The organism is Pseudomonas sp. PDM01 (assembly GCF_014852325.1).
Lineage (GTDB): Bacteria > Pseudomonadota > Gammaproteobacteria > Pseudomonadales > Pseudomonadaceae > Aquipseudomonas > Aquipseudomonas migulae.
The window spans coordinates 509,473-623,182 of sequence record NZ_JACVBK010000002.1; the positions used below are offsets into that span (position 1 = coordinate 509,473).

At 60.6% G+C, this 113,710-nt stretch carries 107 protein-coding genes and 1 riboswitch (1 of these 108 cut by a window edge); of the genes, 49 read left to right on the top strand and 58 right to left on the bottom strand.

Features of this window, described 5'->3' with window-relative positions; all coding sequences use genetic code 11:
* Positions 1–13: 13 nt before the first annotated feature.
* The 4 genes from IB246_RS06895 (at position 14) to trmB (ending at position 2,266) form a co-directional block, all read left to right on the top strand.
* A complete protein-coding gene (locus tag IB246_RS06895; protein WP_008036704.1) occupies positions 14–385 on the top strand; it encodes a DUF423 domain-containing protein in 372 nt (123 codons plus the stop codon).
* 90 nt (positions 386–475) lie between these two features.
* A complete protein-coding gene (gene thiS, locus IB246_RS06900; RefSeq protein ID WP_008026157.1) occupies positions 476–676 on the top strand; it encodes a sulfur carrier protein ThiS in 201 nt (66 codons plus the stop codon).
* 60 nt (positions 677–736) lie between these two features.
* On the top strand, positions 737–1,531 hold the full coding sequence (locus IB246_RS06905; protein ID WP_008036703.1) for a thiazole synthase: 795 nt from the start codon (positions 737–739) through the stop codon (positions 1,529–1,531).
* Between the two features lie 9 nt (positions 1,532–1,540).
* Positions 1,541–2,266: a tRNA (guanosine(46)-N7)-methyltransferase TrmB gene (gene trmB, locus IB246_RS06910; RefSeq protein WP_008026161.1), complete on the top strand. Its 726-nt coding sequence runs from the start codon at positions 1,541–1,543 to the stop codon at positions 2,264–2,266.
* Positions 2,267–2,395: 129 nt separating this feature from the next.
* On the opposite strand, the gene IB246_RS06915 is transcribed toward trmB, so the two are convergent.
* The 9 genes from IB246_RS06915 to IB246_RS06955 all read right to left on the bottom strand — a co-directional run bounded on the left by IB246_RS06915 (position 2,396) and on the right by IB246_RS06955 (position 9,133).
* Complete coding sequence (locus IB246_RS06915) at positions 2,396–2,719, bottom strand: DUF3392 domain-containing protein (protein WP_008026163.1); 324 nt, start codon at positions 2,717–2,719, stop codon at positions 2,396–2,398.
* A gap of 22 nt (positions 2,720–2,741) precedes the next feature.
* The gene (gene hemW / locus IB246_RS06920; RefSeq protein ID WP_008036696.1) at positions 2,742–3,947 is read right to left on the bottom strand and encodes a radical SAM family heme chaperone HemW; all 1,206 of its coding nucleotides are present in this window, start codon (positions 3,945–3,947) and stop codon (positions 2,742–2,744) included.
* A complete protein-coding gene (rdgB, locus tag IB246_RS06925; protein ID WP_008036695.1) occupies positions 3,944–4,540 on the bottom strand; it encodes an RdgB/HAM1 family non-canonical purine NTP pyrophosphatase in 597 nt (198 codons plus the stop codon). The genes hemW and rdgB overlap by 4 nt, the downstream gene beginning before the upstream one ends.
* Positions 4,537–4,971, bottom strand: coding sequence for a DUF4426 domain-containing protein (locus IB246_RS06930; protein WP_008036694.1), 435 nt, complete (start codon positions 4,969–4,971; stop codon positions 4,537–4,539). Before IB246_RS06930 ends, rdgB begins: the two co-directional genes overlap by 4 nt.
* Before the next feature lie 26 nt (positions 4,972–4,997).
* Complete coding sequence (metW, locus tag IB246_RS06935; RefSeq protein ID WP_008036692.1) at positions 4,998–5,618, bottom strand: methionine biosynthesis protein MetW; 621 nt, start codon at positions 5,616–5,618, stop codon at positions 4,998–5,000.
* Between the two features lie 7 nt (positions 5,619–5,625).
* Positions 5,626–6,765 carry a homoserine O-succinyltransferase MetX gene (gene metX / locus IB246_RS06940; protein WP_008036684.1) on the bottom strand — a complete coding sequence of 380 codons (1,140 nt, stop codon included), beginning with the start codon at positions 6,763–6,765 and terminating at the stop codon, positions 5,626–5,628.
* Between the two features lie 217 nt (positions 6,766–6,982).
* Positions 6,983–7,570, bottom strand: coding sequence for a YggT family protein (locus IB246_RS06945; protein WP_008026173.1), 588 nt, complete (start codon positions 7,568–7,570; stop codon positions 6,983–6,985).
* Between the two features lie 24 nt (positions 7,571–7,594).
* Positions 7,595–8,413: a pyrroline-5-carboxylate reductase gene (proC, locus tag IB246_RS06950; RefSeq protein WP_008036681.1), complete on the bottom strand. Its 819-nt coding sequence runs from the start codon at positions 8,411–8,413 to the stop codon at positions 7,595–7,597.
* Between the two features lie 33 nt (positions 8,414–8,446).
* The gene (locus IB246_RS06955) at positions 8,447–9,133 is read right to left on the bottom strand and encodes a YggS family pyridoxal phosphate-dependent enzyme (protein WP_008036679.1); all 687 of its coding nucleotides are present in this window, start codon (positions 9,131–9,133) and stop codon (positions 8,447–8,449) included.
* Between the two features lie 57 nt (positions 9,134–9,190).
* Here IB246_RS06955 and IB246_RS06960 point away from each other — a divergent pair, with 57 nt between their 5' ends.
* Positions 9,191–10,225 (top strand): type IV pilus twitching motility protein PilT, encoded by a 1,035-nt coding sequence (locus tag IB246_RS06960; RefSeq protein ID WP_008036678.1) that lies wholly within the window; start codon positions 9,191–9,193, stop codon positions 10,223–10,225.
* Positions 10,226–10,355: 130 nt separating this feature from the next.
* Here the strand turns inward: IB246_RS06960 and IB246_RS06965 are convergent, their stop codons facing one another.
* Positions 10,356–10,976 (bottom strand): C40 family peptidase, encoded by a 621-nt coding sequence (locus IB246_RS06965; RefSeq protein WP_008036675.1) that lies wholly within the window; start codon positions 10,974–10,976, stop codon positions 10,356–10,358.
* 250 nt (positions 10,977–11,226) lie between these two features.
* On the opposite strand from IB246_RS06965, the gene IB246_RS06970 reads away from it, so the two are divergent.
* The gene (locus tag IB246_RS06970; RefSeq protein ID WP_008026184.1) at positions 11,227–11,658 is read left to right on the top strand and encodes an NINE protein; all 432 of its coding nucleotides are present in this window, start codon (positions 11,227–11,229) and stop codon (positions 11,656–11,658) included.
* Between the two features lie 94 nt (positions 11,659–11,752).
* Here IB246_RS06970 and IB246_RS06975 read toward each other — a convergent pair whose 3' ends face one another.
* The 8 genes from IB246_RS06975 to IB246_RS07010 form a co-directional block, all read right to left on the bottom strand.
* Complete coding sequence (locus tag IB246_RS06975; protein ID WP_008026186.1) at positions 11,753–13,024, bottom strand: dihydroorotase; 1,272 nt, start codon at positions 13,022–13,024, stop codon at positions 11,753–11,755.
* Positions 13,021–14,025: an aspartate carbamoyltransferase catalytic subunit gene (locus IB246_RS06980; protein ID WP_008026189.1), complete on the bottom strand. Its 1,005-nt coding sequence runs from the start codon at positions 14,023–14,025 to the stop codon at positions 13,021–13,023. The genes IB246_RS06975 and IB246_RS06980 overlap by 4 nt, the downstream gene beginning before the upstream one ends.
* 27 nt (positions 14,026–14,052) lie before the next feature.
* Positions 14,053–14,556 carry a bifunctional pyr operon transcriptional regulator/uracil phosphoribosyltransferase PyrR gene (gene pyrR, locus IB246_RS06985; RefSeq protein WP_008026190.1) on the bottom strand — a complete coding sequence of 168 codons (504 nt, stop codon included), beginning with the start codon at positions 14,554–14,556 and terminating at the stop codon, positions 14,053–14,055.
* Positions 14,557–14,638: 82 nt separating this feature from the next.
* On the bottom strand, positions 14,639–15,076 hold the full coding sequence (gene ruvX / locus IB246_RS06990) for a Holliday junction resolvase RuvX (protein ID WP_007945492.1): 438 nt from the start codon (positions 15,074–15,076) through the stop codon (positions 14,639–14,641).
* Positions 15,076–15,648, bottom strand: a complete 573-nt coding sequence (locus IB246_RS06995; protein WP_032832312.1) for a YqgE/AlgH family protein — start codon at positions 15,646–15,648, stop codon at positions 15,076–15,078. Before IB246_RS06995 ends, ruvX begins: the two co-directional genes overlap by 1 nt.
* Positions 15,649–15,851: 203 nt before the next feature.
* Positions 15,852–16,751 (bottom strand): energy transducer TonB, encoded by a 900-nt coding sequence (locus IB246_RS07000; protein WP_008026197.1) that lies wholly within the window; start codon positions 16,749–16,751, stop codon positions 15,852–15,854.
* Between the two features lie 77 nt (positions 16,752–16,828).
* On the bottom strand, positions 16,829–17,782 hold the full coding sequence (gene gshB / locus IB246_RS07005; protein ID WP_008026199.1) for a glutathione synthase: 954 nt from the start codon (positions 17,780–17,782) through the stop codon (positions 16,829–16,831).
* Between the two features lie 202 nt (positions 17,783–17,984).
* Complete coding sequence (locus IB246_RS07010; protein WP_157214348.1) at positions 17,985–18,155, bottom strand: hypothetical protein; 171 nt, start codon at positions 18,153–18,155, stop codon at positions 17,985–17,987.
* Between IB246_RS07010 and pilG the strand changes: the two genes are divergently transcribed.
* The 15 genes from pilG to madM all read left to right on the top strand — a co-directional run bounded on the left by pilG (position 18,144) and on the right by madM (position 35,695).
* Positions 18,144–18,548, top strand: a complete 405-nt coding sequence (pilG, locus tag IB246_RS07015) for a twitching motility response regulator PilG (protein ID WP_008026200.1) — start codon at positions 18,144–18,146, stop codon at positions 18,546–18,548. The two genes, IB246_RS07010 and pilG, sit on opposite strands and share 12 nt — an antisense overlap.
* Positions 18,549–18,605: 57 nt before the next feature.
* Positions 18,606–18,971, top strand: coding sequence for a twitching motility response regulator PilH (gene pilH / locus IB246_RS07020; protein ID WP_007897961.1), 366 nt, complete (start codon positions 18,606–18,608; stop codon positions 18,969–18,971).
* 10 nt (positions 18,972–18,981) lie between these two features.
* Complete coding sequence (locus tag IB246_RS07025) at positions 18,982–19,515, top strand: chemotaxis protein CheW (RefSeq protein ID WP_008026202.1); 534 nt, start codon at positions 18,982–18,984, stop codon at positions 19,513–19,515.
* Positions 19,516–19,674: 159 nt separating this feature from the next.
* Positions 19,675–21,732, top strand: a complete 2,058-nt coding sequence (locus IB246_RS07030) for a methyl-accepting chemotaxis protein (RefSeq protein WP_008026203.1) — start codon at positions 19,675–19,677, stop codon at positions 21,730–21,732.
* Positions 21,733–21,769: 37 nt separating this feature from the next.
* A complete protein-coding gene (locus tag IB246_RS07035) occupies positions 21,770–27,775 on the top strand; it encodes an Hpt domain-containing protein (protein ID WP_008045058.1) in 6,006 nt (2,001 codons plus the stop codon).
* Positions 27,768–28,223, top strand: coding sequence for a chemotaxis protein CheW (locus IB246_RS07040; protein WP_008045056.1), 456 nt, complete (start codon positions 27,768–27,770; stop codon positions 28,221–28,223). Before IB246_RS07035 ends, IB246_RS07040 begins: the two co-directional genes overlap by 8 nt.
* A 201-nt stretch (positions 28,224–28,424) precedes the next feature.
* Positions 28,425–30,095, top strand: a complete 1,671-nt coding sequence (gene mdcA, locus IB246_RS07045) for a malonate decarboxylase subunit alpha (protein ID WP_008026213.1) — start codon at positions 28,425–28,427, stop codon at positions 30,093–30,095.
* The gene (locus tag IB246_RS07050) at positions 30,095–30,970 is read left to right on the top strand and encodes a triphosphoribosyl-dephospho-CoA synthase (RefSeq protein WP_008045054.1); all 876 of its coding nucleotides are present in this window, start codon (positions 30,095–30,097) and stop codon (positions 30,968–30,970) included. The genes mdcA and IB246_RS07050 overlap by 1 nt, the downstream gene beginning before the upstream one ends.
* Entirely contained in the window at positions 30,970–31,269 is a 300-nt protein-coding gene (locus IB246_RS07055; RefSeq protein WP_008026217.1) for a malonate decarboxylase subunit delta, read from the top strand. Before IB246_RS07050 ends, IB246_RS07055 begins: the two co-directional genes overlap by 1 nt.
* Positions 31,262–32,125 carry a biotin-independent malonate decarboxylase subunit beta gene (locus tag IB246_RS07060; RefSeq protein WP_008045051.1) on the top strand — a complete coding sequence of 288 codons (864 nt, stop codon included), beginning with the start codon at positions 31,262–31,264 and terminating at the stop codon, positions 32,123–32,125. Before IB246_RS07055 ends, IB246_RS07060 begins: the two co-directional genes overlap by 8 nt.
* Positions 32,122–32,925 (top strand): biotin-independent malonate decarboxylase subunit gamma, encoded by an 804-nt coding sequence (gene mdcE / locus IB246_RS07065; protein ID WP_008045049.1) that lies wholly within the window; start codon positions 32,122–32,124, stop codon positions 32,923–32,925. Before IB246_RS07060 ends, mdcE begins: the two co-directional genes overlap by 4 nt.
* The gene (locus IB246_RS07070) at positions 32,919–33,539 is read left to right on the top strand and encodes a malonate decarboxylase holo-ACP synthase (RefSeq protein ID WP_008045048.1); all 621 of its coding nucleotides are present in this window, start codon (positions 32,919–32,921) and stop codon (positions 33,537–33,539) included. The genes mdcE and IB246_RS07070 overlap by 7 nt, the downstream gene beginning before the upstream one ends.
* Positions 33,536–34,447 (top strand): malonate decarboxylase subunit epsilon, encoded by a 912-nt coding sequence (gene mdcH / locus IB246_RS07075; RefSeq protein ID WP_008045047.1) that lies wholly within the window; start codon positions 33,536–33,538, stop codon positions 34,445–34,447. The genes IB246_RS07070 and mdcH overlap by 4 nt, the downstream gene beginning before the upstream one ends.
* A gap of 65 nt (positions 34,448–34,512) precedes the next feature.
* Positions 34,513–34,929 carry a malonate transporter subunit MadL gene (madL, locus tag IB246_RS07080; protein WP_008045046.1) on the top strand — a complete coding sequence of 139 codons (417 nt, stop codon included), beginning with the start codon at positions 34,513–34,515 and terminating at the stop codon, positions 34,927–34,929.
* Position 34,930: 1 nt separating this feature from the next.
* Positions 34,931–35,695, top strand: a complete 765-nt coding sequence (gene madM / locus IB246_RS07085) for a malonate transporter subunit MadM (protein ID WP_008026230.1) — start codon at positions 34,931–34,933, stop codon at positions 35,693–35,695.
* 112 nt (positions 35,696–35,807) lie between these two features.
* On the opposite strand, the gene IB246_RS07090 is transcribed toward madM, so the two are convergent.
* Positions 35,808–36,722, bottom strand: a complete 915-nt coding sequence (locus IB246_RS07090) for a LysR substrate-binding domain-containing protein (RefSeq protein WP_008045045.1) — start codon at positions 36,720–36,722, stop codon at positions 35,808–35,810.
* Between the two features lie 233 nt (positions 36,723–36,955).
* Between IB246_RS07090 and trhA the strand changes: the two genes are divergently transcribed.
* Positions 36,956–37,573 (top strand): PAQR family membrane homeostasis protein TrhA, encoded by a 618-nt coding sequence (gene trhA / locus IB246_RS07095; RefSeq protein ID WP_008033324.1) that lies wholly within the window; start codon positions 36,956–36,958, stop codon positions 37,571–37,573.
* A 97-nt stretch (positions 37,574–37,670) separates the two neighbouring features.
* On the opposite strand, the gene IB246_RS07100 is transcribed toward trhA, so the two are convergent.
* On the bottom strand, positions 37,671–38,390 hold the full coding sequence (locus IB246_RS07100) for a 16S rRNA (uracil(1498)-N(3))-methyltransferase (protein WP_008045041.1): 720 nt from the start codon (positions 38,388–38,390) through the stop codon (positions 37,671–37,673).
* 140 nt (positions 38,391–38,530) lie between these two features.
* Entirely contained in the window at positions 38,531–39,937 is a 1,407-nt protein-coding gene (locus IB246_RS07105) for an adenosylmethionine--8-amino-7-oxononanoate transaminase (protein ID WP_008045039.1), read from the bottom strand.
* Positions 39,938–40,160: 223 nt separating this feature from the next.
* On the opposite strand from IB246_RS07105, the gene IB246_RS07110 reads away from it, so the two are divergent.
* The 3 genes from IB246_RS07110 to IB246_RS07120 all read left to right on the top strand — a co-directional run bounded on the left by IB246_RS07110 (position 40,161) and on the right by IB246_RS07120 (position 43,360).
* Positions 40,161–41,927 carry a flavin monoamine oxidase family protein gene (locus IB246_RS07110; protein ID WP_008045037.1) on the top strand — a complete coding sequence of 589 codons (1,767 nt, stop codon included), beginning with the start codon at positions 40,161–40,163 and terminating at the stop codon, positions 41,925–41,927.
* A 252-nt stretch (positions 41,928–42,179) separates the two neighbouring features.
* Positions 42,180–42,731, top strand: a complete 552-nt coding sequence (locus IB246_RS07115) for a cytochrome b (RefSeq protein ID WP_008033319.1) — start codon at positions 42,180–42,182, stop codon at positions 42,729–42,731.
* A gap of 32 nt (positions 42,732–42,763) precedes the next feature.
* Entirely contained in the window at positions 42,764–43,360 is a 597-nt protein-coding gene (locus tag IB246_RS07120) for a YceI family protein (protein WP_008033318.1), read from the top strand.
* A 238-nt stretch (positions 43,361–43,598) separates the two neighbouring features.
* Here the strand turns inward: IB246_RS07120 and IB246_RS07125 are convergent, their stop codons facing one another.
* The 4 genes from IB246_RS07125 to ahcY all read right to left on the bottom strand — a co-directional run bounded on the left by IB246_RS07125 (position 43,599) and on the right by ahcY (position 49,154).
* Positions 43,599–45,473, bottom strand: a complete 1,875-nt coding sequence (locus IB246_RS07125) for a DEAD/DEAH box helicase (RefSeq protein ID WP_008045030.1) — start codon at positions 45,471–45,473, stop codon at positions 43,599–43,601.
* Between the two features lie 222 nt (positions 45,474–45,695).
* Positions 45,696–46,511, bottom strand: coding sequence for a substrate-binding periplasmic protein (locus tag IB246_RS07130; RefSeq protein WP_008045028.1), 816 nt, complete (start codon positions 46,509–46,511; stop codon positions 45,696–45,698).
* 196 nt (positions 46,512–46,707) lie between these two features.
* Positions 46,708–47,553, bottom strand: coding sequence for a methylenetetrahydrofolate reductase [NAD(P)H] (gene metF, locus IB246_RS07135; protein ID WP_008045026.1), 846 nt, complete (start codon positions 47,551–47,553; stop codon positions 46,708–46,710).
* Between the two features lie 191 nt (positions 47,554–47,744).
* The gene (gene ahcY, locus IB246_RS07140) at positions 47,745–49,154 is read right to left on the bottom strand and encodes an adenosylhomocysteinase (protein ID WP_008045025.1); all 1,410 of its coding nucleotides are present in this window, start codon (positions 49,152–49,154) and stop codon (positions 47,745–47,747) included.
* Positions 49,155–49,177: 23 nt separating this feature from the next.
* A riboswitch (S-adenosyl-L-homocysteine riboswitch) is annotated at positions 49,178–49,276 on the bottom strand.
* Positions 49,277–49,474: 198 nt separating this feature from the next.
* Here ahcY and IB246_RS07145 point away from each other — a divergent pair.
* Positions 49,475–49,867, top strand: coding sequence for an acyl-CoA thioesterase (locus tag IB246_RS07145; RefSeq protein WP_008033312.1), 393 nt, complete (start codon positions 49,475–49,477; stop codon positions 49,865–49,867).
* A 187-nt stretch (positions 49,868–50,054) separates the two neighbouring features.
* A complete protein-coding gene (locus tag IB246_RS07150; RefSeq protein ID WP_008045024.1) occupies positions 50,055–50,936 on the top strand; it encodes a formate/nitrite transporter family protein in 882 nt (293 codons plus the stop codon).
* Here IB246_RS07150 and IB246_RS07155 read toward each other — a convergent pair whose 3' ends face one another.
* The gene (locus IB246_RS07155) at positions 50,937–52,202 is read right to left on the bottom strand and encodes a cation:proton antiporter (RefSeq protein WP_008045015.1); all 1,266 of its coding nucleotides are present in this window, start codon (positions 52,200–52,202) and stop codon (positions 50,937–50,939) included.
* A 133-nt stretch (positions 52,203–52,335) separates the two neighbouring features.
* Positions 52,336–53,505: an MFS transporter gene (locus tag IB246_RS07160; RefSeq protein WP_008045014.1), complete on the bottom strand. Its 1,170-nt coding sequence runs from the start codon at positions 53,503–53,505 to the stop codon at positions 52,336–52,338.
* 285 nt (positions 53,506–53,790) lie between these two features.
* On the opposite strand from IB246_RS07160, the gene IB246_RS07165 reads away from it, so the two are divergent.
* Together IB246_RS07165 and IB246_RS07170 are read left to right on the top strand one after the other, a co-directional pair.
* Positions 53,791–54,624, top strand: a complete 834-nt coding sequence (locus IB246_RS07165; RefSeq protein ID WP_008033307.1) for an EamA family transporter — start codon at positions 53,791–53,793, stop codon at positions 54,622–54,624.
* A 41-nt stretch (positions 54,625–54,665) separates the two neighbouring features.
* Positions 54,666–55,049 carry an MAPEG family protein gene (locus IB246_RS07170; protein ID WP_008045013.1) on the top strand — a complete coding sequence of 128 codons (384 nt, stop codon included), beginning with the start codon at positions 54,666–54,668 and terminating at the stop codon, positions 55,047–55,049.
* A 158-nt stretch (positions 55,050–55,207) separates the two neighbouring features.
* Here the strand turns inward: IB246_RS07170 and IB246_RS07175 are convergent, their stop codons facing one another.
* Positions 55,208–56,392, bottom strand: coding sequence for a murein transglycosylase A (locus tag IB246_RS07175; protein WP_008045012.1), 1,185 nt, complete (start codon positions 56,390–56,392; stop codon positions 55,208–55,210).
* Positions 56,393–56,520: 128 nt separating this feature from the next.
* Here IB246_RS07175 and IB246_RS07180 point away from each other — a divergent pair, with 128 nt between their 5' ends.
* Complete coding sequence (locus IB246_RS07180) at positions 56,521–56,970, top strand: c-type cytochrome (RefSeq protein WP_008033302.1); 450 nt, start codon at positions 56,521–56,523, stop codon at positions 56,968–56,970.
* Positions 56,971–57,098: 128 nt separating this feature from the next.
* Here IB246_RS07180 and IB246_RS07185 read toward each other — a convergent pair whose 3' ends face one another.
* From IB246_RS07185 to IB246_RS07200, 4 genes are all read right to left on the bottom strand, one after another.
* Positions 57,099–57,494 (bottom strand): DUF1090 domain-containing protein, encoded by a 396-nt coding sequence (locus tag IB246_RS07185; RefSeq protein ID WP_008045011.1) that lies wholly within the window; start codon positions 57,492–57,494, stop codon positions 57,099–57,101.
* A 98-nt stretch (positions 57,495–57,592) separates the two neighbouring features.
* A complete protein-coding gene (ligB, locus tag IB246_RS07190) occupies positions 57,593–59,266 on the bottom strand; it encodes an NAD-dependent DNA ligase LigB (RefSeq protein ID WP_008045010.1) in 1,674 nt (557 codons plus the stop codon).
* 257 nt (positions 59,267–59,523) lie between these two features.
* Positions 59,524–60,714: a methionine adenosyltransferase gene (metK, locus tag IB246_RS07195; protein WP_008033298.1), complete on the bottom strand. Its 1,191-nt coding sequence runs from the start codon at positions 60,712–60,714 to the stop codon at positions 59,524–59,526.
* An 18-nt stretch (positions 60,715–60,732) separates the two neighbouring features.
* Positions 60,733–61,728, bottom strand: coding sequence for an ArsR/SmtB family transcription factor (locus IB246_RS07200; RefSeq protein ID WP_008045009.1), 996 nt, complete (start codon positions 61,726–61,728; stop codon positions 60,733–60,735).
* A 260-nt stretch (positions 61,729–61,988) separates the two neighbouring features.
* Between IB246_RS07200 and tkt the strand changes: the two genes are divergently transcribed.
* From tkt to fba, 6 genes are all read left to right on the top strand, one after another.
* Positions 61,989–63,986, top strand: a complete 1,998-nt coding sequence (tkt, locus tag IB246_RS07205; protein ID WP_008033295.1) for a transketolase — start codon at positions 61,989–61,991, stop codon at positions 63,984–63,986.
* Between the two features lie 151 nt (positions 63,987–64,137).
* Positions 64,138–65,190, top strand: coding sequence for an erythrose-4-phosphate dehydrogenase (epd, locus tag IB246_RS07210; RefSeq protein ID WP_008033294.1), 1,053 nt, complete (start codon positions 64,138–64,140; stop codon positions 65,188–65,190).
* A 12-nt stretch (positions 65,191–65,202) separates the two neighbouring features.
* Positions 65,203–66,366 (top strand): phosphoglycerate kinase, encoded by a 1,164-nt coding sequence (locus tag IB246_RS07215; protein ID WP_008033293.1) that lies wholly within the window; start codon positions 65,203–65,205, stop codon positions 66,364–66,366.
* A gap of 34 nt (positions 66,367–66,400) precedes the next feature.
* Positions 66,401–66,622 (top strand): hypothetical protein, encoded by a 222-nt coding sequence (locus IB246_RS07220; protein WP_008033291.1) that lies wholly within the window; start codon positions 66,401–66,403, stop codon positions 66,620–66,622.
* Between the two features lie 56 nt (positions 66,623–66,678).
* Positions 66,679–67,011 (top strand): MliC family protein, encoded by a 333-nt coding sequence (locus IB246_RS07225; protein WP_008045002.1) that lies wholly within the window; start codon positions 66,679–66,681, stop codon positions 67,009–67,011.
* A 235-nt stretch (positions 67,012–67,246) separates the two neighbouring features.
* Positions 67,247–68,311: a class II fructose-bisphosphate aldolase gene (fba, locus tag IB246_RS07230; RefSeq protein WP_007981624.1), complete on the top strand. Its 1,065-nt coding sequence runs from the start codon at positions 67,247–67,249 to the stop codon at positions 68,309–68,311.
* Between the two features lie 193 nt (positions 68,312–68,504).
* Here the strand turns inward: fba and IB246_RS07235 are convergent, their stop codons facing one another.
* A complete protein-coding gene (locus IB246_RS07235) occupies positions 68,505–69,173 on the bottom strand; it encodes a polysaccharide lyase family 7 protein (protein ID WP_008044751.1) in 669 nt (222 codons plus the stop codon).
* Positions 69,174–69,494: 321 nt separating this feature from the next.
* On the opposite strand from IB246_RS07235, the gene IB246_RS07240 reads away from it, so the two are divergent.
* The 3 genes from IB246_RS07240 to IB246_RS07250 are packed head-to-tail and all read left to right on the top strand — an operon-like array spanning position 69,495 to position 72,468.
* A complete protein-coding gene (locus IB246_RS07240) occupies positions 69,495–71,618 on the top strand; it encodes a putative bifunctional diguanylate cyclase/phosphodiesterase (RefSeq protein WP_008044752.1) in 2,124 nt (707 codons plus the stop codon).
* Positions 71,619–71,664: 46 nt separating this feature from the next.
* Positions 71,665–72,156: a YgjP-like metallopeptidase domain-containing protein gene (locus IB246_RS07245; RefSeq protein WP_032832888.1), complete on the top strand. Its 492-nt coding sequence runs from the start codon at positions 71,665–71,667 to the stop codon at positions 72,154–72,156.
* 15 nt (positions 72,157–72,171) lie between these two features.
* Positions 72,172–72,468, top strand: a complete 297-nt coding sequence (locus IB246_RS07250) for a winged helix-turn-helix domain-containing protein (RefSeq protein ID WP_008033286.1) — start codon at positions 72,172–72,174, stop codon at positions 72,466–72,468.
* A 98-nt stretch (positions 72,469–72,566) separates the two neighbouring features.
* Here IB246_RS07250 and IB246_RS07255 read toward each other — a convergent pair whose 3' ends face one another.
* Complete coding sequence (locus tag IB246_RS07255) at positions 72,567–73,019, bottom strand: GNAT family N-acetyltransferase (protein ID WP_008044754.1); 453 nt, start codon at positions 73,017–73,019, stop codon at positions 72,567–72,569.
* Between the two features lie 256 nt (positions 73,020–73,275).
* Here IB246_RS07255 and IB246_RS07260 point away from each other — a divergent pair, with 256 nt between their 5' ends.
* The gene (locus IB246_RS07260) at positions 73,276–74,013 is read left to right on the top strand and encodes a substrate-binding periplasmic protein (RefSeq protein WP_008033284.1); all 738 of its coding nucleotides are present in this window, start codon (positions 73,276–73,278) and stop codon (positions 74,011–74,013) included.
* A 117-nt stretch (positions 74,014–74,130) separates the two neighbouring features.
* Here the strand turns inward: IB246_RS07260 and yccS are convergent, their stop codons facing one another.
* The 12 genes from yccS to betI all read right to left on the bottom strand — a co-directional run bounded on the left by yccS (position 74,131) and on the right by betI (position 90,172).
* Complete coding sequence (gene yccS, locus IB246_RS07265) at positions 74,131–76,314, bottom strand: YccS family putative transporter (protein WP_008033283.1); 2,184 nt, start codon at positions 76,312–76,314, stop codon at positions 74,131–74,133.
* A gap of 226 nt (positions 76,315–76,540) precedes the next feature.
* On the bottom strand, positions 76,541–77,719 hold the full coding sequence (locus tag IB246_RS07270) for an NAD(P)/FAD-dependent oxidoreductase (protein ID WP_008044773.1): 1,179 nt from the start codon (positions 77,717–77,719) through the stop codon (positions 76,541–76,543).
* Positions 77,720–77,864: 145 nt separating this feature from the next.
* On the bottom strand, positions 77,865–79,202 hold the full coding sequence (gene dbpA / locus IB246_RS07275; protein WP_230427581.1) for an ATP-dependent RNA helicase DbpA: 1,338 nt from the start codon (positions 79,200–79,202) through the stop codon (positions 77,865–77,867).
* 105 nt (positions 79,203–79,307) lie between these two features.
* Positions 79,308–80,735 (bottom strand): multidrug transporter subunit MdtD, encoded by a 1,428-nt coding sequence (mdtD, locus tag IB246_RS07280; RefSeq protein ID WP_008033279.1) that lies wholly within the window; start codon positions 80,733–80,735, stop codon positions 79,308–79,310.
* Between the two features lie 167 nt (positions 80,736–80,902).
* The gene (locus tag IB246_RS07285) at positions 80,903–82,240 is read right to left on the bottom strand and encodes a TldD/PmbA family protein (RefSeq protein ID WP_008044776.1); all 1,338 of its coding nucleotides are present in this window, start codon (positions 82,238–82,240) and stop codon (positions 80,903–80,905) included.
* Positions 82,240–83,682, bottom strand: coding sequence for a TldD/PmbA family protein (locus IB246_RS07290; RefSeq protein WP_008033276.1), 1,443 nt, complete (start codon positions 83,680–83,682; stop codon positions 82,240–82,242). Before IB246_RS07290 ends, IB246_RS07285 begins: the two co-directional genes overlap by 1 nt.
* Before the next feature lie 215 nt (positions 83,683–83,897).
* Positions 83,898–84,233 (bottom strand): AzlD domain-containing protein, encoded by a 336-nt coding sequence (locus tag IB246_RS07295; RefSeq protein ID WP_238542532.1) that lies wholly within the window; start codon positions 84,231–84,233, stop codon positions 83,898–83,900.
* A gap of 11 nt (positions 84,234–84,244) precedes the next feature.
* Positions 84,245–84,967 carry an AzlC family ABC transporter permease gene (locus tag IB246_RS07300; protein ID WP_008044782.1) on the bottom strand — a complete coding sequence of 241 codons (723 nt, stop codon included), beginning with the start codon at positions 84,965–84,967 and terminating at the stop codon, positions 84,245–84,247.
* Positions 84,967–85,974 carry a hypothetical protein gene (locus IB246_RS07305; RefSeq protein WP_192229999.1) on the bottom strand — a complete coding sequence of 336 codons (1,008 nt, stop codon included), beginning with the start codon at positions 85,972–85,974 and terminating at the stop codon, positions 84,967–84,969. Before IB246_RS07305 ends, IB246_RS07300 begins: the two co-directional genes overlap by 1 nt.
* Positions 85,975–86,149: 175 nt before the next feature.
* Positions 86,150–87,853, bottom strand: a complete 1,704-nt coding sequence (gene betA, locus IB246_RS07310; protein WP_008044786.1) for a choline dehydrogenase — start codon at positions 87,851–87,853, stop codon at positions 86,150–86,152.
* Between the two features lie 145 nt (positions 87,854–87,998).
* Positions 87,999–89,471, bottom strand: coding sequence for a betaine-aldehyde dehydrogenase (gene betB, locus IB246_RS07315; protein WP_008044788.1), 1,473 nt, complete (start codon positions 89,469–89,471; stop codon positions 87,999–88,001).
* 107 nt (positions 89,472–89,578) lie between these two features.
* Positions 89,579–90,172, bottom strand: coding sequence for a transcriptional regulator BetI (betI, locus tag IB246_RS07320; protein ID WP_008033272.1), 594 nt, complete (start codon positions 90,170–90,172; stop codon positions 89,579–89,581).
* A gap of 379 nt (positions 90,173–90,551) precedes the next feature.
* Here betI and IB246_RS07325 point away from each other — a divergent pair, with 379 nt between their 5' ends.
* Positions 90,552–92,501 (top strand): BCCT family transporter, encoded by a 1,950-nt coding sequence (locus IB246_RS07325; RefSeq protein WP_223413660.1) that lies wholly within the window; start codon positions 90,552–90,554, stop codon positions 92,499–92,501.
* A 199-nt stretch (positions 92,502–92,700) separates the two neighbouring features.
* On the opposite strand, the gene choV is transcribed toward IB246_RS07325, so the two are convergent.
* From choV to IB246_RS07340, 3 genes are all read right to left on the bottom strand, one after another.
* The gene (gene choV, locus IB246_RS07330; RefSeq protein ID WP_008044794.1) at positions 92,701–93,879 is read right to left on the bottom strand and encodes a choline ABC transporter ATP-binding protein; all 1,179 of its coding nucleotides are present in this window, start codon (positions 93,877–93,879) and stop codon (positions 92,701–92,703) included.
* A complete protein-coding gene (gene choW, locus IB246_RS07335) occupies positions 93,876–94,721 on the bottom strand; it encodes a choline ABC transporter permease subunit (protein WP_008033268.1) in 846 nt (281 codons plus the stop codon). Before choW ends, choV begins: the two co-directional genes overlap by 4 nt.
* A 77-nt stretch (positions 94,722–94,798) precedes the next feature.
* On the bottom strand, positions 94,799–95,749 hold the full coding sequence (locus tag IB246_RS07340) for a choline ABC transporter substrate-binding protein (RefSeq protein ID WP_008044795.1): 951 nt from the start codon (positions 95,747–95,749) through the stop codon (positions 94,799–94,801).
* A 437-nt stretch (positions 95,750–96,186) separates the two neighbouring features.
* On the opposite strand from IB246_RS07340, the gene IB246_RS07345 reads away from it, so the two are divergent.
* Together IB246_RS07345 and IB246_RS07350 are read left to right on the top strand one after the other, a co-directional pair.
* Positions 96,187–97,563, top strand: coding sequence for an L-serine ammonia-lyase (locus IB246_RS07345; protein ID WP_008044797.1), 1,377 nt, complete (start codon positions 96,187–96,189; stop codon positions 97,561–97,563).
* A gap of 518 nt (positions 97,564–98,081) precedes the next feature.
* A complete protein-coding gene (locus IB246_RS07350; protein ID WP_008044799.1) occupies positions 98,082–99,185 on the top strand; it encodes a GlxA family transcriptional regulator in 1,104 nt (367 codons plus the stop codon).
* On the opposite strand, the gene aac(6') is transcribed toward IB246_RS07350, so the two are convergent.
* From aac(6') to IB246_RS07385, 7 genes are all read right to left on the bottom strand, one after another.
* Entirely contained in the window at positions 99,186–99,632 is a 447-nt protein-coding gene (gene aac(6') / locus IB246_RS07355; protein WP_008044802.1) for an aminoglycoside 6'-N-acetyltransferase, read from the bottom strand. It lies immediately after the preceding gene.
* A 54-nt stretch (positions 99,633–99,686) separates the two neighbouring features.
* Positions 99,687–99,950, bottom strand: coding sequence for a hypothetical protein (locus IB246_RS07360; RefSeq protein WP_008033263.1), 264 nt, complete (start codon positions 99,948–99,950; stop codon positions 99,687–99,689).
* A 372-nt stretch (positions 99,951–100,322) separates the two neighbouring features.
* Positions 100,323–101,486: a gamma-butyrobetaine dioxygenase gene (locus IB246_RS07365; protein WP_008044804.1), complete on the bottom strand. Its 1,164-nt coding sequence runs from the start codon at positions 101,484–101,486 to the stop codon at positions 100,323–100,325.
* Positions 101,487–101,499: 13 nt separating this feature from the next.
* Complete coding sequence (locus tag IB246_RS07370) at positions 101,500–101,976, bottom strand: thioesterase family protein (RefSeq protein WP_008044806.1); 477 nt, start codon at positions 101,974–101,976, stop codon at positions 101,500–101,502.
* A gap of 136 nt (positions 101,977–102,112) precedes the next feature.
* Complete coding sequence (locus IB246_RS07375; RefSeq protein WP_008044808.1) at positions 102,113–103,078, bottom strand: L-carnitine dehydrogenase; 966 nt, start codon at positions 103,076–103,078, stop codon at positions 102,113–102,115.
* A gap of 138 nt (positions 103,079–103,216) precedes the next feature.
* Positions 103,217–104,104: a 3-keto-5-aminohexanoate cleavage protein gene (locus IB246_RS07380; protein ID WP_008033258.1), complete on the bottom strand. Its 888-nt coding sequence runs from the start codon at positions 104,102–104,104 to the stop codon at positions 103,217–103,219.
* 89 nt (positions 104,105–104,193) lie between these two features.
* Positions 104,194–105,138 (bottom strand): choline ABC transporter substrate-binding protein, encoded by a 945-nt coding sequence (locus IB246_RS07385; protein WP_008033257.1) that lies wholly within the window; start codon positions 105,136–105,138, stop codon positions 104,194–104,196.
* Positions 105,139–105,332: 194 nt separating this feature from the next.
* Here IB246_RS07385 and IB246_RS07390 point away from each other — a divergent pair, with 194 nt between their 5' ends.
* Positions 105,333–106,280, top strand: coding sequence for a GlxA family transcriptional regulator (locus IB246_RS07390; protein WP_008033255.1), 948 nt, complete (start codon positions 105,333–105,335; stop codon positions 106,278–106,280).
* A 131-nt stretch (positions 106,281–106,411) separates the two neighbouring features.
* Here the strand turns inward: IB246_RS07390 and IB246_RS07395 are convergent, their stop codons facing one another.
* Both IB246_RS07395 and IB246_RS07400 read right to left on the bottom strand, forming a co-directional pair.
* Positions 106,412–106,828, bottom strand: coding sequence for a DUF3010 family protein (locus IB246_RS07395; protein ID WP_008044810.1), 417 nt, complete (start codon positions 106,826–106,828; stop codon positions 106,412–106,414).
* Between the two features lie 80 nt (positions 106,829–106,908).
* Positions 106,909–107,310, bottom strand: coding sequence for a lysozyme inhibitor LprI family protein (locus IB246_RS07400; RefSeq protein WP_008044811.1), 402 nt, complete (start codon positions 107,308–107,310; stop codon positions 106,909–106,911).
* A gap of 234 nt (positions 107,311–107,544) precedes the next feature.
* Here IB246_RS07400 and IB246_RS07405 point away from each other — a divergent pair, with 234 nt between their 5' ends.
* From IB246_RS07405 to IB246_RS07425, 5 genes are all read left to right on the top strand, one after another.
* On the top strand, positions 107,545–108,522 hold the full coding sequence (locus tag IB246_RS07405; RefSeq protein WP_008033250.1) for a dipeptidase: 978 nt from the start codon (positions 107,545–107,547) through the stop codon (positions 108,520–108,522).
* A 78-nt stretch (positions 108,523–108,600) separates the two neighbouring features.
* On the top strand, positions 108,601–109,131 hold the full coding sequence (locus tag IB246_RS07410; protein ID WP_008033249.1) for a DUF5943 domain-containing protein: 531 nt from the start codon (positions 108,601–108,603) through the stop codon (positions 109,129–109,131).
* Between the two features lie 15 nt (positions 109,132–109,146).
* Complete coding sequence (dgcA, locus tag IB246_RS07415) at positions 109,147–111,207, top strand: dimethylglycine demethylation protein DgcA (RefSeq protein ID WP_008033247.1); 2,061 nt, start codon at positions 109,147–109,149, stop codon at positions 111,205–111,207.
* A 173-nt stretch (positions 111,208–111,380) separates the two neighbouring features.
* The gene (gene dgcB / locus IB246_RS07420) at positions 111,381–113,330 is read left to right on the top strand and encodes a dimethylglycine demethylation protein DgcB (protein ID WP_008033245.1); all 1,950 of its coding nucleotides are present in this window, start codon (positions 111,381–111,383) and stop codon (positions 113,328–113,330) included.
* A protein-coding gene (locus IB246_RS07425; RefSeq protein WP_008044814.1) for an electron transfer flavoprotein subunit alpha/FixB family protein crosses the window boundary here: on the top strand, positions 113,330–113,710 show its beginning. It continues 840 nt past the right edge of the window; 381 of the gene's 1,221 nt are visible here — the first part of the coding sequence; it begins with the start codon at positions 113,330–113,332; its stop codon lies beyond the right edge, outside the window. The genes dgcB and IB246_RS07425 overlap by 1 nt, the downstream gene beginning before the upstream one ends.

The window sequence follows — 113,710 nt, forward strand, 5'->3', positions numbered from 1 at the left end:
ACTGGAGTTCTTCATGCTGCGTGGCTTTCTGATGCTGGCCGCTTTCTTCGGCTTCACCGGCGTTGCCCTTGGCGCATTCGCCGCCCATGGCTTGAAAAGCCGCCTGACGCCTGAATACCTGGCGATTTTCCACACCGGCGTCACCTACCAATTGGTGCACACCTTGGCGTTGCTGGGTGTGGCGCTGCTTGCCACGCAGATTCCGGGTCGTTTGATCACGTGGGCCGGCGCCTCCTTTGCCATTGGCATCCTGCTGTTTTCCGGCAGTTTGTACCTGCTGACCATGACCGGTATCAGCAAGCTCGGAATCATTACCCCCTTCGGTGGCCTGGCGTTTCTGATCGGTTGGCTCTGTCTGGGCCTTGCCGCCTGGCGGTTGAGCTGACCGGGTGGTCCATTTCATGACGAATGGCTTGGGTCGCCAAGACTGATCGGGCTAGAATGCCAGCCCCTAAAAATGATGGCGGCATCCGGCATGCGCATTCAGTTGAACGGCGAATCCCTTGAACTGCCCGACGGTGAAACCGTTGCGGCCCTGCTGACCCGTCTGGAACTGACCGGACGCCGGGTAGCGGTCGAACTCAATCTGGATATCGTCCCGCGCAGCCAGCATGCGGACACCACATTGAACGACGGCGATTCAGTCGAAGTGGTACACGCCATCGGCGGCGGCTAGTCGCCCGGCCCGCAAGGGCACAGAATTCTGCAAGAACCTCACCCCTACAGAGGATTTCCCATGAGCATCGTTCGTAGCGACAAGCCCTTCGTCCTGGCCGGTCGTACTTACCAGTCGCGTTTGCTGGTAGGCACCGGCAAGTACCGTGACATGGAAGAAACCCGACTGGCCATCGAGGCCTCGGGTGCCGAGATCGTCACCTTCGCCGTGCGCCGCACCAACCTCGGCCAGACCCCGGGCGAACCGAACCTGCTCGAAGTCCTGTCGCCGGATCGCTACACCTTCCTGCCTAACACCGCCGGTTGTTTCGACGCTACCGAGGCTGTGCGCACCTGCCGCCTGGCCCGTGAGCTGCTCGGTGGCCACAACCTGGTGAAGCTGGAAGTGCTGGCGGACCAGAAAACCCTGTTCCCCAACGTGATCGAAACCCTCAAGGCCGCCGAAGTGCTGGTCAAGGAAGGCTTCGACGTGATGGTCTACACCAGCGATGACCCGATCATCGCCCGTCAACTGGCGGAAATCGGCTGCATTGCGGTCATGCCGCTGGCCGGTCTGATCGGCACGGGCCTGGGGATCTGCAACCCGTACAACCTGCAGATCATCCTCGAAGAGGCCAAGATTCCCGTGCTGGTGGATGCCGGTGTCGGTACCGCTTCCGACGCCACCATCGCCATGGAGCTGGGTTGCGAGGCGGTGCTGATGAACTCGGCCATCGCCCATGCCCAGCAGCCGATCATGATGGCTGAAGCCATGAAACACGCCATCGTTGCAGGCCGCCTGGCCTACCTCGCCGGCCGCATGCCGAAAAAACTCTATGCCAGCGCCTCTTCGCCGCTGGATGGTCTGATCAAGTAAGAGCCATTGATGACTGAATCAAACGACACGCCAATCCAGACGGAAGAAGGCGACGAGCGCCAACACCGCCGCATCAAGAGTTTCGTGATGCGCGCCGGGCGCATGACCGAAGGCCAGCAAAAAGGTCTGGAACAGGGCACGCCGCTGTTCGTGCTGCCATTGGCCGACGCGCCGGTGGACTTCGACCAGGTATTCGGTCGTTCGGCACCGCGTTCGCTGGAAATCGGTTTCGGCATGGGCCATTCGCTGCTGGAAATGGCCGCCGCTTCGCCGGAACAGGATTTCATTGGCGTGGAAGTGCACCGTCCGGGTGTGGGTGCGCTGCTCAATGGCGTGCTGACTCAGGGCCTGACCAACCTGCGGGTCTACGATTGCGACGCGATCGAAGTGCTCAACCGTTGCGTGGCCGACAACAGCCTCGATCGCCTGATGCTGTTTTTCCCGGACCCATGGCACAAGAGCCGCCACCACAAGCGCCGTATCGTTCAGGCGTCGTTCGCTGAACTGGTGCGCAGCAAGTTGAAGGTCGGCGGTATTCTGCACATGGCCACCGACTGGGAACCGTACGCTGAATACATGCTGGAAGTGATGAACGTTGCGCCGGGTTACCGCAACCTGGCCGAAGACGGCAAGTGCGTGCCACGCCCGGCCGAGCGTCCGATCACCAAGTTCGAACGCCGTGGCGAACGTCTTGGGCATGGCGTGTGGGACCTGAAGTTCGAAAAGCAGTCCTAAGCCCTACGCAATAAACCTGTAGGAGCGAGGCTTGCCCGCGAAGGGGCCGTACCAGTCACTATCATCATCGACTGACACACCGCCTTCGCGGGCAAGCCTTGCTCCTACAGGTTTTTTTGTGTCCGGAAATCAGCGGCGGTCGGCGACTACGCCGATGAGCACCAACACCACCAACAACACCGGCGCCAGGCTGTAGTTGTTGAACTGGCTCAAGCCACGAACGATCCACGGTGTGGCGTAGATCAGTGCGGCACCGCTGCCGATCATGCACACCAGCGCGAGCAACGGGACGCGCAAAGCGCCGGCGATGCTACCCAGGCGTTGATCGATCCAGGCTTTGATGTCCGCGCCGAACAGCACCAGCAAACAGCCCACCAGCGCCAGAGAGATTTCCGACAGGTTGCTGCGGCTCCAGCGGGAGACGGTGGCGAGCAGGTCGAGTATCAAATCCATTCGTTTTCCCTTACGGCTGAAATCAGCTCAGAAATGTTTGCAGCAAGTCATTGAGGAACAATTGCCCGCGCTCGGTGGCCGCCAGGCGTGACGGTTCGACCTGCAACAGGCCGCTTTGTTCGGCTTCGCGGCGGCCTTCGGCGAGGCTTTCCAGGCTCAGCCCGGTGCGCTCTGGATACAGCCGCGATTCCACGCCATCAGTCAGGCGCAAAGCGTTCATCAGGAAATCGAACGGCAGTTCATCGTTGGTCAGCGCTTTCTCGCCAGCCTTGAAGCTTTTCGCCGGGTTCAGGTAATCCTTCGGCAGGCGCGTCTTCCAGGTGCGTACGATGCGCCCGTCCGGATGACTGAGCTTGCCGTGGGCGCCGGCACCGATGCCGATGAAGTCGCCGAAGCTCCAGTAATTGAGGTTATGCCGCGCCGGACGACCGGGCAGGGCATACGCCGAGACTTCGTATTGTGCGTAACCGTGTTCGGCGAGCAGCGCCTGGCCGGCTTCCTGAATATCCCACAGCGTGTCGTCTTCCGGCAGCACAGGCGGCTGGTTCCAGAACACCGTGTTCGGCTCCAGCGTCAGCTGATACCAGGACAAGTGGGTCGGCTTCAGGGCGATGGCCTGGCGCAGATCGCTCAAGGCGTCGTCCAGCGACTGATCGGGCAAACCGTGCATCAAGTCCAGGTTGAAGTTATCGAACCCGGCCTGGCGCGCCATGCCGGCGGCACGCACCGCTTCATCGCCGTTGTGAATCCGCCCCAGAGCCTTGAGTTTCTCTTCCTGGAAGCTCTGGATGCCGATCGATAGCCGATTGATGCCCAGCGCGCGGTAGGCGACGAACTTCTCTTGCTCGAACGTGCCCGGATTGGCCTCCAGGGTGATTTCAATGTCGCTGGCAAACGGAATCCGTTGCTCGACGCCTTTGAGCAAGCGGCCCAAGGCTTCGGCGCTGAACAGGCTCGGCGTGCCACCACCAAAGAAGATCGAGCTCAACTCGCGGCCGTAGACCGCGTGCAAATCCTGATCAAGGTCCGCCAGCAAGGCGTCGACGTACTCTTCTTCCGGCAGCACCGGGCTTGCGGTGTGGGAGTTGAAGTCGCAATAAGGGCATTTGCGCACACACCACGGGATGTGGATGTACAGCGCCAGGGGCGGCAGCACGGGGAGCGCAGCCCGAGGCGATTGTGCGTCACCGCCGTAGATCAGCGGTGGCGCGGATGATTCACGGGTCATTTCAAGCCCAGACGCTGGCGCAGCAGATCCATTGCACGGGCGCGGTGGCTGATGAGGTTCTTGTCGCTCGGGCTCAGCTCGGCGCTGGAGCAATCGCGCTCGGGCACCCAGAACAGCGGATCGTAACCGAAACCGTGCTCGCCACTGGCTTGGGTCAGGATGCGCCCATGCCACAGCCCTTCGCAGAGGATCGGCAGCGGATCATCAGCGTGGCGCACCAGCGCCAGCACGCAGACGAACTGCGCGCCGCGCTCGGCTTGCGGCACGTCTTTCAAGGCGTCGAGCAGTTTGGCGTTGTTCGCCGCATCGCCTTTGCCGTCAGCGTAACGAGCCGAGTAGATACCCGGTGCGCCGCCAAGGAAATCCACCGCCAACCCGGAGTCGTCGGCCAACGCCGGCAGGCCGGAAATGCGCGCGGCATTGCGGGCCTTGAGAATGGCGTTCTCGACGAACGACAGACCGGTTTCTTCAGGCTCGACGCTGCTGAACTCGCCGATCGAGCGCAGATGCACCGAGTCGCCGAGCATGGCCTGGAGTTCCTTGAGTTTGCCGGCGTTGTGGCTGGCCAGTACGAGTTGCGTGAAATTCATCATTGGCCGGGGAAAAGCTCTTGTTGGAAACTGATGGTGTTGGTTTTGTCGCCGGTCTGCACTTTGATATCGAAGGTGCGGACTTCCTGTTGCTCCACAGGGTATTGCGCAATGTAGTAGATCGCGCCTTGTTCGGTGATCTGTTTGAATTTCAGTGGCACGGTCTGGCTGGTCAGATCTTTGACCGAGCCGCTCACCTGGGCCATCAGTGGCTTGCCTTCCTTGATGACCGAAATGTTGATCACGCCCTGGTTCTTGCTGCGGATCAGTTCGGCGGACTTGGCAATGTCCGGTGTCAGGAAAGTGGAGTTGAAGGTGTTGTAATGCACCGTCACGTCACCGAAGGTTTCCTTGCGCTCGCCCTTGATGACGTCGGCGGCCATGGCGGTAACGCTCAGGCAGGCAGTGAGTAGAAATAACGCTAGACGACCCATGATCGTTCTCCTTGAAATAGGGTGGTTCAGACCGCGACCTTGTGATCCTGCAGTCCTGGACTGCTGACGCGGTAAATACCGATCTCACCTAACAGATTAGGCCATAGCTTACTGGCCCACCCGTGCCGATGCTGTTGATCCACGGCAAGCCGATCAATGACCTTGGCTTCACGTTCGCGGCAAAGTGCTTCAAAGTCTTCGAAAGTGCAAAAGTGGATGTTCGGCGTGTTGTACCAGGTGTACGGCAGAAACTCGGACACCGGCATCCGGCCCTTGCTCGCCAGGTACCAGCGGCAGCGCCAGTGACCGAAGTTGGGGAAGGTGATGATGCATTGGCGACCGACCCGCAGCATTTCGTCGAGGATCTTGTCCGGGTAGTGCACGGCTTGCAGCGCCTGGGTCATGACCACGACGTCGAAACTGTTGCTGGCAAAGTTGCCCAGGCCCTTGTCCAGGTCCTGCTCGATCACGTTGATGCCCTTGGCCACGCACTCGGCGATGTTGTCCGCGTCGTTTTCCAGGCCGTAGCCGGTGACTTGCTTGTTGTCGCGCAGCCACGTCAGCAGCTCGCCGTCACCGCAACCGAGGTCGAGCACGCGGCTGCCGGCGGGGATCCATTCCTGGATGATTTCCAGATCAGCTCTCATGGCTTTCTCACAACGTAATGCGGTTCATGTAATTGCCGAATGCCTGCAGATAGCGCGGGATCGGAATCAGGAAGGCGTCGTGGCCTTGCGGAGCGTCGATCTCGAGGTAGCAGACGTCTTTCTTGGCCGCCATCAGCGCGTCCACCAGTTCCCGCGAGCGGGCCGGGGAGAAGCGCCAGTCGGTGGTGAAGGACATCACGCAGAACTTGGCCGAAGCGCCGGCGAAGGTTTTCGCCAGGTCATCGTCGAAGTTTGCCGCCGGGTCGAAGTAGTCCAGCGCCTTGGTCATCAGCAGGTAGGTGTTGGCATCGAAACGCCCGGAGAACTCTTCACCCTGATAACGCAGGTAGCTTTCAACCTGGAACTCGACGCTGTGGAAGTCGTAGTTGAGCTTTTCGCTCTTCAGGCCGCGGCCGAATTTTTCGCCCATCGAGTCATCAGACAGATAAGTGATGTGCCCGACCATCCGCGCCAGCATCAAGCCGCGCTTGGGGATCACGCCCGCTTCCTGGAACGAACCGCCGTGGAATTCGGGGTCGGTGAGGATTGCCTGGCGTGCGACTTCGTTGAAGGCGATGTTCTGTGCCGACAGTTTCGGTGCCGAGGCAATGGCCAGGCAGTGACGAATGCGATCGGGGTAGGTGATGCTCCATTGCATCGCCTGCATGCCGCCGAGGCTGCCACCAATCACGGCGGCCCATTGGCTGATGCCGATCCGGTCGGCCAGGCGCGCCTGGCTGTGCACCCAGTCTTCCACGGTCAGCACCGGGAAATCGGCGCCGAACGGCTTGCCGGTTTCCGGGTTGACGCTGCTCGGGCCCGTGGAGCCGTTGCAACCGCCGAGGTTGTTCAGGCTGACCACGAAGAACTTGTTGGTGTCGATTGGCTTGCCGGGGCCGATGCAGCTGTCCCACCAACCGGGTTTGCGGTCGTCGGGGCTGTGGAAGCCGGCGGCGTGATGGTGACCGGACAAGGCGTGACAGATCAGCACGGCGTTGCTCGCCGTGGCGTTCAGCGTGCCGTAGGTTTCGTAAATCAGGTCATACGCTGGGAGCGAACGGCCGCAGGCCAGGGCCAGGGGTTCACTGAAGTGCGCCACTTGCGGCGTCACCAGACCAACAGAATCGGCGGGAAAGGCAGTTGGCATCGACCCTGCTCTCGTTGAAATGAGGCGTAAGTCTAAAGACCGGTGGGGTTAGCGGCAAGCGAAGGCCCGAGGTGATTTCATTCAGTTGAACCGAGGCGCTACATTCGCGGGCAAGCCTCGCTCCTACAGGTAATGTGTCGTTCGCCAATATCGCGATCGACTCTAAATCTGTAGGAGCGAGGCTTGCCCGCGAAGAACGATGATGCGGTCTTCCTGATCAGATCAGACCAAGCAGCCCCTGCGGCATCAGGGCAAAGTACGCGAGTCGCGGAATCAGCCAGCTTTGCAGCAACTGGATCACGATAAACGCGAAGATCGGCGAGATATCGAGGCCGCCCAGGTTCGGAATGATCCGGCGGAACGGGGCCAGTACCGGTTCAGTAATCTGCGCGACCAGTTCGGCGCCCGGATTGTGGCTACCCGGCGCGACCCAGGACAGAATCACGCTGATGATCATCGCGTAGAACAGAATGTTCAAAAACAGCGAGAACAGCGCAATCAGCGCCCACGGCACCAGCAGCACCCAATCGACCATGAAGCCTTTGAGCGACACGATGACCGCGATCAGCAGCATCTGCACGATCAGCGCCAGCACCAGTGACGACATATCCAGCCCGAACATGCTCGGGATGACCCGGCGCAGCGGCTTGAGCAGCGGCTGGGTGGCCTTGACGATGAACTGGCAGAGCGGGTTGTAGAAGTTCGCCCGGACCAGTTGCAGGATGAAGCGCAACAGCACAATCAGCAGATACAGGCTGCCCAGGGTCTTGATGATGAAAATGGCAGCGTCGTTGAGTCCTAGCATCATTTATTCCTTTGTAAGGGCTGATTAGCGACCGAGCTGCTCAGCCATCTCGGCCGAGCGGTGCGCAGCGGCGCCGAGTGCTTTTTCTACCAGCGCTTCGAAGCCGCCAGCCTGGAACGATTTGATCGCAGCTTCTGTGGTGCCCGCCGGCGATGTCACACGGCGACGCAGTTCAGCCGCGTCGACATCGCTGGCAACCGCCATGTGTGCGGCGCCCAAGGCAGTTTGCAGGGTCAGTTGGGCAGCGATGTCCGCCGGCAGGCCGAGCTTCACACCGGCGGCGGTCATGGCTTCGATCAACAGGAAGAAATACGCCGGGCCCGAGCCGGAGACGGCGGTGACGGCGTCCAGTTGCTGCTCTTCATTCAGCCACAAGGCGATGCCCACGGCCGACAGCAGTTCTTGCGCTTGTTGGCGCTGTTCTGCGGTGACTTCGGCGGTGGCGAACAAACCGCTCACGCCCTGACGCAGCAGCGCCGGGGTATTGGGCATGCAGCGCACGATCGGTTGCGCGCCGAGCCAGTTGTTCATGCTGGCGCAGGTGATGCCGGCGGCGATGGACACCACCAGTTGATCCGGTTTCAAGCTCGGGCGAATCGCTTCGCACACGGCTTTCATCGCTTGCGGTTTGACCGCCAGAACGACCACGTCGGCGCCTTGAATGGCCTCGGCGTTGTCAGCGAATACTTCGATGCCGTGTTCGGCGTTCACTTTGGTGCGGGTTTCTGCGCCCGGGTCGCTGGCGCGGATCTGCGCGGCGTCCAGACCTTTGGCGCGCAGGCCGCCGATCAGGCTGGCGGCCATGTTGCCGGCACCGATAAAGGCAATACGAGTTTTGCTCATGTCAGGTCCTTATAGAGAAGTAGGTCAGCCATTTCACGGTTGACCGTAATCACGGGCGCCAAACAGGGCCGTACCGATGCGGACCCAGGTGGCGCCTTGGGCGATGGCCGACTCAAGGTCATGGCTCATTCCCATGGAAAGTGTGTCGAGCGGCAGGTTCAGGCTGGCTTGCAGGCTTTGCACGGCAGCAAAAGCGGCGTCCTGGGCGGCGCGATCTTCCGTCGGCTCGGGAATCGCCATCAGCCCGCGCAGCTTGATGCGCGGCAGTTCGCTGATGGCGTTGGCCAGGGCCGGCAGGTCGGCCGGGGTGCAGCCGGATTTGCTGGCCTCACCGCTGACATTGACCTGGATGCAGATGTTCAGTGGCGGCAGATCGGCAGGGCGTTGTTCGGACAGGCGTTGTGCGATTTTCAAGCGATCCACGGAATGCACCCAAGCGAAGTGCTCGGCGATAGCGCGAGTCTTGTTCGATTGAATGGGGCCGATGAAGTGCCAGATCAAGGGCAGGTCGGCCAATTCGAGCTGTTTGCCCAGGGCTTCCTGCAGGTAGTTCTCGCCAAAGTCGCGCAGGCCGGCGGCATGTGCTTCGCGCAGGGCCTCGGCGGGCTTGGTCTTGCTCACGGCCAGGAGCTGGACGCTGTGTTCGTCACGATGGGCGGCGAGGGCGGCAGCCCGGATGCGTGAACTAACCAGTTCAATGTTGTCTGCTATCGTGGACATTCAAGAGGCGCCAGCGGGTCTGAGGTTGGCGGCATTCTACTGGAATTGAGGAGTGCTATGGATATCACTGAACTGCTGGCGTTCAGCGCCAAACAAGGAGCGTCCGACTTGCACCTGTCGGCAGGCCTGCCACCGATGATTCGCGTCGACGGCGATGTGCGGCGCATCAATCTGCCAGCCCTGGATCACAAGGAAGTTCAGGAGCTGGTCTACGACATCATGAACGATACCCAGCGTGTGGATTTCGAGAAACACCTGGAAACCGACTTTTCCTTTGAGGTGCCCGGCGTTGCGCGTTTCCGGGTCAATGCGTTCAACCAGAGCCGTGGCGCCGGCGCGGTGTTCCGAACGATTCCGTCGAAGGTCCTGAGCATGGAAGACCTCGGGATGGGGGAAGTGTTTCGCAAGATTACCGACTCCCCCCGTGGCCTGGTGCTGGTCACCGGCCCGACCGGTTCCGGCAAGTCCACCACCCTGGCGGCGATGATCGACTACCTGAACAACCATCGTCATCACCACATCCTGACCATTGAAGACCCGATCGAATTCGTCCACGAATCGCGTAAATGCCTGATCAATCAGCGTGAAGTCCATCGCGATACCCGCAGCTTCGCCACAGCCTTGCGCTCGGCGTTGCGGGAAGACCCGGACGTGATTCTGGTGGGTGAGATGCGTGATCTGGAGACTATTCGCCTGGCGCTGACGGCTGCCGAGACTGGCCATCTGGTGTTCGGCACGTTGCACACCACGTCGGCGGCGAAAACCATCGACCGGATCGTGGATGTGTTTCCGGGGGATGAGAAGTCGATGGTGCGTTCGATGCTGTCCGAGTCGCTGCTGGCGGTGGTGTCGCAGACGCTGGTGAAGAAGATCGGCGGCGGGCGGATCGCGGCGCACGAAATCATGCTGGGAACGTCGGCGATTCGTAACCTGATCCGCGAGGACAAGGTGGCGCAGATGTACTCGTCGATTCAGACCGGCGGGAATCTGGGGATGCAGACGCTGGATATGTGCTTGAAGGAGTTGGTGACCAAGGGCTTGATCAGCCGCGAGCATGCGCGGGATAAGGCGCGGTCGCCGGATAATTTTTGACCAATCCGGAAACGCCATCGCGAGCAGGCTCGCTCCCACAGGTGATTGCATTCCAATGTGGGAGCGGGCTTGCTCGCGAAGGGGGCGGCAGGTTCAAAGCAAAATCCCGGGTTGGGCCCGGGATTTGGAATCAGCGCTGAACAACCTGCAGCGTGTTCTTCTCTTTAGGCAGAACCCGCTTGGCAACCACGTAGTGGCTTTCCCAGTACGGTTTCTTCAAGGTGTCGATGGTCACCGACTTGCCACGGCGTGGTGCGTGGATGAAGCGGTCGTTGCCCAGGTAGATGGCAACGTGATTGACCCGGCGGCTCTTGATGTTGAAGAAAATCAGGTCGCCCGGCTTCAGGTCGCCGCGTTCGACTTTCTCGCCATGACCGCTGGCCATGGCGTTCGAGGTGCGTGGCAGGTCAAACGTGGCGTCGTTGAACGCGTATTTCACCAGGCCGCTGCAATCGAACCCTTTACTTGGGCTACTGCCGCCCCAACGGTAAGGTGTACCGAGGACGTTGACGGCACGGCTCAGCACATTACTGCTTTCCTTGGTCGCCATCGGCGGGACAAGCTTGCTGTTGGCTTTGCTCAGCGAAGTCGGTTGCTTGGCAGTTTGTTTGTTTTTGCTCGAAGGAGCAGAAACATGGGATTTTGGGGTGTAACCATTAACGTTAGGAAGACGTTGCTCACGATTGGTGGCGTGGGCGGCCAGTGGCATCAAAAGGCAAATGGTTAGCCATGTCTTGAAAAATGGACGCATTAGGCAAGGCTCGTGTTGGTTAGCGCGAAACTTTATAACAGCTTTTTTTGTCATTCCGAGGCCGTTGGTCGATTCAACCTGGCGGTCAACGGAGCCCAATACGCGGCAAATAGACGCAATTGTCGGACAGAAGTCAGGTGCTATAAGGGTTTGACGGGAGACACGGTAGCATTTGCCATACGTCGGCCACCTGTAAAAAAGTCACAAAGAATTCAAGAATATTTATCTATCGTGTGATTCGAGGCCATTCATGAACACCTATCGACACCCCGTTCCACATCAAGATACCCACAGCAAAGTGATCGGTTACCTGCTGTGGATTTTCGGTTTTACCGGCGCTCACCGCTTTTATTACGGCAAACCGGTGACCGGGACGATCTGGTTTTTCACCCTGGGTTTACTGGGTATCGGCTGGCTGATCGACGTGTTCCTGATCCCGGCCATGGATCGTGAAGCGGACCTGCGTTTCACCGCCGGGCCTATCGAATACAACGTTGCGTGGATTCTGCTGACGTTTCTGGGCGTGTTCGGCGTGCACCGGATGTATCAGGGGAAGTGGATCAGCGGGTTGCTGTACCTGGTGACGGGCGGGTTGTTCTTTCTGGGGGTTTTGTATGACTTCTGGACGTTGAATGACCAGGTTTCCGTGCGTAACGCGCAGAATCGCGGCACTTTCCAGTAAGTCATCGCTAGCAGGCTAGCTCCCACAGGGGATTTGTGTAATTCACAGATCCTGTGTGGGAGCTAGCCCTGCTAGCGATTGGGACAACGCGGTCTTAAGCCTGGTGGCTAATCCGCCCATCCACCAGCGTGTAACGCACCACACCCGGCAAGCTATGCCCAATGAACGGGCAGTTCTCACCCTTGGACAGCCAGGTTTCACCGGCCACGGTCGAAGCCGCCGGATCGAACAGCACAATATCCGCCGCACCACCCACCGCCAGTTTCCCCGCCGGCAAGCGCAAGGCTTGCGCAGGCCCGGCACTCAGGCGTGCCAGCAACGTCGGCAGGTCGAGCAAACCGTCTTCAACCAGCGTCATCGCCAGCGGCAGCAACAGTTCAACGCTGCTGATCCCAGGCTCAGTTGCACCAAACGGCGCCAGTTTGGCGTCCCGTTCATGGGGCTGGTGATGACTGGAAATCGCCGAAACCACCCCGGACTTCACCGCCTCACGCAAGCCATCACGGTCGGCGCGGGTGCGCAGCGGCGGCTGGACGTGATAAAGGCTGCTGAAGTCGATCAGCGCTTCATCGGTCAGGATCAGCTGGTACAGGGCGACATCCGCCGTCACCGGCAATCCGCGCGCCTGAGCCTGAGCAATCAGGGCCACGCCGCGAGCGCTGGTCAGCTGGCTGAAGTGCGCACGCACGCCACTTTGCTCGACCAGCAACAGATCACGGGCCAGCGCCACGGTTTCTGCGGTTTCCGGAATACCCGGCAAGCCGAGGAAACTGGCGGTCGGACCTTCATGCGCCAAGCCACCTTCGGCCAGATCATGGTCCTGCGAGTTGAAAATCACCGTCAGGTCAAAGGTCGCCGCGTACTCCAGCGCCCGGCACAGGGTGCGGGTGTTGCGGAAGCTTTCCAGACCGTTGCCGAAGGCCACGCAACCAGCATCGCGCAAAGCCACGAGCTCGGCCAGTTGCTCGCCGTCCAGGCCTTTGCTCAGGGCACCAATCGGGAACACCTTGGTGTTGCCGGCCTCGCGGGCGCGGTCGAGGATCAGTTCGGCCACGGCCGAGGTGTCCAGCACCGGTTTGGTCTTCGGCGGGCAGCACAGGCTGGTCACGCCACCGGCAGCAGCGGCGCGGGTTTCGCTGACGATCGAGCCTTTACGGCTGTAGCCCGGCTCGCGCAGGGCGACGTTCAGGTCAACCAGCCCCGGTGCGGCCACCAGGCCTTGGGCGTCGATGGTATCGACGGCAACAAAACCGGCGGGTGCGGCGCCAAGGGCGACGATCTTGCAGGCTTCGATGTGGATATCAGTCACTTGATCCAGCCCGCTGACTGGATCGATCACGCGGGCGCCGAGAATGCTGAGCTTCACTGAACGTTCTCCTGCTCGAATTGGCGCTGGGCAGTCTGCCCGCTCATGGCCATGGACAGCACGGCCATACGAATCGCGATGCCGTAGGTTACCTGGTTGAGAATCACCGAATGCGGACCGTCGGCCACCGCCGACTCAATCTCAACGCCCCGGTTGATTGGCCCCGGGTGCATGACGATGCAGTCCGGTTTGGCCCCGGCCAGGCGCGCGGTGGTCAGGCCGAACAGGCGATAGAACTCGCCCTCGCTCGGCAGCAGGCCGCCGGTCATGCGTTCGCGTTGCAGGCGCAACATGATCACCACGTCGACGTCTTTCAGGCCTTCGGTCATGTCGGTGTAGACCTTCACGCCGTATTGCTCGATGCCGATCGGCAGCAGGGTTTTCGGCGCGATCACGCGGATGTCCGGGCAGCCGAGGGTTTTCAGCGCCAGCATGTTCGAGCGCGCCACCCGCGAGTGCAGGATGTCGCCGACGATGGCCACGGACAGGTTTTCGAAGCTGCCTTTGTGCCGACGGATCGTCAGCATGTCGAGCATGCCTTGGGTCGGGTGCGCGTGACGGCCGTCGCCGCCGTTGATGATCGCCACTTGCGGGCACACGTGTTCGGCGATGAAGTGCGCGGCGCCGGAATCACCGTGGCGCACGACGAACATGTCGGCGGCCATGGCTTCCAGGTTGCGCAGGGTGTCGAGCAGGGTTTCGCCCTTGCTCGCCGACGATGTCGAGACGTTGAGGGTGATCACGTCCGCCGACAAGCGCTGGGCCGCCAGTTCGAAGGTGGTGCGGGTGCGGGTGGAGTTCTCGAAGAACACGTTGCACACGGTCTTGCCGCGCAGCAACGGGACTTTCTTCACTGCCCGGGCGCCAACTTCGAGGAACGAGTCGGCGGTGTCGAGGATTTCCGTCAGCAGCTCGCGGCGCAAGCCGTCGAGCGAGAGGAAGTGGCGCAGCTGGCCCTGATCATTGAGCTGCAGCGGGCGCTTGGTTTCTAGAGGCGTCATCGCGAGGGGGACTCTCAATAGGGCGAATTAAAGGGCGAGGTCTTGCAGTTCGAGCTTGAGTTCCGGACCGGACAGCTTCACGCGCTCGTGGGCGGCCAGCGATAACGTCGCGCCGACCACGTTAGGGCGGATCGGCAGCTCGCCGGCGTCCAGGTCCAACAGGCACACCAGCGTCACGCTGGCCGGGCGGCCGTAGTCGAAGAGTTCGTTCATCGCGGCGCGGATGGTGCGGCCGCTCATCAGCACGTCGTCGATCAGCACCAGGTCCTGGCCTTCGATCTCGAACGGCAGCGCCGAAGGGCGCACCTGCGGGTGCAGGCCGTTCTGGCTGAAATCGTCACGGTAGAAAGACACGTCCAGTGTGCCGAGCGGCGCGTCGCTGCCCAGTTCTTCGAGCAACGCCTGGGCAACCCAGACGCCGCCGGTACGAATACCGATGTAGCGCGGTTCGCTGATGCCACGGTGTTCCAGATGTGCCTTGAGACGGATCGCCATCTGGCTGATCAGTTCGGCGGGATTGGGCAGGCTCATGGTTGCTCCTTCTTGGGCCCGGGCCGGGTGCTGCTGGCGGTGGCTCGGGTTGTCGCTATAGAGAGTCGCTTGTTACGGCTCTTCAGGATTCGAACAGTGCGCTGTTTTCATCGAGCCAGCCTTGCAGCAGCAGGGCGGCGGCGATGGCATCGACCGGGTTGTCGCGGTAACTGCCCTTTTGCCCGCCGCGATCACGTCGTTCGCCCTTGGCTTCAAACGTGGTCAGGCGTTCATCGTGGGTATAGAAGGGCAGGTTGTAGCGGCCGTTGAGGCGGCGGGCGAATTTCTCGGCGCGCAGGCACATGTCGCTGGGCGTGCCGTCCATATTCAACGGCAGGCCGACCACCACGGCATCGGGTTTCCACTCTTTGATCAGCGCTTCGACCTGATTCCAGTCGGGCACGCCGTTTTGTGCCTTCAAGGTGCACAGCTCGCGGGCCTGGCCGGTAATCACCTGGCCAACCGCCACGCCGATCTGTTTGGTGCCGTAGTCGAAGCCCAGAATCAGCCGCAGGGCCATCAGGCGTGTCCTGCCTGGCTGGTGAGCAGGCTGAGGTTGACGCCCAGGTGCTTGGCCGCTGCTTCGAGGCGCAGTTCGCTGCTGGTGTTGAACAGGATGTCGGCATCGAACGGGCAGGTCAGCCAGGCGTTCTGCGCCAGTTCGGCCTCAAGTTGCCCGGCTTCCCAGCCTGCGTAACCGAGGGCGATCAGGCTTTTTGCCGGACCGACGCCATCGGCGATCGCGAACAATACGTCCTGGGAGGTGGACAACGACAGGTCGCCTTCCAGATCAACGGTCGCCTGAAATTGCTTGCCCGACGGGTGCAGGACAAAACCGCGATCGGTCTGCACCGGGCCGCCGATGAAGATCGGCACATGCTGGCAGAGCAGCGGCGGCTCGATATTGGGGCGCAATTGCTCGAGGATATCGGCCAGATTCAGGTCTTGCGGACGGTTGACCACCAGCCCCATCGCACCATTGGCCGTGTGCTCGACGATGTAGGTCAAGGTGTGGGCAAAGTTCGGGTCGGCCATGTGAGGCATGGCGATCAGGAAGTGATGCTTGAGGTAGCTTGGGCTGACGTTCTTCATGAGCGCTAGTGTGGCGTTGGAGGGGCGAACTGACAAGCTGGGGATGTACAGGAAATGCCTGCGTGGGTGTCTTTTTGATGTCTGTTTGCTTGAGGGCCTCTTCGCGGGCAAGCCTCGCTCCTACAGGTTTTGCATGTTCCGCAAACCTGTAGGAGCGAGGCTTGCCCGCGAAGGCGTCGGTCAAAACAACCGCAATCCTTCGGTCAGTTGCTGGAGAGGCGATCCCCGCGTGCAAATTTCCAGGTACGGATGATTTCCAGTCGGTCGATGTCCGACAAATCCCCGGTAAACGGCGAAAACGGCGCCGCCAGCCGCACAATTCGCTGCGCTGCCTGATCCAGCAGCGGTTGCCCGGATGACTCCAGTACCAATACTTCAAAAAGCGAGCCGTCGCGGTTGATCGAGACCATCAAGCGCAAATTGCCGTAAATCTGTTTACGCCGCGCTTCATCCGGATAATTGAGGTTACCGATGCGCTCGACCTTTTTGCGCCACTCATCCTTATACCAGGCGCCTTTGTCGCGCATGGTCGAGGCCGCGCTCAGGCGGTGGATGCGTGGGCGCTTGGCGTACAGCTGTTGTTCGTTGGCCAGTTCCGCTTCGAGGCTGGCGATGTCGCTGGACAGCTGTTCACTGTCGAACGTCGGTGCGGCGATGGCGGGTTTGGTGGCAGGTTTGGGCTCTTCGGTCTTGGCCGCGGCTTTCTTCGGCTTCGGTGCGACGGTGGTCACGGCAGCCTTGGGCGCTGCTTCCTGGACTTCAGGCTTGGCGGCTGGCGGTGGCGTGACTTTTTGCACCTTGTTGTCCTGGAACGGCGCGACCTCGGTGGTCTTGGGAATCGCCTTTTTATCCAGGGTGCCGCTGCCTTCCTGATTTTCCTGCGCGAGGAAGTCGGCCTTCGCCGGTTTCTTTTCGCTCTTGAAGGTGGCGAGGGTGATTTCCAGGGTTTTGCTGATTTGTTTGGGTTCGACCATCGTAAAGCCGACGCCCAACAGCAAGGCCAGGTGAATCAACGCCGCGAGAAACAGGGTAAATCCGAGGCGATCAGCCGGGCGCACGCCACGATGGGCGAGTTCAGCGGGCAGATCGGACGGAAGTGTCATGACAAGAAAACCAACATCGCGTTTTTCAGAGGCCGCGCATGATAGCGCAATGTTGGTTTCATCTTGGGTGTTCTATATCAACGGGCCTTGAGCTTCTGATCGATGGCATCCATCAACAGGCCGCCGATGTCGGTGCCGAACGCGTTATCAATCTCGCGAATGCAGGTCGGGCTGGTGACGTTGATTTCCGTCAGGTGCTCGCCGATCACGTCGAGACCCACGAACAGCAGGCCTTTCTCGCGCAGGGTCGGGCCGACCTGGGCGGCGATCCAGCGATCCTTGTCGCTCAGCGGACGGGCTTCGCCACGACCACCGGCGGCGAGGTTGCCGCGGGTTTCGCCGGCCGCCGGAATCCGCGCCAGGCAATAATCCACCGGCTCGCCGTCGATCATCAGGATGCGTTTGTCGCCGTCCTTGATCGCCGGCAGGTACGCCTGGCCCATGATCTGCTGGGTGCCCAGCGCGGTCAGGGTTTCCAGGATCACCGACAGGTTCGGGTCACCTGCGCGGTGACGGAAAATCGAGGTGCCGCCCATGCCGTCCAGCGGCTTGAGGATCACATCGCCATGTTTGGCCGCGAACTCACGCAGCACGTCGGCGCGGCGGCTGACCACGGTCGGCGGCGTGCACTGCGGGAACAATGTGGCGAACAGTTTTTCATTGCAGTCACGCAGGCTCTGCGGCTTGTTGACCACCAGCACGCCCGCGCGCTCGGCTTGCTCGAGCAGATAAGTGGAGTAGACGAACTCCATGTCGAACGGCGGATCCTTGCGCATCAGGATCACGTCCAGATCGCTCAGCAGCGCGTCGGTCTCGTCTTCCAGCTCGAACCATTTTTCCGGGTTGGCGAAAACTTTCAGCGGCCGCATCCGCGCCCGGGCTTCACCTTCGCCTTGATACAAGTCGCGCTGTTCCATATAGAACAGTTCCCAGCCGCGCTTCTGTGCGGCCAGCAGCATGGCCAGCGAGCTATCCTTTTTATAGGAGATGCTGGCAATGGGATCCATGACAATCCCGACGCGAACGCTCATGGGGTTTTCCTCTGAAGTGGGGGAGGCCTATGTAAGTCCCCTGTAGGAGCGAGCCTGCTCGCGATGGACTTCAGGACACCGCGCTTATCCTGCTGGCACGCGCCATCGTTGACGACCATCGCGAGCAGGCTCGCTCCCACAAAAGATCAATCCAAAGGACCGTATAAAAGTGGCGTCAGAGTGGCGCTGAGTGTGTTCCCGGTCAAGGAAAAACCACTTCAAAGGACGCCCGATAGATTGCATTTGGAGACTGTGCTAAAAAGGCTGCCATGTCGTGCTGGCCCTTGAGTATCAAGGGTTTCAAGCCGCCGGTAACCGGAAAACGGACAATTTGATTCGCAAAGGCGACGGTAGAGCATTTATGGGCCAGCATTCCAGCGCCTTGAAGGTCATGGTCATCGACGATTCGAAGACGATTCGTCGCACCGCCGAAACGCTGTTGAAGAATGTGGGTTGTGAAGTCATTACGGCCATCGATGGTTTCGATGCGCTGGCGAAGATTGCCGATCATCATCCCGGCATCATCTTTGTCGACATCATGATGCCGCGTCTGGATGGCTATCAGACCTGCGCTTTAATCAAGAACAACAGTGCGTTCAAGTCCACGCCAGTGATCATGCTGTCGTCCAAGGACGGGTTGTTCGACAAGGCCAAGGGGCGCATCGTCGGCTCCGACCAGTTTTTGACCAAGCCTTTCAGCAAGGAAGAACTGCTTAACGCGATCCAGGCCCATGTACCGGGCTTCGCCGCCGTTTTGCCGCAGTAGGACACGCACAGTGACGCTCGGCCAGCGGGCCCGGCGTCGACAAGAATGGGGAAAACCATGGCACGTATTCTGATCGTCGATGATTCGCCGACCGAAATGTACAAACTGACCGGCATGCTGGAAAAGCACGGTCATGAAGTGTTGAAAGCCGAAAACGGCGCCGACGGCGTGGCCCTGGCCCGTCAGGAAAAACCCGACGCCGTGCTGATGGACATCGTCATGCCCGGCCTCAACGGTTTCCAGGCGACCCGTCAGTTGACCAAAGACCCGGAAACCGGGCACATCCCGGTGATCATCATCACCACCAAGGATCAGGAAACCGACAAGGTCTGGGGCACGCGCCAGGGCGCCAAGGATTACCTGACCAAACCGGTCGACGAAGACACCCTGATCAAAACCCTGAACAACGTGCTGGCCGGTTGATCACCCGACCATGACCGAGTCGTTGACCGCCTTCGAACTGCTGCTGCAGATCGACCAGCGCTGTCGTCTGCTGGCGGCGGATCTGCCGTCGCAGCCAACCCGACAGGACAGTTGGAGCGGCATCGGTTTTCGTTTGGGCGAGGCGTGGTACGTCGCGCCGATGGGTGAAGTCAGCGAAGTCCTGCATGAACCGCGCTTCACCCAGTTGCCGGGGGTCAAGCCTTGGGTCAAGGGCGTGGCCAACCTGCGTGGGCGCTTGTTGCCGATGATGGATTTGAGTGCCTTCTTCGGGCACGAATTGTCGGCAGTGCGCAAGCAGCGGCGAGTGCTGGTGGTGGAGCATAACGAGGTGTTTGCCGGGTTGATGGTCGATGAGGTTTTCGGCCTTCAGCACTTTGCCCAGGACAGCCTGGAGCCGGTGGATAACTTGAGTGGCCCGATTGCACCGTTCATCAAGGGCCGGTTTCAGCGCGAGCAGAATTGGCAGGTGTTCAGCCCGTTTGCGCTGGTGCGGTCGCAAAGCTTCATGCATGTAGCGCTGTAAACGCGGCAACGCCGATCCTGTAGGAACGAGCGGGCGGCGATCCGACTTGCCCGCGAAGAACGATAACGCGGTATTCCTGCAAGACCGCTTCGCCTGCTTCGCGGGCAAGCCTCGCTCCTACAGGGGCTTGGGTGAATTGGGTAGTACAGGCGAGGACCGATGATAAAAGCTAAAACAGGCAAGCCAGAAGGATCGCGCAGCCGCTCGCAGATTATCGCGCTGTTCATCGCGCTGATTGTCTTCATCATGCTGCTGTTCGCCAACTTCGCTTACCTCAACACCCAGGCCTCGTACGATAAACAGTACATCGGCCACGCCGGTGAGCTGCGCGTGCTGTCCCAGCGCATCGCCAAAAACGCCACTGAAGCCGCCGCCGGCAAGGCCGCGGCGTTCAAGTTGCTCAGCGATGCGCGCAACGATTTTGCCCAGCGCTGGGGTTATCTGAAGAAAGGCGACCCTTCCACCGGGCTGCCGCCGGCACCGTCCGCCGTGCGCCCGGAAATGCGCGCCGTGCAGCTGGATTGGGAGCGCGTGCTGAAAAACACCGACGCGATCCTCTCCAGCGAACAGACGGTTTTGTCGCTGCATCAAGTCGCCGCCACCCTCGCTGAAACCGTGCCGCAGTTGCAGGTCGAGTACGAAAAAGTCGTCGAAATTCTCCTGCAACGCGGCGCGCCCGCCGCTCAGGTGGCGATGGCCCAGCGTCAGTCGTTGTTGGCCGAACGTATCCTCGGCGCGGTAAACACCGTGCTGTCCGGCGACGAAAATTCGCAACAGGCCGCCGACGCGTTTGGCCGCGACGCTGCGCGTTTCGGCCTGGTGCTCACGGGCATGCTCCAGGGCAATCCGGCACTGAAAGTCAGCCAGGTCGAAGACCACGATGCCCGTGCCCGCTTGATCGAGATTTCCGAGCTGTTCGAATTCGTCTCGGGTTCGGTGGATGAAATCCTCGAAACCTCGCCGGAACTGTTCAAGGTCCGCGAATCGGCGACCAACATCTTCAGCCTGTCGCAAACCCTGCTCGACGAAGCCTCGCACCTGGCCTCCGGGTTCGAAAACCTCGCCAGCGGGCGCAATACAGACACCATTGGCGGCTACGTGCTGGGTCTGGCGGCGCTGATGTCGATCATCCTTATCGGGATGGTGATGGTGCGCGAAACCAATCGTCAGTTGCGCGAAACCGCCGAGAAGAACGAGCGCAACCAGAACGCGATCATGCGCCTGCTCGACGAAATCGAAGACCTGGCCGACGGCGACCTGACCGTGACCGCTTCGGTGACCGAAGACTTCACCGGGACCATCGCCGATTCGATCAACTATTCCGTGGACCAGCTGCGCGATCTGGTGGCGACGATCAACCTCACCGCCGGCCAGGTCGCCGCCGCCGTGCAGGAAACCCAGGCCACTGCCATGCACCTGGCGCAGGCCTCGGAGCATCAGGCGCAACAAATCAGCGAAGCTTCCACCGCGATCAACGACATGGCGCAGTCCATCGATCAGGTGTCGGCCAACGCTGCCGAATCCTCGGCGGTGGCCGAGCGCTCGGTGGAAATCGCCAACAAGGGCAACGAGGTGGTGCACAACACCATCCACGGCATGGACAACATTCGCGAGCAGATTCAGGACACCGCCAAGCGCATCAAGCGCCTGGGCGAGTCTTCGCAAGAGATCGGCGACATTGTCAGCCTGATCGATGACATTGCCGACCAGACCAACATTCTTGCACTCAACGCCGCGATCCAGGCCTCCATGGCCGGTGATGCCGGGCGCGGTTTTGCGGTGGTGGCCGACGAGGTGCAACGGTTGGCCGAGCGCTCGTCCGCCGCGACGCGGCAGATCGAAACCCTGGTGCGGGCGATCCAGGCCGACACCAACGAAGCGGTGATTTCCATGGAGCAGACCACCACCGAAGTGGTGCGTGGCGCGCGTCTGGCGCAGGATGCCGGTGTGGCTCTGGAAGAAATCGAAGGCGTGTCGAAAACCCTCGCGGCGTTGATCCAGAGTATTTCCAACGCGGCACAACAGCAGACGTCTTCGGCCGGGCAGATTTCCCTGACGATGAACGTGATCCAGCAGATCACCACGCAGACTTCGTCCGGTTCCACCGCTACGGCCGAGAGCATCGGCAACCTGGCGAAAATGGCCAGCCAGCTGCGACGTTCGGTGTCCGGTTTCACCTTGCCGGCCGCCAAGGCGCAGACTGTGGATAAAGTGTGAGGCGCCCGAGGGCGTTCGAACGATGAACGGAGTGGTTATGGGTGATCGGCACGACTATGTGGCCCTCGAATGGGTCAAAGGCGAGATTGCCGAAACACTGAAAGTGGCTCACCAGGCGATTGAAACGTTGCTTGATGACCCTCAGGCGACGCACGCCCTCAGTGAATGCCTGGCGTGCATCCATCAGGTTCACGGCAGCTTGCAGATGGTCGAGTTCTACGGCGCGGCCCTGCTCGCCGAAGAAATGGAACAACTGACCGCCGCCTTGCAGCAGAACCGCGTCATTCATCGTGACGAAGCGATCCACTTGTTGCTGCAAGCGATCGGTCAACTGCCGATCTATCTCGACCGCGTACAAGGCGCGCGCCGCGACCTGCCGCTGGTGGTGTTGCCGTTGATCAACGACCTGCGCAGTGCCCGTGGCGAAAGCCTGTTATCGGAAACCAGCCTGTTCACCCCGCAATTACCGGACTTGCCGCCACTGGATGACGAGGCGCTGGCGCTGCTGGAGCCGGCGGACCTGCCGAACGTGCTGCGCAAATTGCGCCAGATGTTGCAGATGGCCCTGGTCGGGTTGCTGCACGAACAGGATGACGACACCCATCTGGGTTACCTGAGCACAGTATTTTTACGCCTCGAAGGGCTGTGCGGGAATGCGCCGCTGAGCCCGTTGTGGCAAGTTGCCTCGGCGCTGGTCGAAGGCATGCGCGGGGGCTCGATCGCCAACAGCCCGGCCCTGCGCAGCCTGTTCAAGGACGCCGACAAAGAACTCAAGCGCCTGCTTGAACAGGGCATGTGCGCGATCAATCAGCCGGCGCCGCCGGAGTTGCTCAAGAGTTTGCTGTTTTACATCGCCAAAGCCGAACACCCCACCGGGCAGATGCTGACCATGAAAGATCGCTATGGACTGGACGATGCGCTGCCTGACAGCGCGATGGTCGACGAAGAACGGGCACGGCTGGCCGGCCCAGATCGTGATGCCATGCGCTCGGTGCTGGCCGCGCTGTGCGAAGAACTGGTGCGGGTCAAGGAACGCCTCGACCTGTTCGTGCGCAGCGACCGCCAGCATGCCTCAGACCTCGATAGCTTGCTGGCACCCTTGCGGCAAATCGCCGACACCCTGGCGGTGCTCGGTTTCGGCCAGCCGCGCAAGGTCATCATCGATCAGCTTGCGGTGGTGTTGAGCCTCGCTCAGGGGCAACGCGAACCCAACGACGCGATCCTGATGGATGTCGCCGGCGCCTTGCTTTACGTCGAGGCGACGCTCGCGGGGATGGTCGGCACGGTCGAGCCGGAGAGCCAGGAAGACAGCCGCCTGCCGACCACCGACCTGACGCAGATCCACCAGATCGTGATCAAGGAAGCACGCATCTGCCTGCAGCAGGCCAAGGACATGATCGTCGACTACATCGACGCCGACTGGGACCGCCAGCATTTGCAACCGTTGCCGGCCTTGCTCACCCAGGTGCGCGGCGCGCTGGCGATGATTCCGCTGAGCCGTGCGGCGAGCCTGATCGACGCCTGCAACCACTTTATCCGCGAGCATCTGCTGCTCGACCCGGACCAGCCTGGCTGGCAGGCGCTGGACAGCCTGGCCGACGTCATCACCAGCATCGAGTATTACCTTGAACGTCTGAGCGACGACGCTGAAGCGTCCGGTGAACAATTGCTCGACGTTGCGGAGAAGAGCCTGGCAGCGCTCGGCTTTTTCCCCAGCGAACACAATGTCCCTGTGCTGGATGAAGTGCTCAGCCCGAGTGAGGCGCAGGTGATGCAGGACCAGCAGGAACTGGACGATCCCGACGTCGTCCAGACCCTGGCCGATGTCCTCGCCAACCCGGTGTCGGCGGTCAATCCGCCCGCCCTGAATACGCCGGGCAGCCTGTTGCCACCGCCTCCGGGTGAAGAACCGGTAGACGATGAACTGCGCGAAGTCTTCCTCGAAGAAACCGACGAGGTCCTGGAAATCCTCCGGGAATACTTGCCGCGCTGGGCGGCCAACCCCGAGAGCGAATCGACCCTGGGCGAACTGCGCCGAGCTTTCCACACCCTCAAAGGCAGTGGCCGGATGGTGCGCGCGCTGGTGTTGGGTGAACTGGCGTGGGCCGTGGAAAACCTGCTCAACCGCGTGCTGGAACGCAGCGTTGAACCGGGGCCGGCGGTGCAGCAATTGCTCGGCGATGTATTGAACCTGCTGCCGGAGCTGGTGGCTGAATTTGCCGGCAATGCTCAGCGTCAGCGCAACGACGTCGACCAATTGGCCGCCCGCGCACACGCACTCGCCAAGGGTGACAAGCCGTTGGCCGATGAGGACGTGCAGGATGTCGCCGCCCTCGATCCGTTGTTGCTGGAGATCTTCCGCAACGAAGCCGAAACCCATCTGGCCAGCCTCAACCGCTTCCTCGATCAGGCCGCCGAACATTTGCCGTTGCAGGCCAGCGACGAACTGCAACGTGCCTTGCACACGCTCAAAGGCAGCGCCTCGATGGCTGGCGTGTTGCCGATTGCCGAGCTGGCGACGCCGCTGGACAAACTGGCCCGTGAATACAAGGCGCACCTGATCGCGCTGGACCTCGACGAAGTCGAACTGCTGCTGGAAGCCGAAGGCGTGTTCCGCGTCGGGCTGCGACAGCTCAAGGTCGATCCGTTGGCCGAGATTCCCGGGGCCCGTTCGTTGATCGAAAGAACCCAGGCGCTGCTGGCTGAACGCCTGGAAGCCCTGTTGAGCACGCCGAGCATGGCGCTCAGAACCAAGCGCGATCCGCAGTTGATCAACAATTTCCTGGCCCAGGGCATGGACATCCTGCTGGACGCCGAAAGCCTGTTGCAGCGTTGGCAGCAGCACCCCGGTGAACGTCAGGAACTCAGCGCGCTGTTGGATGAGTTGACCACCCTCGGCGAAGGCGCGCACCTGGCCGATCTGCATCCGGTGGATGAGCTCTGTGAAGCCTTGCTCGATCTCTACGGCGCCGTGGAAGAAAGCAGCCTGGCGGTCAGCGACCGGTTTTTCCACGAGGCGCAAAGTGCCCACGAAGCGCTGATCAACATGCTCGACGAACTCGCGGCCGGTCAGGAAGTCAGCCCGCAACCGGAGCGCATCCGGGCCTTGCGCGGCTTGCTCGATGAGAGCCTCGACCCATCGGCCATGGGCCTGATCCGCAGCGACGGCAGCCGCACCCTGAGCATTCGCGAACTAAGCAGCGCCACCGCCGAACTGGCACAAACCCCTGTAGGAGCCGGCTTGCCGGCGATGGACTCACAGGCGCCGCATTCATCCAGTGAAAACGCGTCATCGTTAACGACCATCGCCGGCAAGCCGGCTCCTACAGTGGACAGCGTTGTTGATCTGGACGACGAGATCGTTTCGATCTTCCTCGAAGAGGCGGTGGACATCCTCGAAAGCGCCGGTCAGGCCTTGCAGCGCTGGCTGAAAGACCCGGACAACGCCGCGCCGTTGCTGTCGTTGCAGCGAGATCTGCACACGCTCAAGGGCGGTGCGCGGATGGCCGAAGTCGAGCCGGTCGCAGGCCTCGCCCATGAGCTGGAAAGCCTTTACGAAGGGCTTGTCGATCGCCGTTACTGCCACAACGAAACCCTGGCGCAGCTGTTGCAACAGAGCCATGACCGACTGGCGCAACTGCTTGAGCAATTGCAGCACCACAAGCCACTGGGTGATCCGGGTGAGCTGATCGAAGCCATTCGCCAGTTCCGCCAAGGTAACGCCAGTGCGCCAGACGTCGCCGAGCCTGTGCGGGCCGAGGACTCGCCGGGGCATGATCCGGAGTTGCTGGAAATCTTCCTTGAGGAAGGTTTCGACATCATCGAAAACTCCGGCGCGGCGCTGGTTCGCTGGCAGGCCGAACCTGCCAATCGTCAGGAAATGGAAACGCTGCTGCGCGATCTGCACACCCTCAAGGGCGGTGCGCGGATGGTGGAAATCGGCCCGATCGGCGACCTCGCCCATGAGCTGGAATTTCTCTACGAAGGCTTGTCCGCCGGTGTGTTGAAACCGACCGCCGCGCTGTTCGGCCTGCTGCAAAGCAGCCATGACCGACTGGCGCAGATGCTCGACGCGACCCGCGCCGGTCAACCGTTGCCACCAGCGGATCGGCTGATCGATGCGATCAGGAATTTCAGCCATCCGGAAGTGCTGGAAACACCCGTTGCCACACCGGTTGCACCCAAGGTCGAGCCGCTTGCGCCACAAGCCGATACCGGTGCCGACATGGTCAAGGTCTCGGCGGAACTGCTCGACGATCTGGTTAACCTGGCCGGGGAAACTTCGATCTTCCGTGGCCGCATCGAACAGCAGGTCAACGATGCTCGCGTGGCGCTGAACGAAATGGAAACCACCATCGAGCGCATGCGCGACCAATTGCGCCGGCTCGATACCGAAACCCAGGGCAGGATTCTCAGCCGCCAGCAAGTCGACGCTGAACGCTCGGGCTACGAAGAATTCGATCCGCTGGAAATGGACCGTCACTCGCAGTTGCAGCAGCTGTCGCGGGCGCTGTTCGAATCCGCCTCTGACCTGCTTGACCTCAAGGAAACCCTCGACCGGCGCAATCAGGACGCGGAGAACCTGCTGCAACAGCAAGGCCGCATCAACACCGAATTGCAGGAAGGCCTGATGCGCTCGCGCATGGTGCCGTTCGAGCGGATGTTGCCGCGCTTGAAGCGCATCGTCCGCCAGGTCTCCAGCGAGCTGGGCAAGGAGGTGGAATTCGTGGTCGGCAACGCCGAAGGCGAGATGGACCGCAACGTCCTCGAACGCATGGCCGCGCCGCTGGAACACATGCTGCGCAACGCGGTGGACCATGGTCTCGAATCCGCAGACGTGCGCATCGCGGCCGGGAAACCGGCGCAAGGGCGGATCACCCTCGACCTGTCCCGCGAGGGCGGCGACATCATTTTCGACATCCGCGACGACGGCGCCGGCGTGCCGCTGGACGCGGTGCGGCGCAAGGCAATCAAGCGCGGGTTGCTCGCCGCTGACAGCGACATCAGCGACCGCGACGTGCTGCAGTTCATCCTGCAACCGGGGTTCTCCACGGCCGAGAAAATCACCCAGATTTCCGGGCGTGGCGTGGGCATGGACGTGGTTCATGAAGAAGTCCGGCAACTCGGCGGCACGATGAGCATCGACTCTGTGGCGGGGCAGGGCGTGCATTTTCGCATTCGCCTGCCGTTCACCGTGTCGGTCAACCGGGCGCTGATGGTGCAGTGCGCTGAGGATCAATATGCGATCCCGCTGAACACCATCGACGGCATCGTGCGTGTGTTGCCCAACGAACTCGAAGGGCATTACCGGCTCGATCCGCCGACTTACAAATACGCCGGGCAGCACTATGAACTGTGCTACCTCGGTGAACTGCTGAAAACCAGTACACGCCCGAAACTGTTGGGCCAGAGCCTGCCGTTGCCGGTATTGCTGGTGCAATGCAACGAGCGCCACATCGCGGTGCAGGTCGATGCCATGGCCGGCACCCGCGAGATTGTGGTGAAAAGCCTCGGCCCGCAATTTGCGGCGGTGCAGGGTTTGTCCGGGGCGACGATTCTGGGCGATGGCCGCGTGGTGCTGATTATCGATCTGCTGGCGCCGATCCGTGCGATGCAGGCGCAGGTGCCGCAACGACGGCTGCTTCAAGACCCTGAACCCGAGCCGCACAAGCCCTTGCTGGTCATGGTGGTCGACGACTCGGTCACCGTGCGCAAGGTCACCAGTCGTTTACTCGAACGCCACGGCATGAACGTGCTGACGGCCAAGGACGGCGTCGATGCCATGCTGCTGCTCGAAGATCACATGCCGGACCTGATGCTGCTGGACATCGAAATGCCGCGCATGGACGGTTTCGAAGTCGCCACCCAGGTGCGCGCCGACGAGCGACTGCAACACCTGCCGATCATTATGATCACCTCGCGCACCGGCCAGAAACACCGCGACCGCGCCATGGCCATCGGCGTCAACGACTACCTCGGCAAGCCGTATCAGGAATCGGTGCTGCTCGAAAGCATCGCCCTGTGGAGCAAAACCCATGCTTGAACATCGCACCAGCAACCTCACCGGGCTGCTGTTGCCCCTGGCTGACCGCAACCTGATTTTGCCCAACGTCGCGGTGGCGGAGTTGATCGACTATCAGCCGGGAGCCTTCGATCTCGATACGCCGCCGTGGTACCTGGGGCGGGTGAGCTGGCGGGAGCGGCAGATTCCGTTGCTGAGCTTTGAGTCGGCGTGCGGCGATAAAATCGTCATTGGCGAGCGCGCGCGGATCGTGATTCTCAATGCCCTGGGCGGGCGGCCTGAGCTGAAATTTATCGCGTTGCTGGTGCAGGGGATTCCTCGTTCCTACAAGCTCGACAGTCAGCTCAGCTATGTGGATGTGCCGTTATGTGCGCTGGAACAGGCGGCGGTGCAGGTGGGCGATCAAGTGGCCAAGGTGCCTGACTTGCTGGCGCTGGAGGAGTTGCTTGTGAGTGCCGGGTTGACCTGACTGGCCCCTTCGCGGGCAAGCCTCGCTCCTACAATGGATCGGGGCGCACACAAAACCCCTGTAGGAGCGAGGCTTGCCCGCGAAGGCGTCCGTCCTGCCAACCATTACCCTGACCGTAACGATCCGTCTCTCTGCTTGATTGATGCCCCCCACCCAACCCTCCTAAGGTGACTCCCACGACAGCGAACCCGTGGAGTGGTCATGACAACAACAATATCCCCCGACTCGCGATGGACGCGGCGGCGCAGCGAAAAGCAGCGGCGTCTGGCGTTGGTCAAGGGCCTGGCTGACGGTGTGGTGCTGCCCACCGACAACATCGTGGCAGCGCTGGAGGCGTTAATCCTGCCCGGCGACCGCGTGGTACTGGAGGGCAACAACCAGAAGCAGGCGGATTTCCTTTCGCGCTCCCTGGCCAAGGCCGATCCTGCCAGGCTCCACGACCTGCACATGATCATGCCCAGCGTCGGGCGCTCCGAGCATCTGGACCTGTTCGAACGCGGCATCGCCCGCAAGCTCGATTTCTCTTTCGCCGGCACCCAGAGCCTGCGCATCAGCCAATTGCTGGAAGACGGCCTGCTGGAAATCGGTGCGATCCACACCTACATCGAGCTCTACGCACGATTGGTGGTCGACCTGATTCCCAACGTCGTGCTCTCGGCCGGTTTCATGGCCGACCGCGCCGGCAACATCTACACCGGCCCCAGCACCGAAGACACGCCTGCATTGATCGAACCAGCGGCCTTCAGCGACGGCATCGTCATCGTTCAGGTGAACCAGCTTGTAGACGACGTCACTGACCTGCCTCGCGTCGACATCCCCGCGTCCTGGGTCGATTTCGTGGTGGTGGCCGACAAGCCGTTCTACATCGAGCCGCTGTTCACCCGCGACCCACGGCACATCAAGCCTGTGCACGTGCTGATGGCGATGATGGCGATCCGCGGAATCTACGAAAAACACAACGTGCAGTCGCTGAACCACGGCATCGGTTTCAACACTGCCGCCATCGAACTGATCCTGCCGACCTACGGCGAATCCCTCGGCCTCAAAGGCAAGATCTGCCGCAACTGGACGCTCAATCCACACCCGACCTTGATCCCGGCCATCGAAAGCGGCTGGGTCGAAAGCGTGCATTGCTTCGGCACCGAACTGGGCATGGAAAACTACATTGCTGCGCGGCCGGACGTGTTCTTCACCGGGCGCGACGGGTCGCTGCGTTCCAACCGGATGTTCAGCCAACTGGCGGGGCAATACGCGGTGGACCTGTTCATCGGCGCGACCCTGCAAGTCGATGGCGATGGCCATTCCTCCACCGTGACTCGCGGGCGCCTGGCCGGTTTCGGTGGGGCGCCAAACATGGGGCACGACCCGCGTGGGCGGCGTCACGGCACGCCGGCCTGGCTCGACATGCGCCACGGCGATGCGCCGGAACCCTTGCTCGAACGCGGCAAAAAACTCGTGGTGCAAATGGTCGAGACGTTCCAGGAGGGCGGCAAACCGACCTTCGTCGAAACCCTCGACGCGATTGAAGTGGCGAAGAAAAGCGGCATGCCGCTGGCGCCGATCATGATTTACGGCGACGACGTCACCCACCTGCTGACCGAAGAAGGCATCGCCTATTTGTACAAGGCACGTTCGCTGGAAGAGCGTCAGGCAATGATCGCCGCCGTCGCTGGGGTGACTGCCATCGGCCTGCGTCACAACCCGAAAGACACCGCCCGGATGCGTCGCGAAGGCTTGATCGCCTTGCCTGAAGACCTCGGCATCCGTCGCACCGACGCCACCCGCGAATTGCTCGCCGCCAAAAGCGTGGCCGATCTGGTCGAGTGGTCCGGTGGCCTCTACAACCCGCCCGCCAAGTTCAGGAGCTGGTAATGCACGCATTCAACCTGCAACCCAAACCTCTGTCGCTGGCCGAACGGCTGGCGGACCTGGCAGTGGACGCGCTGATCGACGAAGCGGACCTGTCGCCGAAACCGGCGCTGGTGGATCGTCGCGGCAATGGCGCACACACCGATTTGCACCTCGGGCTGATGCACGCTTCGGCGTTGTCGCTGTGGCCAGCATTCAAGGAAATGGCGGAATCGGCCATCGCGTTTGGCGAAGTCGGTGTACCGCTGCGCGAAGCGATTGGGCGGATTGGCCGGGAAGGCGAGCAAACCATGCTCGCCACCACGAACGGTGTGAATACACATCGGGGCGCGATCTGGGCGTTGGGCCTGCTGGTCACTGCCGCCGCGCTGGACTGCTCGAATATCCACGCAAGCACGGTGACGCTGCGCGCCGCCCGACTGGCGATACTTGACGACCGATATGCCCCGCGTCCTCTGAGCCACGGCGCGCAAGTCGCTCAACGCTACGGCGCGCGCGGTGCCCGTGAAGAAGCCCAGCTCGGTTTCCCTTCGGTGATTCAACGCGCACTGCCGCAACTCAAACGCAGCCGCGCCGCCGGCCATGGCGAACAGAACGCCCGGCTCGATGCGCTGCTGGCGATCATGACTCAACTGAGTGACACCTGCGTGCTCTACCGCGCCGGCGAACAAGGCCTGCACACCATGCAACTCGGCGCCCAGGCAGTGCTCGACGCGGGTGGCAGCGCCAGCCTTGCCGGTCGCCGTCGCTTGCATGAACTGGACGAACAATTAATCGCGTTGAATGCCTCGCCCGGCGGTGCTGCGGACTTGCTCGCAGCCTGCCTGTTCATCGACCGCATTGCGTCGGCTGACGGCATCAACCAGGGAGCGTTTTGATGGAAACCTTATCCTTTGAATTCCCCGCCGGGCAGCCGCCACGCGGTCGCACGCTGGTGGGTTGTGTCGGTTCGGGCGATCTGGAAGTGCTGATCGAACCGGGTCAGGCGGGCAAGCTGACCATCAAGGTGCAGACCTCGGTCAATGGCGCCGAACAACGCTGGCAGCATCTGTTCGCACGGATGTTCGACGGCCAGACACCACCGGCAATGGCCATCGATATCCACGATTTCGGCGCGACCCCCGGCGTGGTGCGCTTGCGTCTGGAACAAGGCTTTGAGGAGATCGGCCATGACTGACAGTGCAGCGCTCCCCCAGCCATACCTACAAAGACGCAGCTTCATCGAACTCGGCGCGCGGCAACGGGCGAAAGCCTTGCTCGATGCCGGTACCTTCCGCGAATTGCTCGACCCGTTTCAACGCGTCATGTCGCCCTGGCTGTCGCGCCAGGGCGTGGTGCCGCAAGCTGATGACGGCGTGGTGATTGCCAAGGGCAGCCTCGGCGGTTTGCCGGTGGTGATCGCCGCCATCGAAGGCGCTTTCCAGGGCGGCAGCCTCGGTGAAGTCGGCGGGGCGAAGATTGCCGGTGCGCTGGAACTCGCCGCTGAAGACAACCGCAACGGCATTCCAACCCGCGCCGTGTTGCTGCTGGAAACCGGCGGCGTGCGCTTGCAGGAAGCCAACCTCGGGTTGGCGGCGATTGCCGACATTCATGCGGCGATTGTCGATCTGCGCCAGTACCAACCGGTGATCGGCGTGGTGGCGGGCAGCGTCGGCTGCTTTGGCGGGATGTCGATTGCCGCCGGGTTGTGCAGCTATTTGTTGGTGACTCAGGAAGCGCGTCTTGGCCTGAACGGCCCACAGGTGATCGAACAGGAAGCCGGGCTTGAGGAATACGACTCCCGCGACCGTCCGTTCATCTGGAGCCTGACCGGTGGCGAGCAACGCTTTGCCAGCGGTCTGGTGGATCGCTTTGTCGCTGACGATGTGGCGCAGGTCCGGCAGCAGGTCAGTGACTTGCTGCAACAAGGCTTGCCGGAACAACAACGCAGTCGTCAGGCCGATTTGTTCCTGCAACGGCTGGCCCGCCTGGACGCCGAGCCGCAAATCGATGCGGCAACGGTTCGCGATCTGTATCAAGGAGAGCGCTCATGAGTTCGTATTCCCTGAGAGGTTTGAACTGGTTCAACGCCTTGAGTGCAGGCGCGAAACCGGTGGTGGGTTTGCCCGCGTCGCTGAAAGTCGCTGATGGTGTGGTGGGCGAACAACCGGTCCGGTTTGTCGCGGTGGTGGCAGATCCCGACAACCGTTTCGTCCGCGCTCGCAACGGTGAAGTGGGCTTGCTGGAAGGTTGGGGCTTGGCCAAGGCGGTGGATGAAATCATCGTGGCTGACGCTGATAAATCGCATAAGCGCGCCGTGATCGCGATCATCGATGTGCCGAGTCAGGCTTACGGTCGGCGCGAAGAAGCGTTGGGCATTCATCAGGCCTTGGCGGGCGCGGCGGACAGTTATGCCCGCGCCCGGTTGGCTGGCCACGCCGTGATTGGTTTGCTGGTGGGCAAGGCGATGTCCGGAGCGTTTTTGGCTCATGGCTACCAGGCCAATCGGCTGATCGCCCTGCGTGATCCGGGCGTGATGGTGCATGCGATGGGCAAGGCGTCAGCGGCGCGGGTGACCTTGCGCAGTGTCGAAGAATTGGAAGCACTGGCCGCCAGCGTGCCGCCGATGGCGTATGACATCGACAGCTACGCCAGTCTCGGTTTGCTCTGGGAAACCTTGTCGGTGGACCAGATTGAGCAGCCGACATCAGCGGATCTGGCGCGAGTGACGGAATGCCTGAATCTGGCGATTGGCGATGTTGCCGCAAGCGGTCGCGATTTGAGCAGCCGTTTGGGCGCGAGCAACCGCGCCGCGTCGAGCACGGTTCGCCAACTGCTGAGAGCACAGTGGTGAACACGTTTCTGGCTCACGACCTGCTGTGGGGGATGACCCCGGAGCAGTTGCCTGCGCAGGCGCCTGCGTGGGTGATCGAGTCGATCAGCGCGGGTCAGCCGGTGGTGGTTCGGCGTGCGTTGAGTACGCCGGGTTTCATCGCGGTCGGGGTGCGTGGACGGTTGCGTGAGCAGCGGTATGCGACGGTGATGGCGGTCGATGCGGTTCAGCGTCGCGTCACACCGGAAGCGCTGTGTCATGTCTCGATCGATCGGGATTTGCCCGCCGTGCAGGCCCTCAACCAATTGCGGCCGTTGCTTGATGGCTGCGGTTGGGTGTGGGGCGTCAGCGGCAGTGCCGGATTTGAATTGGCCAGTGGCGTTGTTGCTTTGCATGAGAGCAGCGATCTGGATTTGATCCTGCGTACGCCGCAGGTTCTGGAACGGTTAAAGGCGCAGGAACTGCTGACGATTCTGGACCGCGCCAAGTGCCAGGTGGACATGCAATTGCAGACGCCGTTTGGCGCCGTCGCCCTGCGTGAATGGGCCGGTCCTGCGCGTCGGGTGTTGCTGAAAAACGCGAGTGAAGCCTGCCTTGTGATCGATCCGTGGAACCCGCAGGAGCAAGCAGCGTGAGCAGTTTGCTGGTGTTCCCCGGCCAGGGCGCGCAGCAGCCGGGCATGCTCCATCGTTTGCCTCGCGAGACGGTGATCGAGGCGAGCGAAGTGCTTGGCGAAGATGCTTTGCTGCTGGATTGCGCTGAAGCATTGAAGTCGACACGGGCGGTTCAGCTGTGCCTGTTGATTGCCGGTGTCGCGGCTTCGCGTCAGTTATCGATGACGCCGGATTACGTGGCGGGCTTGTCCATTGGTGCTTATCCGGCCGCCGTGGTTTCGGGTGCCTTGAGCTTCAGCGATGCGCTGCATCTGGTCAGCCTGCGCGGTGAATTGATGCAGCAGGCTTATCCACAGGGCTACGGCATGACCGCGATCATCGGTCTCGATTTATCCACAGTGGAAGGCTTGCTGGCGCAGGTTCACAGCGTCGATACGCCGGTTTACCTGGCCAACATCAACGCCGATAACCAGGTGGTGATTGCCGGCAGCGACGGTGCGATGAAGGCCGTCGCCGAGTTGGCGAAAGGGCGCGGCGCAGGCCTGGCCAAGCGACTTGCCGTCAGCGTGCCGTCGCACTGCCCGCTGCTGGATGCGCCGGCGAAAATACTGGCCGAAGCTTTCACCCGCGTGCAGTTGAAAAGCCCGTCGGTGGGTTACCTGAGCGGCAGTCGCGCGCGGCCAATCATCAACATCGAAGCCCTGCGCGAAGACCTGGCTTACAACATGTGCCGCATCGTCGATTGGCGCGGCACGGTACAAAGCGCCTACGAGCGCGGCGTACGGCTACAAATCGAACTGCCGCCCGGTGCGGTGCTGACCGGGCTGGCGCGCCGGGTGTTCGAGCAGGGCACCGTGATTGCCTTCGACGGGGCGCGGCTCGACACCTTGCAGGCGCTGTTGCGTGAGGAGGGAAGCCACCAACTCTAGACCTCCGACTCAGGCCTTCGAACAACAAAAACAACATTCGACGATGCACTTTGAGGACTACAACAATGATTATTTACGGTGTGGCGCTGTTGGCGATCTGTACGCTGGCAGGGGTGATTCTGGGCGATGCGCTGGGCGTATTGCTGGGCGTCAAATCCAATGTGGGCGGGGTCGGGATCGCGATGATCCTGCTGATCTGCGCACGGTTGTGGATGCACAAGCGCGGCGGCATGACCAAGGATTGCGAGATGGGCGTCGGCTTCTGGGGCGCCATGTACATTCCGGTGGTGGTGGCGATGGCGGCGCAACAGAACGTCGTGACCGCCTTGCACGGCGGCCCGGTGGCGGTGCTCGCGGCCATCGGTTCGGTGGTGCTCTGCGGCTGCACCATTGCCCTGATCAGCCGGACCCACAAAGGCGAACCGTTGCCTGATGAGCCTGCGGAACTCACGCCCGTTGGCACGCCAGTAGGAGGCCGCTGATATGTTGGAAGTCATCGAGAAGGGCTTGGCAACTAACGGTCTGGTCACGGCGTTCGCGTTCGTTGGCGTGATCATGTGGGTGTCGGTGGTGTTGTCCAAGCGCCTGACGTTCGGACGGATTCATGGCTCGGCGATTGCCATTGTCATCGGCCTGGTCCTGGCGTGGGTCGGCGGCACCATGACCGGCGGGCAAAAAGGCCTGGCGGACCTGACACTGTTCTCGGGTATCGGTTTGATGGGCGGGGCGATGCTGCGCGACTTTGCCATCGTCGCCACGGCGTTCGAAGTGCAGGCCACCGAAGCGAAAAAGGCCGGGATGATCGGCGTGATCGCGTTGTTGCTGGGCACGGTGTTGCCGTTCATTGTCGGGGCGAGCATTGCCTGGGTGTTCGGTTATCGCGATGCAATCAGCATGACCACCATCGGTGCGGGCGCGGTGACGTACATCGTCGGGCCGGTGACTGGCGCGGCGATTGGCGCGAGTTCCGATGTGGTCGCATTGTCGATTGCCACCGGGTTGATCAAGGCGATTCTGGTGATGGTCGGCACGCCGATGGCGGCGCGCTGGATGGGGTTGGATAACCCGCGCTCGGCGATGGTGTTTGGCGGGTTGGCCGGTACGGTCAGCGGTGTGACCGCCGGATTGGCGGCGACGGATCGGCGGTTGGTGCCTTATGGCGCATTGACGGCGACGTTCCACACCGGGCTTGGGTGTTTGCTTGGGCCATCGCTGCTGTATTTCATTGTTCGCGGGATTGTTGGTTAGTCCGATGATTTATCGCTGATTGTTCTGACGTCTTCGCGGGCAAGCCTCGCTCCTACAGAGACTGCATATCCCTGTAGGAGCGAGGCTTGCCCGCGAAGGGTGCGACGTGGTCTTAAGCCTGGCGATTGGCATACATCCGACACTCCGCCAGCAGCGCCAGCAAATTCGGATCGCGCTCCTTGGCCTTCAAAAACACCACGCCGATGTGCTGCTGCAACCGATACTTTTCCTGCAACGGAATCAGTTTCACCCGGTTCTCATACACCGCTGCAATCCTTCCTGGCAGCAACGCATAACCCACCCCCGAACTGACCATGCTCAGCAGGGTGAAGATGTCGTTGACCTGCATCGCCACCTTCGGCTCGAACCCCGCCTGCTTGAACACCCGATTGCCATCCTGGTGCGTGGCGAAGCCTTGGGTCAGGGTAATGAACGTCTCGTCGCGGACTTCGGCCAGATCGACTTCCGCGCGCTGGGCAAACTTCGAATCCGCCGGGGTGGCCAGGAAAATATCATCGGAAAACAGCGGGATCTGCTCGCAATCCGGGTCATTCACGCTCTCGTCCAAAGACACCAGGATCGCGTCGACTTCCATGTTCTTGAGCTTGTACAACAGGTCGAAATTCGAGCCGAGGATCAGGTCGATGTTGAGTTCGCTGCGGCGGATTTTCAGGCCCATGATCAGTTGCGGAACGGTCTTCACTGTCAGCGAATACAACGAACCCAGCTTGAAGCGCTCAGCCGAGAAGCCTGCGGCTTCGCGGGTCAGGCGCACGGTTTCGACCACGTCCTGAATCAGCTTCTGTGCCCGTTCTTCCAGTACGTAGGCGCTTTCCAGCGGCGTCAGGTTACGGCCTTCGTGCTTGAACAGCGGGCAGCGCAGGGCGCTTTCCAGGGAGTGGATCGCCCGGTGCACACTGACGTTGCTGGTCTGCAATTCGGCAGCGGCGCGAGCCAGATTGCCGGTGCGCATGAAGGCGAGGAACACCTCGAGTTTTTTCAGGGTCAACTCTTCATCGATCAGCATGGGCGTGACTCTTATTCGAATGGCTCGATTGTGCCTAATTCTCTGGCCTCACGCAGACCTTTGTAGGAGCCAGCTTGCTGGCGATGGCGGCCTTGAAATTATCGTAACGCTTGAGGGCCAATCGCCGGCAAGCCGGCTCCTACAGGGTGCGAGGGTGTACTGAAGAGTTGCGCTTTTACGCTTGAGGCCTGAGCCTTGCGCAACGCTGCATTGGATTGTGAGGTGAGCAACACATGTACCACGGGGAAAGATTGAACGCCTGGACGCATCTGGTCGGGGCGGTGGCGGCGACGGTCGGGGTGGTGTGGATGCTGGTGATCGCCGGCATGGACGGCAGCCCTTGGAAGATCGTCAGCGTGGCGATTTACGGTTTCACCTTGATGGTGCTCTACAGCGCATCGACCGTTTACCACAGCGTGCGCGGGCGCAAGAAAGCGATCATGCAGAAGGTCGATCACTTTTCGATCTACCTGTTGATCGCCGGCAGCTACACACCGTTTTGCCTGGTGACCCTGCGCGGGCCGTGGGGCTGGACGTTGTTCGGGATTGTCTGGGGGCTGGCGTTGATCGGCATCCTTCAGGAGATCAAGCCGCGTTCGGAAGCGCGGATCCTGTCGATCGTGATTTACGCGGTGATGGGCTGGATCGTGCTGGTGGCGGTCAAGCCGCTATTGGCGGCGCTGGGCACGGCCGGGTTTGCCTGGCTGGCCTCGGGCGGGATTTTGTACACCGTGGGGATTATCTTTTTTGCACTGGATCATCGGCTGCGGCATGCGCACGGGATCTGGCATTTGTTCGTGATCGCGGGGAGTTTGCTGCACTTTGTGGCGATTATGTTTTACGTCTTGTAGGAGCGAGGCTTGCCCGCGAAGCAGTCGCCGCGGTCTACCTGGCGAACCGCGTTATCGTTCTTCGCGGGCAAGCCTCGCTCCTACAGGCGATGGAGCCCTAGAAGTCGCCCCAAAGCTGTTGGGCCACCGCAAGCGCCACCACCGGCGCGGTCTCGGTGCGCAACACCCGAGGCCCGAGGCGCGCAGCGTGGAACCCCGCAGCCTTGGCCTGATCAACCTCAGCATCGGACAACCCACCCTCAGGCCCGATCAGAAACGCCAGCGTCGCCGGTTTGGCATGACTCACCAACGGCTCAGCCACCGGATGCAGCACCAACTTCAACTCCGCCTCGGTCTGCTTCAACCAGTCGGCCAACAACACCGGCGGGTGAATCACCGGCACCCGTGAACGCCCGCATTGCTCGCACGCGCTGATCGCCACCTGGCGCCAGTGCATCAGGCGTTTGTCGGCGCGCTCGTCCTTCAAGCGGACTTCACAGCGGTCGCTGAAGATCGGGGTGATTTCGGTCACGCCCAGTTCGGTGGCTTTCTGAATCGCCCAGTCCATCCGCTCGCCACGGGACAGGCCCTGGCCGAGATGGATCTGCAGCGGCGATTCGATTTGCCCGGCGAAGCTTTCGTCGATCTGTACCACGACGCGCTTCTTGCCGACCTCGACCAGCTTCGCGCGAAACTCATGACCCGAACCGTCGAACAGTTGCAACGCATCACCCTCGGCCATGCGCAGCACGCGGCTGATGTAATGGGCCTGTGCCTCGGGCAACTCGTGCTCGCCAGTGCTCAGGGGGGCGTCGATGAAAAAGCGGGACAGTCTCATGCGGGTTCTCTGAAAAAGGTGTTGGTCGTCTTTGTGGGAGCGAGCCTGCTCGCGATAGCATCACCGAGGATGATCAGAAAGACCTCGGCGTCAGCATCGCGAGCAGGCTCGCTCCCACATTGATCGCTGTGTGTGATCAATCAACCCGGATCGCGGAAACCGGGGTGGAAATCCTGCGGCACCGACACGCTCACACTGTTGCGTGTCGCAATGTCGATCCCTTCACTGGCCACTTCCGCCAGAAAGTCGATCTGCTCCGGGGTGATCACGTACGGCGGCAGGAAATACACCACGCTGCCCAGCGGTCGAAGTAAAGCACCGCGTTCCAGCGCGTGCTGGAACACCTTCAAGCCACGACGTTCCTGCCACGGATAAGCTTCCTTGGTCGCCTTGTCCTTGACCATCTCGATGGCCAGCACCATGCCGGTCTGACGCACTTCCGAGACGTTCGGATGATCGGCCAGGTGCGCGGTGGAGGAGGCCATGCGCTGGGCCAGCGCCTTGTTGTTCTCGATCACGTTATCTTCTTCGAAGATATCCAGCGTCGCCAACGCCGCCGCGCACGCCAGCGGATTGCCGGTGTAGCTGTGCGAATGCAGGAACGCGCGCAAGGTCGGGTAGTCGTCGTAGAACGCGCTGTAGACATCTTCCGTCGTCACGCACGCCGCCAGCGGCAGGTAACCGCCGGTCAGGGCCTTGGACAGGCAGAGGAAATCCGGGCGGATGCCGGCCTGTTCGCAGGCGAACATCGTTCCGGTGCGGCCGAAGCCGACGGCGATTTCGTCGTGGATCAGGTGCACGCCATAACGGTCGCAGGCTTCGCGCAGCAGTTTCAGGTAAACCGGGTGATACATGCGCATGCCGCCGGCGCCCTGGATCAGCGGCTCGACGATCACCGCCGCGACGGTGTCGTGGTTTTCGGCCAGGGTCTGTTCCATCGCGGCGAACATGTTCCGCGAGTGTTCTTCCCAGCCCATGCCTTCAGGGCGCAGGTAACAATCGGGGCTCGGCACCTTGATGGTGTCCAGCAGCAACGCCTTGTAGGTTTCGGTGAACAGCGGCACATCGCCCACCGACATCGCCGCCATGGTTTCGCCGTGGTAGCTGTTGGTCAGGGTGACGAAGCGCTTCTTGTTCGGCTGGCCGCGGTTCAGCCAGTAGTGAAAGCTCATTTTCAGCGCGACTTCGATGCAGGACGAACCGTTATCGGCGTAGAAGCATCGGGTCAGGCCTTCCGGCGTCATCTTCACCAGACGCTCGGACAACTCGATCACCGGCTGATGGCTGAAACCGGCGAGGATCACGTGTTCCAGCTGATCGACCTGATCCTTGATGCGCTGGTTGATGCGCGGGTTGGCGTGGCCGAACACGTTGACCCACCAGGAGCTGACGGCGTCGAGGTAGCGTTTGCCTTCGAAGTCTTCCAGCCACACGCCTTCACCGCGCTTGATCGGGATCAGCGGCAGCTGTTCGTGGTCTTTCATCTGGGTGCAGGGATGCCACAACACGGCGAGATCGCGTTGCATCCACTGATTATTCAGGCCCATTTCCAGTCTCCTCGAGGCGGTCCGCGACAGGCGCGGACATACAATCGCGCAAGCCTATGCAATGCGTGGCATCGGGACAACCCATTGTGTCGAATGAGCTACTTTGTATAGGGCGATAGACGTCGCTGGCGGCCCTTTGATGGCTAACGTATTCTTCGCGGTTCTTTGAGTCGTCTGACTCGCAAAACCGCTTTTTTCTACGTGTATTTCCGGAGTTCGCTGAATGTCTGCTGGTTGGCTGCGCGCCTGTGCGCTGGTGATGTTGGGGCTGTTCAGCGTGTCTGCGCTGGCCAAGGATAAAACGGCGATCGTGATCGGCGGCGGGCTCTCGGGCCTGACGGCGGCCTACGAACTGCAGAACAAAGGCTGGCAGGTGACCCTGCTGGAAGCCAAGCCGACCCTGGGTGGTCGTTCCGGCATGGCCACCAGCGAATGGATCGGCAACGACAAGACTCAGCCGGTGTTGAACAAGTACGTATCGACCTTCAAGCTGAGCACCACGCCGGCCCCTGAATTCGTGCGCACGCCGAGCTACCTGATCGACGGCGTGTATTACACCGCCGCTGACCTGGCCACCAAAGAGCCGGCCACCGCTGATGCGCTCAAGCGTTACGAGAAGACCCTGGACGACCTGGCGCGCTCGATCGAAGACCCGCTGAACCCTGCCGCGACCAGCGCGCTGCATGCCCTGGATCAGATCAACGTCTCCAACTGGCTCGACCGTTTGACGTTGCCAGCCACGGCTCGCCAATTGATCAATCAGCAAATCCGTACCCGTTATGACGAACCTTCGCGCCTGTCGTTGCTGTACTACGCACAACAGAGCCGGGTTTACCGTGGCGTGTCCGACCGTGACCTGCGCGCTTCGCGCCTGCTGGGCGGCAGCCCGGTGCTGGCACAAGCCTTCGTCAAACAGCTGAAAACCATCAAGACCAGTTCCCCGGTCTCGTCCATCACCCAGGACAAGGACGGCGTGACCGTCAAGGTCGGCAGCGTCGGCTATCAGGCTGACTACGTCGTGGTCGCGGTGCCGTTGCGCGCCCTCAACAAAATCGTGATGACCCCGGCACTGGATGCCCAGCACATGGGCGCGATCAAAGGCACCAACTACGGTTGGCGCGACCAGATCATGCTGAAGTTCAAGACGCCGGTCTGGGAAAGCAAGGCGCGCATGTCCGGCGAGATCTACAGCAACACCGGCCTGGGCATGTTGTGGGTCGAGCCGGCGCTGAAGGGTGGTGCCAACGTGGTGATCAACCTGTCCGGCGACAACGCACGAGTGATGCAGGCCTTCGGCGACAAGCAGATGGCCGATCAGGTGCTGATTCGCTTGCACACGTTTTATCCACAGGCGCGCGGTTCGTTCACCGGTTATGAAATCCGTCGCTACAGCACCGACCCTTCGATGGGCGGCGCTTACCTGGCCTTCGGTCCGGGCCAGATCAGCAAGTTCTGGCGCCTGTGGGAACGTCCGCTGCAACGCGTAGCGTTTGCTGGCGAACACACCGACACCTTGTACCCGGGCACTCTGGAAGGCGCGTTGCGCACCGGTCAGCGTGCAGCCGGTCAGGTTGAAGACCTGGCGGCCGGCAAGTCGTTTGAACCGGCGAAGGTTGTCCCGGCAGCGACTGCTGCAGCAGCCGGCGCAGTGGCGGCGAAGAAAGGCAACTTCTTCAGCAACCTGTTCGGTGGTTCTTCGGACGACGACAAGAAGCCGGAACCCGTGAAAGCGCCAGAGCCCGTCACACCGCCAGCCCCGGCACCGGCTCCAGTAGCAGCCCCGGCCCCTGCGCCAGTGGAAGCGCCGAAACCTGCCGCCCCGGTGAAAGCCGAGCCGGCCAAGAAGGCTGCGGCCAAGGCGCCGGCGAAAAAGCCTGCTGCCGAAACCAAAAAAGCTCCGGTCAAACCGGCGGCAAAGAAAGCTGAAGCGGCGAAGAAACCTGCAGCCAAACCTGCTGCGACCCCGGTAGCTGATACCAAAGCGCAGTAAGCGTCTGGATTAAAGAAACGCGGCGTAAATGCCGCGTTTTTTTATGCCCGAAGAAAAGAATTGAATAAATCTCATGGCATTGGTGTTCTTGATCTGGGCGTCATTTTTTTTCACACATTGGTCGTTAATCTTTCCTTAACTCACCGATTTCAGACTCTTGATCGTATTTCTCGATATTTCAAAGCGAAATTTTCCGCTTTAATTCGATAGATAACTCGATAGTCTTGGTCGCAATTCTCACAGGATTTGGGCATGCAGCTACGTAACTCTTCTTCCCGCTACGGTTGGGTCAGCATCTTCATGCACTGGGGCGTGGCGCTGGCGGTCTTCGGTCTGTTTGCACTGGGCCTGTGGATGGTCGATCTCGACTACTACAGCACCTGGCGCAAAGATGCGCCGGAGCTGCACAAGAGCATTGGCCTGGTGTTGCTGGCCGTGATGGTGCTTCGGGTGCTGTGGCGCTTTATCAGCCCACCACCGCCAACGCTGGAAAGCTATGGCCGGCTGACGCGCATGGGCGCGAAGTTTGGCCATTCGTTCCTGTACCTGGGTCTGTTTGCTGTGATGATTGCCGGTTACCTGATTTCCACCGCAGATGGTGTCGGGATTCCGGTGTTTGGCCTGTTCGAAGTTCCTGCACTGGTTTCCGGACTACCGGACCAGGCAGACACCGCCGGTGAGATTCATCTGTATCTGGCATGGGTGCTGGTAATTTTTTCCGGTCTCCATGCGTTGGCAGCATTGAAGCACCACTTTATCGATCGTGATGCGACCCTTACTCGAATGCTGGGTCGCAAAGCCTGAAGTTCAACCTCGACTCCAAAGGAATAGAAAGCATGTTGAAAAAGACCCTCGCCGCTTTGGCAATCGGTTCCGCTCTGCTGTCCGCCGGTAACGTAATGGCCGCTGATTATGTCGTCGACAAGGAAGGCCAGCACGCCTTCGTTGACTTCAAGATCAGCCACCTGGGCTACAGCTTCATCACCGGTACCTTCAAGGATATCGATGGCAAGTTCAGCTTCGACGCTGCCAAGCCTGAAGACGCCAAGATCGAGTTCAATGTGAACACCGCCAGCGTCTTCACCAACAACGCCGAACGCGACAAGCACATCGCCAGCGGTGATTTCCTGAACGCGAGCAAATTCGCTAAAGCCACCTTCGTTTCCACCAGCGTCAAATCCACCGGCAAAAACGCCGCTGGCAAAGACACTGCGGACGTGGCGGGTGATCTGACCATCGCTGGCGTGACCAAGCCAGTCGTGGTCAAGGCGACCTTCCTGGGTGAAGGCAAGGATCCATGGGGCGGCTACCGTGCCGGCTTCGAAGGCACCACCAACCTCAAGCGTTCCGATTTCGGCAAGCAGAAAGACCTGGGCCCAGCGTCCGACGCGGTTGAGTTGTACGTAACGTTTGAAGGCGTCAAAGCGAAGTAATTTTCGCGCCTGACACAAAAACGCCCCCGATCTCACGATCGGGGGCGTTTTTTATTGCCAAGCGTAATCTGCGTCGCACCACGAATCCTGTAGGAGCGAGGCTTGCCCGCGAAAGCGCCAGCGGCCTCACCACAGAAATCCGGTTGACCCCTTCGCGGGCAAGCCTCGCTCCTACGAAGAGCAGAAAAAAATGCCCCGGATCGTGAGATCAGGGGCATTTTTCATGGCTGGGTAAAACTCAGCGGTTGCGAGTCAGCAACGCTGGTTTTTCACCGCGCGGGCGGCCTGGCAATTGATCAAGCTGTTCAGGTGTCGGGAAACGATCGGTTTTCGACTCCTTGTGAATGATCTTCGGAGCCGGGCCACGCGGGTTTTGCACGGCTGGTTCCGAACGTGACTGCTCGTCACGTGCCGGGCGACGGTTGCGGCCTTCTTCGCGACGGGCCTGACCGTCACGTGGCGCACCGTTGCGTGGACCGCTGCGCTTGGCTGGCGGCGTGCCAGTGGTGGCGCCGTCGCTGCTGCGTGGACCGCTTTGGCGACCCTGAGGCTTGCCGCCGGTGCGTGGAGCACCTGCGCCAGCGGCCGTGCCTTGTGCCGGAGCACCCGGACGGCGGCCACGGCCCTGGGCCGGTTTGGCTTGAGGCACGTAGTCGACGCGGTTACCGAAGTTATCGATATCGTCGTCCAGGAACTCGTCCGGAGCGCGATCAGCGGCAGCGCGTGGCGCCGGGCGCTGTTGCTCGCGGGCAGGCGTGCCTTCGCGTGGCTTCTGCTCACGTGCCGGGCGCTCGCCACGGCCGCTGGCCGCCGGTTTTTCCTTGCCGCCCTTGTCCTTGCCCTTGTCTTTACGACCGCCGCCACCGCCGCTGCCGTTCGGACCGTCGCCGCGCGGGCCACGTGGGTTGCGCGGGTTACGTACGTCCGGACGCTCGCGCACTTCCGGTTTCTCGGCTTCCACGGCGCTGGAATCGAAGCCCATCAGGTCGCCGTCGGCGATTTTCTGCTTGGTCATGCGTTCGATGCTTTTCAGCAGTTTTTCTTCGTCCGGAGCCACCAGCGAGATCGCCTCGCCCGAACGACCGGCACGGCCAGTACGGCCGATACGGTGCACGTAATCTTCGTCGACGTTCGGCAGTTCGAAGTTGACCACGTGTGGCAACTGGTCGATGTCGAGGCCGCGCGCGGCGATGTCAGTAGCGACCAGGATGCGCACTTCGCCGGCCTTGAAGTCGGCCAGGGCTTTGGTGCGCGCGTTCTGGCTCTTGTTACCGTGGATGGCAACGGCGCTGAGGCCATGTTTATCCAGGTATTCGGCCAGGCGGTTGGCGCCGTGCTTGGTGCGGGTGAACACCAGCACCTGTTCCCAGGCGCCCGCGGTAATCAGGTGCGCCAGCAGCGAACGCTTGTGGTTGGCTGGCAGGCGGAAAACCCGTTGCTCGATACGCTCGACCGTGGTGTTCGGCGGCGTCACTTCGATGCGTTCCGGGTTGTGCAGCAGCTTGCCGGCGAGGTCGGTGATGTCCTTGGAGAACGTCGCCGAGAACAGCAGGTTCTGACGCTTGGCCGGGAGGCGGGCCAGGACCTTCTTCACGTCATGGACAAAGCCCATGTCGAGCATACGGTCGGCTTCGTCCAGCACGAGGATTTCCACGTGTGACAAATCGACGCTGCCTTGGCCGGCGAGGTCGAGCAGGCGGCCAGGGCAGGCCACCAGCACGTCAACGCCACGGGACATGGCCTGAACCTGTGGGTTCATGCCGACGCCGCCGAAGATGCAGGCGCTGACGAACTTCAGGTCACGGGCATAGACCTTGAAGCTCTCGTGTACTTGAGCCGCGAGTTCGCGGGTAGGGGTCAGGACCAGTACGCGCGGTTGGCGCGGGCCGTGACGCTGGGATTTGTCCGGGTGACCGTTAGGGAACAACCGCTCCAGGATCGGAAGGGCGAAGCCACCGGTTTTGCCAGTACCTGTCTGAGCCGCAACCATCAGGTCGCGACCTTGCAACACGGCGGGAATGGCCCGCTGTTGCACCGGAGTAGGCTCGGTATAGCCCGCTGCCTCGATGGCGCGGACTAAAGCCTCGGAGAGACCGAGGGAAGCAAAGGACATGAGTAATCCTGTTTTAGTTAGGGCTTGGCCCAATGGGAGTCTTGCCTGGCGCGAATGGCGTTTAAGAGGACGCAATCCCGTCCGGTCCTGCTGGGCCTCGAAGGCTCGTCTGGAGCGCTCGCGCGGGCTGAAAAGCTGCGCTGTAGCGGGGTCGAGATGCCTTGAACAAGTCCGAGCGTCCGGGCGTGAGCCTGGCGGGAAGGCCGGAGTATAACAGAGCAATCACTGCGCGCCGCTTTCCTGCTGCTCAACGGTTTTTTCGCGGGCAGCGGTGGCCCCGGCAGTTTTCGTGCTGGTAGCCGGACCGGCGCCATAACGGGCGCTGAGTTCGGCGTACGCGGGTTCACGCTTGAATCGTTTGAGCTCGGCGCCGAAACGCTGCACCAGCAAATCCATGCCCGCGTTGCGGCGCACCGCCAGAAACTGGCTCTGCTGGCTGATGACGGTCGGGTTTTCGCTGATCTGGTCGCGGATATTCAACTCGTCGAGCAAATGCTGGCCCACCCGGCGGTCGGTGATCAGCAGGTCGATCCTGCCGCGCACCAGTTTGCCGAAGTTGGCTTCATGGGTGGGCGCCGGTTCGCGCGTGAACAGCGTCGATTCACGGAAGTCCGGGCTGTACAGATAGCCCGGCGAGGTGCCTATCGTCAGGCCTTTCAGATCGTCGAGGGTGCTAAACGGATGCGGGCGTTCGTTGGCATAGAACAGCACGAACTGGACTTCCGAGAGCGGTTCGCTGGGGTAGAGCAGGGTCGCCTCGCGCTCGTCGCTGTGAAAAATGTCCAGCGCGCCATCGGCCTGGCCGGTTTCAAGCATCGACAGGCAGCGTTTCCACGGCAGGAACTGCCACTCGACTTCGATCCCCAGGCGCTTGAAGACGATGGCCGTGGTTTCGTAGTCCAGGCCCAGTGATTTGCCATTTTCCTCGTAGACATAAGGCGCCCACGGTTCAGTGACAATGCGTAGCTTCTCGCCCCGAGCGGCGAAGCTCAGGCAAGTGAAAACCAGCACGGCAATTAACTGTGGGATCAAAGGCATGGGCTTGAGATTACGACGAGAAACGGGAAAGAGCCAGAAACCGACTGCAGATGCTCTATCTCCGTGTGTTGCATCACAATAAAAGTACGTAGAAAGCAAAAAATCGCAGCCTTCGACCGCTCCTACAGGGATTAAACATGCCCGAATGTAGGAGTGGCCGAAGGCTGCGATCTTTTGATCTTGCTTTAAACGTTTATCAGCGCGGCAACTTCAGGTTGTTCCACACCGCCAGACTCGCTTCAGCCTGGTTCAGTGTGTAGAAGTGCAGCCCTGGCGCACCACCTTGCAGCAGGCGTTCGCACATTTCGGTGATGACTTGTTCACCAAAGCCTTGAATGCTCTGGGTGTCGTCGCCGTAGGCTTCCAGTTGCTTGCGGATCCAGCGCGGGATTTCCGCACCGCAGGCATCGGAGAAACGCGCCAGCTTGCTGTAGTTGGTGATCGGCATGATGCCCGGCACGATCGGGATGTTCACGCCCATCGCCCGTACACGCTCGACGAAGTAGAAATAGCTGTCGGCGTTGAAGAAGTACTGGGTGATCGCGCTGTCGGCGCCAGCGTTGGCTTTGCGTACGAAGTTGGTCAGATCGTCTTCGAAGTTGCGCGCTTGCGGATGCATTTCCGGGTAGGCGGCGACTTCGATGTGGAAATGATCGCCGGTCTCTTCACGAATGAATTGGACCAGGTCGTTGGCGTGGCGCATTTCGCCGCTGGCCATGCCCATGCCCGAAGGCAGGTCACCGCGCAGGGCAACGATACGCTTGATGCCGGCGGCCTTGTATTGCGCCAGCAGGCCGCGCAAGTCGTCCTTGCTGTCGCCTACGCAGGACAGATGCGGTGCGGCAGGGACTTTGACTTCGCTTTCGAGCTGCAACACGGTATTGAGGGTTCGATCACGGGTCGAACCGCCAGCGCCATAGGTACAGGAGAAGAAATCGGGGTTGTACGTGGCCAGCTGACGAGCAGTGGCGAGCAGCTTTTCATGCCCAGCGTCGGTCTTCGTAGGGAAGAACTCGAAGCTGTAGCGACGGTCTTGGGACATGGTCATATCCTTGGAAACGCGTAAGCCTTGCAGTCGCCACGTTTACTGTAGGAGCGAAGCTTGCTCGCGAAAGCAACAACACGGTGCTTCAGAAACAACGCGGTGATGCTTTCGCGAGCAAGCTTCGCTCCTACAGGGGAGCGTGGTTTCTGCTTAAGTCCGCTCCCATGGGGAGCGGACAGCAGGTCGAATCAGTAGCGGTAAGCGTGCGGCTTGAACGGACCTTCAACAGTCACGCCGATGTAGTCGGCCTGGGTCTTGGTCAGTTGAGTCACGACGCCGCCGAAACCGCGGACCATTTCCAGGGCCACTTCTTCGTCGAGTTTCTTCGGCAGTACTTCAACAGTCAGGCGCTCGGCTTTCTGGGCTGGCGACAGGTCGGCGTACTTCTGGCCGAACAGGAAGATCTGCGCCAGAACCTGGTTGGCGAACGAACCGTCCATGATGCGGCTTGGGTGACCGGTGGCGTTACCCAGGTTAACCAGACGGCCTTCGGCCAACAGGATCAGGTAGTCGTCGTTCTGGGCATCGAATGCGCCAGGGCCGGTACGGTGGATTTTGTGAACCTGTGGCTTCACTTCTTCCCATGCCCAGTTCTTGCGCATGAAAGCGGTGTCGATTTCGTTGTCGAAGTGACCGATGTTGCAGACAACAGCGCGCTTCTTCAGGGCTTTGAGCATGTTCGCGTCGCAAACATTGACGTTGCCGGTGGTGGTCACGATCAGGTCGATCTTGCCCAGCAGCGCTTTGTCGATGCTTGCTTCGGTACCGGTGTTGATACCGTCGATGAACGGCGAAACCAGTTCGAAACCGTCCATGCAGGCTTGCATGGCGCAGATCGGGTCGACTTCGGAGACTTTAACGATCATGCCTTCCTGACGCAGGGACTGAGCGGAGCCCTTGCCCACGTCGCCGTAACCGATGACCAGCGCTTGCTTGCCGGACAGCAGGTGGTCGGTGCCACGCTTGATCGCATCGTTCAGGCTGTGACGGCAGCCGTACTTGTTGTCGTTCTTGGACTTGGTCACCGAGTCGTTGACGTTGATGGCCGGGATTTTCAGCTCGCCCTTGGCCAGCATGTCCAGCAGGCGGTGAACGCCGGTGGTGGTTTCTTCGGTCACGCCGTGAACGCGATCCAGAACCTGTGGGTACTTGTCGTGCAGCAGCTGGGTCAGGTCGCCGCCGTCGTCGAGGATCATGTTGGCATCCCAAGGCGCGCCATCTTTCAGGATGGTTTGCTCCAGGCACCACTCGTACTCTTCTTCAGTCTCGCCTTTCCAGGCGAAAACCGGGATGCCAGCAGCGGCGATAGCAGCAGCGGCCTGATCCTGAGTCGAGAAAATGTTGCAGGACGACCAGCGAACTTCGGCACCCAGGGCCACCAGGGTTTCGATCAGCACGGCAGTCTGAATGGTCATGTGGATGCAGCCGAGAATCTTGGCGCCTTTGAGCGGCTGCTCACCGACGTACTTGCGGCGCAGACCCATCAGGGCTGGCATTTCGGATTCAGCGATGATGGTTTCGCGACGGCCCCAGGCAGCCAGGGACATGTCGGCGACTTTGTAATCGTTAAAATCTGCAGGCGTGATAACAGCGCTCATGAAGAGCCTCCATTCGTAATGTATGCGAATGGGCGCCGTTGTGCGTTTAGTGTCTGGCCGTGGCCAGTCAACGCCCCATCCGAGCCTGACAGGTTGAACCTGCTGCAGCGCCCCTCGGACAGGTGGCGGGAAAACGGTATCAATGGAACGTTACCGTTTTGAAACGGGGGCGATTATAGCGGGCTATGCTGATCTTCCAAAGCGTTTCTGTCGGTCAATGTCCGAACGGTAATCGTGACCATAGACGATGCTTAATAGAGCTCTAGTCCGGGCTCTGCCATGATGGCACCCATCATTCGGCAAGACGCTCAGGAGTGAATATGAATTTCCACACCCGCAAATGGGTAAAACCCGAAGACCTCAACCCCAACGGCACGCTGTTCGGCGGCAGTCTGTTGCGCTGGATCGACGAAGAAGCGGCGATCTACGCCATCGTCCAGTTGGGCAATCAGCGCGTGGTGACCAAGTACATTTCCGAAATCAACTTCGTCAGCGCCTCGCGCCAGGGCGACATCATCGAACTGGGCATCACCGCCACCGAGTTCGGCCGCACCTCGATCACCCTGACCTGCGAAGTGCGCAACAAGATCACCCGCAAAAGCATCCTGACGGTGGAGAAGATGGTCTTCGTCAACCTCGGCGAAGACGGCCTGCCCGCCCCACACGGCCGAACCGAGATCAAATACGTCAAAGACCAGTTCAAGGACGAGTAATGCGAGTTCCGTAGGAGCCGGCTTGCCGGCGATGGCGCCATAAGCATCACCGCAAAAACCGAGTCGCCCCCATCGTCGGAACGCCGCCCGCAGCAAGCCGGCTCCTACAGAAACCAGCCAGTGCACTGAACAAGCGCCGAACCCCGCGTGTCGTACCTACATGACACGCCACCGGTTCCGGAGCTCTATGGACGCGCAAAAAGACGGCAAGACCCCGAACCTCTCGGCTGAAGAACGGCATGACGTCGAAAAAAGTCAGCCGCCACGTGCGGCTGTATTGCACGAAATCATCCGCACCCAGGGCGATCAGGAACTGGAACGCAGCGTCGCCGCACTATGGTGGTCAGCGCTCGCCGCCGGCCTGACCATGGGCCTGTCGCTGATGGCCATGGGGTTGCTCAACTCGCGCCTGCCGGACGACGAACACTTCAAGGTGATTGCCAGTTTCGGTTACTGCGCCGGGTTCCTTGCGGTCATCCTCGCCCGCCAGCAATTGTTCACCGAGAACACCCTGACGGCGGTGCTGCCGGTCATGACCAAACCCACTCTGAACAATTTCGGCCGGTTGTTGCGGCTGTGGTCGGTGGTGCTGGTGGGCAACCTTTGCGGCACCTTGCTGGTCGCGTATGTGATGTTGCACCTGCCGATTTTCGACACCAGGACCGACCTGGCCTTCCTCGATATCGGGCGCAAAGTCATGGAGAACGATGCGAGCAAGATGTTCGCCAAAGGCATTGTGTCGGGCTGGATGATCGCGACCATGGTCTGGATGATCCCGTCCATGGAGAGCGCCAAGATGTGGATCATCATCCTCATCACCTACCTCATGGCGCTGGGGGATTTCACCCACATCGTCGTCGGTTCGGCCGAGGTGTCGTATCTGGTGTTTGCCGGCGAGTTGCCGTGGAAGGATTTCTGGCTGGTGTTCGCAGGTCCCACGCTGGTGGGGAACATCATCGGTGGCAGCTTTATTTTTGCGCTGTTGAGCCATGCGCAGATTCGCAGCGAAAGCGGGCCGCCGAAGCAGTCTGCGGATCGGCAACCCGACCCGCAGAAGGTCAAAAAGTAATCAGTGATGCCCGACCTGTGCCGCTGGCGCAGGCTCATCCCGGGTCACGTGCTTGACCAGTTTGCCGATGCTCAAGCCCTGCAACAGGATCGACGACAACACCACGATGTAGGTGATGCTCAGCAGCAAATCACGCTCCGGGCCCAATGGCAGCGCCAGGGCGAGCGCTACCGAAACACCACCGCGCAAACCACCCCAGGTCAGAATCCGGATCGTCCCGCGCGGCACTGTGCGCCAGCGTCGCAGCAGGAGGATGGCCGGTGCCACGGTCAACAGGCGCGAGAGCAGAATGGCCAGGGCCAGCAAACTTGCCGCCAGCACGTGCAGCCAGTTGAACGGCAGCAGCAACAGCTCCATGCCGATCAGGGCAAACAGCAAGGCGTTGAGCATGTCGTCGAGCAGCTCCCAGAAACCGTCCAGGTACTTTCGGGTCATGTCGTTCATCGCCAGGTTGCGCCCCAGATTGCCGATGATCAGGCCGGCGACCACCATCGCGATCGGTGCGGAAACATGCAGCTCCGACGCCATGGCCGAGCCGCCGATCACCAGTGCCAGGGTCAGCATGACTTCGATCTGATGCTGCTCGATGCTTTTGATCATCAGGTACACCAGGTAGCCGATCAGCCCACCAAACAGCACACCGCCAATCGCTTCGTGCGCGAACAGCAGGGCCGTGGCGCCTACAGTTGGGGTTTCACCGAGTTGCGCGATACCCAGCAGCACGGTGAACACCACTACCGCGGTGCCATCGTTGAACAGCGATTCACCAACAATCGTGGTTTTCAGCGGTTTGGACGCGTTGGCGGTCCGCAGCACGCCGAGCACCGCGATGGGGTCGGTCGGGGAAATCAGCGCGCCGAACAGCAGGCAGTACAGAAAGCTCACATGCCAGCCGAACAGGGCAAAGATGTAATACGCGAGGCTGCCGATCACGGCGGTGGCGATCAATACACCAAATGTTGCGAGCAGGCCGATGGGCCAGCGATAGCTGCGCAGGTCATTGAGATTGACGTGCAGCGCACCGGCGAACAGCAGAAAGGACAGCATCCAGTTCATCAGCAGATCACCGAAGTCGATCTGGCCGATCAGCTGTTGCACGCGCTCTTCGAGGCCGGGGTAACCGAGGAAACTCAGGCCCTGCAACAGCAGGGAAAACATCAGCGCGGTGACCATGACGCCGATGGTCGGGGGCAGGCCGATGAAACGGAAATTCACGTAGGTGAGCAGGGAGGTGAGGCAGATAAACGCAGCGACAAGTTCAAGCATCCGGGGTCCTTGGATGAGGGGAGAGATTGGTTTTCAGGTAGGTGCACCGAGTCGGTTTCTTCGCGGGCAAGCCCCGCTCCTACAGGATCTGCGCGATCCTGTAGGAGCGAGGCTTGCCCGCGAAGGCAATTATTCAGGCGGACACATTGACCGCAGTCGCACCGCGACGTTGCAGGTAAATGAAGAAAAGCGCTGTCAGCACCGTCAAGCCACTGACCAGCGCCCCGGTCCACGGCAAGTCCGCCAGGTCCGCGCCGCTGGCGACCACCAGCCCGCCAATCCACGCGCCCGCCGCATTACCGAGATTGAAAGCGCTCTGGTTCAACGTCGAACCCAGATTGGGTGCTTCATGTGCCTGATCAATGATCAGCAGTTGCAGAATCGGGCACAGGGCGAAGGCAAAGATCCCCCACAACACCAGCGTGATCGCCGCCGGAATCACCGAGTGACTGGTCTGCGTGAACGCGGCCAGCACGACCACCACCGCCAACGCCATGCCCACCAGCGAAGGCAGCAAGCGACTGTCGGCCAGGCGGCCGCCGAGCATGCTGCCCGCCGTCAAACCGACGCCGAACAACAGCAACATAATGGTCACGCCGTGCGGGCTGACCCCGGTGATGTCCTGCAGGATCGGCGCGATGTAGGTGAACACGCTGAACAGGCTGGTCGACGCCAGTACGCTCATGCCCAGGGCCAGCAGCACATTGACCTTGCCCAGCACCTTGAACTCGCTGGCGAGGTTGGCCTCGTCCATGGCGATGTCCTTCGGCAACCAGACCCACTGCGCAATCGCGGCGATCACACCGATCACCGACACCGCCCAGAACGTCGAACGCCAACCGGCGTATTGGCCGAGCGCGGTGCCCAATGGCACACCGAGCACATTGGCCAGGGTCAGGCCGGTGAACATCATGGCAATCGCCTGCGCCCGTTTGTTCGGCGCGACCAGACCGGCCGCGACCACCGAACCGATGCCGAAGAACGCCCCGTGGCATAACGCGGTAACCACTCGGGCGGCCATCAGCGTGGCGTAGTTTGGCGCCAACGCGCACAGCACGTTGCCGAGGATGAACATCAGTGTCATGCCTAGCAGGGTGGCTTTGCGCGGCATATTGGCGGTGCCGACCGCGAGGATCGGCGCGCCGAACACCACGCCCAGGGCGTAACCGGTGATCAACAGACCGGCGTGGGGAATGCTCACGGCGAGGTCGCGAGCGACGTCGGGCAGCAAGCCCATGATGACGAATTCAGTGGTGCCGATGCCGAACGCGGCAACAGCGAGGGCAAGCAAGGCGAGTGGCATGCGCAAGGTCTCTGTCGGTAGTCTTGACGCTGTGATCAGGCATACGCAGGCCGACGACCGTTCTCGAAGAGAGCGGGTCATGGCAGAAATTATTGGAATTAGTCTGTGCGCAACTGAGTGCGGCGTGGTCGCTTGCAGTATAAACAGCTGCTGACATATGGCGAATCAATTCTCCCCCCCCGTCCCTGTAGGAGCACGGCTTGCCGGCGAAAGCGGTCTCAAGTACGCCTTCGCCGGCAAGCCGTGCTCCTACAGGGTGAGGATGATGAACAAAAGGAGTGTGCCGTGCTTGCAACGGCGTTGGTGTTGGTGGCGGCGCTGTTGCACGCGGCGTGGAACACCCTGATTAAATTCAGTGCGGAACGGTTGTTGGTCGTGGCCTGCATGGACAGCGTGGCGATGCTTTTTGTCGCGCTGATGCTGCCGTTCGTGGCGCTGCCACCGATTGAAATCTGGCCATGGATTCTCGCATCGGCCGCATTCGAATTGCTTTATCGCTATCTGCTGATTCAGGCCTATCGAGTAGGTGATCTCGGTTTGGTGTACCCGCTGATGCGTGGCTTGTCGCCGTTAGTGGTGCTGGCCTTGACGCTGATCTTTGCCGGGGAGGTGCTGACGAATCAGCAGATCTTCGGAATTCTGCTCATCCCGTTGGGCATGCTGTGCCTGCTGTGGCAGGGCGGTGGCGGTACGCGTTTGCCGTGGTCGATGCTGCCGGTGGTGGCGCTGATTGGCCTGTGCATTGGCTGCTACACCTTTATCGATGGCCAGGCGTTGCGGCGCTGGTCGCATCCGCTGGACTACCTGGTCTGGGTGACGTTGCTCAGCGCCTGGCCGTTTCCGCTGCTGGCGTTGGTGCGCAAGCGGCCGGCGTTCATGCTGTTCTGGCGTGAACAATGGCGCTTGGGATTGGCGGTCGGGTTCTGCGTGTTGTTCAGCTACGCTCTGGTGCTGTGGGCGATGCAGCTGGGGTCGATTGCAGAAGCGGCGGCATTGCGCGAGATCAGCGTGATTCTGGTGGTGCTGTTTGGCATGCGCTATCTGAAAGAACCTTTCGGTCGGCCGCGGCTCTTGGCCTGTGGGCTGGTGCTGATTGGCATGTTGGTGATGAAGTTTTGACCGGAATCCGGATTTTATAACTCGAAGAAAGGGACTGCGATATGACGGTTGCTCTGTGGTGCATTTTGATTGCGTTCTTCCTGCCCTATCTCTGCGTGGGGATTGCCAAGATCAGTGGCCGTTTTGGACTGAAAGACAACCATGACCCCCGGGATTTTCTCGAGTCACTGAATGGTTTGGGCCGGCGCGCCTATGCAGCGCAATTGAACAGTTTCGAAGTGACCCCGGCGTTCGCGGCGGCGGTGATCGTGGCCCACCTGGCCGGCAACGCCGAGCTGGTGACGATCAATGTGCTGTCGGTGTTGTTCATCACCAGCCGTCTGCTGTACATCATTTGCTACCTGGCGGACTGGGCGATTCTGCGGTCGCTGGTGTGGTTTGTGGGGATGGGGTTGATCGTGAGTTTCTTTGTGATTTCGGTCTGACATATCTGCGGTGTTTATTTTGGCCCTTTCGCGGGCAAGTCGGATCGCCGCCCGCTCGCTCCTACAGGTATTACAGTCGATCACAATTGTGTGATCGCCGCAGATCCCTGTAGGAGCGTGGCTTGCCCGCGAAAGCTATCTATCTGCCGCCACAGTAATCAAGGGTTGGCTTTAACCGCATCAGCCACCTGAGGCACTTGCGGCAAGGCCGCGCCTTTGGGCCAGAGCATCCAGATCTGCCCCTGCTGCTTCATGTCGCCAGCCAGTTGACCCGCCGCTTCGCCGGTGCCCCAGAACAAATCCGCACGGACTTCACCGGCAATCGCGCCGCCAGTGTCTTGAGCTGCCACCGGACGAACCAGTGCAGTGCCGTCCGGCCGCGTTGTGGATAACCACAACAGGCTGCCCAGCGGAATCACTTTGCGATCCACTGCCGCGCTGTAACCCGCCGTCAGCGGTACGTTCAGCGATCCGCGAGGGCCTTCATTGCTGTCCGGGTTGCGGGTGAAGAACACATAGCTCGGGTTGCTGCCGAGCAGTTCCGGAATGCGCGCCGGATTGGCCTTGGCCCAGTCGCTGATTGCGCCCATGGTCACGTCTTCTTTCTTCAGTTCGCCTTGCTCTACCAGCCAGCGGCCGATGGGGCGATACGGATGACCGTTCTGGTCGGCATACGCAATGCGCAACTGGCGACCATCGTCGAGCTGAATGCGACCGGAACCCTGGATTTGCAGGAATTGCAGGTTCATCGGGTCGGTCAGCCACGCCACGACCGGCGCCTTGACCCCTTTGGTTTCGATGGTTGCTGCATCGTCGTAAGGCTTGAGCACGCGACCTTCGAGCCGTCCGCGCAGGCGTTTGCCTTTGAGCTCCGGGTAGATGCTGTCCAGAGAGACGATGATCATGTCCTCTGGAACCCCGTACACCGGAATGTTCGCCACGGCAGTTTGGGTCAGGCTGCCGGGGTAGACTGGTTCGTAGTAACCGGTGATCAAGCCGTTGGGATTGTCGTTGGCGGCGCGTAGGCCGTAGACGTCGAGGTTCTGTTTGAGGAAGCCGCGAATGTCACTGGCGGTTTGCGGCACGTTGGTGGCAGCAGCGCAGGTCGAGCCCCAGATCGGGTCGGCCTTGAGTCGGGTGCAGGCGCTGCGCCATGAACCGAAGCCGGCGACCAGGTCGTTATCGGACACCGTCGGCAGGGCTTCCCAGGTGGCGCTGGAATAAGTCGCCAGCGCGTGGGTCTTGGGTTTGTTGTTGTCACCGCCGGTGCAGCCTGCGAGCACGGCCACCATCGGGAGGGTCCAGGCGAGGCGGTGACGCCATGCCTTGAAACGGCTGTTCATGGAGTAATTCCTTTGTCGATTGCCTGAGTGCTCCATGCGCTCAAACAACCCGTATTGATAATAGGGCTATTGGTCTTTGCCGATGACGCGAGGATACTGGCCGCCGTTTCCCGTGACCTGAAGCCACCATGACTCTTAAAAGACTTTCCGTTGTATTGCTGGCCTGCCTGACCTTGTCCGCGTGCGGCGGTGTCGATCCGAATTCGCCACTGGGCCAGCGCAAGGCAATCTTCAAACAAATGCTCAAGACCGGCGAAGACCTGGGTGGCATGTTGCGCGGCCGCATTCCATTCGACGGCCCGAAATTCGCTGACGGCGCGGTGAAACTCGATGCGCTGTCCCAGGAACCGTGGAAGCATTTTCCGCAGGTGCGCGAAGAAGATCACACTAGCGCCAAGGGCGATGTGTGGCAGAAACAGGCACGCTTTCAGGAAATGGCCCGCACCCTTGAAGCCGCCACCGGTGAATTGGTGATTGCCAGCAAGGTTCAGCCATACAAGGCCAGCAACCTGGGGCCGGCGGTGCAGAAGGTCGAAGATGCCTGCAGTGCGTGCCATAAGGAATTTCGGGATCATTGATTTGCAGCGCTCTTGCTGACGCTTTCGCGAGCAGGCTCGCTCCCACATTGGAATGCATTCACCTGTGGGAGCGAGCCTGCTCGCGAAGCTCCCTGAAGAACGCTGCAAATTCCTGACTTTACCTTTTCTTATTTATCCAGCTCGTCGAGCGCGTCTTGCAGTTCCTTGCGCGACTCGGCCAGTTTGTCTTTGCGCTTGTTGATCTTCTCGGGGTCGCCTTTCTTCATGGCTTTGTCGAGGTCGGCCTGGCGCTGGCTGACGTCATGCTTGGCGTCGAGGACCTTGTTTTCCCGCTCCTTCTTCAGCGAAGCGTCGGTGCAATGCGCGGTGACTTCGCTCAGTGCCGTTTCCAGGCCTGCCTGCTGTTCGGCGTTGCCATGGGATTTGGCCAGTTCGATCTGGTTGATGATGCCCTGTTTCTTGGCGGCACAACCGGTCAGCCCCGGGGCCTCTTCGACGGCCATCAGTGGAGCGGCCATCACGCTGCAAAGGGTCAGCAGGGCGAGTGGTGAAAGAAATTTCATAAAAGCTCCATGTGCAGGTGCAATCGGGTCGATAGGGCGATGGGCGTTTGAGCTCGTCGGCCTCTTTGGGTTCCCGGGCGGGCGAGAATCTGCGGTTGCTAAAAACCGTCGATCCCCGCCGCACGTAATGTGTCGCTCAAGGCCAGGACCTGCGGGTCGCGGAAAAATGCGCTCAATTGCGCCGCGCGTCCCGGGCCTATGCCGGCTTCGGCCTGCCATTGTTCGGTGTTTCGTTGTGCCAGTTCCTGCCAGGAGTCGGCGAGGTTTGCCTGGCCGGTCGGTGGTAAACCCAGGGCTTTGAGCCAGCGAGCAAAAGGGCGTTGGCGGGCACTGTTGAAACTGTTTAGAAGACGAGTACTGCTGCGCTCGCCGAAGCCGTTAATGTTAGCAAGCTCTTGAGCATCGAGGGTCAACCAATCCAGCAGGCCGTTCAGGTGGCCTGTTTCGAAAAGTGTCTCCCACGTTCCCGGGCCGACATGAGGCATGGCCAACCCTTGCTTGCCACTGAGCCAGGTCAGTCGTGCGAGAAACTGGCTTTCACAGCCCGGCGTCGGTTGCCAGCAACTCAAATGATGAAAGTCCGCTGCCAGCGGCGCGTTCAAGGCTGGGCGTTCGGCGGCGCGTAGTACGACGCCGTCGAGCCGGGGAATGGTCAGCCCCGCGAGGCTGATGGACACCTGATCGCCGGGGCGGATGTCCAGCTCCTCCCAGCGCCGCAGTGAGCTGACGCTGACACGCTTGATCTGCCGGTCATCGAGCGTCACCGGTTTCAAGTCCAGCACGGGTGTGATCCGTCCGGTGCGACCGACCTTGAAGTCGACTTTGCGTACTTCGGCCAGCGCCTGGGCAAAGGGGTATTTCCAGGCGACGGCCCAGTACGGTGTTTTTGCCTGCCAGCGCTCGGCCGAAGGCCGTTGGCTCTGACGCAGGACCACACCGTCACTGGCAAAGGGCAGGGGCGAGCGGTACCAGTAATTGCGCCAGTGTTCAGCATCGGCAACTGTCTGTACCGGCTGACTGTAAGGCGCGATGCTCGGCAAACCCAGCTCATCCAGAGTGGCGATGCGAGCAGGCAAACCGGCCGGGCCTTGTGGCCAGTCCCAGATAAACAGGCCGATGCCGGTCGCCTGCTCAGGGCTGAGTTCCTTGCGCGCCATCAAGCCGGCCACGGTGGCGCGGGCATTGAGGCTTCCCGCCTTGACTTGCACATGGTCGGCCAGTCGCCAATAGAGTTCGCCTTGAACCAGCAGGTCCAGCGGTTGCGACAGTTGCCGGGGGATGGCGGGGATCAGTCGCGCCGAGGCCGTCCAGTCTTGCCCGTTTATTCCGTCGCCGCGACTGATTGCCTGGTGCAGTACGCCCTTGCGGTAGATCAGCGTCACCGCCACACCATCGACTTTGGGTTGTACCCAGAGGTCCTTGCGATCGCGCATCCAGGTTTCGGCTGCACGACCATCTCGCACTTTTTCCAGTCCGGTGTGGGCAATGGGGTGGGCAGTTTTGCCGCCAGCCGTGCGTAATGGTTCGGGCGTCAGGCCCAAGTCAAAGCAACTGCGCCATTCGGTGAGGCGAGCGAGGGCTTGATCGTAAAGTTCGTCGGCAACCAGCGAGCGGCCATGGTGGTGATAACTGTCATCCCAGGTGTCGATCTGTTTTTGCAGGGTGGTGATTTCGTCCAGAGCCCTGGCGGGCGGCCAGTCGGGACAGTCGGCTGCGGTTGTAGTGAGGCAAAAAAAGCTCAGAGAAAAAACAGAAAACAGGCGCAGAAGCATTGTGAGCGTCCTTGCTCAAGGGGAGTGCTTGAAGGCTAGTCAGTATTTTCTGGCGGGGACGGTGGGTGTTTTGCTTGGTGTTTCCGGGTGGCTGGGCTGGCCTCTTCGCGAGCAGGCTCGCTCCTACAGGGAAATGCATTCCAATGTAGGAGCGAGACCGGCTTGCCGGCGATGGGAGCGACTCGGTCTCAAAGGCAAGACAATAAAAAGCCCCGCACGGCGAACCGTGCAGGGCTTTTGGTACCGCCGGGGAGGTCTTACAGGCCGGCAGCCGAACGCAGGTCGTCGGCGCGGTCGGTTTTTTCCCAGGTGAACGTGGTGAAGGTGTCTTCGCCCACGGTCTTGGTCGCCGGGGTGCGACCGAAGTGGCCGTACGCTGCGGTTTCCTGGTACATCGGGTGCAGCAGGTCAAGCATGGTGGTGATTGCGTATGGACGCAGGTCGAACACTTCGCGAACCAGTTTGACGATTTTGTCGTCGCTGATTTTGCCGGTGCCGAAGGTGTTCAACGAGATCGAAGTCGGCTGGGCAACACCGATCGCGTAGGAAACCTGAATCTCGCAACGCTCGGCCAAGCCGGCAGCGACGATGTTCTTCGCCACGTAACGACCGGCGTAGGCCGCGGAACGGTCAACCTTCGATGGATCTTTACCGGAGAACGCGCCGCCGCCGTGACGGGCCATGCCGCCGTAGCTGTCGACGATGATCTTGCGACCGGTCAGACCGCAGTCACCCACTGGGCCGCCAATGATGAACTGGCCAGTCGGGTTGATGTGGAACTGGGTGTCTTTGGTCAGCAGTTCGGCAGGCAGCACGTGCTTGACGATCAGCTCCATCACGCCTTCGCGCAGGTCTTTGTACGACACTTCAGGGTTGTGCTGGGTCGACAGTACAACGGCGTCGATACCGACAACCTTGCCGCCTTCGTAACGGCAAGTCACTTGCGACTTGGCGTCCGGGCGCAGCCAAGGCAGCAGGCCGGATTTACGGGCTTCGGCCTGGCGCTGAACCAGTTGGTGCGAGAACGTGATCGGTGCTGGCATCAGCACGTCGGTTTCGTTGCTGGCGTAGCCGAACATCAGGCCCTGGTCGCCGGCGCCCTGATCTTCAGGCTTGGCACGGTCAACACCCTGGTTGATGTCAGGGGACTGCTTGCCGATGATGTTCATCACACCGCAAGTGGCGCCGTCGAAGCCGACATCGGAGCTGTTGTAGCCGATGTCCAGAATGACGTTACGCACGATTTCTTCCAGGTCGACCCAGGCCGACGTGGTGACTTCACCTGCGATGATTGCCACGCCGGTTTTTACCAGCGTTTCGCACGCCACACGGGCGAACTTGTCTTCAGCAATGATGGCGTCCAGCACCGCATCGGAAATCTGGTCGGCGATTTTGTCCGGATGCCCTTCGGACACGGACTCGGAGGTGAAGAGGGAGTATTCGCTCATCTCGATTTTTTCCTGAATTTACCGATGGTGAGTGTCGCCAGTTGGCCGCTGAAAGTGGCGGACCTGAATCTGGAAACCATTACGTAAGCCTACATAGAGGCTTTCCCCGGGAACGAGTCCCGCAGCGGTGGCCCAACGGGCCAGATCGTCCTGTTCAAACCCCAACCAGAGATCACCGCAGGCCTCCCTGGCCCAACTCTGGTTGTGGCTACATAACTCTGTCACAAGCAGGCTACCGCCCGGTTGCAGCAATTTGGCCATGTGCTTGAGCGCATCGGCCGGCGCGGCAAAGTGGTGCAGCACCATGTTCAGTACAACGCAATCGACCTTGAGGCTTACGCCATTCAATGCATCGGCCAGTTGCAGGCTGACGTTAGCCAGCGTTTCACGTTCGCAGACCTGCCGCGCCAATTCGAGCATCGCCTGGCTGTTGTCCAGCGCGGTGACGTGAGTGAAACGGCGCGCCAGTTCCGGCAGAAAAGCACCGTCGCCAGGGCCGACTTCGATGGCCGTGGCGCCTTCGCTGAAGCTCAGTTTATCGAGCAAGGCCACCACGCTTTCGCGGTACTGCGGCAGGCCGGCAATCAGGTCTTGCTGGGCGCGAAACTTCTCCGCGACCCGTGAGAAAAAGTCTTGGCTGGCCGCTGCGCGTTGCCCGTGGACCTGACCGATCCGCGACTGCACATCGGCAGGCAGGGTCAGGTTGTCCACTTCTTCGAGCAGCGCTGCGTGCAACTTGCCGCCGAGCAGGTCGGTGTGGGGCAGGGCGCGACGGTAGAAAATCGCGTTGCCTTCACGGCGCGTCGCCACCAGGTCGGCCTGGGCCAGTACCTTGAGGTGATGACTCATGCCCGACTGGCCAATACCGAAGATCTGCGCCAGCTCGAGTACGCCAAACGAGTCGTTGGCCAGCGCGCGCAATACATTCAGCCGCAGAGGATCGCCACCGGCCTTGCACAGGGCCGCCAGCTCATCGCTCTCGTCATGTTGAATGGAAGGCACGCGTAAATTCATAGGGCCAGCAGTCTAGTGACGGTCAGAAAGTACCGCAAGAGCAATATCAAAAAGTTTTGATATTGCTCGATGGGTGGCACTTCTGATGACTTGTTCCGCTCTACAAACGAATAGCAGAAAGGTTTCACCAGCCGAAACCGTCTTTATCCATTGGAAAAACGCCTTCAGATGACTATCTGTCATTGCCGCGAGGCATGCCTGTGAGGGAAAATGCTCGCCTTTTTTCCGTTTCGTTTTATTCAAACCCTAGGAGATCAGCGATGCCCAGCCGTCGTGAGCGTGCCAACGCCATTCGTGCCCTCAGCATGGATGCCGTGCAAAAAGCCAACAGCGGCCATCCCGGTGCCCCGATGGGTATGGCGGATATCGCCGAAGTACTTTGGCGTGACTACCTGAAGCACAACCCGAGCAATCCATCGTTCGCCGACCGTGACCGCTTCGTGCTGTCCAATGGCCACGGCTCGATGCTGATCTACTCGCTGCTGCACCTGACCGGCTACGACCTGTCGATCGATGACCTGAAGCAATTCCGTCAACTGCACAGCCGCACCCCGGGTCACCCGGAACTCGGCTACACCCCGGGCGTTGAAACCACCACCGGTCCACTGGGCCAGGGTCTGGCCAACGCCGTGGGTTTTGCCCTGGCTGAAAAAGTCCTGGCGGCGCAGTTCAACCGTCCGGGCCACAACATCGTTGACCACCACACCTATGTGTTCCTGGGTGATGGCTGCATGATGGAAGGCATTTCCCACGAAGTCGGCTCGCTCGCCGGTACTTTGGGCCTGGGCAAACTGATCGCCTTCTACGATGACAACGGCATCTCCATCGACGGCGAAGTCGAAGGCTGGTTCACCGATGACACGCCGAAGCGTTTCGAAGCCTACAACTGGCAGGTGATCCGCAACGTCGACGGTCATGATCCTGAAGAGATCAAAATCGCCATCGAGACCGCTCGCAAAAGCGCGCAGCCGACCCTGATCTGCTGCAAGACCACCATCGGTTTCGGTTCGCCGAACAAGCAAGGTAAAGAAGACTGCCACGGCGCCCCATTGGGTGACGCGGAAATCGCACTGACCCGTACTGCTTTGAAGTGGAACCACGGTCCGTTCGAAATCCCGGCCGACATCTACGCCGAGTGGGACGCCAAGGAAGCCGGCCGCGCTGCCGAAGCCGAGTGGGACCAGCGTTTCGCTGCCTACTCCGCCGCTTTCCCGACCGAAGCGAACGAACTGATTCGTCGTCTGAGCGGTGATCTGCCGGCCGACTTCACCGAAAAAGCCGATGCTTATATCGCTGAAGTCGCTGCCAAAGGCGAAACCATCGCCAGCCGTAAAGCCAGCCAGAACGCTCTCAACGCATTCGGCCCGCTGTTGCCTGAATTCCTCGGCGGCTCCGCTGACCTGGCCGGTTCCAACCTGACCCTGTGGAAAGGCTGCAAAGGCGTCACGGCTGAAGACGCCAGCGGCAACTACATGTACTACGGCGTACGCGAGTTCGGCATGACCGCCATCATGAACGGCGTTGCCTTGCACGGCGGCCTGGTGCCTTACGGCGCGACCTTCCTGATGTTCATGGAATACGCCCGCAACGCTGTGCGCATGTCGGCCTTGATGAAGCAGCGCGTGATCCACGTCTACACCCACGACTCCATCGGTCTGGGCGAAGACGGCCCGACTCACCAGCCTATCGAGCAACTGGCCAGCCTGCGCTGCACGCCAAACCTCGACACCTGGCGTCCAGCCGACGCCGTGGAATCGGCGGTGAGCTGGAAGTGCGCACTGGAGCGCAAGGACGGTCCTTCGGCCTTGATCTTCTCGCGTCAGAACCTGCAGCACCAAACCCGCAACGCGATTCAGATCGAAGAGATCTCCCGTGGCGGTTACGTGTTGAAGGACTGTGCAGGCGAGCCTGATCTGATCCTGATCGCCACCGGTTCCGAAGTCGGCCTGGCGGTTCAGGCTTATGACAAGCTGACCGAGCAGGGTCGTAAAGTACGCGTCGTTTCGATGCCGTGCACCAGCGTGTTCGATGCCCAGGACGCCGACTACAAGCAATCGGTCCTGCCGTTGCAGGTCAGCGCCCGCATCGCCATCGAAGCCTCTCACGCGGACTACTGGTACAAGTACGTGGGCCTGGAAGGTCGCGTCATCGGCATGACCACCTACGGCGAGTCGGCGCCTGCGCCAGCCTTGTTCGAAGAGTTCGGCTTCACCCTGGAAAACATCCTGGGTCAGGCTGAAGAGCTGCTGGAAGACTGATCCAGAAGTTGCGTCGTCTGATCTGACGCTATCGCGAGCAGGCTCGCTCCCACAGGGTTCTACACCGTCCATGTGGGAGCGAGCCTGCTCGCGATGACGATGGAACATTCAACGCTGCACTAACGGATTCACCACGGTAATCGAGAACCCCATGCCTCAACCGCGTCCCTACAAAGTTGCACTCAACGGCTACGGCCGGATTGGTCGTTGCGTCTTGCGTGCGTTGTTTGAGCGAGGCTCGGCGGCCGGGTTTGAAATTGTCGCGATCAACGATCTGGCGGACATGGCCAGCATCGAATACCTGACACGCTTCGACTCCACGCACGGGCGTTTTCCCGGCGAAGTGAAGGTCGACGGCGATTGTCTGCATATTAATGGCGACTGCGTGAAGGTCCTGCGCAGTGCCACCCCCGAAGGCATCGATTGGGCGTCCCTGGGCGTCGATCTGGTGCTGGAGTGCTCCGGCGCTTACCACACCCGTGAAGACGGTCAGCGTTTCCTCGACGCCGGCGCACCACGCGTGCTGTTTTCCCAGCCGATGGCCAGCGAGGCGGATGTCGACGCCACCATCGTCTACGGCGTGAACCAGGATTGCCTGACCGGCGACGAGCTGCTGGTGTCCAACGCATCCTGCACCACCAACTGCGGCGTGCCGCTGTTGCGCCTGCTGGATCAGGCCATCGGTCTGGAGTACGTGTCGATCACCACCATCCACTCGGCGATGAACGATCAGCCGGTGATCGACGCCTATCACCACGAAGACCTGCGCCGTACGCGTTCGGCGTTTCAGTCGGTGATTCCGGTGTCCACTGGTCTGGCGCGCGGCATCGAACGCCTGTTGCCGGAACTTGCCGGGCGAATTCAGGCCAAAGCCGTGCGGGTGCCGACGGTGAACGTGTCTTGCCTCGATATTACGATGCAGACCGTGAGCGATACCGACGCCACCGAGGTCAACCGGATTCTGCGCGAGGCTGCCACCAGCGGCCCGCTCAAAGGCCTGCTGGCCTACACCGAGCTGCCCCACGCAAGCTGTGATTTCAACCATGACCCACATTCGGCGATCGTCGATGCCAGTCAGACCCGAGTTTCCGGCCCACGGCTGGTGAACATCCTGGCCTGGTTCGACAACGAATGGGGTTTTGCCAACCGAATGCTGGACGTTGCAGAACACTATCTGCAAACAGCAACTTCAAAAAAACCGTAGGAAGTGCGACCCATGACCGTGTTGAAGATGTCCGACCTCGATCTGCAAGGTAAGCGCGTATTGATCCGCGAAGACCTCAACGTCCCAGTCAAGGACGGTGTTGTCACCAGCGATGCGCGAATCCTGGCCTCGCTGCCGACCATCAAGCTGGCCCTGGAAAAAGGCGCGGCCGTGATGGTCTGCTCGCACCTTGGCCGTCCGACTGAAGGCGAGTTCTCGGCCGAGAACAGCCTCAAGCCTGTCGCTGACTACCTGAGCAAGGCCCTGGGCCGCGAAGTGCCGCTGGTTGCCGATTACCTGGGCGGCGTTGACGTCAAGGCCGGCGACATCGTGCTGTTCGAAAACGTGCGCTTCAACAAGGGCGAGAAAAAGAACGCTGACGAACTGGCCCAGCAATACGCCGCCCTGTGCGACGTGTTCGTGATGGACGCCTTCGGCACCGCTCACCGCGCCGAGGGTTCGACCCACGGCGTGGCCAAGTTCGCCAAAGTCGCGGCCGCAGGCCCGTTGCTGGCCGCTGAACTGGACGCACTGGGCAAAGCCCTCGGCGCTCCGGCCCAGCCAATGGCAGCCATCGTTGCCGGCTCCAAGGTATCGACCAAACTCGACGTGCTGAACAGCCTGAGCCAGATCTGCAACCAGCTGATCGTCGGCGGTGGCATTGCCAACACCTTCCTGGCCGCAGCCGGTCACCCGGTCGGCAAGTCCCTGTACGAACCGGACCTGCTGGACACCGCTCGCGCCATCGCCGCCAAAGTCAGCGTGCCGCTGCCGGTCGACGTGGTAGTCGCCAAGGAATTCGCTGAAAGCGCCACCGCCACCGTCAAGCTGATCGCCGATGTGGCGGCAGACGACATGATCCTGGACATCGGCCCACAGACCGCGGCGAATTTCGCCGAGCTGCTGAAGTCGTCCAAGACCATCCTGTGGAACGGCCCGGTCGGCGTGTTCGAATTCGACCAGTTCGGTAACGGCACCAAAGTCTTGGCCCAGGCCATCGCTGAAAGCTCGGCGTTCTCCATCGCGGGCGGCGGCGACACCCTGGCGGCCATTGATAAATATGGCGTAGCGGATCAGATCTCCTACATTTCTACCGGCGGCGGCGCATTCCTCGAATTCGTCGAAGGCAAAGTGTTGCCGGCCGTAGAAGTCCTGGAAAGTCGGGCCAAGGCCTGAGGTCGCTGATTTGACCAGGCAAAGGAGTGTTCAGATGGTCAAGACGCTAGCGCTGTTGATCGTCGCCGGTTCACTGGCGGCTTGCGGGAGTAACCCGAAGGCCGCACCGGAACCTGCGCCGCAATCGGTACAAAAAAGCTGCTACCAGGCTGACTGGCAAGCGGAAACCAACCCGGTGCTCAACAAGCGTTCCGGGCCTGATGGCCTGGACAAATACGAAACACAGACCCCCGCCAAGGAACATGGTTGTCCTTGACGGGTCTGACTCCTTACTCAGGGCTGGCAGCGTGCGCCGTCAGTCGAGGAACACGGATGAAAGGTTTTATCGCCATTACGGCGCTGGTGCTGCTGGCAGGTTGCTCGAATTTTGACCTGTTCAAGCCGGCCCAATCAACGGACAGCTGGGCCACCTGGACCTGCGACAGCCAGGCCAAAGTGGTCTGGCGCTACACTGATGACAGCCATAAGGCCGTCGACGTGCGCCTCGGTGGGGCCGATCAGGTCTATCGCCTGAAGCTTGAGCCAGGCGCCGAAGGTTCGCTGTACAGCAACGACATGCTGGCATTTCACATAAAAGGTGAGGAAGGCCTGGTTTACTGGGTCGCCACCAACGATTTGATCGGCCGCGGTTGTAAAGCCGAGTAATTGAAGGCTTGTGCCAAGCCTGTAGGAGCGAAGCTTGCTCGCGAAGAGGGCGCCACATTCAACGCATGTGGTGTCAGTTAAACCGCTTTCGCGAGCAAGCTTCGCTCCTACAGGGTTTCTGCGTAATACCGAATGAGCGGACTGGATTAACCCCCGATCTGCAATAACTTGAATAGCCGCCGCCGCTCCGGCAGGCTGGCACGATTAACGACCCAAACCGGGAGAGACACACACAATGGCACTTATCAGCATGCGCCAGATGCTGGACCACGCAGCCGAGTTCGGCTACGGCGTTCCAGCCTTCAACGTCAACAACCTTGAGCAGATGCGCGCCATCATGGAAGCCGCTGACAAGACTGACTCCCCGGTGATCGTCCAGGCGTCAGCCGGTGCTCGCAAATACGCCGGCGCACCGTTCCTGCGTCACCTGATCCTGGCGGCAATCGAAGAATTCCCGCACATCCCGGTGTGCATGCACCAGGACCACGGCACCAGCCCTGACGTCTGCCAGCGCTCCATTCAACTGGGCTTCAGCTCGGTCATGATGGACGGCTCCCTGGGCGAAGACGGCAAGACGCCGACCGACTACGACTACAACGTCCGTGTTACCCAACAAACCGTAGCCATGGCTCACGCCTGCGGCGTATCGGTAGAAGGCGAGCTGGGCTGCCTGGGTTCGCTGGAAACCGGTATGGCCGGTGAAGAAGACGGCATCGGCGCTGAAGGCGTTCTGGATCACAGCCAGATGCTGACCGACCCGGAAGAAGCTGCCGACTTCGTCAAACGCACTCAGGTCGACGCCCTGGCCATCGCCATCGGCACCAGCCACGGCGCATACAAGTTCACCAAGCCGCCTACCGGCGACGTGCTGGCCATCGACCGCATCAAAGAAATCCACAAACGCATCCCGAACACCCACCTGGTGATGCACGGTTCGTCTTCGGTTCCGCAAGAGTGGCTGGCGATCATCAACCAGTACGGCGGCGACATCAAAGAAACCTACGGCGTACCGGTTGAAGAAATCGTCGAAGGCATCAAGCACGGCGTGCGCAAGGTCAACATCGACACCGACCTGCGCCTGGCGTCCACCGGTGCGATGCGTCGCCTGATGGCCACCAACCCGAGCGAATTCGACCCGCGTAAGTTCTTCGGCGCGACTGTCACTGCAATGCGTGACGTGTGCATCGCTCGCTACGAAGCCTTCGGCACTGCCGGCAACGCTTCGAAGATCAAAGCGATTTCGCTGGAAGGGATGTATCAGCGTTATCTGAAAGGTGAGTTGAACGCCAAGGTTAACTAAGCCTCCAGCGTTTGAGTTGCACAAAAAAACCCGCCGAGAGGCGGGTTTTTTTATGGGCGATGACTCTTGGTTGAATGCGGTCATTGTAGGAGTGAGCCTGCTCGCGATGGCGGGGTGTCAGGCGACTTCAACGTTGAATGACACACCGCCATCGCGAGCAGGCTCGCTCCCACAGGTTCTGCCGTGATTCACATCACTTATCGTGATCAATATCCAGTTTGCTAAATGTCACTTTACCGCCTTCACTGGTGTACCCGGTGTTGTCCTGCACATAGACCCCGGCCTTGAAGTACAGCGGTTTGACCCGCCACATGGCGCTGATGTTGGTGTCCCACTGATAACCCGCGGCACTTATGCCCAGCGCACCACCAGGGCTGAGGTGGATGAGGTAGGAGAACTCCTGATCCAGTTTCACGCCGGTGGCGATGGTGATTACCCGGCCTTCGTCGTCATCGGGGTGCATGCGCACTTTGGCGACGATGTTGCCGGTCTTGGTGGTGGTCTTGTACTGATACTCGACCTTCACCATGGGTTTCTGGCTTTCGTAGGCGTGGATCTGGCCGATGACGATTTTCCCGGAGCTCGGCACCTGGTTCACCGCCAGGGTGGCGCGCAGGGAATTGTCGGCGTCCGGGTAGTACCAGTTTTTCAGGGTGCCGTTGCTGTAGGTTTCCCGTAGTTCGGTGCGGGGGTATTTGGCATTTTCGGTGCGGGTGCCAGTCACCGGCGACCAGAAAAACAGTGTGCCGGTGTCGGAGTGGAAGTATTGATCCTTGAACCCATTCACCAGTTTGGCCGTTTCAACGGTGTACGGCGGGTTACCGACGGGAACGCTGAGGTTCCAGGATGCGAGATCGATCATAGGCAAAGCTTCCACGAATTTTGCGGCACGGACGTACCAGAAGCTCTAGCACGCGCCTTTGGGGGCGGTCTTTATAAGCGTAGAAGGCTATTTTGTTAACGTCTGTCTGACAAATGGATGACGTCAAAATCCTGTTAAAAGGCCATCTTTCCCGGTTTTAGCGGGCTGTAGAGGTGACCGTTAGTCGGGCAATGAACCCTTTAGTTAAATGATGGCGTACTGATATCTTCTGCTTTCGCGAATCCCGGTCTAGAGTGAAGACGTAACATTTGTCCGGTTTTCACGAGAAACCGGCCTGACGCCCCGACATAGAGAAGCAGCATGGAATGCGCGCAACCCACGCCAGCCGAAGGCAGCTCAACCCTTTTAATCGTCGATGATTACCCTGAAAACCTGATCAGCATGCGCGCGTTGCTGCAGCGCCAGGACTGGCAGGTCATTACTGCTGCCTCCGGTTTCGAAGCCCTCGGCCTTCTGCTCGAACACGATATCGACCTGGTGCTGCTGGATGTGCAGATGCCGGGCATGGACGGTTTTGAAGTGGCGCGCCTGATGCGCGGCAGTCAGCGCACCCGTCTCACGCCGATCATTTTCCTCACCGCCAACGAACAGTCCCAGGATGCCGTGATCAAGGGCTACGCCAGTGGAGCGGTGGATTACCTGTTCAAACCGTTCGACCCGCAGATTCTCAAGCCCAAAGTCCAGGCGCTGCTGGAGCATCAGCGCAATCGCCGGGCGTTGCAGCGCCTGAGCCACGATCTGGAGGTCGCGCGCGCCTTCAACGCCTCGGTGCTGGACAATGCCGCCGAAGGCATCCTGGTGGTCGGCGAGGACGGTTTGATCCGCTTTGCCAACCCGGCGATGTCGCGACTGCTCAACGCCACGGTGCAAGACCTGCAAGGCAAAGAGTTTCTGGATTACCTGCAAAAGCCGCATATTCCGGTCTGGGCCGATTCAGAACTGCTGGCCGGTTACAAACGCGGCGAAACCCTGCGCCTGCACGATGCGCTATTGCGTACAGCGCCGGGCCAGCAGGTGCCTGTCGCACTTTCATGCGCGCCGTTGCCAACCGAGCAACACGCGATGGTGGTGACGGTGCTGGACATGTCGGTGGTGCGTCATCTGCATCAGCAGCTGGAGTTCCAGGCGGTGACCGACCCGTTGACCGGCCTGCTCAATCGCCGTGGTTTCTATCAGACCGTGGAAAACTTGCTGCTGCGCGGTGAGCGTAACGACAGCGCCTGGGTGTTGCTGTACCTCGACCTCGACGGTTTCAAACGGGTCAACGATTCCCTTGGTCACGATGCCGGTGACCGCGTGTTGCGCTGGGTGTCCGAACAGCTGAAGGCTTGCTTGCGCCCCTTCGACATTCTGGCGCGCATGGGCGGCGATGAGTTCACGGCGCTGCTCGATCTGGAGTTCCCCGAGCAAGCGGCCAAGATTGCCGAGAAGCTGATTGAGCGGGTGTCGATCTGTCAGCAGATCGATGGGCTGGATATCGCCCTCGGCGCCAGCATCGGCATCGCCACGTATCCGGATTGCGGGGCCAATCTCGATGGTTTGCTGCGAGCGTCCGACATCGCCATGTACGAAGCCAAGCGTGCCGGGCGTCAGCAATATCGCTTCTACGACCATGACATGAACGGTCGGGCGCGCTCACGGCTGATGCTCGAAGAAAGTGTGCGCACCGCCATCGAAAACCGCGATTTCAATCTGGTGTATCAACCGCAGGTGGCCATTGCCGGAGGGCAGATTCGCGGGTTCGAAGCCCTGCTGCGCTGGCAGCATCCGAGCGTCGGCGACGTGCCGCCGGGGCTGTTTTTGCCGTTGCTGGAAGAGGCGCGGTTGATCAGTCGCCTGGGCAGCTGGATTTATCATCGCGGCGCCGGGCAACGCAAAGCCTGGGAAACCTTGTTTGCCGAAGACTTGGTGTTGGGCGTCAGCTTGAGCAGTACACAGTTCGGCATGCCCAACCTGGTCACCGAGTTGCGTCAGGTGCTGGAGCGCCATGGCTTGCAGGCGCGGCATCTGGAGGTCGAGGTCACGGAAGAGGCCTTGATGCACAATCCCGATGAAACCCGCAAACAACTGCGCCTGCTGCGCAATCTGGGGGTGCGGGTGGCGCTGGATGATTTCGGCTCCGGGCCGTGCTCGTTGTCGCATCTGCGGGACCTGGAACTGGACACGCTCAAGCTTGACCGGCATGTGATCGCCCGGTTGCCGGACTCTTCGCGGGATGCGGCGTTGGTGCGCAATGTGATCGACCTGTGCAAGCAGTACGGGATGCTGGTGATCGCCGAAGGCGTGGAAACCGTCGCGCAATATGAATGGCTGCAAGCCAATGGTTGCGAGTACGTGCAAGGTTTCCTGGTGGCGCGGCCGATGATGGCCGAAGACGTCGGCGACTTTGTGCGGCCGTTCGACTGGAGCACGTTGATCGACTGAATTCGCTACACTGGCGGCCTTTCAGTAATTGATGTTGCCTATCCCGATGACCGCGTTGAAATACCTTCAGGCCTATCCCGTAGAGTTGCAGGACCAGGTGCGCTGGCTGATCACCGAAGGTCGGCTGGGCGATTACCTGGACAAACGCTACCCGCAAAAGCACGACGTGCAGAGTGACAAGGCGCTGTATGCCTATGCCCTGGACCTCAAGCAGGAATACCTGCGTAATGCCCCGGCCATCGACAAAGTGTTGTTCGATAACCGTCTGGACCTGACCCACCGCGCCCTCGGCCTGCACACCACGATCTCGCGGGTGCAGGGCGGCAAACTCAAGGCCAAGAAAGAAATTCGCGTGGCCTCGCTATTCAAGGAAGCGCCTTGCGAGTTCCTGAAAATGATCGTGGTGCATGAGCTGGCGCACTTCAAGGAATCGGATCACAACAAGGCGTTCTACAAGCTGTGCGAACACATGTTGCCGGGGTATCACCAGGTCGAATTCGATTTGCGGGTGTACCTGACGTGGCGGGAAATGCAGTAGCCAAGGAGTGTGTGGATGGACGTGAGCAAGACCAAGAGCAGCTTCTATCGCCGTTTATACGTGGCGTACCTGATCGACAGTGGGCTGGCCAGCAGCGTCCCGGCATTGACCGACGTGACCGGCATGCCCCGGCGCACGGCGCAGGACACCATTGCGGCGTTGGCGGATCTGGATATCGTTTGCGAGTTCGAGCAGGAAGAGGGCGCGCGCAACCATGCGGGGCGCTATCGGATTCGCGAGTGGGGAGCGATTGATCGGGGATGGATCGAGCGGAATCTGCGGCAGATTAAAGCGGTGTTGGAATATCCCTAGCTCCTGCGGTGTTTGATCTGGCGCCTTCGCGGGCAAGCCTCGCTCCTACAGAAACAGTGAAGTCTGTGTAGGAGCGAGGCTTGCCCGCGAAGAGGCCCTCAAGAACGACGCATCCCGATATGCGGAATACCATCTTCCACGTATTCCTCACCCGCCACGACAAACCCGTACCGCCCGTAATACCCCTGCAAATGCGCCTGCGCCGACAGATAAACCGGCACATCAGGCCAACGCTTCCCAGCCTGCTTCAACGCCAGGGCGATCAGCTCATGACCCAACCCTTTGCCGCGCGCTTGCGGGGCGGTAAGCACCCGGCCGATCACCACATCGCCGCCCTGTAATTCCGGGTCGAGCAAGCGCAGGTACGCCACCAGCCGATCGCCGTCCCAGGCCATCAAGTGGCAGGTGTCACCCTCCAGATCCTGGCCGTCCACGTCCTGATAGACGCATTTCTGCTCCACAACGAAAACCTCTGAGCGCAACTGCAGAATGGCGTACAGCTGCTCTTTGCCCAGATCACTGTGGTGCTTGCAGATCCAATCGATTGTCATCTTCACATTCCGTTGACCTAGTCGCTCCGATACTAATCGCCTGGGCGAAAGATGTCTTTATGGCAGAGAAATCTGTGACAAAGGCCAAAATGCCATCATTCAATTCGCGCGGCGTTGTCTTCTTTGTGTAATCTGGGCTGAAGCGCTGTGCAGTGGCTTCGATGAGCTAATGTTGGTACCTGGGTTTCGCCGTTACGGGGCCTTGGAGTTTTGGCTGAAAACACGTCGGGCAGCCGCCCGCTAAGGATTTTCGAGCATGCCGCGATTGCATCGAGCTTTGGCCTTGATCGGATTGCTGTTGCTGACTCAGAGCGCGGCAGCGGAAAAGCTGCGACTGGTAGCCGATGCCTGGCCACCCTTTACTGATGCGACGCTGCTCAATGGCGGCCTGGCGACGGACATTGTCAGCACCGCGCTGGCGCGAGCCGGCTATGCCAGTGACTTTGAACAGGTGCCCTGGGCACGTGCCCTGATGGGTGTGGGCGAAGGCCGTTACGATGTGCTGGTGAACGCCTGGTATACCGAGGAACGCACCAGACTCGGCCGGTTTTCCGGCGAGTACCTGCTCAACCGCGTGCGCTTTCTCAAGCGCAAGGACGCACCGATCGAATACAACAACCTGCAGCAGCTGCACACCTACCCGATTGCAGTGGTACGCGGTTACGCCTATTCACCGGCGTTCGATGAGGACGCCTCGCTGCAGAAGGTCCCGGTGCACAGCTTCGCCATGGCCGTGCGCATGGTCGCTGCCGATCGGGTCAAGCTGACGCTGGAAGACGAATACGTCGCGCGTTATTACCTGGCCCGGGAGTCCGCCAAGGTGCGCAATGCCGTGGAGTTCCTGCCCAAGCCGTTGAGCGAGAACAGCCTGCACATTCTGGTCAGCCTGAAAAATCCGCACCACGAAGAGATCGTGGCCAGTTTCGACCGTGAGATTGCGGAGATGAAAGCGGATGGCAGTTATGAGCAGTTGATGAAGCAGCACGGGATGTAGTTTTTGCGGTGTTGCTGATGGCCTCTTCGCTGGCAAGCCTAGCTCCTACAGGTATCGCGGCGATACTTGTAGGAGCGAGGCTTGCCCGCGAAGGCGCCCGCTGGGTCACCACACATCTCAATCCTCGCCGGTGTCCTTGATCAAATGCGCCGCCAACGTCCGTAACGGCCCCAACTGCCGACAGATCAACGCCAACTGCGTCTGCACCAATCGCTGCCCTTCATCGATCTCGTCCGGCATCTGCTCCAGCTCATTGGCCAGCGCCTCTTCCTCATCACTCTGAATCGCAATCGGCAGTTTGCTCGCCAACCCTTGAGCGATTTCATCGATGCTCGCCGCCAGTTTCACGCCGGCCCCTTCGATCAATTGCTCGCGCACGTCCGCCGGCAGTTGGGTTTCACGGTGCGCACCCAGTCCTGACAAATAGCTGAGCAAGGTGTGCGACAACACCAGGAAACGGAACCCGACATCCGCCTCCTTACGGAAATGCCCCGGCTCCATCAGCATGTTGGCGAGCGTCGTCGAGAGCGCCGCATCGGCGTTGTGCGCGTTGCGCCGGGCCAGGCGATAAGCCAGGTCGTCGCTCTTGCCGGCGGCGTATTGCTGCATGATCTGGCGCAGGTAAATGCTGTTGCAGGTGAGGGTGTTGGCCAGCACTTTGTTCAAGCGTCGGCCCTGCCAGTCCGGCAGGAACAGGAACACCGCCAGGCCGGCGATCAGGCTGCCGAGCAAGGTATCGAACAGGCGCGGCAGGAACAGGCCGTAACCGTCGCCGACCTGATTGAAGCAGAACAGCACCATCAGCGTGATCGCGGCCGTGGCCAGGGTGTAGCGGGTGGTACGGTTGATAAAGAACACCACGCCGGCGGCGATGGCGAAGCACGACTGGATCAGCGGGTTCGGGAACAGATCGAACAGCGCCCACGCCACGGTCAGGCCGATGGCGGTGCCGATGATCCGCTGACCGAGCTTGCGGCGGGTCGCGCCGTAGTTCGGTTGGCAGACGAACAGCGTGGTGAGGATGATCCAGTAACCCTGCGACGGGTGAATCAAATGCACCATGCCGTAGCCGATGCTCAATGCCAGGGGCAAACGCAGGGCATGGCGGAACAGCAGCGAGGTCGGCGTCAGCTGCGTGCGCAAGCGAATCCACACATCCTTGAGGCTGCGTGGCGAACGGTCGAGCAGGCTGCTGTCGGTGGCGTCGGCGAGGGCGTCGGGGTTGCTCGCATCGCTGAGCAAGCGGTCGAGGGTGCCGAGGTTGGCGGCCAGTGCGCGCAAGGAGCGCAGCAGTCCGCGCCAGGCCGGGTTGCTCTGGACACGCAGGTGTTCGAGGGACGCGTGCAGGTCGCTGAGGGCTTCGGCAAAGCTGGCGTCATAGATGAATGGCTGGCGCATCTGGATCGATTCCGCCAGCGCTCGGCAAGCCTTGCCCTGCTGGCGCAGCAAACGCTGACAGCGGAACAGCACGTCGCTGTGGAAAAAGGCGTCGGCCAGTGCGTTGTACGGATAGTGCGAGGAGCTGGCGCGCTCGTGGATGTCCTGAGCGAGGAAGTAGAGCTTCAGGTAACGGCTGACTTTCGAGCCCGGTCGACCGTTGCCGACCCGGTGCAGAATGATTTCCTTGGCAGCGTTCAGGGCCGCCACGACCCGACCGTTTTGCTGGGCCAGCTCCAGTCGGCGCGCTTCCACGTCCATCTGCCGGATCGGCTCGAACAGCGACGATTTCAGCTTCAGGTAAAAGCCCAGTTCGCGGAACAATCGCGCCAGGCTCTGCTGCACCGGCTGGTTGGAAAACATCGCCTGCCACAACACCGAAAGCAAACCGTACCAGGCCGCGCCGGCCACCAGCAGCACCGGCTCGTGCCAGAAATCGGTCACTGCGCCGCCGCGCTGGTCCACGCCGATCATGGTGTAGACCGACAGAATCAACGTCGCCGAGGCAATCGCGCCATAACGTTCGCCGAGCGCACCGAGCATGGTCAGGCAGAAAGCGGCCAATGCGAAAGCGATGATGAACAGGACGGGGTAGGGGAAGAGCAGTTCGACGGACAGGGCCGCGACGATGAAGCAGACCAGCGTTACGGCCAGCGAATTGAGGCGGCCCTGCCAGCTGTCGTCGGTTTCGGCCAGGGCGCTGGCGATGATCCCCAGGAACAACGGGATCAGCAGCCCCATTTCATCCTGATACCAACACAGCGCCATGCTGCCGGTCAGGGCGATGAACACCCGCACGCTGTAACTGAATTTATCCAGCGCCCAGAGGCGACGCAGGGACTGACGAAAAGGGGTCGATGGCATGAAGTGCGAGGGCCTTCCGAGGCAATGACGCTAAATTGAGCCAGTAATGACGCCGACGCAATGGCGCCGATCACATCTGACAGCAAAATCTGTTCCTTAAGTTCTATGTCGTCTGTCGGGACGCCTTCGCGGGCAAGCCTCGCTCCTACAGGTTTTGCGCCACCTGAAAACTGGCATATCACCTGTAGGAGCGAGGCTTGCCCGCGAAGAACGATAACGCGGTACGTCAGACGAATTGCGCGGCGGCGTACCCGGAGGCCCACGCCCACTGGAAGTTGAAACCGCCCAGATGCCCGGTCACGTCGAGCACTTCGCCGATGAAGTACAGCCCAGGGCTTTTCAGCGATTCCATGGTCTTGGACGAGACTTCGTTGGTGTCGACACCGCCCAAGGTCACTTCGGCGGTGCGGTAGCCTTCGGTCCCGGCCGGCACCACTTTCCAGCTCGCCAGCTTCTCGGCGATGTCGGCAATTTCCGCGTGGGTGTATTGCTTCATCGGTTTGGAGACGAACCAGTTGTCCGCCAGCAGGTTGGCCATCTTCTTGGTGAAGATTTCACCGAGCAGGGTTTTCAACTCGCTGTTCGGACGTTCGGCCTGCTGCTGTTGCAGCCAGCTCGGCACATCGTGATCCGGCATCAGGTTGATCTCTACCGGGTCGCCGGATTCCCAGAACGAGGAAATCTGCAAAATCGCCGGACCGCTGAGGCCGCGATGGGTAAACAGGATGTTCTCGCGAAAGCTCTGATCGTTGCAGCTCACCAGGCAATCCACCGACGTACCGGACAGTTCGGTGCAAAGCTCTTTGAGCTGATCAGTGATGGTGAAAGGCACCAGGCCGGCGCGGGTCGGCAACAATTCGTGGCCAAACTGCTTCGCGACCTGGTAACCGAAACCGGTGGCGCCGAGGGTCGGGATCGACAGGCCGCCCGTGGCGATCACCAAGGATTCACAGGTGATCTGGCCCAGTGTGGTGTCCAGCAGATAGCCGCTTTCCAGCTTCTCGATGGTCTGGATCGACGTGTCCAGGTGCAGGCTGACGCCAACCTGATCGCACTCGTTGAGCAGCATTTCGAGGATGTCGCTGGATTTGTTATCGCAGAACAGTTGGCCGAGTTTCTTCTCGTGGTACGGCACGCCGTGCTTGGCGACCATGCCGATGAAATCCCACTGCGTGTAGCGCGCCAGTGCGGATTTGCAGAAGTGTTCGTTCTGCGAGAGAAAATTGCCCGGTTCGGTGTACATGTTGGTGAAATTACAGCGGCCACCGCCCGACATCAGGATTTTCTTGCCGGCCTTGTTCGCATGGTCGAGCAACATCACCTTGCGCCCGCGCCCGGCGGCGGTCAGCGCACACATCAACCCTGCGGCGCCAGCGCCAATGATCACGACTTCGGTAGAGCGCAAAACGGTGTCCTCACACAAATCTCGGAGCCAGCCTATATCTGTAGGAGCGAGGCTTGCCCGCGAAGAACGATAACGCGGAGAGTCAGGTAAACCGAGTTTTCGTTCTTCGCGGGCAAGCCTCGCTCCTACAGGGGCAGTGTTGTTCTTACAGGATACGCACGCGCAGCGAGCGGCCCTTGATCTTGCCGTCGTTCAGGCGTTGCACTGCCTGCTTGGCAACTGCGCGTTCCACGGCCACGAACGCCTGGAAGTCGAAAATCGCGATCTTGCCAACCTGCGCGCCCGGAATCCCGGCATCGCCAGTCAATGCACCCAGAATATCGCCCGGACGCACTTTGTCTTTACGGCCAGCGCCGATGACCAGCGTGCTCATTTGCGGCAGCAACGGACCACCGCCCTGGGACTTGAGGTTGTCCAGCTGATCCCAGCTCAACGGCGACTTCTGCAGTTGCTCGATGGCCTGGGCGCGGTGCGCTTCGGACGGGGCGACCAGGCTGATCGCGATGCCTTTTTCACCGGCGCGGCCAGTACGGCCAACGCGGTGAATGTGGATTTCCGAATCACGCGCCAGTTCGACGTTGATCACCATGTCCAGCGCATCGATGTCCAGGCCGCGCGCGGCGACGTCGGTGGCAACCAGTACCGAAGTACTGCGGTTGGCAAACATCGTCAGCACCTGGTCACGATCACGTTGTTCCAGATCGCCGTGCAGGCCGACAGCGGAGATGCCTTTGGCGGTCAAGTGATCGACGGTTTCCTGAACCTGCTGCTTGGTGAAGCAGAAGGCCACGCAAGAGGCCGGGCGGTGATGCGCGAGGACCTTGACCACGGCGTCCATGCGCTCTTCCGGAGAGATCTCGTAGAAGCGCTGCTCGATCTGCGTGTCGTCGTGGAACGCCTCGGCCTTCACTTGCTGCGGGTTGCGCATGAACTTCGACGCCAACTGCTTGATGCCCACCGGGTACGTGGCGGAGAACAGCAGGGTCTGACGACGCTCCGGGCATTGGGCGATGATTTCTTCGATGGAATCGTAGAAACCCATGTCGAGCATGCGGTCGGCTTCATCGAGGATCAGCGTGTTCAGGCCATGAAGCACCAGCGAACCTTTGCGCAGGTGCTGCTGGATGCGACCCGGAGTGCCGACGATGATGTGCGCGCCGTGCTCCAGCGAGCCGATCTGCGGACCGAACGACACGCCGCCGCACAAGGTCAGGACCTTGATGTTGTCTTCGGCGCGGGCCAGGCGACGGATTTCCTTGGCAACCTGGTCAGCCAGTTCACGCGTTGGGCAAATGACCAGCGCCTGGCAGCCGAAGAAGCGCGGATTGATCGGGTTCAGCAGGCCGATACCGAAGGCTGCGGTCTTGCCGCTGCCGGTCTTGGCCTGGGCGATCAGGTCCATCCCCTTGAGGATCACCGGCAAGCTTTGCGCCTGGATCGGCGTCATCTGGGCATAACCGAGGGAGTCGAGGTTAGCCAGCATGGCGGCGGACAGCGGCAAAGTATTAAAAGCGGTGGCGATGGTGGTCACGGGACTGGCCTGCAAAACAAAATGTCGCGCAGTGTACCAGTCCCATGGCCATTGGCCCTAAGGTTCGATGTGTTCTTCCGGACGCTTGACGCGCCGTCCGTCTTCCTTTGACAGCTGCGAGAAGATCGTCGCGGCCAGCATCGCCATGATTCCGACGGTCACAAACGTGAGTTGGAACGCGCCCAGCACCGTGTCCACGCCGTCGTTTCCGATCTCTGCCGTGAACCCGCCGAGCAGCGCACCGGCGCATGCAACGCCCAGGCTGAGGGACAATTGCGCGACCACCGACAGCAGGCTGTTGCCGCTGCTGGCGCTGGCGTCATCGAGGTCGATCAGGGTCACGGTGTTCATCGCGGTGAACTGCAACGAGTTGATCGCGCCGAGAATCGCCAGCATGCCCAGCAGCAGCCAGTACGGCGTCTGCTCGCTGACCAGGCCCATGCTTGCCAGCATCAGCCCCAGCGCCAGGGTGTTGCCGGTCAGCACAATGCGATAACCCAGGCGCTCGATCAGCGGCCGCGCCACCGACTTGGCGACCATCGCCGCCGCTGCCAGCGGCAGCATGCTCATCCCCGCCTGCGACGGCGAGTAGCCCAGCGCCACTTGCAGCAACAACGGCACGAGGAAGGGCAGTGCGCCGCTGCCGAGACGGGCGAACAGGTTGCCGAGGATGCCGACGGCGAACGTGCGGGTCTTGAACAGCGACGGTGCGAACAGCGGATTGTCGATGTGCCCGGCCCGCAACCAGTACGCCGCCAGGCACGCCATGCCGCCGAACAGCAGCAACATCACGCGCAGGTGCGGCAGGTGCAGTTCGCCGAGGCCTTCCATGGCGATGGTGATCAGCACCATCGCTGCGCCAAACAGCAAAAAGCCGAGGCTGTCGAACCGTGTGCGTTCAGTGCCGCGCAGGTCGGGGATGAATTTCCATACGGCGTAGCAACCGACGACGCCGACCGGCAGGTTGATCAGGAAGATCCAGTGCCACGTCAGATATTCCACCATCCAGCCGCCCATGGTCGGGCCGATCAACGGGCCGAGCAGGCCGGGAATGGTGATGAAACCCATGATCCGCACCAGTTCCGAGCGCGGGTAGGCCCGCAGCACCACCAGCCGCCCGACCGGCAGCATCAGCGCACCGCCCAGGCCCTGAATCACCCGGGCGCCGATCAGCATGCTCAGGCTGCTCGACAAGGCGCAGAGCAACGAGCCGAAGCTGAACAGCAGGATCGCACCGAAGAAGATTTTCTTGGTGCCGAAGCGGTCGGCGATCCAGCCTGAGGCGGGGATCAGCAACGCGACGGTGAGCATGTAGGCGATGATCACGCCCTGCATGCGCAGCGGGTCTTCCGCCAGATCGCGGGCCATGGCCGGCAGGGCGGTGTTGAGGATGGTCCCGTCGAGGGACTGCATGAAGAAGGCAATGGCGACGACCCACGGCAACCAGCGGGCGGTGACAGCGTCGAGAGGCGGGCGGTTGGGCATGGGACCTCAGGTTTTGAGTCGCAGGAATTTCGGTGTTTCCCCAATCCCTGTAGGAGCTGGCTTGCCAGCGATGAGGCCGGCACATTCAACATAAGTGTTGTCTGACAGATCGCCATCGCTGGCAAGCCAGCTCCTACAGGTTTTGCGTCGTTACAGGTTTTGCGGGGTTACAGGGTCAACGTCAGGCGGCTGATCAGCGCGCCCGGCAACAGCGCCGATGCCGTGGCCCGCTGGCTGTAAGTGCTCGCCGACAGCAACAACTCGCGCTCTTCGGTCAACGCTTCCAGCTGCGAACCCAGCAAACTGTATGCACTGTCATCAAAACGCATGGTGCTGACCGGCGCCTGTATCTCGCCATTCTCGACCCAGAACGTCGCAAACCGCGTCATGCCGGTCATGCGCGCCATCGGTTGGTCCGAGTAATTCAGGTACCAGAGGTTGCTGATGTACAAGCCCGTGCCCAGTTGCTTGAGGATCTCGGCATCGGCAAGCGCGCCTGGCGCCATGTTCAGCGCGGTCGGCGATTCACCGCCGCTGGCGCCGTTGGCCGTCAGGCCGTATTCGGCGGCGCTGCGTGAGCCGACCAATTGCGCGCCGGCCTTGCCTTCGACGATCAGCTTCAGGTCACTGCGTGGATAACCTTCGCCAGAAAATGCCGGGCTCAACGAACCGCTGACTTGCTCGTCAAGGGACACCAGCGGACTGAACGAATGGTCGCCCGCGTAGAGTTTCTGCAACGGACTGCTCTTGCTGGCAATCGACTGCGCCGAAAAGCCACCCCAGGACAACATGCCCATGATTTCTTCCAGCGCGGCCGGCGCCAGGTAAGCGCGATACTGACCCGGTGCCAACGTACGCAATGGTCGACCGAGAAACTCAAGCTGCTCACGCGCCTGCTGGAAGCGCCGGGCAAACCCTTCGCTGTTCCAGTCATGGCCCGCGTAGCTGGCTTTCACTGCCTGGCCGTTTGCATGAAACAGGCTGAAGTCGAAGTTGAAGCTGTTGGCCTGATGCCAGCCGAACGCGCCTGAAGAACTGGCGAAACCGCGACTGATCGGGCCGGCGGCGTAGAAACCCACCAGATCCAGCCCTTCGGCGGCCCGGGTGATTTCGGCGACCACCTGCTCGGTGTCCGGCAGCGGATGCTCCTGCACATTCTTGCTTTGCCAGCCGGTGTAGTTGAGCAGCAAGTACGGATCCTGCGGCAGCAGCGGCAGTGTGTCGCGCAACTGTTGCAGGCCTTCGGCCAGACGCTGGGCGTCGACGTGCGCATCGCCCGACAGCGTGATGTCGAGGTCAGCGTGGCGTCCGTCGTTGATCAGCTTGAGACCGACGCTCGCCTGTTGCACCTGCCCGGCCTGCCGCACCTTGGCATGATTGAAACGCACGAAGGCCGACGACTCGGCGGCGTAGCTGAGGGTGAATTGCTCCGGTTCGCGAATCGCCTCGCGCAACCCGTTGACCAAGGCCTTGAACGAATCAGCCTGACTTTTTGAAGTGCTCATCAGGCGTCTCCCCCAAATACATCCACGTTGCTGAACACGCAGGCCGGTGATGCATGGCCGACACGGATCACCTGATTCGGTTCGCCTTTGCCGCAGTTCGGCGTGCCCAGAACCTTGAAGGTGCTGGCGTCGCCAACGGCGCTGAGGCTCTTCCAGAACTGCGCGGAAATCGCCCGATAGTTCGGGTTTTTCACCACGCCTTTGAGTTCGCCGTTTTCGATCAACTGGCCCCATTCGCAGCCAAACTGGAATTTGTTGCGCGCATCGTCGATGGACCAGGAACGGTTGGTGCTCATCAAAATACCGTGCTCGATGTTGCCGATCAGTTGTTCCAGCGGCTGATCGCCGGGCTCGATATTGAGGTTGGCCATGCGGTCGATCGGTGGGCGGTTCCAGCCGCAGGCACGGCTGTTGGCAACGCCGTCCATGCCGGCGCGGAACTGCGAAAGTGCGCCGCCCAATGGACGCAGGAGCAAGCCCTGCTTGATCAGGAATTGCTTGCTCGCGGCAGTGCCGTCGTCGTCATGACCGTAGCTGGCAAGCTGCTCGGGAATGTCCGGGTCGAAGGTGACGTTCAGCAGTTTCGAACCGTACTGCAAATGGCCGAAGTCTTCGGCCTTGACGAAACTGGTGCCGGCGTAATTGCGCTCGTCACCGAGGATGCGATCGAGTTCCAGCGGGTGACCGATGGATTCGTGGATCTGCAGCATCATCTGGTCGGGCATCAGCAGCAGGTCGCGCGGGCCTTGTGGCGTGTTCGGCGCGAGCAGCAATTGCAATGCTTGATCGGCAACTTTTGGACCGGCGCCGATCAGGCCGCAACGGCTGATGACATCAGCGCTGCCCTGTTGGCCGAAATTCTCGCGGCCGAGGCTGCGGGTCTGGCTGTCGTTGCCGTCGTAGGCCGTGACATCGAGGCCCGGATAGACGAAGCGCTGGGCCTGGCGCAGTTCGGCGCCGGCGCTGTTGAGGTAGATCTGCTCGACATGGGTGATGCCGATGCTGACCTGCCAGTTCACCAGTCGCTCGTCCTTGGGCACTGCCGCGGATTCGGCGCCGAGCAGTTGGTAGCAATCGCTCAGGGACGGGAAGGGCTGGTCGAGGTTCGGCGAAAAATAGTCGGCACGGTCGCTGGAAACGGCTTGCTCACGCAGGTCTAGCAACGCGTGAGGCTTGAGCAGGCGAGCTTGTTGCTCGGCTCGGTCCAGCGCCGATTGCAGGCCTTGCGGCGACAGGTCGTTGGTCGCGGCGTAGGCTTCAACGCCGTTGACGCGAACGGTCAGCATCGCGCCTTCGTCACGGCTCAGGCTCGGAGGTTCGGCAACGTTCTTGCGCACCGACAGGTACTGGCCGGACTCGCGCACGTATCGCAGAGAAAAGAATTCAGCGCCCGTGCGCAAGGCAGCAAAGCGCTGCTTGAGCTGGGGGTGGAAATCGAACATTCGGGAACCTCCTTGGTCTGGAGTGGCGATGCAGCGGTGTTGCGAAGGGGGGGTGAAACGTTTGCGTGGCGCTAGATTAGGCCTGCGTGGGGGTAGGATCAAGCGCAGAGCTGCGTAGGAAATATTTAATCAGCGTGAAGGCCGAGGCTCGCGGGCAGACCGTGTCGTGATCTGCTCGCGATGGCATGGGTTACGGTGGTGAGAGGGGGCGGGGCTTACTGCCCGCCATAGTGATAGACGACCGCCGTCAGATAAATCATCAGGCTGGCCAGGAAAGCGGGAAGTATTTTTCTGGTTTTGGCGACCGCAATGAAGGTCCCCAGCAGCAGGATCAGCTTCAGCGCATCCAGGCTTTCAAACTGTTGCATCAGGCTCGGCGCATCCTGTTTGTTGAAGGCCGTGTCATAAATGATGACCCCCAGCATGGCTTGTGCGCTGTAGTTGATAAACCGATAAAACGAACCGTGGGTGCGCGTCAGCGCCGTCGTGTTTTTAAAGGCAAAGGGCAGGGCGCGAAACGCCAGTGCGCTGACGGCGGCAAAGCCGATCAAAAACCAAACTGTCATTGGCTGCGCACTCCTTGTTCGGTCCAGGCGTTTTCAATCAACACGGTCACGCCACCGATCAAAAACGGTGTGATGAGCAAGCTGTATTCCTTGAAGAACAGCACCAGCACTGGCGCGCCGATGAAGCCCAGCCAGTAGCTCGACACTTCGGCGTAATGCGGCCAGTGTTTGCCGGCCAGTGCCGTGAACTGAAGCGGCAACAGCATCATCATCACGGCCGTAGTCACCGGCGACGCCAACCCGGCACCGGCGATGAAGCCGATGCAGGTACACACAATCGACACGGCAAATATCGGCAAGCCCACGCCGAGCATGTAGGTGAAGGGGTGATTGGTTCGTTGTTTGAAGCGGGTCATGCAGGCCGTGAATATCGACGGCGTTATCAGGATCAGCGAGGGCAGTATGTTGCTTGTCGAAACGTGCTTCAGGTACGGCGCCAGCGCGGCCGAGAGCAGCAGGAATCGCACGTTGAGCGCCAGAATGACCGGAATCAACAGCCAGCCATCGTTGTAGTTTTGCAGAAGCAAAAACTGTAGCGGCGTAGAAAATATCAACAAAGTTGTTGCCAGGGTCTGCCCCAGGGTTAACGACTGTGCGGCGCCTACCATCCCGATCGACAAATACAGAAACAGGAAGGCGACACCGAAGCTGATCGCATCCCGTGCGCCTTCCTGGAAGACCTTGGCTGACGAATGACAAGGCGGTTTTCCAGCAACCATCAGCAAGTTTCCCGCGGACAGTCGGATGCATTCAGCGCGTAATACTGCTTCCTGGGGCCTTTGCTGCGAAACAGCAGGCGAGGTGTGGTGGCCAGTGTTGAAGTGGCGGCCTGGGTGCGCACTGCATCTTCACTCATGTTCAGCATGGGGCGTGCGTGCAGAATCTTGTGGTTGGCCACGATCAGGAAGGTTCCGGTCTCGGCTGTCGAGACACTGTGACTGGCGGTGGGCAACTGGGCTCTTATCTTGTCGAGGACATGTTGGCCGCCGTTGACCGCTCGCATCCGCTCACCGTTGTGCGGGTCGATCCGGAAGTCCAGAGAAAACCGGTAGCCGTAGTGATCGTCGTATTCAACGACATTGCGAATTCGCTCTTTCGAACCGTTGACGTTCTTGCCGGAAATAAACCTGGCTTGCATGCCAAGCAGTGTTTCAATGTCTTCGTTATCAAGGTCGCAGAGCAAGTCTGCGGGAAAGTAATAAGCCGTCGGCGTATGAGTAGTGTCTCGACAAACTGTTAGTGCCAGGAAATCCACGCTGAGGTTTTCATACAAGTCGTCGGAGTGCGGTGTGATATCTCCATAGCCATTTCCCCATTCCCGATATTTTTCTGCTGCCGGTTTAAGATATAAGGCTTTGTGTTCTTCATAGTCGTATTTGATGTCAACCAGATGGAACAAATCGGCGAGCGCTTCATGCACCGTCAGGGCCAGCCTGGGTGAATCGAGGTGGAAGATATTCTTGATGCACACGGCGGCCACGCCGTCGTGTGCTTGCCCTAATTTATCGAAATAGTAGGCATCTTCCGGGTGGAGGTAGGTTGCAAAGCTATTGATTAGCTGGATTTTCAGCTCATGAATACTCTGGTCGTGATTTTTCATCCACCACGCTTCGATCATGCCGCTGAGATAGTTGAAGTTCAGAGTGATTGTTGTTTCTTTTGCTATTGCTTGTCGGAATAAGCTGGCTGATACAGTTGGGTTTGCATAGTGGGTATTGATTATCATCCTTGATAATCAGGTTTTTGTTTGGCGCTGATCTTAATGCAACTATTAAGTTTGAAGCCCCCTATAAGTGTTGCGAGTTTTGTTGCGAGCTGGACAGGGTGGGTGGTTTATTCAAGGCAATAAAAAACCGCCAGCCTCCGAAGAGGTGGCGGTTTGCGGTTTTGCGGAGCGGCTATCAGCGTGCTGTCGCGCTCACATCACGCACTGGCTTGCCTTTCACCGGAGCGTCACCGGCCACGTAGTAGCTGGCAGTGCTGCGCGGCAATGGCTTGCGACCACGGATCTTGTCGGCGATTTTCTCGGCGATCATGATCGTCGGCGCGTTCAGGTTGCCGGTGGTGATGATCGGCATGATCGAGGCATCGACCACGCGCAGGGCTTGCATGCCATGCACACGACCTTCGGCGTCAACCACGGCCATTTCGTCGGTGCCCATCTTGCACGAGCAGGACGGGTGGAACGCGGTTTCGGCGTGTTCGCGGATGAACTTGTCGAGCTGCTCATCGGTTTGCACTTCAATGCCCGGGCTGATTTCGCGGCCACGGAAAGCGTCCAGTGCAGGCTGTTGCATGATTTCACGGGTCAGGCGGATGCCGTCGCGGAACTCCTGCCAGTCCTGCTCGGTGGCCATGTAGTTGAACAGGATGCTCGGGTACTCGCGCGGATCCTTGGACTTGGCCTGGATGCGACCACGGCTCGGCGAACGCATGGAACCCATGTGCGCCTGGAAGCCGTGCTCTTTCACACCGTTGCTGCCGTTGTAGTTAATCGCGACCGGCAGGAAGTGGTACTGGATGTTCGGCCATTCGAATTCCGGACGGGTGCGGATGAAACCGCCGGCTTCGAACTGGTTGCTGGCGCCGATGCCGGTGCCGTTGAACAGCCACTCGGCACCGATGGCCGGTTGGTTGTGCAGGAGCAGCGACGGGTACAGCGAAACCGGCTGGGTGCAGGCGTATTGCAGGTACAACTCGAGGTGATCCTGCAGGTTTTCGCCGACGCCTGGCAGGTCGTGGACCACCGGGATGTCGAGCTTGTTCAGCAGTTCGGCCGGGCCGACGCCGGAACGTTGCAGAATCTGCGGCGAAGCGATGGCGCCGGAGCACAGCAGCACTTCTTTGCGGGCGCGGACTTCAACGCGCTCTTCAGCGGCGCCGATCAGGTAACGCACGCCGACGGCACGCTTGCCTTCGAACAGGATCTTGTCGGTCAGGGCGTGAGTGACGATGGTCAGGGTCGAACGCTTTTTAGCAGTGTCCAGGTAGCCGCGAGCGGTGCTGGAGCGACGGCCTTTAGGCGTCACGGTGCGGTCCATCGGGCCGAAGCCTTCTTGCTGGTAACCGTTCAGGTCTTCGGTGCGCGGATAACCGGCTTGCACGCCGGCTTCAACCATGGCGTGGAACAGCGGGTTGTTGCCGGCTTTCGGCGTGGTCACGCTGACCGGGCCTTCGCCACCGTGGTAGTCGTTCGGGCCGATGTCGCGGGTTTCGGCCTTGCGGAAATACGGCAGGCAGTTCAGGTAGTCCCAGTCTTCCAGACCAGGCAGTTTGGCCCAGCCGTCGTAGTCCATCGCGTTGCCGCGGATGTAGCACATGCCGTTGATCAGCGAAGAACCGCCCAGGCCCTTGCCGCGACCGCATTCCATCCGGCGACCGTCCATGTGTGGCTCTGGATCGGTTTCGTACGCCCAGTTGTAGCGACGACCTTGCAGCGGGAACGCCAAGGCCGCTGGCATTTGCGTGCGGAAATCCATCCGGTAATCCGGGCCGCCTGCTTCGAGCAGCAGGACGGTGACGCCTTCGTCTTCAGTCAGACGGGTCGCCAGGGTGTTACCGGCCGAGCCGGCACCGATGATGATGTAATCGAATTCTTGGGACATTGAATGCACCCTCTTTAAATATGGTCAGGTCTGGCGAGTGCTGCGCACTCGATCGCCAGCAGGCTGGCTCCCACATTGGAATGCGTACTCCTGTGGGAGCCAGCCTGCTGGCGATGACGGCCTCGCAGGCGAAGCAGATGCCGCCTTAGAACACCGAGGCGTAATCGCCCAGCTCAACCTGTACCGATTTGATGCGTGTGAAGTTGTTCAGCGAGCTGATGCCGTTTTCACGACCCACACCGGATTGCTTGTAGCCGCCGACCGGCATCTTCGCGTCGGACTCGCCCCAGGCGTTGATCCAGCAGATACCGGCTTCCAGTTGATGAATCACGCGGTGAGCGCGGTTCAGGTCCTTGGTGACGACGCCCGCGGCCAGGCCGAAGTCGGTGTCGTTGGCACGACGGATCACTTCTTCTTCGGTTTCGTAAGTCAGGATCGCCATCACCGGGCCGAAGATCTCTTCGCGAACGATGGTCATCTCGTCGGTGCAATCGGTGAACACGGTCGGTGCGACGAACGCGCCTTTGGCGAATTCGCCGTCGGTCAGACGGCCGCCGCCGCACAGCACGCGAGCGCCTTCTTCTTTGCCTTTGGCGATGTAGCCCAGCACGCTTTCCATGTGGGCGAAGCTGACCAGCGGGCCGAAGTTGGTGTTTTCGTCTTCCGGATTGCCGACGCGGATGCGCGCAACGCGCTCAACGATCTTGGCTTCGAAAGCGGCTTTCAGGTGGCTCGGTACGAACACGCGAGTGCCGTTGGTGCAGACCTGGCCGGAGCTGTAGAAGTTGGCCATCATCGCGGTGTCGGCGGCGCGATCGAGGTCGGCGTCGTCGAAAATGATCAGCGGGGATTTGCCGCCCAGTTCCATGGTCACGTCTTTCAAGGACGAAGCGGAAGCGCTGGCCATGACCTTCTTGCCGGTGTCGGTGCCGCCGGTGAAGGAGATTTTTTCGATGCGCGGGTGCTCGGTCAACCAGGTGCCGACTTCACGGCCGCTGCCGGTCAATACGTTGAACACGCCGGCTGGCAGGCCTGCCTCGGTGTAGATCTCGGCCAGTTTCAGCGTGGTCAGGGAAGTGACTTCGCTTGGCTTGAAGATCATCGCGTTACCGGCCGCCAGGGCAGGCGCGGATTTCCACAGGGCGATCTGGATCGGGTAGTTCCACGCGCCGATACCGGCCACGACGCCCAGCGGCTCGCGACGGGTGTAAACAAACGAAGTGGTGCGCAGCGGGATCTGCTCGCCTTCGATGGCTGGGACCAGGCCTGCGTAGTATTCCAGCACGTCGGCGCCGGTAACGATGTCGACATACTTGGTTTCGGAGAACGACTTGCCGGTGTCCAGGGTTTCCAGGGCGGCCAGTTCATCGTTGCGCTCGCGCAGGATGTCAACGGCGCGACGCAGGATGCGCGAACGCTCCATGGCAGTCATTGCAGCCCAGATTTTCTGGCCCTTTTCGGCGCTGACTACAGCGCGCTCAACGTCTTCCTTGGTCGCACGCTGTACTTTTGCGAGGACTTCACCGTTAGCCGGGTTGATGGCTTCGAAAGTGGCGTCGCTGCTGGCGTCGGAGTAACCGCCATCGATGTAGAGTTTTTGCAGTTCGAAACGGGCCATAGTGTCCTCGCAAGTGCATAAGTGGTTGGCGTTGACCACTGGGCGTGCCGTGTAGCGCTGGCACGCTGGTCAGTGGCGGTTCAGGGGTTGAGCGTTTTATGTGTGCTCTAACTCACCTGCTTGGCCAGTTGGAAATCCATGTATTCGTAAGCGATCCGGTGCGCCTGTTCCGTGTCGAAAGCATCTCCCGACAGCGCGCCGCGCAACCACAAACCGTCAATCAACGCTGCCAGGCCCCGGGCTGCACTGCGCGCGTCATCGAGCGGCAATACGCGGCGGAACTGGCAGCACAGGTTGGAATACAGACGGTGATCGTTGATCCGCTGCAACCTGTGCAAAGACGGGTGGTGCATGCTGGTGGCCCAGAAGGCCAGCCAGGTTTTCATTGCCGGGCCATTGACCTGGCTGGCGTCGAAGTTGCCTTCGATGATCACCTGCAGATGCGCCCGCGGGCTGGCATCTGTCAGCGCCTGACGGCGCGCGGTGACGTTCTCGCTGAGGACACTCATCAGGTACTGCGCCGTGGCAGCTATCAGGCCGTTCTTGTCCTGAAAATAGTGACTGATGATGCCGTTCGAGACACCGGCCAAACGGGCGATCAGCGCAATGCTGGCGTCCCCCATTCCGACTTGATCGACGGCCAGCAAGGTGGCTTCGATCAATTGCTGGCGGCGGATGGGTTGCATACCGACCTTGGGCATCTTGCACATCTCCTTAGGCCTTCCGGCAGACGCAAAACGTCTATCGGATTGAGGGCCAGTCTATTTTGTTTTGATTGAACGTTCAATCAACAAAGAATAAGATCTGCGACAAATCGTCGCTGCTTACAGGTTTTTCCTACGTGTAAATGGCGATAACCCGACATCCAAAACGGCTCGAAACCCCTACGCACTGGTGCTTAAGGGTTTCGGGCTTTTTTCGGGTTGTCTTTATATCACCCGCCGGTCGGCTGCCAACTAACCGATTGGTCGGGTAACGCGCTGCCTTGTGTTCTTCTCTCGCACTGCCTGGAGCATCTGTGCCATGAGTTCTGCCTCTCTAATAAAGACCCCGCCCGAGAAGGTGACGGTCAACGGTTGGGTGTTCTACACCTCTACCGCGCTGATTCTGCTGTTGACCGCCATTCTGATCATTGCCCCGCAAGAGGCTGGCAGATTGCTCGGTATCGCCCAGGCGTGGCTGTCCCGCAGCTTTGGCTGGTACTACATGGTGGTGATCGCCGCTTACCTGGTATTTGTGGTCGGCCTGGCGTTTTCGTCCTACGGCAAGCTCAAACTGGGCAGCAAGGACGATACCCCGGACTTTAGCTACGGCGCCTGGGCGGGGATGCTGTTCTCCTCGGGTATCGGCATCTCGCTGTTGTACTTCGGTGCGTCCGAGCCGCTGGACCACTACTTCAACCCGCCGGAAGGCGTTTCGGCCAGCAACCTGGCCGCGCGTCAGGCGGTACAGCTGACCTTCCTGCACTGGGGCCTGCACGGCTGGGCGATCTACGCCTTGGTCGGCCTGGCCGTGGCGTACTTTGCTTACCGCCACAACCAGCCGCTGGCGTTGCGTTCGGCGCTGTATCCGCTGGTCGGTGAGCGTTGGGTCAAAGGCGCGGCCGGTCACGCGGTGGACGGCTTCGGCATGTTCGTGACCCTGTTGGGTCTGGTGACGAACCTGGGGATTGGTTCGCTGCAAGTGTCGTCGGGCCTTGAAAACCTGTTCGGCATGGAACACAGCAATACGAACCTGCTGATCGTGATCATCGTGATGAGCACCGTGGCGACCATCGCCGCCGTGTCCGGCGTGGAAAACGGCATCCGTCGTCTGTCCAACCTGAACATCGTGCTGTTCAGCGGCCTGCTGATTTTCGTGCTGCTGTTCGGCCCGACCTTGCACCTGCTTAACGGCTTCGTGCAAAACGTCGGCGACTACCTGAACGGCGTGGTGCTGAAGACCTTCGACCTCTATGTGTACGAAGGCGACAGTGAGAAGTCCGACCGCTGGTTGGGCCTGTGGACTCTGTTCTACTGGGCCTGGTGGATTTCCTGGGCCCCATTCGTGGGCATGTTCATCGCGCGTATTTCCCGTGGTCGTACCGTGCGTGAACTGGTGGCCGGCGTGCTGCTGATTCCGCTGGGTTTCACCCTGGCGTGGCTGTCGATCTTCGGTAACTCGGCCCTGGACCTGGTGATGAACCATGGGGCGGTGGAGCTCGGGAAGACGGCGCTGCAACAGCCGTCCATGGCGATCTACCAGTTGCTTGAGCATTACCCGGCGTCGAAAGTGGTGATCGGCGTGTCGATTTTCGTCGGTTTCGTGCTGTTCCTGACCCCGGCGGATTCCGGCGCGGTGATGATGGCCAACCTTTCGTGCAAGGGCGGCAACGTCGACGAAGATGCGCCGCACTGGCTGCGGATCTTCTGGTCCGTTGTGATCACCCTGGTGACCATCGGCCTGCTGTTCGCCGGTAACTTCGAAGCCATGCAAACCATGGTGGTGCTGGCCGGTCTGCCGTTCTCGGTGGTGCTGGTGTTCTTCATGTTCGGCTTGCACAAGGCCATGCGCCAGGACGTGCAGATCGAACAGGAGCAAGCGGAACTGGCGGCGCGCGGTCGTCGTGGTTTCAGCGAGCGTCTGACTCAGTTGGACCTGCAACCGAACCAGTCGATCGTTCAGCGTTTCATGGACAAGCAAGTCAGCCCGGCGCTGGAAGAGGCCGTGGTGCAATTGCGTGGTAAAGGCCTGGACGTGCAAACGTTGCTGGGCAAGTCCAAGCGTTGCATGGGCGTGCGCATCGAGATGGAAGAGGGTAACCCTTTTGTCTACGAAGTGAGCCTGGACGGCTATCTGGCAGCGGCGAGCGACACGGTGTCGGCTGAAAGTGCCGATGAACCTCGCGCCCGTTACTACCGCGCCGAGGTGTACCTGCACAATGGCAGCCAGGACTACGACCTGATGGGCTTCACTCAGGATCAGATCACTCGTGACGTGCTCGATCAGTTTGAAAGCCATCGGCAGCTCCTTGGCCGGGTTTATAGCTAATAAGTTGTAAGTGACGCGGTGTTTCAGTCTGAAGCACCGCGTCGCCTTTATCGCCAGCAGGCTGGCTCCCACAAGAGAATGCATTTCAATGTGGGAGCCAGCCTGCTGGCGATGGGGGCTTCAACTTCAACACTGCATCACCCGATATCCACAAACAAAAACGCCGCGATCCTGTCGCGGCGTTTTTGTGTGTGTTGCCTTACCCCAGGTTCTTGCCGAGCAGTGCGTGATACAGCTCGCTGTCGCCGAGAATCCCGACCACTTTGTTGTTGTCGTGCAGCACCAGTTTGTTGCCGGTGTGATAACGAATCTGCAGCGCATCGCGCATGCCGATGTTGGAGTCCACCAGCGTTGGACGACGGCCCAGGCCTTCGACGGCTTGCCCCGGGATCCAGTTCTGCAGGTCCAGGCTCGCACCGTTCTGGCGTGCGCCTTTGATGGTGTTGCCTTCCGCCAGGTCCAGCCACGAATCGCCACCCGGATCCAGGCAGACCGAACCGTTGATGCGCTTGCAGTTGTCCAGGGTGCGCATCAGGCTGCGACCGCACAAAACGTTCAGCGGGTTGGTGTGGGCGACAAAGGTCCGCACATAGTCGTCCGCCGGGTTGAGAACGATTTCTTCCGGCTTGCTGTACTGGACGATCCGACCGTCTTTCATGATCGCGATACGGCTGCCCAGCTTCAGTGCTTCATCGAGGTCGTGGCTCACGAAGACGATGGTTTTGTTCAGCTTGCTTTGCAGCTCCAGCAGTTCGTCCTGCAGGCCTTGGCGGATCAATGGGTCGAGGGCCGAAAACGGTTCGTCCATCAGCAGAATGTCGGCGTCCATCGCCAGCGCTCGGGCCAGGCCCACACGTTGTTGCATACCGCCGGAAAGCTCGTTGGGTTTCTTGTTGCGCCATTGGGTCAGGCCCACCAGCTCAAGTTTTTCATCGACCAGTCGTTTGCGTTCCTTCTCCGGCCGACCCTGCATTTCCAGACCGAAACTGATGTTCTCGCGCACCGTCAGCCATGGCATCAGGGCGAATTTCTGGAACACCATCGCAATGCGCTTGGTGCGCATCATTTTCAGTTCCGCCGGGGTGCAGGAAGCGATGTCGATCTGCTTGCCTTCGTGCTCGACGAACAGCTTGCCACGGCTCACGGTGTTGAGGCCGTTGATGCAACGCAGCAGGCTGGATTTGCCGGAGCCGGACAGGCCCATCAGCACGCAGATTTCGCCTTTCTCGATATCCAGGCTGGCCTTTTCGACGCCGACGATCTGCCCGGTCTTTTTCAGGATCTCGTTACGGGTCATGCCCTGGTCGAGAAGTTTCAAGGCTTCGCGCGGATCTTTGGTGAAGATCACGTCGACGTCTTCGAAGCGAATAATGCTCATGCGTCACCCCCTACTTTAGCGTCGGGTTGTTTGCAGATACGGTCGAGCATGATCGCCAGCAATACGATCGCCAGGCCTGCTTCGAAGCCCAGGGCGATATCAGCAGTGTTCAGTGCGTTGACCACGGGTTTGCCCAGGCCGTCGGCGCCCACCAGTGCCGCAATCACCACCATCGACAACGACAGCATGATGCACTGGGTGATACCGGCCGCGATGCTTGGCATGGCGTGGGGCAATTCAATCCGTGAGAGCAGCTGACGTCGCGAGCAGCCAAAGGCTTTGCCTGCGTCCATCAATTCTTCCGGGACATCGCGAATACCCAGGTAGGTCAGGCGGATAGGCGCGGCAATCGCGAACACCACCGTGGAGATCAGACCCGGGACCACACCCAGACCGAAGAGGGTCAGGGTAGGAATGAGGTAAACGAAGGTCGGTACGGTCTGCATCAGATCGAGCACCGGACGCATCAGGGTGTAGAACATCGGTTTGTGCGCGGCGACGATGCCCAGCGGCACGCCGATGACCACGCAGACCAGGGTGGCGAACAACACCTGGGCTAGGGTTTCCATGGTTTCCTGCCAGTACCCCAGATTGAGGATCAGCAGGAAGGAAGCGATGACGAAAGCAGTCAGCCCCCATTTTCGTTGAATAAAGTGTGCCAGTAGCGCGATGAGGCCGATCAATGCCAGCGGGTTGAACCAGGTCAGCGCAAAAGTCACGCCGTGGATCATCGTTTCCAGTGACACGGCGATTGCGTCGAAGGTGTTGGCGCCGTGTTGCGTCAACCATTCAACGAAGCCCGCGATGTACTGGCCTAGAGGTATTTTCTGATCAATCAGCATGGTAGTGAACGTCCGCATGCAAGGAAATAAACAGCCCGGGCGGGCGAGCCCGCCCGGCGTAAGCGGTGCTTCTTAATTCAAGGCTGCGCGAGCTTGGCTTTAACGGCCTCCAGGCCTGGTTTACCGTCAATGGTGGTCACGCCAGCGAGCCAGGTATCGAGCACCTGTGGATTCTTCTTCAGCCAGGCCTTGGCGGCCGCGTCAGGCTTCATTTTGTCGTCCAGGACGTTGCCCATCAGCGTGCTTTCCATGTCGAGGGTGAACACCAGGTTTTTCAGCAACTGTCCAACGTTGCTGCATTCCTGGGCATAACCCTTGCGGGTATTGGTGAAGATGGTCGCCTGACCGAAGTTGGGGCCGAAGAACTCGTCGCCGCCAGTCAGGTACTTCATCTTGAATCGTGTGTTCATCGGGTGCGGTTCCCAGCCCAGGAACACCACGGCGGTGTTGCGGCGCTGGGCGCGATCGACTTGCGAGAGCATGCCGGCTTCGCTGGATTCGACCACCTTGAAACCGGCGGCTTTCAAGCCGAAGGCGTCTTTGTCGATCATGCTCTGGATCAGACGGTTGCCGTCGTTACCCGGTTCGATGCCATAGATCTTGCCGTCGAGTTCTTTCTTGAACTTGGCGATGTCGGCGAAATCTTTCAGACCTTTGTTATACAACTCTTCCGGGACGGCGAGTGTGTATTTTGCGTTTTCGAGGTTGGCACGCAGGGTGTCCACGGTGCCGGCGTCGCGGTAGGCCTTGATGTCGTTTTCCATGGTCGGCATCCAGTTACCCAGGAATACGTCCATGTTCTTGCCGTCGGCCAGCGACTTGTAGGTCACCGGCACGGAAATCATTGTGGTTTTGGTTTTGTAGCCCAGGGCATCGAGCACGACGCTGGTGGTGGCGGTGGTGACAGTAATGTCAGTCCAGCCGACATCGGAGAAGTTTACGGTACTGCACTGAGCGGGTTCTGCGGCTTGAGCCAGTAACGGCAGACTCAGCATGGCGGCCAACAACAACGACGGGGAACCTTTCATGGATGGACTCCTTGGTGTTTTTTTTGGCAGTGTTCCGACTGTGGACCACCGCACTTATAGGTTGCGGTTGGATGGCGTTTTGGAGACAGCTCTACCACGGCGCCTTGCAATCGAGTCGATACGATCATGTACCAGTGAAAATCTGACGCCTACAGGGTGCGTCGTATCCAGTACAGGGATGGTCGCATCCAGTGTCGGTGACGTCGTTTACAGATTTTTTCAGCCCCGTTTGCCCACCTGAGCCGCAAAAAAACGGCGAAAAAGCAGCGTAAAACGCACACGGCGCTGGTGGACAAGAGTGCGTCGGTACTGGACGTCGAGCGACACGGTAAAAGCCTGATGATGCAGCCATACCGGCGGATTGCAGCTTGAGCGTAGCAGCTCCGTCACCGGGCGCTTTTGCGCCCGGAGTTGGCATATCCAGGAGTTCGGCAGTAATGGCTATCAGCGTTTTCGACCTGTTCAAAATCGGCATCGGCCCTTCCAGTTCGCACACCGTGGGGCCGATGCGCGCCGCGGCGCTGTTCGTGCAAGGTTTGCGTGAACAGGGGCTTTTGGAGCAAGTGCGGCGTGTCGAGGTCCAGCTTTATGGTTCGTTGTCGGCCACCGGCATCGGGCACGGCAGCGACAACGCGGTGATCATGGGCCTGATGGGCGAATGGCCGGACGCGATCGACCCGTCGCAAATCGGCATCCGCATTGAAACCCTGCGCGAAACCCACACCCTGCTGCTGGACGGCCGCTTGCCGGTGCCGTTCATCTGGGCGCGGGACATGCGCCTGATCGACGAAAACCTGCCGTTCCATCCGAACGCCATGACCCTGGTCGCCGAAGGCGATGACGGTGAGCTGCATCGCGAAACCTACTATTCCGTCGGCGGCGGCTTTGTCGTCGATGAAGCACAAGCCACCAGCGGTGTGGTGGATCTGGATCGCACGGTGTTGCCGTACGATTTCTCCAGCGCCGCCGAGCTGCTCAGCCTCTGCCAGAAGCACAACCTGCGCGTGGCCGAATTGATGATGGCGAACGAGAAGGTCTGGCGCAGCGAAGACGAAATCCGCGCCGGCCTGATGAAACTCTGGCGGGCCATGCAGGATTGCGTCGAGCAAGGCCTCAAGCACGAAGGCATCCTGCCGGGTGGCCTGAACGTGCGCCGTCGCGCGGCCAAATTGCACCGCAGCCTGCAGGAGCTGAACAAGCCCAACGTCATCGGCTCGACCCTGAGCGCGATGGAATGGGTCAACCTGTTCGCCCTCGCGGTCAACGAAGAAAACGCGGCCGGCGGGCGCATGGTCACGGCGCCGACCAATGGCGCGGCGGGGATCATTCCGGCGGTGTTGCACTACTTCATGAAGTTCAGCGAGGTGGTGACGGACGCTAACGTGGTCGACTATTTCCTCGGTGCCGCAGCTGTGGGGATTCTGTGCAAGAAGAACGCCTCCATCTCCGGCGCGGAAGTCGGTTGCCAGGGCGAAGTCGGATCGGCTTGCGCGATGGCGGCGGCCGGGTTGGCGGAGATTCTCGGCGCCACGCCGGAGCAGCTGTGCAACGCGGCGGAAATCGGCCTGGAACACAACCTCGGCCTGACCTGCGACCCGGTCGGCGGGTTGGTGCAGGTGCCGTGCATCGAGCGCAACGCGATTGCCGCGGTGAAAGCGATCAACGCGGCGCAGATGGCGTTGCGTGGTGACGGCCAGCACTTTATTTCGCTGGACCGGGTGATCCGCACCATGCGAGATACCGGGGCGGATATGCATGACAAGTATAAAGAGACATCGCGGGGCGGGTTGGCGGTTAGTGCGGTTGAGTGCTGAGACCGAGGCGATCCCATTCGCGAGCAAGCTTCGCTCCTACAGGGATCGTGCGGTGCTCTTGTAGGAGCGAGGCTTGCCCGCGAAGACGTCAGACCAGTCAAAACTGCGCGCTAAGTGAACACCGTATTGAAAACGCGCCACGTTTTGGCGCGTCGCTTACAGATAAGCGCATTGCTACACGTCAGGGATCCAACCTGGCCCTGACCGTCCGTCCCCTGTGCCTGCGGTGACACTCTTTCCGAAGTCGTCGCAGGCCTGTTCCCACAAGTGCTACCGATTTGCTCACACGCAACGCGGCAGAGCGCTTACCCCTGTGAATGCCACTTATAACCCCTACTCGTGACGCGGCTTATATAGACAGGCTGCGACGTCGTTTTCAGGAGTTATTGAACGCGTATTCAATTTTAGGCATGGCAATTGCTCTGTCATTACAAAGCCCGTCTCCCACGCGAGAACGATGGCAATAACAAGAGCCTCCGCCTGAGGCCATCACCTGCTTTGTGTGAGGAGATACCGCGATGACGTCGTTCAACTCCGGGGCTCAACCCCAGAACCGTGCGCCTCAATCCATCGGCTTTCTGCTGCTGGACAATTTCACGCTTATTTCTCTGGCCTCCGCCGTAGAACCCCTGCGCATGGCCAACCAATTGTCCGGTCGCGAGCTGTATCGCTGGACCACGCTCACCGTCGATGGCGGTCAGGTCTGGGCCAGTGACGGTCTGCAGATCACCCCCGACGCCTCCATGCACAAAGCACCTTCCATGGACACCATCATTGTCTGCGGCGGTATCGGTATTCAGCGCACGGTAACTCGCGAACACGTCTCATGGCTGCAAAGCCAGGCGCGTCAATCCAAGCGTCTGGGTGCGGTCTGCACCGGCAGCTGGGCCCTGGCATGCGCCGGCCTGCTGGACGGTTTCGATTGCAGCGTGCACTGGGAATGTCTGGCCTCGATGCAGGAAGCTTTCCCGCGTGTGGCGATGAGTACCCGCCTGTTCACCCTCGACCGTAACCGTTTCACCAGCTCCGGCGGCACCGCGCCGCTGGACATGATGCTGCACCTGATCAGCCGTGATCACGGGCGTGAACTGTCCGCTGCGATTTCGGAGATGTTCGTCTACGAGCGCATCCGCAACGAACAAGATCACCAGCGCGTGCCGCTCAAGCACATGCTCGGCACCAACCAGCCGAAGTTGCAGGAAATCGTCGCGTTGATGGAAGCCAACCTCGAAGAGCCGATCGATCTCGACGAACTGGCGGTGTACGTCGCCGTGTCACGTCGGCAACTCGAGCGGTTGTTCCAGAAATACCTGCATTGCTCGCCGTCGCGTTACTACCTGAAACTGCGTCTGATCCGTGCCCGGCAGTTGCTCAAGCAAACGCCGATGTCGATCATCGAAGTGGCGTCGGTGTGCGGTTTCGTGTCCACGCCGCACTTCTCCAAGTGCTACCGCGAATACTTCGGCATTCCGCCGCGTGACGAACGCGTAGGCTCCAACACCACGCAACAGGTGGCGATGATGCCGCTGCCGCAAGCATTGGTGCTGTCGCCGTTGTCCGGGCCGTTGTCGGCATTGAGTCAGGCGCGCAACGAGTCGACCTTCGCCAGCGTAAGGCTCTGATCAGAGCTGACGCCTGAAAAACACGACGCGCTCGGTTTCCTCGAAACCGAGCGCTTTGTGCGTCTCCTGGCTCGGCCGGTTATCGACGTCGGTGTCCGAGGCCATTTCCACGCATCCGCGTACCCGTCCCCATTGCGCCACGTGTTCGATCAGTCGTGCGGCCACTCCATGGCGGCGCTGCTGCGGCACCACGTAGATACCTTCCAGGAACACCACCGGCGAGCTGTCGGTGCCATTGACGTAATCGTGGCGCAATGAGGCCTCGGCCAGGCCGACGGGTTGCTCACCCGCGTCGTAGGCGACGAAGTTGATATAGCGTTGCGGCTGACGCAGCTGTTCGGCGATTTCGTCCCGATGCTCCTGTTCCGAAGCATCAGGCCAGAGTGCCTGGCGCAAAGGCAGCCAGCCCGCTTGTTCGCCGGACTGGCAGTGTTGGATTCGGAACATCAGCGATCGCTCGTGGTGGTCAGGAAGCCACCACTCTAGCAAACCGCCGACGTGTCAGGCGCGGTGGCTTTGTTGGTATTCAGCCAATGCCGGCAGCAGCTGCTTGTCGATAGCCTGACGCACTGCCGGCAGGATGGTCGCGCTGCTGGTGTACATCTGCTTGACCATGGTGCGCAGCACGGTCGCCCGTTCGTTGTTCAATCCTCTCACCGCGCACTCGCAAGCCTGCTCGGCGGTGGAGCCGTTCGGTACTTGAAAGCCCAACGATTTCAGCTGGCCCAACAGGTCTTCCTGGTCAATCAAATCGGCGTGCATCATGACGCAATCCTTCTTCAGGGAACGGTGTCGTGGTTCGATTCTCGTAGGGGCCGTTGGCGTCGGCAAGGACGATTTGTCGCAATGGCCGCAATACCTATGAACAGGTCGTTTTCGGCTAACTCGCGGGAGGGGAGAGTGGGCACACTGGATTCAGCTGGCTTCACGAAGGTTTGGTCACCCTCGCGCAACGGCTCCTCAACAGTACCCACCTCTGCCCCGATCCTGTCACGGCTTGATCGGGGTTTTTTTTGCCTGTGCATCCGGGGAATAGGGGGTGTCTGTGCTGGCGCCTTCGCGGGCAAGCCTCGCTCCTACAGAAGCCACGCTAGCCTTGTAGGAGCGAGGCTTGCCCGCGAAAAACGATGACACGGTCTAGCGTTGTAGCACGAGGATCCGCGACAACAACTCATCCCGATCGACATAGCACCCCTGGAAATGCCGGGCACCACTGGCGGGCTCAAACGCATTGCGCGCATGCAGCGTGCGACGGTTATCGAAGCACCACAACTCCCCGGGCTTGAGCCGTTGCATCAGCCTGAACCGCCCCTCGCGAGTCATGGCAATAAAGCGGCGATAAGCGCGGTACAACCTGGGCATCTCCTCCACCGACGCATCGAACGGCCCGCGCAAAAAGTTTGCCATACGAATTTCAGACACCTGCCCCAGTGCATCCAGGGCGATGACCGGCGCGAGGCAGCGATAGTCGCTGTGACGGTCCTTGTTGCGATACTCCACGGGGATTTCGCACAGGGCCTTGAACGATTCGGGATCTTCCTCGCGCAGCGCTTGGGCGATGGCAAAACCGTCGACGAAAATACTCTCGCCACCGTCGGCATCATTGACCAGGCAATGCAGAAATTGCAGCCCCGGTTGCAACTCCCGCGTCGGCAAGTCGCTGTGCAACGGCAGGTTGAAAGCGGTGTAGGCGTTACTGTCGGCATCGGCCTTGGATTGCACGTTGAACAGCACGCCGAAATTGCTCTCGCGGATGAAGGAAATCCGCTGGGCGATCAGCTTCAACGAACCGGGTTCGGTGGGCACGCCGCGCACTTGCGTCAGGCCGATATCGCGTACCGCCAACAGCCATTGCAACAAGGCGTCGTTGTCGTCCATCAGCGCTTGATAATCGAACACCGGCAGCGACAAGTCGCTTTTCCACAGGCGGGATTTTGGCTTGCCGGCGCGGCGTTCGGCGCGGGACTCGTCGTCATAGGCGTGGGCCCGCAACCAGCCTGGATCGAAGCGGCTGAGGTGACCGTCCTGCCACTGAATGCAGAGGCAACCTTCAGGGTCGACGCTTGTCTCTGCGGGCATCAGGTCTGGCGCAACGTCGACGATTTCCAGCACCTGCTCACGGGTCACCGTGTAGACGCACTGCGGGCAAGGGCAGTTGTCACGCAACCACTGGTGATGGAAGGGGCTGACACGGTCATCGGCCCATTTCACGAGAACGCGATCCGCCAGGGCCTGCACGCCACTGAGCGCGCTGATCAACGGATAAGTACGGAAGTCAGCAAAAGCGGCGGCGGTGTTCATGGCGATCTCCTTGTTATTTTTTTGGGGGTAAAGCGATCACTCGGCCAATGTACTCAGGGGTGGGCAGGTCGGTTTGTTGCGCAACGATGGCTTGCAGCTTGCCCAGCGTGTCTTCGCTGAACGGCGCGGAGCGGGGGCCGGCAAGGTCGACGTGCAGCAACATCTGCTCGTTGCCCGCCAGCTCTTTGTCGTCACCGACCAGGTGCAGGCTGTGATAGAGGTGCAGGCGTTTACTGTCATGAGCGATGATCTGGGTGTGCACTTCTACGTCGGCGTCGAGCTTCACTTCATGCAGGTAATTGAGGTGCAGTTCGAGGGTGAACAGCGAATTGCCGCTGGCTTCGCGGTTGTTGCTGTCCATGCCCAGCCGGTCCATCAGCGCGTCGGTGGCGTAGCTGAAAATCAGCAGGTAAAACGCGTCGCGCAGGTGGCCGTTGTAGTCGACCCAGTCGGGGATGATTCGGGTTTGGTAGGTGGTCAGTGCGGGCATGTCGTCATATCCGAAAATGGGTGAAACCTGTAGGAGCACGGCTTGCCCGCGAAGGCGGTATTCCTGCCACAAGAGATCCGTCGGATGTACCGGCCTCTTCGCGGGCAAGCCTCGCTCCTACAAGTGGTGGCGGGGGCTAGTCGGCGAACGCCATCCCATGCTTCTCTTTGGTGGTCTTCACCGCCTCCAGCACCGCCAGCAGGCAGTCATCACGATAGCGCTCCAGCGCCGAAATGCTGTGTTTGCCCAATTGATCGCTGGTGCCGTCCACCACATCATCAATCAGCTTGTCGGTCAGCTCCGGTGCTGGCAGATACGTCCACGGCAACTGCAACGCCGGACCGAACTGTGCCATGAAATGGCGCATGCCAGCGTCGCCACCCGCCAGGGTGTAGGTCAAAAACGTGCCCATGAACGACCAGCGCAGACCCGCGCCAAAGCGAATCGCATCGTCGATTTCACCGGTCGTCGCCACACCGTCGTTGACCAGGTGCAGGGCCTCACGCCACAGCGCTTCGAGCAAACGGTCGGCGATGAATCCCGGCACTTCCTTGCGCACGTGCAGCGGGCGCATGCCCAAGGATTCGTAGACTTTCATGGCCGCTTGTACCGCTTCGGGGGCCGTGTTCTTGCCGCCGACCACTTCCACCAATGGCAGCAGGTAAACCGGGTTGAACGGGTGACCGACGACGCAGCGTTCCGGGTGGGTCGAGCTCTCGTAGAACTCGCTTGGCAACAGGCCCGAGGTGCTGGAACCGATCAGGGCATTTGGTTTGGCTGCGGCGCTGATTTTGCTGTGCAGTTCCAGCTTCAGCTCCAGGCGTTCAGGAGCGCTTTCCTGGATGAAATCGGCGTCGCGAACACACTCTTCGATGGTTGCGACAAAGCGCAGGCGATCCTGCGACGCGCCGGGTGCCAGGCCTTGTTTCTCCAGTGCGCCCCAGGCATTGGCGACGCGTTTGCGCAGCGCGGCTTCAGCGCCGGGCGCCGGGTCCCAGGCCACAACATCAAGGCCGTGGGCGAGGGCGCGGGACACCCAGCCGCTGCCGATGACACCGCTGCCCAGGGCGGCGAAGGTTTTGATTTCGGTGATGAAGGTCATGGCAACTTCCTAAAAAATTCGGTGATCTTTGTAGGAGCGAAGCTTGCTCGCGAAGACGGTGTCTCAGCCGCAGACAGTGTGGCGGGTGTACCGGCCTCTTCGCGGGCAAGCCTCGCTCCTACAGGTTTTGTGTGGGGCTTAACCGCGCTTGGTCAGGCCCATTTTTGCCCGGCCCTCAGCCGGTGTCAGAACCCGGGCGCCGAGGCGGCTGAGGATTTCCGAGGCGCGTTCGACCAGTTGGCCATTGGTCGCCAACACGCCCTTGTCCAGCCAGATGTTGTCTTCCAGGCCGACCCGCACGTTGCCGCCCAGCAGCACCGCTTGCGCGGCCATCGGCATTTGCATGCGACCGATGCCGAACCCGGCCCACACGGCGTTTGCCGGCAGGTTGTCGACCATGGCTTTCATGGTGGTGGTGTCCGCCGGTGCGCCCCAAGGGATGCCCAGGCATAGCTGGAACAGCGGGTCGTCGAGCAGGCCTTCCTTGATCATCTGTTTGGCGAACCACAGGTGACCGGTGTCGAAAATTTCCAGCTCGGCTTTGACGCCCAGCTCTTGAATGCGTTTGGCGCCTGCACGCAGCTGCGCCGGGGTGGAGACGTAAATGGTGTCGCCGTCGCCGAAGTTCAGGGTGCCGCAATCGAGGGTGCAGATTTCCGGCAGCAGTTCTTCGACGTGGGCCAGACGGGTCAGCGGGCCGACCAGATCGGTGTTCGGGCCGAATTCCATCGGGTTCTCGCCCGCGCCGATTTCCAGGTCGCCGCCCATGCCGGCGGTGAGGTTGACGATGATGTCGACGTCAGCTTCGCGGATGCGCTCCATGACTTCGCGGTACAGCGCCACGTCACGGCTGAATTTGCCGGTTTGGGGGTTGCGAACATGGCAGTGGACCACGGTGGCGCCGGCCTTGGCGGCTTCCACGGCGGCAGCGGCGATTTGTTTCGGGGTGACCGGCACGTGTGGGCTTTTGCTGGTCGTGTCGCCAGCACCGGTAAGTGCGCAGGTGATGATGACGTCGTGGTTCATGAGGTGGTTCCTTGCAGGCGTGGTGGTCCCGTTCGCAGCCCGGTCGGGCTGCGAATCGGTGGTTCGGTTTGGGTCTGTTTGCTGAAGAGTTACTTGCTGGTGAGTTGCAGGTTTTCAGCCGCTGGTTTGCCATCGAAAGTGGTTACACCTTCCAGCCAGCGCTGCTTGTCTTGCGGGTGATCTTTCAGCCATTGCTTGGCCGATTCGAAGGCGTCCTTGTGATCCAGCAGCGGCTGCATCATCCGGCTCTCGTCTTCGGCGGTGTAGGTCAGGTTGCTCAGTAAGCGGCCGATGTTCGGGCATTGCTCGGCGTAGGTCGGCGAAGTGACGGTCCAGACAGTCGCCATGCCTTCGTTCGGGCCCAGGGCGTCGTCGCTGCCGGTGAGGTAAGTCATCTTCACGTTGACGTTCATCGGGTGCGGCGCCCAGCCGAAGAACACGATGGCTTCGTTGCGTTTGGTCGCCCGGGTCACCGCCGACAGCATTCCGGCTTCGCTGGACTCGACCAGCTGGAATTTGCCGAGACCGAACTGGTTCTTGGCGATCATCTCTTTGATCTGCGTGTTGGCGCCCGAGCCTGGCTCGATGCCGTAGATCTTGCCGCCCAGCTCTTTCTCGAATTTGGCGATGTCGGCGAAGGTTTTCAGGCCCTTGTCGGCGAGGTAAGTCGGAACCGCGAGGGTGGCGCGGGCGTCTTTCAGGCTGGGCGCCTCAAGCACTTTGACCTGCTTGCCATCGACGAACGGCGTGATGGTTTGAGTCATCAACGGGTTCCAGTAGCCCAGGAACAGGTCCAGGCGCTGGTCGCGGATCCCGGCGAAAATGATTTGCTGGGAGGCGCTGGTTTGTTTGGTGTTGTAGCCGAGGCCGTCGAGCAAGACCTGGGTCATGGCGCTGGTGGCGATCACGTCGGTCCAGTTCACGACGCCCATGCGTACGTTCTGGCACGATGCAGGTTCGGCGGCCATGACGCTGGCGCTCAGGAAAGCGGTACCGCTGAGTGCAAGAACACAGCTGCTGATCAGTCGTTTCATCTCAGGTTTCCTCGGCAGTTCGTTATTGTGGGTCCGGTCGTCTTTGTGCGCCGGTGATGCCAAGTTACGCAGCTAAAGCCCGGTGAAAACGCACTGCGGCGACCAGCTCTTGCACTGCAGCGACCTGTCCACTTGAATGCCGCTCGCAAGTGGCGTATCAACAGCACACGCTACCCGCGAATCGAGTGCGCTCCATGTCCCAGGATTTCTACTTCATGTTGATGCCGGGTTTCTCGGCCATCGGTTTCATCTCGGCCATCGAGCCGCTGCGGGTCGCCAATCGCTTTCGCGGCGAGCTGTATCGCTGGCACGTGCTGAGCGCGGATGGCGGGGCGGTGCTGGCCAGTAACGGCATGTCGGTCAACGCTGATGCTGCGCTGGAACCGCTGAAGAAAGGCGCGACGTTGTTGGTGGTCGCCGGTTTTGAACCGCTGAAATTTGCGACCCCGGCGCTGGAGCACTGGCTGCGCCGACTGGACAACGAAGGCGTGACCCTCGGCGCCATCGACACCGGCAGCTTCGTCCTCGCCGAAGCCGGCCTGCTCGACGGCCATCGCCTAACCCTGCACTGGGAAGCCATCGACGCGTTCAAGGAATCTTATCCACAGCTCAGCGTCACTCAGGAACTGTTCGAGATCGACCGTCGGCGCATCACCTCCGCCGGTGGCACCGCCTCCATCGACCTGATGCTCGACCTCATCGCCCAGGCCCACGGCCCGGAACTGGCGATCCAGGTCAGCGAACAATTCGTACTCGGCCGCATCCGCCCGCGCAAAGACCACCAGCGCATGGAAGTCGCCACGCGCTATGGCATCAGCAACAAGAAGCTCGTTCACGTGATCGGCGAGATGGAACAACACAGCGAACCGCCGCTGACCACGCTGGAGCTGGCGGAGTCGATCAAGGTGACACGGCGGCAGTTGGAGCGATTGTTTCGGTTGCACCTGAACGACACACCGAGCAATTTCTACCTGCGGTTAAGGCTGGAGAAGGCGCGTCAGTTGCTGCGGCAGACCGATATGAGCGTGCTGGAAGTGAGTATTGCGTGCGGGTTTGAGTCGCCGTCGTATTTCACCCGCAGTTATCGGGCGAAGTTTGAGCGGTGTCCACGAGAAGACCGGCGACAAACCCAAAAGGCCTGAAACTACCAACGGAAAAAACCGAATCCTGTAGGAGCGAGGCTTGCCCGCGAAGAGGCCGCCTCAATCGAAATCACCGTCGTTTGACACTCCGCCTTCGCGGGCAAGCCTCGCTCCTACAGGTCGTGTCGCGTTTACTTTTTCATCAGTGCCGAACAGGCGGCTTTGTAAGCCTCATGCTGATACTTGTTCAGCGTCGCCGGCAGCTCAAAATCAAACTTCTTGTTCTGCGCATTGATCGTCTGCGGTGACAGCAGGATTACCTCGCAATTCTCCAGCAACTGAAAAACGCCCTCGATCTTGAACGTGGTCGGCCCGCCGGCGAATTCGCCTTTCTTGCTGCGCTTCTTGATCGCGATCCGGTCGATTGAATTCTCACGGACAAACGATGCGACCTGAGCGGCAAAGACTTTGACGTTGGCGGCTTCGTCGTCATCGTCGAGGGCGATTTTCTTGGTGTTCAGCGCGACGTGGCTCAGTACCTGATCGTCGAGGGAGGCCACGGCGATGATCGCTTCGCTGCCTTTGATTTCGATGCCGCAGATTTTCATTTGAATCCCTCTACCAAATTATGGTGTGCAGCTTACCGCTCGCGTTGGCAGGGTGTAGAAACAATAAGCTCAGCTCTTAATCACTCCTGCCCAATCGACTCCAAAAACTCCGACCGCTCATCACTCATCCGCGCCACGCAATCGTTCTGCGCAATGGTGAATGCCTTGCTGCCGCTGGTCGCCGGAAACGCTTCAACTGTGCAATCCGCATCCCGGGTCTTCAGCCATTGCTGCTGGGCGGTCTTGAGTTTGGCGTTGATGTCGGCCAGTTGTGTCGGGTTCTTGCCGTAGAGCGTTTGCATGCGCTCGGTCAGGCTCTGGTAGTTGTCTTTGAGCAGGTCTTCGGCGGTGGTTCGGCTGTAGACCGAGCATTCCAGGGTCTGGACTTCGTTTTCGACCGCATCGCAGGGGTTGATGTCGGACTCTTCAGCCGCCTGTACGCCGGTCGCTATCAGTGCCATTGCCAGTAAGATCGATTTCATTGCGCCTCAGCCCCTTTTTTGGCCCAAATTCCGTAATGCGCCGAATTCTGGCCCATGCGCAAGTCCTTGAACAGGTGGCCCGCGACGTTCAACGACGACCCTTTGTCGCAGATTGACGCTTTCGGCAAACCCCCTGTCGTTTTTGCACCCGGCTGCACCGGTACTCAGGCATATGCTGGCCCCAAAGCGCCGGCACACGATTCGGCGCATGAATCGCTAATAGGGGACAGCCTGATGAGCCCAGCCGAATTGCACGCCGACAGCATCGTTATCGACGGGCTGATTATTGCCAAGTGGAACCGCGAGCTGTTTGAAGACATGCGCAAGGGCGGTCTGACCGCGGCCAACTGCACCGTGTCGGTGTGGGAGGGCTTTCAGGCCACCGTCAACAACATCGCCGCCAGCCAGAAGCTGATCCGCGAGAACAGCGACCTGGTGATTCCGGTTCGCACCACCGCCGACATCCGTAAAGCCAAGGAGCAGGGCAAGACCGGCATCCTGTTCGGCTTCCAGAATGCTCACGCCTTCGAAGACCAGATCGGCTATGTCGAGGTGTTCAAGCAGCTCGGCGTCGGTATCGTGCAGATGTGCTACAACACCCAGAACCTGGTCGGCACCGGTTGCTACGAGCGTGATGGCGGCCTGTCGGGCTTCGGTCGCGAAATCGTTGCCGAGATGAACCGCGTCGGGGTCATGTGCGACCTGTCCCACGTCGGTTCCAAGACTTCCGAAGAAGTTATCCTCGAATCGAAGAAACCGGTCTGCTACTCCCATTGCCTGCCGTCGGGTCTGAAAATTCACCCGCGCAACAAATCCGATGAAGAACTGAAGTTCATCGCCGACCATGGCGGTTTCGTCGGCGTGACCATGTTCGCGCCGTTCCTCGCCAAGGGTATCGATTCGACCATCGACGACTACGCCGAAGCCATCGAATACACCATGAACATCGTCGGCGAAGACGCCATCGGCATCGGCACCGACTTCACCCAGGGCCATGGCCAGGACTTCTTCGAATACCTGACCCATGACAAGGGCTACGCCCGCCGTCTGACCAGCTTCGGCAAGATCATCAACCCGCTGGGCATCCGCACCGTCGGCGAGTTCCCGAACCTGACTGAAACCCTGCTCAAGCGCGGCCATTCCGAGCGCGTGGTCCGCAAGATCATGGGCGAGAACTGGGTCAACGTCTTGAAAGATGTCTGGGGCGAATAAGCCGCCGCACCTCTGAATTCTTTCCCCCGGCCATCCGTGCCGGGGGCAACACCAAAATTTTTCTGGAGTTAAGTTTCCATGGCCAAGATCGCCCCGCAATTGCCTATCGAAGTCGACAGCGAAACCGGTGTCTGGACCTCCGACGCCCTGCCGATGCTGTACGTACCGCGTCATTTCTTCGTCAACAACCACATGGGCATCGAGGAAGTGCTGGGCGCCGACGCCTACGCCGAAATTCTCTACAAGGCCGGCTACAAGTCCGCCTGGCACTGGTGTGAAAAAGAAGCTGAATGCCACGGCCTGGAAGGCGTCGCGGTGTTCGAGCACTACATGAAGCGCCTGTCGCAACGCGGCTGGGGCCTGTTCAAGATCCAGGACATCGACCTCGACAAAGGCACCGCCAGCGTCAAGCTTGAACACTCCGCTTTCGTCTACGTGTACGGCAAGGTCGGGCGCAAGGTCGACTACATGTTCACTGGCTGGTTTGCCGGTGCCATGGACCAGATTCTGCAAGCCCGCGGCAGCAAGATTCGCACCGTTGCCGAACAAGTCTACGGTGGCTCCGAAGAAGGCCACGACGACGGTTTGTTCACCGTCAAGCCGTTGTAAGTCGAGGAACCCGCCATGGCTTTCGAAGCAATGTTCCAGCCGATCCAGATCGGCAAACTGACCATCCGTAACCGCGTGCTCAGCACCGCGCATGCCGAGGTCTACGCGACCGACGGCGGCATGACCACCGATCGGTACGTCAAGTATTACGAAGAGAAAGCCAAGGGCGGGATCGGCCTGGCGATTTGCGGCGGTTCGTCCGTGGTGGCTATCGACAGCCCGCAGGAGTGGTGGAGTTCGGTGAACCTGTCCACCGACCGCATTATTCCGCACTTTCAGAATCTGGCCGACGCCATGCACAAGCACGGCGCCAAGATCATGATTCAGATTACCCACATGGGCCGGCGCTCGCGCTGGGACGGTTTCAACTGGCCGACGCTGATGTCGCCGTCCGGTATCCGTGAACCGGTGCACCGCGCCACCTGCAAAACCATCGAGCCGGAAGAGATCTGGCGGGTGATCGGCAACTACGCCCAAGCGGCCCGTCGTGCCAAGGCCGGTGGCCTGGACGGCGTTGAACTGTCGGCCGTGCACCAGCACATGATCGACCAGTTCTGGAGCCCGCGGGTCAACAAACGTACCGACGAATGGGGCGGCAGCTTCGAAGGCCGCATGAAATTCGGTCTGGAAGTGTTGAAAGCCGTGCGCGCCGAAGTCGGTGATGATTTCTGCGTGGGCATGCGTATCTGCGGTGACGAATTCCACCCGGACGGCCTGTCCCACGAGGACATGAAGCAGATTGCCAAGTATTACGACGACACCGGCATGCTCGATTTCCTCGGCGTCGTGGGTTCGGGTTGCGACACCCACAACACCCTGGCCAACGTGATTCCGAACATGAGTTATCCGCCGGAGCCGTTCCTGCACCTGGCGGCCGGCATCAAGGAAGTGGTCAAGGTTCCGGTGCTGCACGCACAGAACATCAAGGACCCGAACCAGGCGACCCGTATTCTGGAAGGCGGTTACGTCGACATGGTCGGCATGACTCGCGCGCACATCGCCGACCCGCACCTGATCGCCAAGATCAAGATGGGCCAGATCGACCAGATCAAACAATGCGTCGGCGCGAACTACTGCATCGACCGTCAGTATCAAGGCCTGGATGTGTTGTGCATCCAGAACGCGGCGACCTCCCGTGAATACATGGGCCTGCCGCACATCATCGAAAAAACCACCGGCGTGAAACGCAAGGTGGTGGTGGTCGGTGCCGGTCCTGCCGGGATGGAAGCCGCCCGAGTGGCCGCCGAACGTGGCCACGACGTGACCCTGTTCGAGAAAAAGGAATTCATCGGCGGGCAGATCACCACGGCGTCGAAAGCGCCGCAGCGTGACCAGATCGCCGGTATCACCCGCTGGTATCAGCTGGAACTGGCACGGTTGAAAGTAGACCTGCGCCTGGGCACTGCGGCTGATGCACCGACCATCATGGACCTGCGTCCGGATGTGGTGGTGCTGGCTGTCGGCGGCCATCCGTTCCTTGAGCAGAACGAACACTGGGGCGCGGCTGAAGGCCTGGTGGTCAGCAGCTGGGACGTGCTCGACGGCAAGGTTGCGCCGGGCAAGAACGTGCTGGTCTACGACACGATTTGCGAGTTCACCGGGATGTCGACCGCCGACTTCCTCGCCGACAAGGGCAGCCAGGTCGAGATCGTCACCGACGACATCAAGCCCGGGGTCGCGATTGGCGGCACGTCGTTCCCGACTTACTACCGCAGCATGTACCCGAAAGAAGTGATCATGACCGGGGACATGATGCTGGAGAAGGTCTACCGCGAAGGCGACAAGCTGGTGGCGGTGCTGGAAAACGAATACACCGGCGCCAAAGAGGAGCGGGTGGTCGACCAGGTGGTCGTGGAAAACGGCGTGCGCCCGGACGAAGAAATCTACTACGCGCTGAAGGACGGTTCGCGTAACAAAGGCCAGATCGACGTCGAAGCCTTGTTCGCGATCAAGCCGCAGCCATGCCTTGAGCAGAGCGGTGACGGCTACCTGCTGTTCCGCATCGGCGACTGCGTGGCCCAGCGTAACGTGCACGCGGCGATCTACGACGCGCTGCGGCTGTGCAAGGATTTCTAAGAGCTTGTGGATAACCCTGTAGGAGCGAGGCTTGCCCGCGAAGGCGTCCTGACATTCAACATTGTTGTCGGCTGACCCATCGCATTCGCGGGCAAGCCTCGCTCCTACAGGAATCGGGCAAGGCATCCAGGTAGTTTGGCCTGCAAGACCCTGCGGTCTTTGGGAGCTCCACCATGTTGAACACCCTTCTTCCAATCCTGTTGTTCGCTGCCCTGGGCCTTGCTGTCCTCGGCGCGTTGCGGCGGGTGGCCATGTGGCGCCGGGGCCGAGCCTCCAAGGTCGACCTGATCGGTGGCCTTTTCGCCATGCCCAAGCGCTACATGGTCGATTTGCACCACGTCGTCGCGCGGGACAAATACATCGCCAACACCCACGTGGCCACGGCCGGTGGTGCGGTGGCGTCCATCGTGCTGGCGATTCTGGTGCACGGTTTCGGCCTGCATAACCGCATCCTCGGTTACGCGCTGTTGTTGATGACAGTGGTGATGTTCGTCGGTGCGATCTTTGTGTACCTACGTCGTCGCAACCCGCCGGCTCGCCTGTCCAAAGGGCCGTGGATGCGCCTGCCGAAAAGCTTGTTGGCGTTCTCGGCGAGCTTCTTCCTGTTGACTCTGCCGGTCGCCGGCATCCTTCCGGAGAATTTTGGCGGTTGGGTGGTGGCAGCGATCCTCGGCATCGGCGTGCTGTGGGGCGTCAGCGAGTTGTTCTTCGGCATGACCTGGGGCGGGCCGATGAAGCACGCCTTCGCCGGTGCGCTGCACCTGGCGTGGCACCGTCGCGCAGAACGTTTTGGCGGCGGTCGTTCCACCGGTTTGAAACCGCTCGACCTGAACGATCCAAACGCACCGCTGGGCGTGGAAAAACCCAAGGATTTCACCTGGAACCAACTGCTCGGTTTCGACGCCTGTGTGCAATGCGGTAAGTGTGAAGCCGCGTGCCCGGCGTTCGCCGCCGGCCAGCCGCTGAACCCGAAAAAGCTGATTCAGGACATGGTCGTCGGCCTTGCCGGCGGCACCGATGCCAAGTTCGCCGGCAGCCCCTATCCGGGCAAAGCCATCGGCGAACACGCGGGCAACCCGCATCAACCGATCGTCAACGGTCTGGTGGACGCCGAAACCCTGTGGTCCTGCACCACCTGCCGTGCCTGCGTCGAGGAATGTCCGATGATGATCGAGCACGTCGATGCCATCGTCGACATGCGTCGCCATCTGACCCTGGAAAAAGGCGCGACCCCGAACAAGGGCGCCGAAGTCCTGGAAAACCTGATTGCCACCGACAACCCTGGCGGTTTCGCACCGGGTGGCCGGATGAACTGGGCAGCGGATTTGAACCTCAATCTGCTCAGCGAGAAGAAATCCACCGACGTGTTGTTCTGGGTCGGCGACGGCGCCTTCGACATGCGCAACCAGCGCACCCTGCGTGCCTTCGTCAAAGTGCTGAAAGCGGCCAAGGTCGACTTCGCGGTACTCGGCCTCGAAGAACGCGACAGCGGTGACGTAGCCCGACGTCTGGGCGACGAAGCGACGTTCCAGTTGTTGGCCAAGCGCAACATCCAGACCCTGGCCAAGTACAGCTTCAACCGCATCGTCACCTGCGACCCGCACAGCTTCCACGTGCTGAAAAACGAATACGGCGCCTTCGACGGCAACTACCTGGTGCAGCACCACAGCACCTACATGGCCGAAATCATCGACGCCGGCGCGCTCAATCTCGGCCAGCACAAAGGCAGCAGCGTGACCTATCACGACCCGTGCTACCTCGGTCGCTATAACGGCGAATACGAGGCGCCGCGAGAAGTGCTGCGCGCCCTCGGGATTGAAGTGAAAGAGATGCAACGCTCCGGTTTCCGTTCACGCTGCTGCGGCGGCGGTGGCGGCGCGCCGATCACTGACATTCCGGGCAAGCAGCGGATCCCCGACATGCGCATGGAAGACATCCGCGAAACCGGCGCCGAACTGGTGGCCGTGGGTTGTCCACAATGCACCGCGATGCTCGAAGGCGTGGTCGAACCACGGCCGTTGATCAAGGACATCGCCGAGCTGGTGGCGGACGCACTGCTTGAAGACGCAGCGCCAAGCAAACCGTCCACACCGGCCCAACGTGAACCTGCGGAGGCCCACTGATGAGCGACATTATCCGCCGCGACCCCCGCGCCGAATGGATTGCCCGTAACCGTCTGCACCCGCTGCACGCGGCCATGCAGCCGGCGCAACACAGCTGGATGGGGCCGAACGGCATCATTCGCAAGAACCCGCATGGCATCGGTTTTATCGGTCCCAATGGCATCAAGCGGATCGACCGCAGCGGCGCGCAGCAGGGCGGGGCGACCAAACGCTCGGCGGCTGTTGAAGTGCAATTGCCGCTGCATCAAGTGCCAGCACCTGCGTTTTACATCAGCGTGGTGCCGGACATGGTTGGCGGCCGCTTGAGCAGCCACGACAAGGATTTGCTCGGCCTGGCGCATCAGCTGGCCGGCAAGGACGGCGCGGTGTTGGCCGTGGTC

Bases quoted from the DNA above. Each gene is read 5' to 3' on its own strand.
- IB246_RS07340 (WP_008044795.1), bottom strand. From the start codon at position 95,749: ATGAAAGGTTCCCCGTCGTTGTTGTTGGCCGCCATGCTGAGTCTGCCG.
- IB246_RS07130 (WP_008045028.1), bottom strand. From the start codon at position 46,511: ATGCCTTTGATCCCACAGTTAATTGCCGTGCTGGTTTTCACTTGCCTG.
- IB246_RS07255 (WP_008044754.1), bottom strand. From the start codon at position 73,019: ATGACAATCGATTGGATCTGCAAGCACCACAGTGATCTGGGCAAAGAG.
- IB246_RS07180 (WP_008033302.1), top strand. From the start codon at position 56,521: ATGACTCTTAAAAGACTTTCCGTTGTATTGCTGGCCTGCCTGACCTTG.
- IB246_RS07350 (WP_008044799.1), top strand. From the start codon at position 98,082: ATGACGTCGTTCAACTCCGGGGCTCAACCCCAGAACCGTGCGCCTCAA.
- ruvX (WP_007945492.1), bottom strand. From the start codon at position 15,076: ATGGCCCTGCGGCTGATTCTGGGCTTCGACTACGGCACCAAACAGATC.
- IB246_RS07360 (WP_008033263.1), bottom strand. From the start codon at position 99,950: ATGATGCACGCCGATTTGATTGACCAGGAAGACCTGTTGGGCCAGCTG.
- IB246_RS06970 (WP_008026184.1), top strand. From the start codon at position 11,227: ATGAACACCTATCGACACCCCGTTCCACATCAAGATACCCACAGCAAA.
- IB246_RS07250 (WP_008033286.1), top strand. From the start codon at position 72,172: ATGGACGTGAGCAAGACCAAGAGCAGCTTCTATCGCCGTTTATACGTG.
- proC (WP_008036681.1), bottom strand. From the start codon at position 8,413: ATGAGCAAAACTCGTATTGCCTTTATCGGTGCCGGCAACATGGCCGCC.
- IB246_RS07410 (WP_008033249.1), top strand. From the start codon at position 108,601: ATGGCCAAGATCGCCCCGCAATTGCCTATCGAAGTCGACAGCGAAACC.
- IB246_RS06905 (WP_008036703.1), top strand. From the start codon at position 737: ATGAGCATCGTTCGTAGCGACAAGCCCTTCGTCCTGGCCGGTCGTACT.
- IB246_RS07220 (WP_008033291.1), top strand. From the start codon at position 66,401: ATGGTCAAGACGCTAGCGCTGTTGATCGTCGCCGGTTCACTGGCGGCT.
- IB246_RS07105 (WP_008045039.1), bottom strand. From the start codon at position 39,937: ATGGGCCTGAATAATCAGTGGATGCAACGCGATCTCGCCGTGTTGTGG.
- metX (WP_008036684.1), bottom strand. From the start codon at position 6,765: ATGCCAACTGCCTTTCCCGCCGATTCTGTTGGTCTGGTGACGCCGCAA.
- ahcY (WP_008045025.1), bottom strand. From the start codon at position 49,154: ATGAGCGCTGTTATCACGCCTGCAGATTTTAACGATTACAAAGTCGCC.
- IB246_RS07185 (WP_008045011.1), bottom strand. From the start codon at position 57,494: ATGAAATTTCTTTCACCACTCGCCCTGCTGACCCTTTGCAGCGTGATG.
- IB246_RS07040 (WP_008045056.1), top strand. From the start codon at position 27,768: ATGCTTGAACATCGCACCAGCAACCTCACCGGGCTGCTGTTGCCCCTG.
- gshB (WP_008026199.1), bottom strand. From the start codon at position 17,782: ATGAGCGTTCGCGTCGGGATTGTCATGGATCCCATTGCCAGCATCTCC.
- IB246_RS07400 (WP_008044811.1), bottom strand. From the start codon at position 107,310: ATGAAATCGATCTTACTGGCAATGGCACTGATAGCGACCGGCGTACAG.
- IB246_RS07115 (WP_008033319.1), top strand. From the start codon at position 42,180: ATGCAGCTACGTAACTCTTCTTCCCGCTACGGTTGGGTCAGCATCTTC.
- IB246_RS06945 (WP_008026173.1), bottom strand. From the start codon at position 7,570: ATGCTAGGACTCAACGACGCTGCCATTTTCATCATCAAGACCCTGGGC.
- mdcA (WP_008026213.1), top strand. From the start codon at position 28,425: ATGACAACAACAATATCCCCCGACTCGCGATGGACGCGGCGGCGCAGC.
- IB246_RS06960 (WP_008036678.1), top strand. From the start codon at position 9,191: ATGGATATCACTGAACTGCTGGCGTTCAGCGCCAAACAAGGAGCGTCC.
- IB246_RS07225 (WP_008045002.1), top strand. From the start codon at position 66,679: ATGAAAGGTTTTATCGCCATTACGGCGCTGGTGCTGCTGGCAGGTTGC.
- IB246_RS07055 (WP_008026217.1), top strand. From the start codon at position 30,970: ATGGAAACCTTATCCTTTGAATTCCCCGCCGGGCAGCCGCCACGCGGT.
- thiS (WP_008026157.1), top strand. From the start codon at position 476: ATGCGCATTCAGTTGAACGGCGAATCCCTTGAACTGCCCGACGGTGAA.
- IB246_RS07290 (WP_008033276.1), bottom strand. From the start codon at position 83,682: ATGTTCGATTTCCACCCCCAGCTCAAGCAGCGCTTTGCTGCCTTGCGC.
- IB246_RS07215 (WP_008033293.1), top strand. From the start codon at position 65,203: ATGACCGTGTTGAAGATGTCCGACCTCGATCTGCAAGGTAAGCGCGTA.
- choW (WP_008033268.1), bottom strand. From the start codon at position 94,721: ATGCTGATTGATCAGAAAATACCTCTAGGCCAGTACATCGCGGGCTTC.
- IB246_RS07385 (WP_008033257.1), bottom strand. From the start codon at position 105,138: ATGAAACGACTGATCAGCAGCTGTGTTCTTGCACTCAGCGGTACCGCT.
- IB246_RS07125 (WP_008045030.1), bottom strand. From the start codon at position 45,473: ATGTCCTTTGCTTCCCTCGGTCTCTCCGAGGCTTTAGTCCGCGCCATC.
- pilH (WP_007897961.1), top strand. From the start codon at position 18,606: ATGGCACGTATTCTGATCGTCGATGATTCGCCGACCGAAATGTACAAA.
- ligB (WP_008045010.1), bottom strand. From the start codon at position 59,266: ATGCTTCTGCGCCTGTTTTCTGTTTTTTCTCTGAGCTTTTTTTGCCTC.
- rdgB (WP_008036695.1), bottom strand. From the start codon at position 4,540: ATGATGAATTTCACGCAACTCGTACTGGCCAGCCACAACGCCGGCAAA.
- madL (WP_008045046.1), top strand. From the start codon at position 34,513: ATGATTATTTACGGTGTGGCGCTGTTGGCGATCTGTACGCTGGCAGGG.
- betI (WP_008033272.1), bottom strand. From the start codon at position 90,172: ATGCCCAAGGTCGGTATGCAACCCATCCGCCGCCAGCAATTGATCGAA.
- trmB (WP_008026161.1), top strand. From the start codon at position 1,541: ATGACTGAATCAAACGACACGCCAATCCAGACGGAAGAAGGCGACGAG.
- fba (WP_007981624.1), top strand. From the start codon at position 67,247: ATGGCACTTATCAGCATGCGCCAGATGCTGGACCACGCAGCCGAGTTC.
- IB246_RS07200 (WP_008045009.1), bottom strand. From the start codon at position 61,728: ATGAATTTACGCGTGCCTTCCATTCAACATGACGAGAGCGATGAGCTG.
- dgcB (WP_008033245.1), top strand. From the start codon at position 111,381: ATGTTGAACACCCTTCTTCCAATCCTGTTGTTCGCTGCCCTGGGCCTT.
- IB246_RS07120 (WP_008033318.1), top strand. From the start codon at position 42,764: ATGTTGAAAAAGACCCTCGCCGCTTTGGCAATCGGTTCCGCTCTGCTG.
- IB246_RS07160 (WP_008045014.1), bottom strand. From the start codon at position 53,505: ATGCCACTCGCCTTGCTTGCCCTCGCTGTTGCCGCGTTCGGCATCGGC.
- IB246_RS07375 (WP_008044808.1), bottom strand. From the start codon at position 103,078: ATGACCTTCATCACCGAAATCAAAACCTTCGCCGCCCTGGGCAGCGGT.
- IB246_RS07145 (WP_008033312.1), top strand. From the start codon at position 49,475: ATGAATTTCCACACCCGCAAATGGGTAAAACCCGAAGACCTCAACCCC.
- IB246_RS07060 (WP_008045051.1), top strand. From the start codon at position 31,262: ATGACTGACAGTGCAGCGCTCCCCCAGCCATACCTACAAAGACGCAGC.
- IB246_RS07000 (WP_008026197.1), bottom strand. From the start codon at position 16,751: ATGACACTTCCGTCCGATCTGCCCGCTGAACTCGCCCATCGTGGCGTG.
- IB246_RS07240 (WP_008044752.1), top strand. From the start codon at position 69,495: ATGGAATGCGCGCAACCCACGCCAGCCGAAGGCAGCTCAACCCTTTTA.
- IB246_RS06980 (WP_008026189.1), bottom strand. From the start codon at position 14,025: ATGACGCCTCTAGAAACCAAGCGCCCGCTGCAGCTCAATGATCAGGGC.
- pilG (WP_008026200.1), top strand. From the start codon at position 18,144: ATGGGCCAGCATTCCAGCGCCTTGAAGGTCATGGTCATCGACGATTCG.
- tkt (WP_008033295.1), top strand. From the start codon at position 61,989: ATGCCCAGCCGTCGTGAGCGTGCCAACGCCATTCGTGCCCTCAGCATG.
- IB246_RS07305 (WP_192229999.1), bottom strand. From the start codon at position 85,974: ATGATAATCAATACCCACTATGCAAACCCAACTGTATCAGCCAGCTTA.
- IB246_RS07170 (WP_008045013.1), top strand. From the start codon at position 54,666: ATGACGGTTGCTCTGTGGTGCATTTTGATTGCGTTCTTCCTGCCCTAT.
- IB246_RS07100 (WP_008045041.1), bottom strand. From the start codon at position 38,390: ATGAGACTGTCCCGCTTTTTCATCGACGCCCCCCTGAGCACTGGCGAG.
- IB246_RS07380 (WP_008033258.1), bottom strand. From the start codon at position 104,104: ATGAACCACGACGTCATCATCACCTGCGCACTTACCGGTGCTGGCGAC.
- IB246_RS06915 (WP_008026163.1), bottom strand. From the start codon at position 2,719: ATGGATTTGATACTCGACCTGCTCGCCACCGTCTCCCGCTGGAGCCGC.
- IB246_RS06930 (WP_008036694.1), bottom strand. From the start codon at position 4,971: ATGGGTCGTCTAGCGTTATTTCTACTCACTGCCTGCCTGAGCGTTACC.
- mdcE (WP_008045049.1), top strand. From the start codon at position 32,122: ATGAGTTCGTATTCCCTGAGAGGTTTGAACTGGTTCAACGCCTTGAGT.
- IB246_RS07365 (WP_008044804.1), bottom strand. From the start codon at position 101,486: ATGAACACCGCCGCCGCTTTTGCTGACTTCCGTACTTATCCGTTGATC.
- metK (WP_008033298.1), bottom strand. From the start codon at position 60,714: ATGAGCGAATACTCCCTCTTCACCTCCGAGTCCGTGTCCGAAGGGCAT.
- pyrR (WP_008026190.1), bottom strand. From the start codon at position 14,556: ATGAGCCTGCCCAATCCCGCCGAACTGATCAGCCAGATGGCGATCCGT.
- IB246_RS06895 (WP_008036704.1), top strand. From the start codon at position 14: ATGCTGCGTGGCTTTCTGATGCTGGCCGCTTTCTTCGGCTTCACCGGC.
- IB246_RS07155 (WP_008045015.1), bottom strand. From the start codon at position 52,202: ATGCTTGAACTTGTCGCTGCGTTTATCTGCCTCACCTCCCTGCTCACC.
- dgcA (WP_008033247.1), top strand. From the start codon at position 109,147: ATGGCTTTCGAAGCAATGTTCCAGCCGATCCAGATCGGCAAACTGACC.
- IB246_RS07050 (WP_008045054.1), top strand. From the start codon at position 30,095: ATGCACGCATTCAACCTGCAACCCAAACCTCTGTCGCTGGCCGAACGG.
- IB246_RS07175 (WP_008045012.1), bottom strand. From the start codon at position 56,392: ATGAACAGCCGTTTCAAGGCATGGCGTCACCGCCTCGCCTGGACCCTC.
- IB246_RS07370 (WP_008044806.1), bottom strand. From the start codon at position 101,976: ATGCCCGCACTGACCACCTACCAAACCCGAATCATCCCCGACTGGGTC.
- IB246_RS06995 (WP_032832312.1), bottom strand. From the start codon at position 15,648: ATGAAGAACGTCAGCCCAAGCTACCTCAAGCATCACTTCCTGATCGCC.
- IB246_RS07090 (WP_008045045.1), bottom strand. From the start codon at position 36,722: ATGCTGATCGATGAAGAGTTGACCCTGAAAAAACTCGAGGTGTTCCTC.
- metF (WP_008045026.1), bottom strand. From the start codon at position 47,553: ATGTCCCAAGACCGTCGCTACAGCTTCGAGTTCTTCCCTACGAAGACC.
- IB246_RS07260 (WP_008033284.1), top strand. From the start codon at position 73,276: ATGCCGCGATTGCATCGAGCTTTGGCCTTGATCGGATTGCTGTTGCTG.
- epd (WP_008033294.1), top strand. From the start codon at position 64,138: ATGCCTCAACCGCGTCCCTACAAAGTTGCACTCAACGGCTACGGCCGG.
- trhA (WP_008033324.1), top strand. From the start codon at position 36,956: ATGTACCACGGGGAAAGATTGAACGCCTGGACGCATCTGGTCGGGGCG.
- hemW (WP_008036696.1), bottom strand. From the start codon at position 3,947: ATGACCCGTGAATCATCCGCGCCACCGCTGATCTACGGCGGTGACGCA.
- IB246_RS07405 (WP_008033250.1), top strand. From the start codon at position 107,545: ATGAGCCCAGCCGAATTGCACGCCGACAGCATCGTTATCGACGGGCTG.
- IB246_RS06955 (WP_008036679.1), bottom strand. From the start codon at position 9,133: ATGTCCACGATAGCAGACAACATTGAACTGGTTAGTTCACGCATCCGG.
- IB246_RS07110 (WP_008045037.1), top strand. From the start codon at position 40,161: ATGTCTGCTGGTTGGCTGCGCGCCTGTGCGCTGGTGATGTTGGGGCTG.
- mdtD (WP_008033279.1), bottom strand. From the start codon at position 80,735: ATGCCCAACCGCCCGCCTCTCGACGCTGTCACCGCCCGCTGGTTGCCG.
- madM (WP_008026230.1), top strand. From the start codon at position 34,931: ATGTTGGAAGTCATCGAGAAGGGCTTGGCAACTAACGGTCTGGTCACG.
- IB246_RS07390 (WP_008033255.1), top strand. From the start codon at position 105,333: ATGTCCCAGGATTTCTACTTCATGTTGATGCCGGGTTTCTCGGCCATC.
- IB246_RS06965 (WP_008036675.1), bottom strand. From the start codon at position 10,976: ATGCGTCCATTTTTCAAGACATGGCTAACCATTTGCCTTTTGATGCCA.
- metW (WP_008036692.1), bottom strand. From the start codon at position 5,618: ATGAGAGCTGATCTGGAAATCATCCAGGAATGGATCCCCGCCGGCAGC.
- betA (WP_008044786.1), bottom strand. From the start codon at position 87,853: ATGTCCCAAGAATTCGATTACATCATCATCGGTGCCGGCTCGGCCGGT.
- IB246_RS07150 (WP_008045024.1), top strand. From the start codon at position 50,055: ATGGACGCGCAAAAAGACGGCAAGACCCCGAACCTCTCGGCTGAAGAA.
- yccS (WP_008033283.1), bottom strand. From the start codon at position 76,314: ATGCCATCGACCCCTTTTCGTCAGTCCCTGCGTCGCCTCTGGGCGCTG.
- IB246_RS07345 (WP_008044797.1), top strand. From the start codon at position 96,187: ATGGCTATCAGCGTTTTCGACCTGTTCAAAATCGGCATCGGCCCTTCC.
- IB246_RS07300 (WP_008044782.1), bottom strand. From the start codon at position 84,967: ATGGTTGCTGGAAAACCGCCTTGTCATTCGTCAGCCAAGGTCTTCCAG.
- IB246_RS07025 (WP_008026202.1), top strand. From the start codon at position 18,982: ATGACCGAGTCGTTGACCGCCTTCGAACTGCTGCTGCAGATCGACCAG.
- IB246_RS07030 (WP_008026203.1), top strand. From the start codon at position 19,675: ATGATAAAAGCTAAAACAGGCAAGCCAGAAGGATCGCGCAGCCGCTCG.
- IB246_RS07245 (WP_032832888.1), top strand. From the start codon at position 71,665: ATGACCGCGTTGAAATACCTTCAGGCCTATCCCGTAGAGTTGCAGGAC.
- choV (WP_008044794.1), bottom strand. From the start codon at position 93,879: ATGAGCATTATTCGCTTCGAAGACGTCGACGTGATCTTCACCAAAGAT.
- IB246_RS07395 (WP_008044810.1), bottom strand. From the start codon at position 106,828: ATGAAAATCTGCGGCATCGAAATCAAAGGCAGCGAAGCGATCATCGCC.
- IB246_RS07010 (WP_157214348.1), bottom strand. From the start codon at position 18,155: ATGCTGGCCCATAAATGCTCTACCGTCGCCTTTGCGAATCAAATTGTC.
- betB (WP_008044788.1), bottom strand. From the start codon at position 89,471: ATGGCCCGTTTCGAACTGCAAAAACTCTACATCGATGGCGGTTACTCC.
- IB246_RS07235 (WP_008044751.1), bottom strand. From the start codon at position 69,173: ATGATCGATCTCGCATCCTGGAACCTCAGCGTTCCCGTCGGTAACCCG.
- IB246_RS07285 (WP_008044776.1), bottom strand. From the start codon at position 82,240: ATGAGCACTTCAAAAAGTCAGGCTGATTCGTTCAAGGCCTTGGTCAAC.
- dbpA (WP_230427581.1), bottom strand. From the start codon at position 79,202: ATGCTGGCTAACCTCGACTCCCTCGGTTATGCCCAGATGACGCCGATC.
- IB246_RS07035 (WP_008045058.1), top strand. From the start codon at position 21,770: ATGGGTGATCGGCACGACTATGTGGCCCTCGAATGGGTCAAAGGCGAG.